86 protein-coding genes and 2 tRNA genes (2 of these 88 running past the window's edge) are annotated in these 115,343 nt (G+C 65.9%); 71 read left to right on the top strand and 17 right to left on the bottom strand.

Annotated features, from left to right (window positions below; translation table 11 throughout):
* The 4 genes from CPBF1521_RS15080 to CPBF1521_RS15065 form a co-directional block, all read left to right on the top strand.
* Positions 1-132, top strand: partial view of a TrbC/VirB2 family protein gene (locus tag CPBF1521_RS15080; RefSeq protein ID WP_115677509.1) — the end only. The gene continues 279 nt to the left of window position 1, outside the view; only the last 132 of its 411 coding nucleotides appear in the window; its start codon lies beyond the left edge, outside the window; its stop codon occupies positions 130-132.
* The gene (locus tag CPBF1521_RS15075; RefSeq protein ID WP_115677508.1) at positions 125-436 is read left to right on the top strand and encodes a VirB3 family type IV secretion system protein; all 312 of its coding nucleotides are present in this window, start codon (positions 125-127) and stop codon (positions 434-436) included. Before CPBF1521_RS15080 ends, CPBF1521_RS15075 begins: the two co-directional genes overlap by 8 nt.
* 102 nt (positions 437-538) lie before the next feature.
* Positions 539-2,995, top strand: a complete 2,457-nt coding sequence (locus tag CPBF1521_RS15070; RefSeq protein ID WP_115677507.1) for a VirB4 family type IV secretion/conjugal transfer ATPase — start codon at positions 539-541, stop codon at positions 2,993-2,995.
* Positions 2,996-3,364: 369 nt separating this feature from the next.
* Positions 3,365-4,981 (top strand): alpha-glucosidase, encoded by a 1,617-nt coding sequence (locus tag CPBF1521_RS15065; protein ID WP_115677506.1) that lies wholly within the window; start codon positions 3,365-3,367, stop codon positions 4,979-4,981.
* A gap of 768 nt (positions 4,982-5,749) precedes the next feature.
* Here the strand turns inward: CPBF1521_RS15065 and CPBF1521_RS15060 are convergent.
* Positions 5,750-8,524, bottom strand: coding sequence for a TonB-dependent receptor (locus CPBF1521_RS15060; RefSeq protein WP_181901250.1), 2,775 nt, complete (start codon positions 8,522-8,524; stop codon positions 5,750-5,752).
* Positions 8,525-8,841: 317 nt separating this feature from the next.
* Complete coding sequence (locus CPBF1521_RS15055; RefSeq protein WP_115677504.1) at positions 8,842-10,923, bottom strand: glycoside hydrolase family 97 protein; 2,082 nt, start codon at positions 10,921-10,923, stop codon at positions 8,842-8,844.
* Positions 10,924-11,165: 242 nt separating this feature from the next.
* On the opposite strand from CPBF1521_RS15055, the gene CPBF1521_RS15050 reads away from it, so the two are divergent.
* Genes CPBF1521_RS15050 through CPBF1521_RS15040 form a run of 3 tightly spaced genes read left to right on the top strand, consistent with a single transcriptional unit; the run spans position 11,166 to position 16,497 of the window.
* Positions 11,166-13,352, top strand: a complete 2,187-nt coding sequence (locus tag CPBF1521_RS15050) for a glucosidase family protein (protein WP_115677503.1) — start codon at positions 11,166-11,168, stop codon at positions 13,350-13,352.
* Positions 13,349-14,827, top strand: a complete 1,479-nt coding sequence (locus tag CPBF1521_RS15045; RefSeq protein ID WP_115677502.1) for an MFS transporter — start codon at positions 13,349-13,351, stop codon at positions 14,825-14,827. Before CPBF1521_RS15050 ends, CPBF1521_RS15045 begins: the two co-directional genes overlap by 4 nt.
* A 26-nt stretch (positions 14,828-14,853) precedes the next feature.
* Positions 14,854-16,497 carry an alpha-amylase family glycosyl hydrolase gene (locus CPBF1521_RS15040; RefSeq protein ID WP_370659384.1) on the top strand — a complete coding sequence of 548 codons (1,644 nt, stop codon included), beginning with the start codon at positions 14,854-14,856 and terminating at the stop codon, positions 16,495-16,497.
* A gap of 154 nt (positions 16,498-16,651) precedes the next feature.
* On the opposite strand, the gene CPBF1521_RS15035 is transcribed toward CPBF1521_RS15040, so the two are convergent.
* On the bottom strand, positions 16,652-17,773 hold the full coding sequence (locus tag CPBF1521_RS15035; protein ID WP_115677501.1) for a LacI family DNA-binding transcriptional regulator: 1,122 nt from the start codon (positions 17,771-17,773) through the stop codon (positions 16,652-16,654).
* 324 nt (positions 17,774-18,097) lie between these two features.
* On the opposite strand from CPBF1521_RS15035, the gene thrS reads away from it, so the two are divergent.
* The 29 genes from thrS to CPBF1521_RS14890 all read left to right on the top strand — a co-directional run bounded on the left by thrS (position 18,098) and on the right by CPBF1521_RS14890 (position 48,067).
* Positions 18,098-20,002 (top strand): threonine--tRNA ligase, encoded by a 1,905-nt coding sequence (gene thrS / locus CPBF1521_RS15030; RefSeq protein ID WP_115677500.1) that lies wholly within the window; start codon positions 18,098-18,100, stop codon positions 20,000-20,002.
* Positions 20,003-20,050: 48 nt separating this feature from the next.
* Entirely contained in the window at positions 20,051-20,593 is a 543-nt protein-coding gene (gene infC / locus CPBF1521_RS15025; protein WP_080591364.1) for a translation initiation factor IF-3, read from the top strand.
* Positions 20,594-20,832: 239 nt separating this feature from the next.
* Positions 20,833-21,030, top strand: a complete 198-nt coding sequence (rpmI, locus tag CPBF1521_RS15020) for a 50S ribosomal protein L35 (RefSeq protein ID WP_002811096.1) — start codon at positions 20,833-20,835, stop codon at positions 21,028-21,030.
* Positions 21,031-21,040: 10 nt separating this feature from the next.
* Positions 21,041-21,400: a 50S ribosomal protein L20 gene (gene rplT / locus CPBF1521_RS15015; protein ID WP_016903313.1), complete on the top strand. Its 360-nt coding sequence runs from the start codon at positions 21,041-21,043 to the stop codon at positions 21,398-21,400.
* Positions 21,401-21,661: 261 nt separating this feature from the next.
* A complete protein-coding gene (locus CPBF1521_RS15010) occupies positions 21,662-22,657 on the top strand; it encodes a phenylalanine--tRNA ligase subunit alpha (protein WP_115677499.1) in 996 nt (331 codons plus the stop codon).
* A 126-nt stretch (positions 22,658-22,783) separates the two neighbouring features.
* Complete coding sequence (gene pheT / locus CPBF1521_RS15005) at positions 22,784-25,162, top strand: phenylalanine--tRNA ligase subunit beta (RefSeq protein ID WP_115677498.1); 2,379 nt, start codon at positions 22,784-22,786, stop codon at positions 25,160-25,162.
* Between the two features lie 21 nt (positions 25,163-25,183).
* On the top strand, positions 25,184-25,483 hold the full coding sequence (locus CPBF1521_RS15000; protein WP_002811076.1) for an integration host factor subunit alpha: 300 nt from the start codon (positions 25,184-25,186) through the stop codon (positions 25,481-25,483).
* Positions 25,464-25,820, top strand: a complete 357-nt coding sequence (locus CPBF1521_RS14995) for a MerR family transcriptional regulator (RefSeq protein WP_005995911.1) — start codon at positions 25,464-25,466, stop codon at positions 25,818-25,820. The genes CPBF1521_RS15000 and CPBF1521_RS14995 overlap by 20 nt, the downstream gene beginning before the upstream one ends.
* 60 nt (positions 25,821-25,880) lie before the next feature.
* Positions 25,881-25,957, top strand: a tRNA-Pro gene (locus tag CPBF1521_RS14990).
* Positions 25,958-26,429: 472 nt separating this feature from the next.
* Positions 26,430-27,128 (top strand): polysaccharide biosynthesis/export family protein, encoded by a 699-nt coding sequence (locus tag CPBF1521_RS14985; RefSeq protein ID WP_164739129.1) that lies wholly within the window; start codon positions 26,430-26,432, stop codon positions 27,126-27,128.
* Positions 27,110-28,549: a GumC family protein gene (locus CPBF1521_RS14980; protein WP_104582010.1), complete on the top strand. Its 1,440-nt coding sequence runs from the start codon at positions 27,110-27,112 to the stop codon at positions 28,547-28,549. Before CPBF1521_RS14985 ends, CPBF1521_RS14980 begins: the two co-directional genes overlap by 19 nt.
* A gap of 244 nt (positions 28,550-28,793) precedes the next feature.
* Positions 28,794-30,248, top strand: coding sequence for an undecaprenyl-phosphate glucose phosphotransferase (locus tag CPBF1521_RS14975; protein WP_104582011.1), 1,455 nt, complete (start codon positions 28,794-28,796; stop codon positions 30,246-30,248).
* Positions 30,249-30,342: 94 nt separating this feature from the next.
* Positions 30,343-31,629, top strand: a complete 1,287-nt coding sequence (locus CPBF1521_RS14970; RefSeq protein WP_166765961.1) for a polysaccharide biosynthesis protein GumE — start codon at positions 30,343-30,345, stop codon at positions 31,627-31,629.
* A complete protein-coding gene (locus tag CPBF1521_RS14965; RefSeq protein WP_115677496.1) occupies positions 31,626-32,717 on the top strand; it encodes an acyltransferase family protein in 1,092 nt (363 codons plus the stop codon). The genes CPBF1521_RS14970 and CPBF1521_RS14965 overlap by 4 nt, the downstream gene beginning before the upstream one ends.
* Before the next feature lie 13 nt (positions 32,718-32,730).
* Entirely contained in the window at positions 32,731-33,819 is a 1,089-nt protein-coding gene (locus CPBF1521_RS14960; protein ID WP_115677495.1) for an acyltransferase family protein, read from the top strand.
* A gap of 67 nt (positions 33,820-33,886) precedes the next feature.
* Positions 33,887-35,029 (top strand): glycosyltransferase family 4 protein, encoded by a 1,143-nt coding sequence (locus CPBF1521_RS14955; protein WP_115677731.1) that lies wholly within the window; start codon positions 33,887-33,889, stop codon positions 35,027-35,029.
* Positions 35,026-36,075, top strand: coding sequence for a glycosyltransferase (locus tag CPBF1521_RS14950; protein ID WP_115677494.1), 1,050 nt, complete (start codon positions 35,026-35,028; stop codon positions 36,073-36,075). Before CPBF1521_RS14955 ends, CPBF1521_RS14950 begins: the two co-directional genes overlap by 4 nt.
* Positions 36,076-36,092: 17 nt before the next feature.
* Positions 36,093-37,577 carry a lipopolysaccharide biosynthesis protein gene (locus CPBF1521_RS14945; protein WP_104582221.1) on the top strand — a complete coding sequence of 495 codons (1,485 nt, stop codon included), beginning with the start codon at positions 36,093-36,095 and terminating at the stop codon, positions 37,575-37,577.
* A 64-nt stretch (positions 37,578-37,641) separates the two neighbouring features.
* Positions 37,642-38,841: a GumK N-terminal domain-containing glycosyltransferase gene (locus CPBF1521_RS14940; RefSeq protein ID WP_104582016.1), complete on the top strand. Its 1,200-nt coding sequence runs from the start codon at positions 37,642-37,644 to the stop codon at positions 38,839-38,841.
* 36 nt (positions 38,842-38,877) lie between these two features.
* Entirely contained in the window at positions 38,878-39,672 is a 795-nt protein-coding gene (locus CPBF1521_RS14935; protein WP_115677492.1) for a polysaccharide pyruvyl transferase family protein, read from the top strand.
* 4 nt (positions 39,673-39,676) lie between these two features.
* On the top strand, positions 39,677-40,468 hold the full coding sequence (locus tag CPBF1521_RS14930) for a WecB/TagA/CpsF family glycosyltransferase (RefSeq protein ID WP_104582018.1): 792 nt from the start codon (positions 39,677-39,679) through the stop codon (positions 40,466-40,468).
* A gap of 35 nt (positions 40,469-40,503) precedes the next feature.
* Positions 40,504-40,965, top strand: coding sequence for a cupin domain-containing protein (locus CPBF1521_RS14925; protein ID WP_104647970.1), 462 nt, complete (start codon positions 40,504-40,506; stop codon positions 40,963-40,965).
* Positions 40,966-41,057: 92 nt separating this feature from the next.
* Positions 41,058-42,077: a TraB/GumN family protein gene (locus CPBF1521_RS14920; protein ID WP_181901249.1), complete on the top strand. Its 1,020-nt coding sequence runs from the start codon at positions 41,058-41,060 to the stop codon at positions 42,075-42,077.
* A 135-nt stretch (positions 42,078-42,212) separates the two neighbouring features.
* A complete protein-coding gene (locus CPBF1521_RS14915) occupies positions 42,213-43,244 on the top strand; it encodes a 3-oxoacyl-[acyl-carrier-protein] synthase III C-terminal domain-containing protein (RefSeq protein WP_181901248.1) in 1,032 nt (343 codons plus the stop codon).
* A 35-nt stretch (positions 43,245-43,279) separates the two neighbouring features.
* Positions 43,280-44,128 carry an MBL fold metallo-hydrolase gene (locus tag CPBF1521_RS14910; RefSeq protein WP_104647969.1) on the top strand — a complete coding sequence of 283 codons (849 nt, stop codon included), beginning with the start codon at positions 43,280-43,282 and terminating at the stop codon, positions 44,126-44,128.
* Positions 44,125-45,084: an NAD-dependent epimerase/dehydratase family protein gene (locus tag CPBF1521_RS14905; RefSeq protein ID WP_115677490.1), complete on the top strand. Its 960-nt coding sequence runs from the start codon at positions 44,125-44,127 to the stop codon at positions 45,082-45,084. The genes CPBF1521_RS14910 and CPBF1521_RS14905 overlap by 4 nt, the downstream gene beginning before the upstream one ends.
* Entirely contained in the window at positions 45,075-46,232 is a 1,158-nt protein-coding gene (locus tag CPBF1521_RS14900; RefSeq protein ID WP_115677729.1) for a glycosyltransferase, read from the top strand. Before CPBF1521_RS14905 ends, CPBF1521_RS14900 begins: the two co-directional genes overlap by 10 nt.
* Positions 46,210-46,821 carry a hypothetical protein gene (locus tag CPBF1521_RS14895; protein ID WP_115677489.1) on the top strand — a complete coding sequence of 204 codons (612 nt, stop codon included), beginning with the start codon at positions 46,210-46,212 and terminating at the stop codon, positions 46,819-46,821. Before CPBF1521_RS14900 ends, CPBF1521_RS14895 begins: the two co-directional genes overlap by 23 nt.
* Positions 46,811-48,067, top strand: a complete 1,257-nt coding sequence (locus CPBF1521_RS14890; RefSeq protein WP_115677488.1) for a glycosyltransferase — start codon at positions 46,811-46,813, stop codon at positions 48,065-48,067. The genes CPBF1521_RS14895 and CPBF1521_RS14890 overlap by 11 nt, the downstream gene beginning before the upstream one ends.
* Before the next feature lie 135 nt (positions 48,068-48,202).
* Here CPBF1521_RS14890 and dxs read toward each other — a convergent pair whose 3' ends face one another.
* The 5 genes from dxs to CPBF1521_RS14865 form a co-directional block, all read right to left on the bottom strand.
* Positions 48,203-50,119 carry a 1-deoxy-D-xylulose-5-phosphate synthase gene (gene dxs / locus CPBF1521_RS14885; RefSeq protein WP_115677728.1) on the bottom strand — a complete coding sequence of 639 codons (1,917 nt, stop codon included), beginning with the start codon at positions 50,117-50,119 and terminating at the stop codon, positions 48,203-48,205.
* A gap of 399 nt (positions 50,120-50,518) precedes the next feature.
* On the bottom strand, positions 50,519-51,175 hold the full coding sequence (locus tag CPBF1521_RS14880) for an HNH endonuclease (RefSeq protein WP_115677487.1): 657 nt from the start codon (positions 51,173-51,175) through the stop codon (positions 50,519-50,521).
* Between the two features lie 449 nt (positions 51,176-51,624).
* Positions 51,625-53,418 carry an acyl-CoA dehydrogenase C-terminal domain-containing protein gene (locus CPBF1521_RS14875; protein WP_104647965.1) on the bottom strand — a complete coding sequence of 598 codons (1,794 nt, stop codon included), beginning with the start codon at positions 53,416-53,418 and terminating at the stop codon, positions 51,625-51,627.
* A 37-nt stretch (positions 53,419-53,455) separates the two neighbouring features.
* Positions 53,456-53,932 (bottom strand): LEA/WHy family protein, encoded by a 477-nt coding sequence (locus CPBF1521_RS14870; RefSeq protein ID WP_115677486.1) that lies wholly within the window; start codon positions 53,930-53,932, stop codon positions 53,456-53,458.
* 125 nt (positions 53,933-54,057) lie between these two features.
* Positions 54,058-54,594 carry a lipocalin family protein gene (locus tag CPBF1521_RS14865; protein ID WP_115677485.1) on the bottom strand — a complete coding sequence of 179 codons (537 nt, stop codon included), beginning with the start codon at positions 54,592-54,594 and terminating at the stop codon, positions 54,058-54,060.
* 179 nt (positions 54,595-54,773) lie between these two features.
* On the opposite strand from CPBF1521_RS14865, the gene CPBF1521_RS14860 reads away from it, so the two are divergent.
* The 3 genes from CPBF1521_RS14860 (at position 54,774) to CPBF1521_RS14850 (ending at position 56,221) form a co-directional block, all read left to right on the top strand.
* Positions 54,774-54,849, top strand: a tRNA-Phe gene (locus CPBF1521_RS14860).
* Between the two features lie 320 nt (positions 54,850-55,169).
* The gene (locus tag CPBF1521_RS14855) at positions 55,170-55,427 is read left to right on the top strand and encodes a hypothetical protein (protein ID WP_104582079.1); all 258 of its coding nucleotides are present in this window, start codon (positions 55,170-55,172) and stop codon (positions 55,425-55,427) included.
* 191 nt (positions 55,428-55,618) lie between these two features.
* Entirely contained in the window at positions 55,619-56,221 is a 603-nt protein-coding gene (locus CPBF1521_RS14850) for a hypothetical protein (RefSeq protein WP_115677484.1), read from the top strand.
* Positions 56,222-56,234: 13 nt separating this feature from the next.
* Here CPBF1521_RS14850 and CPBF1521_RS14845 read toward each other — a convergent pair whose 3' ends face one another.
* Positions 56,235-56,909 (bottom strand): class I SAM-dependent methyltransferase, encoded by a 675-nt coding sequence (locus CPBF1521_RS14845; protein WP_104647962.1) that lies wholly within the window; start codon positions 56,907-56,909, stop codon positions 56,235-56,237.
* Positions 56,910-57,416: 507 nt separating this feature from the next.
* Here CPBF1521_RS14845 and CPBF1521_RS14840 point away from each other — a divergent pair.
* On the top strand, positions 57,417-59,039 hold the full coding sequence (locus CPBF1521_RS14840) for a hybrid sensor histidine kinase/response regulator (protein WP_104648251.1): 1,623 nt from the start codon (positions 57,417-57,419) through the stop codon (positions 59,037-59,039).
* A gap of 264 nt (positions 59,040-59,303) precedes the next feature.
* Here the strand turns inward: CPBF1521_RS14840 and CPBF1521_RS14835 are convergent, their stop codons facing one another.
* From CPBF1521_RS14835 to CPBF1521_RS14815, 4 genes are all read right to left on the bottom strand, one after another.
* On the bottom strand, positions 59,304-59,582 hold the full coding sequence (locus CPBF1521_RS14835; protein WP_104582084.1) for an oxidative damage protection protein: 279 nt from the start codon (positions 59,580-59,582) through the stop codon (positions 59,304-59,306).
* Between the two features lie 22 nt (positions 59,583-59,604).
* Entirely contained in the window at positions 59,605-60,678 is a 1,074-nt protein-coding gene (gene mutY, locus CPBF1521_RS14830) for an A/G-specific adenine glycosylase (protein WP_115677482.1), read from the bottom strand.
* A gap of 340 nt (positions 60,679-61,018) precedes the next feature.
* The gene (gene ftsY, locus CPBF1521_RS14820) at positions 61,019-62,620 is read right to left on the bottom strand and encodes a signal recognition particle-docking protein FtsY (protein WP_181901247.1); all 1,602 of its coding nucleotides are present in this window, start codon (positions 62,618-62,620) and stop codon (positions 61,019-61,021) included.
* Positions 62,621-62,825: 205 nt separating this feature from the next.
* Positions 62,826-63,542, bottom strand: a complete 717-nt coding sequence (locus CPBF1521_RS14815) for an AraC family transcriptional regulator (RefSeq protein ID WP_104582088.1) — start codon at positions 63,540-63,542, stop codon at positions 62,826-62,828.
* 160 nt (positions 63,543-63,702) lie between these two features.
* On the opposite strand from CPBF1521_RS14815, the gene CPBF1521_RS14810 reads away from it, so the two are divergent.
* The 13 genes from CPBF1521_RS14810 (at position 63,703) to CPBF1521_RS14750 (ending at position 81,405) form a co-directional block, all read left to right on the top strand.
* Entirely contained in the window at positions 63,703-64,641 is a 939-nt protein-coding gene (locus tag CPBF1521_RS14810) for a proline racemase family protein (RefSeq protein ID WP_115677479.1), read from the top strand.
* Complete coding sequence (locus CPBF1521_RS14805; protein WP_115677478.1) at positions 64,641-65,891, top strand: NAD(P)/FAD-dependent oxidoreductase; 1,251 nt, start codon at positions 64,641-64,643, stop codon at positions 65,889-65,891. The genes CPBF1521_RS14810 and CPBF1521_RS14805 overlap by 1 nt, the downstream gene beginning before the upstream one ends.
* Entirely contained in the window at positions 65,888-66,133 is a 246-nt protein-coding gene (locus tag CPBF1521_RS14800; RefSeq protein ID WP_006451839.1) for a 2Fe-2S iron-sulfur cluster-binding protein, read from the top strand. The genes CPBF1521_RS14805 and CPBF1521_RS14800 overlap by 4 nt, the downstream gene beginning before the upstream one ends.
* A complete protein-coding gene (locus tag CPBF1521_RS14795) occupies positions 66,126-67,439 on the top strand; it encodes an NAD(P)/FAD-dependent oxidoreductase (protein ID WP_115677477.1) in 1,314 nt (437 codons plus the stop codon). Before CPBF1521_RS14800 ends, CPBF1521_RS14795 begins: the two co-directional genes overlap by 8 nt.
* The gene (locus CPBF1521_RS14790) at positions 67,436-68,344 is read left to right on the top strand and encodes a dihydrodipicolinate synthase family protein (protein WP_115677476.1); all 909 of its coding nucleotides are present in this window, start codon (positions 67,436-67,438) and stop codon (positions 68,342-68,344) included. Before CPBF1521_RS14795 ends, CPBF1521_RS14790 begins: the two co-directional genes overlap by 4 nt.
* Positions 68,345-68,530: 186 nt before the next feature.
* Positions 68,531-70,147 (top strand): aldehyde dehydrogenase family protein, encoded by a 1,617-nt coding sequence (locus tag CPBF1521_RS14785; protein WP_115677475.1) that lies wholly within the window; start codon positions 68,531-68,533, stop codon positions 70,145-70,147.
* The gene (locus tag CPBF1521_RS14780; RefSeq protein ID WP_115677474.1) at positions 70,144-71,343 is read left to right on the top strand and encodes a M24 family metallopeptidase; all 1,200 of its coding nucleotides are present in this window, start codon (positions 70,144-70,146) and stop codon (positions 71,341-71,343) included. The genes CPBF1521_RS14785 and CPBF1521_RS14780 overlap by 4 nt, the downstream gene beginning before the upstream one ends.
* A 139-nt stretch (positions 71,344-71,482) precedes the next feature.
* Positions 71,483-73,300 carry a DUF885 domain-containing protein gene (locus CPBF1521_RS14775; protein ID WP_181901246.1) on the top strand — a complete coding sequence of 606 codons (1,818 nt, stop codon included), beginning with the start codon at positions 71,483-71,485 and terminating at the stop codon, positions 73,298-73,300.
* A complete protein-coding gene (locus tag CPBF1521_RS14770) occupies positions 73,297-75,162 on the top strand; it encodes a DUF885 domain-containing protein (protein WP_115677473.1) in 1,866 nt (621 codons plus the stop codon). The genes CPBF1521_RS14775 and CPBF1521_RS14770 overlap by 4 nt, the downstream gene beginning before the upstream one ends.
* 155 nt (positions 75,163-75,317) lie before the next feature.
* Positions 75,318-76,904: an APC family permease gene (locus tag CPBF1521_RS14765; protein ID WP_115677472.1), complete on the top strand. Its 1,587-nt coding sequence runs from the start codon at positions 75,318-75,320 to the stop codon at positions 76,902-76,904.
* Complete coding sequence (locus CPBF1521_RS14760; protein ID WP_115677471.1) at positions 76,894-79,242, top strand: S9 family peptidase; 2,349 nt, start codon at positions 76,894-76,896, stop codon at positions 79,240-79,242. Before CPBF1521_RS14765 ends, CPBF1521_RS14760 begins: the two co-directional genes overlap by 11 nt.
* The gene (locus CPBF1521_RS14755; RefSeq protein ID WP_370659381.1) at positions 79,242-80,879 is read left to right on the top strand and encodes a DUF5597 domain-containing protein; all 1,638 of its coding nucleotides are present in this window, start codon (positions 79,242-79,244) and stop codon (positions 80,877-80,879) included. Before CPBF1521_RS14760 ends, CPBF1521_RS14755 begins: the two co-directional genes overlap by 1 nt.
* A gap of 229 nt (positions 80,880-81,108) precedes the next feature.
* On the top strand, positions 81,109-81,405 hold the full coding sequence (locus tag CPBF1521_RS14750) for a flagellar basal body rod protein FlgC (RefSeq protein ID WP_104533668.1): 297 nt from the start codon (positions 81,109-81,111) through the stop codon (positions 81,403-81,405).
* A 646-nt stretch (positions 81,406-82,051) separates the two neighbouring features.
* Here CPBF1521_RS14750 and CPBF1521_RS14745 read toward each other — a convergent pair.
* Positions 82,052-83,218 (bottom strand): DUF5694 domain-containing protein, encoded by a 1,167-nt coding sequence (locus CPBF1521_RS14745; protein ID WP_235858467.1) that lies wholly within the window; start codon positions 83,216-83,218, stop codon positions 82,052-82,054.
* 499 nt (positions 83,219-83,717) lie between these two features.
* On the opposite strand from CPBF1521_RS14745, the gene CPBF1521_RS14740 reads away from it, so the two are divergent.
* From CPBF1521_RS14740 to CPBF1521_RS14725, 4 genes are all read left to right on the top strand, one after another.
* The gene (locus CPBF1521_RS14740; RefSeq protein WP_115677725.1) at positions 83,718-86,075 is read left to right on the top strand and encodes a glucosidase family protein; all 2,358 of its coding nucleotides are present in this window, start codon (positions 83,718-83,720) and stop codon (positions 86,073-86,075) included.
* A 186-nt stretch (positions 86,076-86,261) separates the two neighbouring features.
* On the top strand, positions 86,262-88,601 hold the full coding sequence (locus tag CPBF1521_RS14735) for a S9 family peptidase (protein ID WP_115677469.1): 2,340 nt from the start codon (positions 86,262-86,264) through the stop codon (positions 88,599-88,601).
* A 582-nt stretch (positions 88,602-89,183) separates the two neighbouring features.
* On the top strand, positions 89,184-92,081 hold the full coding sequence (locus CPBF1521_RS14730) for a TonB-dependent receptor plug domain-containing protein (protein WP_115677468.1): 2,898 nt from the start codon (positions 89,184-89,186) through the stop codon (positions 92,079-92,081).
* Positions 92,082-92,223: 142 nt separating this feature from the next.
* The gene (locus CPBF1521_RS14725) at positions 92,224-94,599 is read left to right on the top strand and encodes a glycoside hydrolase family 127 protein (protein WP_115677467.1); all 2,376 of its coding nucleotides are present in this window, start codon (positions 92,224-92,226) and stop codon (positions 94,597-94,599) included.
* A gap of 329 nt (positions 94,600-94,928) precedes the next feature.
* Here the strand turns inward: CPBF1521_RS14725 and htpG are convergent, their stop codons facing one another.
* Positions 94,929-96,833, bottom strand: coding sequence for a molecular chaperone HtpG (gene htpG, locus CPBF1521_RS14720; protein WP_104647945.1), 1,905 nt, complete (start codon positions 96,831-96,833; stop codon positions 94,929-94,931).
* Between the two features lie 172 nt (positions 96,834-97,005).
* Between htpG and rsmD the strand changes: the two genes are divergently transcribed.
* From rsmD to CPBF1521_RS14685, 6 genes are all read left to right on the top strand, one after another.
* Positions 97,006-97,695, top strand: coding sequence for a 16S rRNA (guanine(966)-N(2))-methyltransferase RsmD (gene rsmD / locus CPBF1521_RS14715; protein ID WP_181901271.1), 690 nt, complete (start codon positions 97,006-97,008; stop codon positions 97,693-97,695).
* Positions 97,692-98,198, top strand: coding sequence for a pantetheine-phosphate adenylyltransferase (gene coaD, locus CPBF1521_RS14710; RefSeq protein ID WP_115677465.1), 507 nt, complete (start codon positions 97,692-97,694; stop codon positions 98,196-98,198). The genes rsmD and coaD overlap by 4 nt, the downstream gene beginning before the upstream one ends.
* Before the next feature lie 47 nt (positions 98,199-98,245).
* Complete coding sequence (locus CPBF1521_RS14705; protein WP_181116010.1) at positions 98,246-98,743, top strand: hypothetical protein; 498 nt, start codon at positions 98,246-98,248, stop codon at positions 98,741-98,743.
* Positions 98,744-98,974: 231 nt separating this feature from the next.
* Positions 98,975-99,259 (top strand): YfhL family 4Fe-4S dicluster ferredoxin, encoded by a 285-nt coding sequence (locus CPBF1521_RS14695; RefSeq protein WP_029220241.1) that lies wholly within the window; start codon positions 98,975-98,977, stop codon positions 99,257-99,259.
* Positions 99,256-101,034 carry a gamma-glutamyltransferase gene (gene ggt / locus CPBF1521_RS14690; protein WP_115677463.1) on the top strand — a complete coding sequence of 593 codons (1,779 nt, stop codon included), beginning with the start codon at positions 99,256-99,258 and terminating at the stop codon, positions 101,032-101,034. The genes CPBF1521_RS14695 and ggt overlap by 4 nt, the downstream gene beginning before the upstream one ends.
* Before the next feature lie 287 nt (positions 101,035-101,321).
* On the top strand, positions 101,322-103,082 hold the full coding sequence (locus CPBF1521_RS14685; protein ID WP_115677462.1) for a glycoside hydrolase family 9 protein: 1,761 nt from the start codon (positions 101,322-101,324) through the stop codon (positions 103,080-103,082).
* Between the two features lie 235 nt (positions 103,083-103,317).
* Here CPBF1521_RS14685 and upp read toward each other — a convergent pair whose 3' ends face one another.
* Positions 103,318-103,950 (bottom strand): uracil phosphoribosyltransferase, encoded by a 633-nt coding sequence (upp, locus tag CPBF1521_RS14680; protein WP_024940024.1) that lies wholly within the window; start codon positions 103,948-103,950, stop codon positions 103,318-103,320.
* A 151-nt stretch (positions 103,951-104,101) separates the two neighbouring features.
* On the opposite strand from upp, the gene CPBF1521_RS14675 reads away from it, so the two are divergent.
* The 4 genes from CPBF1521_RS14675 to CPBF1521_RS14660 all read left to right on the top strand — a co-directional run bounded on the left by CPBF1521_RS14675 (position 104,102) and on the right by CPBF1521_RS14660 (position 110,125).
* A complete protein-coding gene (locus tag CPBF1521_RS14675; RefSeq protein ID WP_181901245.1) occupies positions 104,102-106,663 on the top strand; it encodes a TonB-dependent receptor in 2,562 nt (853 codons plus the stop codon).
* Positions 106,660-107,796, top strand: coding sequence for a phytase (locus CPBF1521_RS14670; RefSeq protein ID WP_115677461.1), 1,137 nt, complete (start codon positions 106,660-106,662; stop codon positions 107,794-107,796). The genes CPBF1521_RS14675 and CPBF1521_RS14670 overlap by 4 nt, the downstream gene beginning before the upstream one ends.
* The gene (locus CPBF1521_RS14665; RefSeq protein ID WP_115677723.1) at positions 107,793-109,172 is read left to right on the top strand and encodes a purple acid phosphatase family protein; all 1,380 of its coding nucleotides are present in this window, start codon (positions 107,793-107,795) and stop codon (positions 109,170-109,172) included. The genes CPBF1521_RS14670 and CPBF1521_RS14665 overlap by 4 nt, the downstream gene beginning before the upstream one ends.
* 245 nt (positions 109,173-109,417) lie before the next feature.
* Complete coding sequence (locus CPBF1521_RS14660; protein WP_115677460.1) at positions 109,418-110,125, top strand: glycosyltransferase family 32 protein; 708 nt, start codon at positions 109,418-109,420, stop codon at positions 110,123-110,125.
* A 261-nt stretch (positions 110,126-110,386) separates the two neighbouring features.
* Here the strand turns inward: CPBF1521_RS14660 and CPBF1521_RS14655 are convergent, their stop codons facing one another.
* Entirely contained in the window at positions 110,387-111,883 is a 1,497-nt protein-coding gene (locus CPBF1521_RS14655) for an aminotransferase class III-fold pyridoxal phosphate-dependent enzyme (RefSeq protein ID WP_115677459.1), read from the bottom strand.
* Positions 111,884-112,005: 122 nt separating this feature from the next.
* Here CPBF1521_RS14655 and CPBF1521_RS14650 point away from each other — a divergent pair, with 122 nt between their 5' ends.
* The 4 genes from CPBF1521_RS14650 to yajC form a co-directional block, all read left to right on the top strand.
* Positions 112,006-112,437, top strand: coding sequence for an Lrp/AsnC family transcriptional regulator (locus CPBF1521_RS14650; RefSeq protein WP_104582110.1), 432 nt, complete (start codon positions 112,006-112,008; stop codon positions 112,435-112,437).
* A gap of 164 nt (positions 112,438-112,601) precedes the next feature.
* Positions 112,602-113,672 carry a tRNA preQ1(34) S-adenosylmethionine ribosyltransferase-isomerase QueA gene (gene queA, locus CPBF1521_RS14645; protein WP_104647937.1) on the top strand — a complete coding sequence of 357 codons (1,071 nt, stop codon included), beginning with the start codon at positions 112,602-112,604 and terminating at the stop codon, positions 113,670-113,672.
* Between the two features lie 81 nt (positions 113,673-113,753).
* A complete protein-coding gene (gene tgt / locus CPBF1521_RS14640) occupies positions 113,754-114,899 on the top strand; it encodes a tRNA guanosine(34) transglycosylase Tgt (RefSeq protein ID WP_115677458.1) in 1,146 nt (381 codons plus the stop codon).
* Positions 114,900-115,030: 131 nt separating this feature from the next.
* Positions 115,031-115,343, top strand: partial view of a preprotein translocase subunit YajC gene (gene yajC / locus CPBF1521_RS14635; RefSeq protein WP_104533651.1) — the 5' portion only. It continues 41 nt past the right edge of the window; the window shows 313 of its 354 coding nt (coding positions 1-313); the start codon lies at positions 115,031-115,033; the stop codon falls past the right edge of the window.

The following is a 115,343-nucleotide window of genomic DNA, read 5'->3' as shown; positions in this document are numbered from 1 at the left end:
CCGATCCTGATTGGTGGCGTCCTGATCGGTGCAGCTGGCCAAATCGCCAATATGGTGATTGGTAGCGAAGGTACTGAAGATTGCAAAAGCGTCTCCATGACATTGCTGCAGCTTGCTCAGTCCTATGCATAAAGACGTTCTCTTCCGTGGGTGCACTCGTCCAGCGATGTTTTTGGGAGTGCCTTACATCCCATTCTTCATCGGTGCGGGTGGCGGCCTGCTGTTGGGGATGTACACCAATCTTTGGTATCTGTTGACGATTCCCGTCATCATCTTCGCCATGCAACAGATGGCCAAGCGGGACGAGATGATCTTCAGGTTGTTGGGATTGCGCTGGTTGTTCCGTATGCGAGCCCGGAATGTTCAGCGTTATTCGGGGATGTGGGTGTTCAGTCCTAACGAGTACCGCAAGACTCCCCCGGGAAAACGCCAGTAAGCAAGTAAGTCGTTCGACCAACCCCATGCGCGCAAGCCGCATGGGGTTGGCGTTTGGCACGATCGTTTTGGTGTGATGCTTCCTTCTTAAATTGGTAAGACCATGTTCAGCCCAGATAGTCCGATCAGTGAATTCGTCTCCATTTCGACCCATGTCGCGCCTTCTGTTCTGAAGACGACCGGTGGGGACTATCTATTGATCTGGCATCTGGCGGGTCTGCCGTTCGTTGGGCGCGATGAGTTCGAACTTGAGCAACGGCACAATACCTTCAACCGGTTGGTACAGACTTTGCGTGCTCCAGACTTTGCCAATGTGGCGTTCTGGGTTCACGACGTTCGTCGCCGACGCAAGATCGGTAATTCCAGCCGTTTCAATCAGTCGTTCAACCAGACGCTCTCCGATGAGTATTACGCGGCGCTGTCGTCGCAGAAGATCATGCAGAACGAGTTGTACTTCAGCATGATCTACCGTCCGGTGGTTACCGGGCGTCGTTTGATGGAAAAGTCCGGCGATCCGAACAAGATTCGGGGCGAGGAAGAACAGGCAATCGCCAAGGTGATCGAACTGGCCACTAATGTCGAGGCAGTTCTCAAAGACTACTCACCTTATCGACTGGGTATGTACGAAGCCAAGAACGGTGTCGTGTTTTCTGAGGCCTTAGAGTTTCTTGGTTACTTATTGAATCGCATCGACGAGCCGGTCCCTGTGCTGCAGGCGCCGGTTCCAGCGTATCTGCCTGTCAGCAAGCACATGTTCGCCAACAAGACCGGCGACTTCGTCATCCGCACGCCGGATGGCATCAATCATTTCGGCGCGATCCTCAATGTCAAGGAATACGCCGACGGGACTTATCCGGGCATCCTCAATGGGTTGAAGTATCTCGACTTCGAGTATGTTGTTACCCACTCCTTTAGCCCGGTGGGTCGTCATGACGCCTTGAAGGTGCTGGACCGTACCAAGGGCATGATGATTTCCTCTGGTGACAAATCCTCCAGCCAGATCCGCGATCTGGACCTGGCAATGGACGACGTGGCCTCGGGCAACTTCGTGCTGGGCGAATATCACTTCACCATTGCGGTGTACGCCGACAGCCAGGAAAAACTCGCCCGGCAAATCGCGACCACGCGTGCAGAGCTCTCTAATGCCGGCTTCGTGTCGTCCAAGGAAGACCTAGCGATCGCCTCGTCGTTCTACGCGCAGCTGCCGGGCAACTGGCGCTTCCGTACGCGCATTGCCAATCTGAGTTCTCTCAACTTCCTGGGCCTGTCGCCGCTGCACAACTTCGCCCAGGGCAAGCAACACAGCAATCCGTGGGGTGATTGCGTCACCACGCTGCAGACCACCAATGGTCAACCGTATTACTTCAACTTCCATGCTACGCATCCGGCCGAGAATTCTTTGGGCGAGAAGGCGATCGGCAACACCATGGTGATTGGCAAGTCCGGTACCGGTAAGACGGCGCTGATCAACTTCCTGTTGAGCCAGGTGCAGAAGTTCGACCCGGTTCCGACGATCTTCTTTTTCGACAAGGATCGCGGCGCGGAGATTTTCGTGCGCGCCTGCGGCGGCAACTATCTGGCGCTGGAAAATGGCGCGCCGACGGGCTTCAATCCGTTCCAGTGCGAACGCAACGAGGCCAACACGCAATTCCTGGCCGAGCTGATCAAGGTGCTGGGCGGCAAGCCCGAATACAGCTCGCGTGAGGAAGAAGACATCTATCGCGCAGTGGAAGGCATGCTGGACACGCCGATGCATCTGCGCAGCATGAGCAATTTCCGCAAGAGCCTGCCCAACATGGGCGACGATGGGCTGTATGCACGCCTGCGCCGCTGGACCGCCGGCAATTCATTGGGCTGGGTATTCGACAATCCGGTGGACACCGTCGACCTGACGCGCGCATCGATCATTGGTTTCGACTACACCGATGTGATCGATAACGCCGAAGTGCGCGTGCCGGTGATCAACTATTTGCTGCATCGCCTGGAAGCGCTGATCGACGGGCGTCCATTGATCTATGTCATGGACGAGTTCTGGAAGATTCTGGACGGCAAGGGCGGGCTGAAGGAATTCGCCAAGAACAAGCAGAAGACGATCCGTAAGCAGAACGGTCTGGGCATCTTCGCCACGCAGAGCCCGGAAGACGCACTGGCGAGCGACATCGCAGCCGCGTTGATCGAACAGACGGCGACCATGGTCCTGCTGCCCAATCCCAGCGCCAGCCGCGACGACTATATGGAAGGGCTCAAGCTCACTGACGCCGAGTATCAGGTGGTGGTGTCGCTGGACGAACGCTCGCGCTGCTTCCTGGTCAAGCAAGGCCATGCCTCGGCGGTGTGCCAGCTCAACCTGCGTGGGATGGATGATGCCCTTTCAGTGATTTCATCCTCAACCGACAACATCGAAATCATGCATCAAATTTTGTCGCGGAAAGCCGACAAGCTGGGTGTAAGCGTAGACCAGCTAACGCCAGAGCAGTGGCTGGAAGACTTCTATGCGAACCGAAAGGGCTCAGGTAAACGCAAGCGTGCCAAAGACGCTGGCCTTGAGGATCACGCATAAGCTCGAGTCGGTATGCGCAATGTGTCTAAAACCCGTCGCAGATTAACGGGCGGGTGATGCATCGGTTGCTGGCAGCTTCGTAACAGGTCGCTTTTAGTGTCAATAAGCCGCCAGTTTCAGTTGCTGAACAGAAATTTTTACATGCAACGCTTCGATGCGCTTGGGGTTGCCGTCTTTTGCATGTCATGCCCGCATGGTGAATAGTGAAATGCTGCGAATTGTGATGTAGCTTTTTGAGCGATCGAAGCGTCGCTGCCTAGCGACATGAATACGTATGCACAAATGCGCCGTACGCTACGGGCGCCGCTACCCTAGCTGCCTTGGCTGGGCGCATGTTCTGGCGCCTGCAATGGCCCGGGAGGGGCGTACATGTCGCAGACACCATGGTGGCGCGGGGCCGTCATCTATCAGATTTATCCGCGCAGTTTTCTGGATTCCAATGGCGATGGGGTGGGCGATCTGCCTGGCATCATCGCCAAACTCGACTACATCGCCGGGTTGGGCGTGGATGCGATCTGGATTTCGCCGTTCTTCAAGTCGCCGATGGCCGACTTCGGCTACGACATCGCGGACTATCGTGCAGTGGATCCGCTGTTTGGGACGCTGGACGATTTCGATCGGCTGCTCGGCAAGGCGCATGGCCTCGGCTTGAAGGTGATGATCGACCAGGTGTTGAGCCACACCTCGATCGCGCATGCGTGGTTCCAGGAGAGCCGGCAGGACAGGACCAACGCAAAGGCGGATTGGTACGTGTGGGCCGATTCGCGTGAGGACGGGACGCCCCCCAACAACTGGTTGTCGCTGTTCGGTGGGGGGGCATGGCAGTGGGAGCCGCGGCGCGAGCAGTACTACCTGCACAACTTCCTCGTCGACCAGCCGGACCTCAATTTCCATAACGCCGAGGTGCAGCAGGCGACGCTGGATAACGTCCGCTTCTGGCTGGATCGCGGCGTGGATGGGTTCCGCCTGGATGCGATCAACTTCTGCTTCCACGATGCGCAGCTGCGCGACAATCCGGCCAAGCCGGCCGACAAGCGGGTGGGTCGTGGGTTCAGCGCCGACAATCCGTACGCGTATCAGTACCATTACTTCAACAATACCCAGCCGGAAAATCTGGCCTTCCTGGAGCGCCTGCGCGGGCTGCTGGATGTCTATCCGCATGCCGTGAGTCTTGGCGAGATCTCGTCGGAAGACTCGTTGGCGACCACTGCCGAGTACACCTCTCATGGCCGCCTGCATATGGGCTACAGCTTCGAGCTGCTGGTGCAGGACTACAGCGCGGCCTATATCCGCGAGACGGTGAGCCGGCTCGAAGCCACGATGCTGGAGGGCTGGCCGTGCTGGGCCATTTCCAACCACGATGTGGTGCGCGCGGTGACGCGTTGGGGCGGGGTAGATGCGTCGCCGGCATTCGCGCGGATGGTGGTGGCGATGCTGTGTTCGCTGCGCGGGTCGATCTGCCTGTACCAGGGCGAGGAGCTGGGCCTGGGCGAGGCGGAGGTGGCATTCGAGGATCTGCGCGATCCGTATGGCATCACCTTCTGGCCAACCTTCAAGGGCCGCGATGGCTGCCGCACGCCGATGCCGTGGACGGACGCGCCGTCGGCAGGCTTCAGCAGCGGCAAGCCGTGGTTGCCGCTGGTTGAGGCGCATCGTGCGAACGCGGTGAGTGTGCAGCAGAACGATCCATTGTCCGTGCTCAGCGCGGTGCGCCAGTTCCTGGCGTGGCGCAAGGGCGAGCCTGCGTTGCGCGAGGGTGCGATCACGTTCTACGACACCGCCGAGCCTGTGTTGATGTTCCGGCGCGAGCATGCCGGCCGGGTGATGTTGCTGGCATTCAATCTGTCGGCGCACAGGGCCGAACTTGAGCTGCCGGCTGGCGCGTGGAAGCAAGTCGATGTGCCGGGCGTGGAGCGCGGAGCCATCGAACATGGCCACCTGCGCCTGGCCGGGCATGCGGTGGTTTGCGCGATCGAAGGTGGCTGATGTGGCATCGTGACCGGTAGCTGTGGTTGCGTGATCGCCTTCTACGTAGCGAGGCATTCCTGAAGGGGTGCCTCGCTTTTCTTTACCTCGGAGTTCTTTGGTTCGCTGGCTACCTGCAGTGCTACGCGGGCTGCGCGAGCCTTTCATAGATCCCCTTGCTGCTGCTGTTCGGACGCGGCACGCGGTGATGCCTTGCATACGTCCGGGATGTCCGACTGGTAGGTACAGATCGATGGTGATCGACTGCGAGGATGGATGTGTTGCGGGCAGCCTTGGTGCTATCGCGATGCCCCAGGCCGATGCCGTGCGAATAGCGCTGCTTTTACATCCGGTAATGCCTTGATCGGCGGTTGATCTTGGGCGTTTTTTTAGAAGTGGATACAGAGTGGATACAGATTCGGGTAAAGAAACCTGGAAAAAGAAACCCGCCGACATCACGTCGGCGGGTTTCTTTTGATTGATGGCGCCAGGCCGGTCGAAAAGATGATCGTTGTTTATTGCTCAGCAGCGCCGCCTCCTGAGTGACGGCCCATGGAGCAACGCTGGGCACTGCGTGGGTGCACGCTGCGCTTGCGCCGTACCCTCACCCCAACCCCTCTCCCAGTGGGAGAGGGGCTTTGGTGCTCCTGGTGCAGAGGGCTGGCGCCGTGGGCGGTCAGCTCACTGGCACGCAGGGAACGCTGCAGCCACAGGTAACGTTGCGGCTACAGGCACGATGTAGCCACAACTAACGACGCAATCAGCGCATTGCTTGCAGCTCACATCCCGTCAAAATTTGTAGTTGACCCCCAGCACGAAGGTGCGGCCCCATTCGATGTATTCCAGTGGACGGTCCTTGGTTTCGGCGTAGGTGCGGTAGGGCGAGTTGCTGAGGTTGCTGGCCTGCAGCAGCAGGGTCAGGCCGGCGAGGTCGCTGCTGTCGCTGAAGCTGTAGCTGATCTGCGCGTCGGTGATGTTTTCGCCGACTACGTAGCGCAGCGTGCGGTTGCCGTTGAAGTTGCCGATCTCGCCGATGAAGTCCGAGCGCCGACGCTGGCTGACGCGTGCCTCGAAACCCTTGTGCTCGTAGTAGGCGGTGAGGTTGTAGACGCGTTCGGACAGGCCGGGCAGGCTGATCTCGCCATCGCCGACACTGGAGGCGCTTTCCGGGTCGCGAATCTTGACGTCGCTGTCGTTGAAGGTGGCGCTGGCCTGGATGCCGAAACCTTCCAAGGGAGCGAAGACCAGATCCAGCGGCAGCGAAGCAGTGAGTTCGACGCCGCGCAGCGTGCCGCCCTTGCCGTTGAACGGGGCGCTGAAGGTACCGGTAGTCAGCACCGGCGCCGAGCCCGGCGGCGGCACGTAACCGGCGACCAATGCGGAAAAATCGTAGTTGTCGCGGCTCTGGGTGTAGATGTAGCTCTTCAGGTCCTTGTAGAAGAACGCTGCGGCCACGTAGGCGCGCTCGGCAAAATATTTTTCGTAGGAAAGATCGATGGCGTTCGCGCGCCAGGGATCGAGCATCGGGTTACCGCCGCTGGCGCCGGGGCGGCCGGTGGAGGTGTCGACACCGAATTCCAGCGAGGCGCGCAGCTGATCCACGCGCGGACGTGCAACCTGCTTTGCCATTGCAAAACGCAAGGTCTGCTCGTACGGGAACTGGAACGCAAGGTTCAGGCTGGGCAACCAGTCGCGGTAGGTCTTGCCGTCGTCGATCGGGCGCACTTCGCTGCCCACCGGCTGCGAAGCGTCCCAATAGCTCGCGCGCGAGGACTGATCGGCGCTCTGCAACTGCACGCCGAGATTGCCGCGCACGCCCACATCGCCCCATTCGGTATCGAGATTGGCACGCACCCAGGCGGTGGTGATCTTCTCTTCGACCGTCCAGGCCTTGGATACCAGGAACGAGGCGTCGTCGCTGGGGTTGAACAGCATGTAGCGCGAGACTACCGCCGGCACGTTCCAGGCGGGCAGGGAGCCGATGCCGGCAAAGCCCAGATTGACAGGCGCGTACTGCAGGTCCGGCGCGATGGTGGATTCGCCCTGCGCGCCGAGGGTGATGTTGCCTTCGGGCTGGTTCTTCTGCTTTTCGCGGTTGGCGTAGTTGACGCCCACATCCAGATCCGAGAACCAGCTCAACGCGTCGGGCATCGGGAAGCTGGCCTGCAGGCGTGCGCCCTTGAGCACATCCTCCACGCGCGGCACCTTGCCGTAGCCGGAACCATAGATGGTGTTGGTCAGGAACAGCGCGTCGGGACTGGAATAATTCATGCCCGGCGCCAGCTGCGAGAAACCGTTGCCGACGACAGACACACCCACGGTGTCCAGCTGCGGCATGGGCGCACGTTGGAGATTGTTCTCCAGGTTCAATTCGTCGCGGGTGGCCTTGGAGTAGTTCAGGTCGGCGACGATCTTGACCGCGCCGGCGGAGATCTCGTTGTTCCAGCCAAACGCGTCGATGGTGTCTTCGCGCTTGTTGTACATGCCGCGGACCAGCGGGTAGACGCCGCTGGCGGTGCCGCCGACGAAGCTCTTGCTGTCGTTGACGCGCACGTTGCTGATGTTCAAGCCCGGCGTATAGCCACCGTTGTAGTTGCTCAGGTTGAGCTCGAACTGGTTGGCGGTGTCGATCTGCTCGGCTTCGGTATGGAAGGCGTCGAGCGTGCTGGTCCAGGCGTTGGACGGGCGGTACTGCAACGTGGCCATGACGCCGTCGCGCTTCTGGTTGCCGGTGCGGCGCAATGCCTTGATGCCGTCGGAAAAGTACACGCCATCGGCCACGCCGGGGCGCGGGCGCTGTGCATTGACCGGTTGCCAGGGCTCGTACAGGCCCACCTGGTTTTCCTGGATCGGCATGTCGGTGTGGGCGTAGCCGATGGTCAGGCCGATGGTACGGTCGGCGAACTGGTCGATGTAACTGATATTGAAGCGGTTGCCGTACGGATCGACGTTGGCGGCCTTGCCCAGCGAGTTGCGCTGATAACGGCCACCGATGGCGATCACGCGCTCGTTGTAGCTGAGCGGGCGTGCGGTCTGCATGTCGACGGTGCCGGACAAGCCCTGGCCGACCAGGCCGGCATCAGGCGTCTTGTAGACGGTAACGCCGCTGACCAGTTCGGACGGGTATTGGTCGAATTCCACGCTGCGGTTGTCACCGGTGCTGACCACCTCGCGGCCGTTGAGCAGGGTGGTGGAAAAATCCGGCGAGAGCCCGCGCACGCTGATCACCTGCGCGCGACCGGCGACACGCTGTGCAGCCAGGCCAGGCAGGCGCGCCAGCGATTCGGCGATGCTCACGTCCGGCAGGCGGCCGATGTCTTCGGCGGAAATGGCTTCCACGATCGAGGTGGAATCCCGCTTGACCGAGATGGCGCCCTCGATCGCGCGGCGCAGGCCGGTGACCTGGACCTTGTCCAGCTCGGTCACCGCGCCGGCTGTGTTTTCGGAAGCAGTTTGTTCGGTGTCGGTTGCTTGCGCCGGCGCCGCCGATTGTGCGGCCGCCAACGTCGGTGCCATGGCAACGGCCAGGGCGATACTCAGCGCGGAGCGCTTGTGCTTCAACATTTTCCCCTCCCAGGTACATGTTGTTCTTTGATTTTTCGATCCGGCAGACGCCTGGATGCATTGCATCGCGCGCCACAACCGGCATCACGACTGCGACGTATGGTAGACACGGCACCTGCACGCAAACGGGCACTGCATACGTATTCAACCCGGCTGATTGCGCTGAAATCGATTCCACGCAAGCTCCGCTGCAGCGCGTACGAGGTGCGCCCGGCGTGAGGCAACGTCATTGCGCGATCCGCAGCCGCTGCAGTGCCGCTGCGTGAGGCAATCATCGGTCGCGTTGGAGGCCGCCTCGGCAAGCCGTTGCGACCAAGTCAGCGCTTCCCATCCATCGGCACGAAGCGAATCGCCTGCCCACCGCCTGGCGCAAGACGCAGTTCCAGCGTGTCAACGCTGCTGACCTGGCGTTGTTCGCGCACGAAGGCGAATGGGTTGCCGACATAGTCCGCATCGTCGCCGTCGCGATAGATCTGCGCGGTGTAACGCACGCCGGGCTCAAGAAATCCGAGCGGCACCTGCAGCAGCCGGCCATGCTCGTCGGTGATGCTGCCTAGGAACCAGTCACGGCTATGCCGGTCCTTGCGGGCGATGGTGACGTAGTCGCCGACTTCGCCATTCAAGGCACGGGTCTGGTCCCAGTCCACCGCCACGTCCTCGATGAAGCGGAAGGCGTCACGGTGCTGCAGATAATGCTCGGGCAGATCGGCGGCCATCTGGATCGGGCTGTAAAGCGTCACGTACAGCGCCAGCTGGCGCGCGAGCGTGCTGGGAATCGCCTGGCCGTCGCGGCCTTTCAGGCTGACGATGCCCGGCGTGTAATCCATCGGCCCGGCAAGCAGGCGGGTGAACACCAGGTTGACCTCGTGCTCGGGCGGGTTCGGTGGCTGGCCCCAGGCGTTGTACTCCATGCCACGCGCGCCTTCGCGCGAGATCCAGTTGGGATAGGTACGGCGCAGGCCAGTGTCCTTGATCGGCTCGTGCGCGTTGACGGCAATATGCCGCTCGGCGGCCTCGCGTACCACGCGCAGATGATGGCGCGCCATCCATTGGCCGTCGTGCCATTCGCGCAGCGGCGCACCGCCTGCCGGGTTGCGGCGCTCCACCTGGCCGTCGTCGCAGACATAACCGGTCTTGACCGAGTCCACGCCGAAGCGGGCGTACAGGTCCATCGCTTCGGCGATCTGGTCTTCGTAATGATCCACTGCGCACCCCGTTTCATGATGGCCGATCAGATGCACGCCCTTGCCGGCGGCGTAGTTGCTCAGTGCGGGCAGGTCGAAATCCGGCGTCGGCCGGGTAAAGTCGAAACTGCCGCCGTTGCCGAACCATTCGCCGTTCCAGCCCGGATTCCAGCCTTCCACCAGCACGCCACGAAAGCCGTGCGCCCCGGCAAAATCGATGTAGCGCCTGGTGTTGGCGGTGGTGGCGCCGTGGGTCGGCCCGGTTGCCCAGGTCTGCTGGTTGAGATGCATGGACCACCACACCCCGACATACTTGGACGGCTTGACCCAGCTCACGTCGCCCAAGGCGTTGGGCGCGTTGAGGTTGAGGATCAGGTTGGATTCCACCAGGCCGGTGGCCTGATCGGCGATCTGCAGCGTGCGCCACGGCGTGTCGAAGGGCAGCGTGCGCCGCACCTTCCAGCCTTCGGCAGCGGGTGACAATTGCGCGCGCAGGCGCCGGCCTTCGGTACGGCGCAGCCACATGCCGGCGTAATCGACCAGCGCCGCCTCATGCAGCGCGACGTGCAGCCCGCTCTCGGTACGCAAGGTGAGTGGCGTATGCGCCAGCGCGACCTGGTTCAACGGCGTGCGCTGATACAGGTGTTCGTAGTGGATCGGCTCGCCTGCAGGAATCCACCACGCTTCGGACGGCTGCGCGATGGCGAATTCGGTGATTTCCTCGTCGATGATGGCTTCGCGTAATCCCGCTTGTTCGGGGAAGTGATAGCGCATGCCGATGCCACCGTCGTACACGCGGAAGATCACGTCGATCCTGCGCTGCGCGCCACCGGGTTCGCCCAGGCTGACGCGTAGTTCGTTGTAGTGGTTGCGCACCAGGCGCGTCTCGCCCCAGGGTTGTTCCCAGGTGTCGTCATGATGCTGGCGCGCCTGCGAGAGGACGACCAGGCCGCGGTCCAGCCGGCCGTCGCGTAACTGGAAGCCCAGGCGCGAGCGCTCCAGCACCGGCTGGCCCAGGCGTTGCACGTGGTAGTAGGGTGTGCCGCCATCCACTTCCAGCGTGACCTGCAGGACCTTGCCGGGCGAATCCGCGCTGATGGCGATGCGCTCGGCCTGCGCGATGCCGGCAAGGCTGCCGAGCAGCAGCAGGGCAAGCAGGCGCGCACTGCTTGCGGCGCTCGATGTCGAACGCACGCGACGTGAAGACAGCGGCATATCCCCTCCCAAGGCGGCCATTGCGTCAGTGGCGACTATGCAATGACGCGGCGTGGATGGGCCATGCTGCACTGCGGCCAATGCCATGAATACGTATGCAGTGGTGCCGAACCCCGGGGTGCGCGTCTACCATGGCGCCACGGCACCTGGGAGGGTCCGCGCCCGTGGCACGCCAGTGCCGCGCACTACAACGCGTGCAACGAGGGAGGGAGGCCGACGGTGCAAGCCGTCTCGCCGCGTCGATGCTGAAGATGATCTGCATGGCTGCAACGCTGGGTGTTGCGGCAAGCTCGCCGGTATTGGCCGACGAGCTGGAATTCCAGGGCCGCCGCGCGCAGGCTCAGGCGCTCGAAGACGGTGGGTTCGTGCTGCGCTGGCCGCAGGGCGAGCGTCGTATCGGGCCGCAACCGATGCGTACGCACACTGCCAGTCCATTGTTCGATGCCTTGTTTGCCCTGGCCCAGCAGGAAATGGCCGACGACCGCGTCGATGCGATCCGCGATCCGGCCTTCAATGACGGCAAGCCGGTGGCATGCGCGTGTTTCGAAACCGGTGAGCGCTGGCCTTACGTATGGACGCGCGATGTCAGCTTCGCCGCCGATCTGGCGTTGGCGCGGCTGGAGCCGGAGCGTACGCGCAATGCGCTGCGCTTCAAGCTGTCGGCGGCGCGCGATGGGCAGACGCCGGGATTGTTCGTTGCGCAGGACACCGGCTCCGGTGGCAGCTGGCCGATCAGCAGCGACCGTGTGGTGTGGTTCCTCGCCGCGCGTGGCCTGCTGGACGATGAGCCATTCGCTGAAGAGGTCTGGCGTGCATTACAGGACACCATCGCGCAAGACCGTGCCGCGGTGTTCGATGCGCAGATCGGGCTCTACCGTGGCGAAACCTCGTTCCTGGATTGGCGCGAGCAGACCTATCCGCGGTGGACGCGTAAGGACGTGCGTTTCATCGCTGAGTCCTTTGCCTTGTCCACCAACGTGTTGCACTACCAGGCCCTGCGTCTGGCCGAGCAACTGGCGCGCCAGCATGGCGATGCGCGCGCGGACCAGTACGCCCAGTGGGCAGATGCCTTGCGCCAGGCCATCGCTGCGCGCTTCTGGGATGCGCGCAGCAAGCAGTACGTGAGCTACCTGGGCAATGCCGCGCACCCGGTGCGCTACGCCAAGGTCGATCTGCTCGGCGTGTCGCTCGGCGTGCTGGCCGATGTATTTCCGAAAGACCGCGCGCGTATCGCACTGCGCAGGTATCCGATGGTTGCCGGCGGCAGCCCGGTGGTGTGGCCGCAGGAAGCCGAGCAGCCGATCTACCACAACCGTGCCGTCTGGCCCTTCGTCAGCGCGTATGCGTTGCGCGCCGCACGCCAGCTGGACGATGCGCCGCGTATTGCGCTGGAGCTGCAGTCGTTGATGCGCGGCAGCGCGTTGGCCGGCTCCAACATGGAAAACTACGAGATGCAGAGCCTGGCCGTGCATGTGGAGGAGGGCGCACGCAGCGGTCCGGTGGTGAATTCGCCGCGGCAGTTGTGGTCGGTTGCCGGTTATCTCTCCGCCGTGCTGGAAGGCGTGTTCGGCGTGGGCGCCGATGGCAGCGTCGCTCCGAAACTGCCGCGGGTGTTGCTGCCGTTGTTGTTTGGCGAACGCCAGCAGATCGTGCTTGAACAGAGTGCCCGGCGGTATGTGCTGCAGCGGCCGACGGCGGATGCAGGTGAGTTGCTGGTGGCGGGGGAGGTCGAGCAACAAGGCCAGACCACGCTGGTGCATCTGGTCGGCCGCAAGGCCGACACCACGGTTCCACCGCAGCCAGACCAGGTGTTCGCACCCGGCACGCCCGAAGCGCCTGTTGCGCAACGGCAGGGCGACGGCTACCGCATCGCGGTTCCGGAAGGGGCGACGTTGTACATGGATGGGCAGGCACTGAACGCCACGCGGCACTGGGACCTGCGCGACGACGGCAGGCTGCATGTGCTCAGCCTGACCCGCCGCGCCGATGGCATGGAGTCGCTGCACAGTCCATCGTTGACGCTCGGCCCGTTGCAGGAAGTCGCGGGTAGCCAGGTTTGGGCCTGGACTCCCACACATGCGGGCCGGCATCGCGTATCGCTGCGTTATCGCAACGCCAACGGCCCGATCAATACCGGCGTCACTGCGGCGGTCAAGCGGCTGGTGCTGGAATGCCCGGGGCAGGCGCCGCAAGCGCAGGTCGTGGCGATGCCGCATAGCGTGGGCGAGCAGTTGTCCACGCAGGTCGGCTTCACTGCGGTGGCCGGGCAGCCATGCCGGTTCCGGCTGGAAGATGGCTTCAACATGAGTGCGCTGGCGCATTTTGCGCAGTACAACGGCGGCCGCGGCGGTCGCGATGGGGTGGTCAACACCGCGCAGGTGAGCGCGCTGCTGGTCGGGCCTGCGGCGAGCACGGAGGCTGCGCAATGACCGCCAAGCCACGCCTGCGTTTCTGGCAGATCTGGAACATGTGCTTCGGCTTTCTCGGCATCCAGTTCGGCTTTGCGCTGCAGAACGCCAACGCCAGCCGCATCTTCCAGACCCTGGGTGCACAGGTCGACGACGTGCCCGGCTTGTGGATCGCCGCACCGCTCACCGGCCTGATCGTGCAGCCCATCATCGGCTACCTGTCGGACCGCACCTGGACCCGATGGGGCCGCCGGCGCCCGTATTTCATGGTCGGCGCGGTGTTCACCACACTGGCCTTGCTGGTGATGCCCAACGCGCCGATGCTATGGGTTGCCGCCGGCACGTTGTGGGTGCTGGATGCCTCGATCAACATCTCGATGGAGCCATTCCGCGCCCTGGTCGGCGACCAGCTGCCGCCTGCGCAGCGGCCCGCCGGCTATGCGATGCAAAGCTTCTTCATCGGCATCGGTGCAATCGTGGCGAGCTTCCTGCCATGGCTGCTCACCCACTGGGGCGTGGCCAATACCGCGCCGCCGGGACAGTTGCCCGACAGCGTGCGCTACGCTTTTTACCTCGGTGCAGCGGTGCTGTTTCTGTCGATCAGCTGGACGGTGTTGCGCACGCGCGAATACAGCCCGCAGCAGCTGGCAAGCTTCGATGATGCACATCCGCCTGTCGCCACTGCGGCAATCGCCGGCAGCTTGCCGTCGCCACGTGCAGGTGTGCTCTGGTGCGGCATCGGTGTGCTGCTTGCCGCTGCGATCGCCTGGCAGCACGGCGACCGCATGCTCTACGTGCTGGCCGGCCTGTGCGTCGCCTACGGTGCGTTGCTTGCATTGGCGCGCGTGCTGCCGTCCACCAGCATGTTGGTGACGATCGTGCAGGACGTGCGCAGCATGCCGCTGACGATGCGGCGCCTGGCCTGGGTGCAGTTCTTCTCCTGGTTTGCGCTGTTTGCGATGTGGATCTACACCACCGCCGCGGTCACCCAGGTGCACTTCGGTGCGAACGACACCGCATCGGCCGCCTATAACGACGGCGCGAACTGGGTGGGCGTGCTGTTTGGGGCCTACAACGGGTTTGCGGCGTTGGCGGCCTTGGTCATTCCAGTGTTGGTGCGCGCGATCGGCCTGCGCTGGAGCCATCTGTGCAATCTGTGGCTCGGCGCTGCCGGGCTGCTGTCGATGCTGGTGATCCACGACCCGCAGTGGCTGTTGTTGTCGATGCTGGGCGTGGGCTTTGCCTGGGCCTCGATCCTGTCGCTGCCCTACGCCCTGCTGTCCGACAGCGTGCCCGCCGCCAAGATGGGCGTGTACATGGGCATCTTCAATTTCTTCATCGTGATTCCGCAGCTGGTCGCGGCCAGCGCGCTGGGCTTCGTGTTGCGCGTCTGGCTCGACGGTCAGCCGATCTATGCGCTGGCCATTGGCGGCGCCAGCTTGCTCATTGCCGGCGTGTGCGTGGTGCGGGTTCCAGTGGCCTCGGGAGGGCAGTGATGCGTGTGATGATGGCTGGAGTGATGATGTGTGCAGGCGCGGCGAATGCAGCGGCTGCACCTGGCGATTACTACGGCACGCTGGAGCCGTTTGCCGCCGACGCGGTGTATTTCGTGGTGACCGACCGGTTCGTCAACGGCGATCCCGGCAACGATCAACGTGAGCAGGGCGGTGCGCATCGCACCTTCGATGTGCCGACGCCGTGTGCCGATGGCGTCGGCGACAACATCGGTTATCTGGGTGGCGATTTCAAGGGCATCGTCGACCATGCCGACTACATCCGCGGCATGGGATTCGGCGCGGTCTGGATCACGCCGATTGTCGACAATCCGGATCAGGCCTTCACCGGCGGCAAGCCGATCAGCTGCGGCAGTACGCTCAGCGACCACGGCAAGACCGGCTATCACGGCTACTGGGGCGTGAACTTCTACAAGCTCGATGAGCATCTGCCCAGCCCGGGCCTGGACTTTGCCGGCTTCACCCGCGCCATGCATGCCCACCAGTTGAAAGTGGTACTGGACATCGTGGGCAATCATGGCTCGCCGGCCTATACCATGCCGGTGGCGCAGCCTGGCTTCGGCATGGTGTACGACGCCGCTGGTCGCCTGGTCGCCGACCACCAGAATCTGCCGCCTGCGCAGCTGGATCCGCAGCACACTCCGCTGCACGCGTTCTACAACACCGGCGGCGGCCTGGCCGAGCTGTCCGATCTCAACGAAAACAATCCTGCAGTACTCGATTACCTGGCCGGCGCGTATCTGCAGTGGATGGAGCAGGGCGCCGACGCGTTTCGTATCGACACCATCGGCTGGATGCCTGATCGCTTCTGGCATGCGTTCGTGGCACGCATCCGCGAAAAACGTCCCGGGTTCTTCATGTTCGGCGAGGCCTTCGATTACGACGCCAACAAGATTGCCGGGCATACCTGGGCGCGCAATGCCGGCGTCAGCGTGCTGGATTTCCCGTTGAAGCAGCAGCTTTCCGCTGTCTTCGGCCATGAGCAGGCCGGGTTCGAAAAGCTCGCCACGCCGTTGTTTCTGCGCCAGGGGCCGTATGCCAATCCGTACGAGCTGATGAGCTTCTACGACAACCACGACATGGCGCGCCTGGATGCCAGCGACACCGGTTTTATCGACGTGCACAACTGGCTGTTTACCGCGCGCGGCATCCCGGTGATCTACTACGGCTCGGAAACCGGCTTCATGCGCGGGCGTGCCGAACATGCAGGCAACCGCAACTATTTTGGTCAGGAGCGCATCCGCACCGCACCGCAAAGCCCGATCTTCGGCCCGCTGCAGCAGATCGCGCGGCTGCGTCGCGATACGCCGGCATTGCAGCGCGGCGTACAGGTGGATGTGCTGCTAAGCGGGGATCAGGCGGCGTTCTTGCGGGTCTATCAGCATGCGGGCGCCAACCAGATGGCGTTGGTGCTGCTCAACAAGGGCGACGCAGCGGCGACCATCGCAGTGACGCGTTTTCTGCAGCCCGGCACCTGGCGCGATGCGGTGAGCGGCGAGCAGGTGCGGGTGCAACGTCGGCTGCTGGCCGCGGTGCCCGCGCACGGCGTGCGCGTGCTGCTCTCGGATGCGCCGGTCACCGATCCGGCCTTGCGCAATCAGCTTGATCTGCAGATGGCCGAGCAAGCCGCGCGCGACGCCCGCAACAGGTAGGAGCGCACCCGGGCGCGACGGGCATTACCGGGAACGCCCCGTCGCGCCCGGGTGCGCTCCTACGAAGCATCGATGGCTGCAGCCGATCCCGCGCAGCCTGCCACGTATGCTCCAGCGATTCCCGATTCCCTAATCCCTAATCCCTAATCCCGATTCAACGCCTGACAGCCCCATCAGCGGCCCGGCCAAGCACCGCCTCGCCGGTCTCCGCGCCAGACGGTCTCCAGCCCAGCGGGGGCTGCAGGCCGTTGCTACGCGAGGAGTCGCGCACGGCCAGCTTCACCGGGATCGTGCGGCTTTGCGCCGCTTCGCCGCGGATCAGCGCCACCAGGCTTTCCACCAGCAGCGTGCCGGCCTGCTTGGTGTCCTGCTGCACCGTCGACAACGCCGGCGCCACCGACGCCGCCAGGGCGATATCGTCGAAGCCGCTCACCGCGACATCCTGCGGCACCCGCAAGCCGCGCTCGCGCAAGGCGCGCATGGCGCCGATCGCAATCAGGTCGCTGGCCGCACACACCGCATCGAAGGCCAGGCCACTGTCGAGCAGCGCCAGGCACGCGGCATGGCCGGACGACTCGGTGGTGATCGCATCGAACTGCAGCGCGCGATCGGCAGCCAGACCCTGTTGCTTGAGCGCGGCCACGTAGCCGCGGTAGCGCTCTTCGAACTCGGGGTAATGATTGGACGCGTGGCCGAGAAAGGCGATGCGGCGGCAGCCCTGCGCGAGCAGATGCGCGGTGATGTCCAGCCCGCCCTGATAGTTGTCGCTGCCGATCGAAATGCCCGGCTGCCCCGGCAGCGCCGCGCCCCAGCGGACGAAATGGGTGCCTTGCTCGACCAGCAGCTGCAGCCGCTGGCGCGACTGCTGGTAGTCGCCGTAGCCGAGCAGGATGATGCCGTCGGCCTTGTTGCTGTCTTCGTAATCGGCCTGCCAGTCCTTGGACAGCTGCTGGAACGACACCAGCAGGTCGTAGCCCTGCAGCGCGCAGGCGCGGGTGATCGAGCCCAGCATCGAATGGAAGAACGGGTTGATCAGCGAATCGTCGGCGGTGGGGTCTTCGAAGAACAGCAGCGCCAGCGTGCCCGCATTGCGCAGCCGTAGCGACGAGGCGTTCTTGTCGACCTTGTAGTTCAACTCGTTGGCGATGCGCAGGATGCGCTTGCGGGTTTCTTCGTTGACCATCGGGCTGCCGCGCAGTGCGCGCGACACGGTCGGCTGCGACACGCCGGCCAGGTAGGCGATATCCAGCGAGGTGGCTTTACCCTTGATGGTCATGGTCGGTACTGGCAGCACAGGTGGCCGGCATCATGCCACGCGCCCGCCGGCCCGGTGCCGGCATGCGCAACGGCGGGCTGATTGGTTTACCATTCTCCTCAAGACCCCTTGCGAGAAGGTGGCCCGCGCCCCGCGCCGGCCCAGCGTGCGACATGAGCACTACCACCGCCCACCGCTGATCCCGGCCGCGCCAGTTGGCAAGGCGCCTGCACGGCGTTGTTTCTGCACCACCTCTCGCCACCCCTTTATCCGAGCCTGTCCCGCAACGGGCAGATCTCCCTTGCAGCCATCGCGCTGCAGCCAGCCCAGACCTCATTCTTGCCCATGATCAACATCACGCTCCCCGACGGCAGCCGCCGCGAATTCGAATCCCCCGTCTCGGTGATGCAGGTCGCCCAGTCGATCGGCGCCGGCCTGGCCAAGGCGACCATCGCCGGCCAGGTCGACGGCCAGCTGGTGGATGCCAGCGACGTCATCGACCACGATGCCAGCCTGCGCATCATCACCGCCAAGGACCCCGAAGGCGTGGAGATCATCCGCCACTCCTGCGCGCATCTGGTCGGGCATGCGGTCAAGCAGCTGTACCCGGAGGTCAAGATGGTGATCGGCCCGGTCATCGCCGAAGGCTTCTACTACGACATCTACAGCGAGCGCCCGTTCACGCCCGAAGACATGGCCGCGATCGAGCAGCGCATGCAGGAGCTGATCGCGCAGGACTACGAGGTGATCAAGAAGGTCACCCCGCGCGCCGAGGTGATCGAAGTGTTCACCCAGCGCGGCGAGGAGTACAAGCTGCGCCTGATCGAGGACATGTCCGAGGACATCACCGCGATGGGCCTGTACTACCACCAGGAATACGTGGACATGTGCCGCGGCCCGCACGTACCCAACACGCGCTTCCTCAAGGCCTTCAAGCTGACCCGCATTTCCGGCGCCTACTGGCGCGGCGATGCCAAGAACGAGCAGCTGCAGCGCATCTACGGCACCGCCTGGGCCGACAAGAAGCAGCTGGACGCCTACATCCTGCGCATGGAAGAAGCCGACAAGCGCGACCATCGCCGCATCGGCAAGCAGCAGGACCTGTTCCATCTGCAGGAAGAGGCGCCCGGCCTGGTGTTCTGGCATCCCAAGGGCTGGTCGCTGTGGCAGGTGGTCGAGCAGTACATGCGCAAGGTCTACCGCGACAGCGGCTACGGCGAAGTGCGTTGCCCACAGATCCTGGACGTATCGCTGTGGCAGAAGTCCGGCCACTGGGACAACTACCAGGATGCGATGTTCTTCACCGAGTCGGAGAAGCGCACCTACGCGGTCAAGCCGATGAATTGCCCCGGCCACGTGCAGGTGTTCAACCAGGGCCTGCACAGCTACCGCGACCTGCCGATCCGCTACGGCGAGTTCGGCGCCTGTCACCGCAACGAGCCGTCCGGCGCGCTGCACGGCATCCTGCGCGTCCGCGGCTTTACCCAGGACGACGGGCATGTGTTCTGCCTGGAATCGCAGATCGAAGCCGAAGTCACCGCCTTCCATCAGCAGGCACTGGCGGTCTACACCGCGTTCGGCTTCGAGGATATCGAGATCAAGATCGCGCTGCGCCCGGAAAAGCGCCTGGGCGACGACGTGACATGGGACAAGGCCGAAGCCGCGCTGCGCAGCGCGCTGGGCGTGTTCGGGGTGGAGTGGCAGGAGCTGCCGGGCGAGGGCGCCTTCTACGGTCCCAAGATCGAGTACCACCTCAAGGACGCCATCGGCCGCACCTGGCAGCTGGGCACCATGCAGGTCGATTTCATGATGCCGGGCCGCCTCGGCGCCGAGTACGTGGACGAGCACAGCCAGAAGAAGCATCCGGTCATGCTGCACCGGGCGATCGTCGGTTCGATGGAGCGTTTCATCGGCATTCTGATCGAACACCACGCCGGCGCCTTCCCCTCCTGGCTCGCTCCGGTCCAGGTCGTTGTCGCAAATATCACCGATGCACAGGCAGACTATGTCGACTCGGTTCGGAAAACCCTTGCAAATCAAGGCTTCCGTGTGAACGCCGATTTGCGTAACGAGAAGATCGGTTATAAGATTCGCGAGCATACGCTGCAACGCGTGCCTTATCTCCTCGTCGTCGGTGACCGCGAGAAGGAAAACGGTGCCGTCGCCGTGCGGACTCGTTCGGGAGAGGATCTCGGGACCATGACGGTTTCGGCCTTCATCGAGCGTCTGCAGGCAGAGCAGGCAGCGTGAGCCAACCCCGGCCGGTCTGGATGATCCGGATGCGCCGGTTCGATTCCCCTGGGAGATTGCAATATCAGTACCCCTGACAACAAACAGAACCGCAAGAACCAAGAAATCCGTGTGCCGCGCGTCCGCGTGATCGGCAGCGACGGTGAGATGGTCGGCGTGTTGTCGCGCGACGAAGCGCTCGCCAAGGCCGAGGAAGAAGGCCTGGATCTGGTTGAAATCCAGCCGCAGGCCGATCCGCCGGTCTGCAAGATCATGGATTTCGGCAAGTTCAAGTTCGAGCAGCAGAAAAAGGCCAACGAGGCCAAGAAGAAGACCAAGCAGGTCGAGATCAAGGAACTCAAGTTCCGTCCGGTCACGGACGAGGGCGACTACCAGATCAAGCTGCGCAACATGCGCCGCTTCCTGGAAGAGGGCGACAAGGTCAAGGTCAACATCCGCTTCCGTGGCCGTGAAATGAGCCACCAGGAGCTGGGGCGCGAGATGGCGTCGCGGATCGAGGCCGACCTGGGCGACGATATCGTCATCGAGTCGCGCCCGCGCCTGGAAGGGCGCCAGATGGTCATGATGATCGCGCCGAAGAAGAAGATCTGATCCCGCGGCGGGACGGGCCCGGTAGGGCCCGCCTGGCCGGAGACGGCATCCATTTGCAAGAATTCCCGGCAACGGGTAGACTGCGCGGCCCGGTTTTGCCGGGGCGCCGCGCAAGCGGTACAGGACCTGTCCGGATCGTGTTCGATCAAGGACTTACAAGCAGGCAAGGGCATGGATGGAAAGCGTGGTCGCAAGACTGCCGCCCGGGTCAGTGACAAAACACCATCAAGGACATTGCAATGCCCAAGATCAAGACCAACCGGGCGGCGGCCAAGCGTTTCCGCAAGACCGCCTCCGGCAAGTACAAGTGCGGCCACGCAAACCGTAGCCATATCCTCACGAAGAAAGCGACCAAGCGGAAGCGCAACCTGCGGCAGACGAATCACGTCCGTGCCGAGGACGCAGGCCGTCTTGACCGTATGCTTCCCTACCTCTGAGGACTGAACCATGGCACGAGTAAAGCGTGGTGTGCAGGCGCGCCGCCGCCACAAGAAAATTCTGACCCTGGCGAAGGGCTACTACAATGCCCGTCGCAAGGTTTTCCGCGTCGCCAAGCAGGCGGTCATCAAGGCGCAGCAGTACGCCTATATCGGCCGTAAGCAGAAGAAGCGCGTGTTCCGTTCGTTGTGGATCACCCGCATCAACGCGGCTGCCCGCATCAATGGCCTGAGCTACAGCCGTTTCATGAACGGCCTGCTGAAGGCTGGTATCACCCTGGACCGTAAGGTGCTGGCCGATATCGCCGTGCACGACGCCGCCGGCTTTGCCGCGCTGGCTGAGAAGGCCAAGGGCGCGCTGGCGGCGTAAATGCAGGTCCCTCTGCAAGAGCCCGCACATCCATGTGCGGACTTTTGAAAGGGTAGTTTCTTGTCGGGGTTTGCGCATTCGTGTGCAGGCCTCCGGCGAGGGCAAGCAGATATGCAGGGGGAAGGGCGCGAGTCCTTCCCCTTTTGCGTTTTAGATGGCCGGCATCGTTGAGTGGATGCCGGCCAGGACGCGATTTGAGTGGCAATGCATTCCGGTGCACCCGGAAACACCGTTCGGCTGAGCAGTTGAGGCGCGAGTGCAATGAGTGAGATTCAATCCCTGACCGAGCGTGCGCTGGCCGATGTCGCCGCCGCACAGACGCCGGACCAACTGGAAGCCTTGCGCGTCGCATTGCTGGGCAAGAGCGGCAGCATCACCGCCCAGCTCAAGCAGCTCGGCACGCTGCCAGCCGATCAGCGCAAAGCCGCTGGCGAAGCGATCAACCTGGCGCGCGATGCGCTGACCGCTGCATTGTCCGAGCGCAAGCACGCGCTGGAAAATGCTGCACTGGACGCGCGTCTGGCCGGGGAGCAGATCGATGTGACCTTGCCAGGGCGTCGCGGTGAACGGGGCGGATTGCACCCGGTCACGCGCACGCTCGAACGCATCGTCGAGATCTTTGCGCGCCTGGGCTATGAGTTGTCCGATGGTCCGGAGATCGAGGACGACTGGCACAACTTCGAAGCCCTGAACTTTCCGCCGCACCATCCGGCGCGCGCGATGCACGACACGTTCTATTTCGGCGATGGTCGCCTGTTGCGCACCCATACCTCCGGTGTGCAGGTGCGCTACATGGATGCACACACACCGCCGCTGCGCATGATCGCGGCCGGCAAGGTGTACCGCTCCGACTCGGACCAGACCCACTCGCCGATGTTCCATCAGGTCGAAGGCCTGCTGGTGGACGAGCATTCCACCTTCGCCGATCTCAAGGGCACCTTGTCCGAGTTCGTGCGGGCGTTCTTCGAGCGCGACTTCGAAATGCGTTTCCGCCCCAGCTATTTCCCGTTCGTGGAACCGGGCGCGGAAGTGGATATCGCCTGGCAGCAGCCGGACGGCAGCACGCGCTGGCTGGAAGTGCTCGGCTGCGGCATGGTGCACCCGAACGTGCTGCGCAGCGTCGGCATCGACCCGGAGCGCTACACCGGCTTCGCGTTCGGCCTGGGCGTGGAGCGCTTTGCGATGCTGCGCTACGGCGTCAACGACCTGCGCGCGTTCTTCGAGAACGATGTGCGTTTTCTCCGGCAGTTTGCTTGACGGCCGGGAATCGGGAATTGGGAATGGGGAATCGCAACAGCCACGCGCTCTGCAGGTCCCATTCCGAAGGCCCGGCGCCCTTGCCTTTGCGATTCCCCATTCTCCATTCCCGATTCCCGGCTCCTCATGAAATTCTCTGAAAATTGGCTGCGCAGCCACGTTCCCATCCAGGCGAGCCGCGACGAGCTTGCCGCGACGCTGACGGCGATCGGTCTGGAGGTCGAAGAGGTCACGCCGTTGGGCCAGGCGCTGGGGCAGGTGGTGGTGGCGCGTATCGTCGAGGCGGTACGTCATCCGGAAGCCGACCGTCTGCAGGTCTGCAGCGTCGACGCAGGGCAGGGCGAGCTGCTGCAGATCGTGTGTGGCGCGCCCAACGCGCGTGCCGGTCTGGTGGCGCCGTTGGCGCTGGTCGGTGCAAAGATCGGCGAACTGACCATCACCGCGGCCAAGCTGCGCGGGGTCGCGTCCAACGGCATGCTGTGCTCGGCCAAGGAGCTGGGTCTGGACAGCGACGCGTCCGGCCTGTTCGAGCTGCCGGACGATGCGCCGGTGGGCCAAGCCCTGGCCGAGTATCTGGGGCTGCCCGATGCCAGCATCGAGATCAAGCTCACGCCCAATCGTGCCGATTGCTTCAGCGTGCGCGGTATCGCCTTCGACGTGGCGGCGGCATGCGCCAGCGAAGTGGTGGCCTTCGATGCCGGTATCGTGGCGCCGGTGTCCACGCGCACGCTGGCGGTGGAGCTGCATGCCGGTAGCGAGGCGCCGCGCTACTGCGGACGCGTGATCGAAGGCATCGACCCGGCCGCGAAAACGCCGGTGTGGCTGGCTGAGCGGCTGCGCCGCAGCGGCGTGCGTCCGGTTTCGCTGCTGGTGGATATCACCCAGTACGTGATGCTGGAGCTTGGCCAGCCGATGCATGCGTTCGATCTGGATACGCTGCAGGGCCCGATCGGTGTGCGCCGATCGCGCGGAGGCGAGCAGCTGGCGTTGCTGGATGGGCGGCAGGTCACGCTGGACGACAGTTTCCTGACCATCACCGATGCCGATCGCCCGGTGGCATTGGCCGGCCTGATGGGTGGGCTGGACACGCGCGTCACCGAGACCACGCGCAACGTGTTCCTGGAGTCGGCGTATTTCGACCCGGCCGCGATCATGGGCCGTGGCCGCAAGTTCGGGCTGCATACCGATGCCGGTCATCGCTTCGAGCGTGGTGTGGATCCGGCGCTGCCGCCGCAGGCGATCGAAGTGGCGACGCGGCTGGTGCTGGAGCTGGCCGGTGGCACGCCGGGCCCGGTGGTGCATGCGCAACTGCCGCAGCATCTGCCGCAGCCGGCGCGGATCCTGCTGCGGCGTGCGCGGATCGCGCGCGTCCTCGGTATCCGGATCGACGATGCCGAGGTCGTGCGCATTCTGGGCGCGCTCGGCATGCAGCTGGAGGCGGTAGCCGAAGGCTGGCAGGTGATGGCGCCGAGCCGTCGCTTCGATATCGCCATCGAAGAGGATCTGATCGAAGAGCTGGCGCGTATCCACGGTTACGACCGCGTGCCGACCACGCTGCCGGGCGGGGCAAGCCGGATTGCGATGCCGAGCGAGACCCAGCTCGACGAGCTCAGCGTGCGCCGCCAGCTGGTGGCGCGCGAGCTGCAGGAAACCATCAACTACGCCTTCGTCGATGCCACCTTGCTGGAGCGCTGGCAGCTGACCGACGGCCTGGTGCCGCTGGCCAATCCGCTCAGTGCCGAGCTTGCGATCATGCGTCCGCGCCTGCTGCCGGGCCTGGTGGCGACGCTGGGCCGCAATGCCGCCCGCCAGGCCGGCCGCGTGCGCCTGTTCGAGCTGGGCAAGGTGTTCGCTGCCGCCTCCGAGGCTGGCGCTGCCCCGCAGGAGTCGCAGCATGTCGCCGCAGCCGTGTGTGGCGATGCCCTGGCGCTGCAGTGGGGCGAGCCGGCGCGCAAGGTGGACTTCCACGATCTGAAGGGCGACCTGATGGCGCTGGCGGCGGCCAGCGGCGCGGTGCTGGACTTCCAGCCCTCCGCCCAGCCCTTCGGGCATCCGGGGCGCTCGGCCGACATCCATCGCGACGGCGTTTGCATCGGCTGGATCGGGCAGGTGCATCCGCGCCTGGCCAAGGCCTTGGACATCGACGTGGATGTGATCGCGTTCGAGCTGCAACTGACCGCGTTGGTCCAACGCGCGTTGCCGCGTGCCGGTGAACTGTCGCGGTTCCCTTCGGTCCGTCGCGACCTGGCCTTCCTGGTGCCGGAAGAGGTGAGCTGGGCGGCCCTGTCGGCCAGCGTGCGCACCACGGTCGGGCCGTTGTTGCGCGAGGTGCAGCTGTTCGACCGCTATGTCGGGCAAGGGGTCGAGCCAGGTTTCAAGAGTCTGGCTATGGGCTTGATTTTGCAGGATAACTCGCGCACTCTCACCGACCGGGACGTCGACGCAGTCGTTGCCGATGTGGTGGCCGTGATCGAGCGCGAGCACCGCGCCCGGATCCGGAGTTGAGGCGGTAACCAGGGGATTGGCATGGCATTGACGAAAGCGGAGATGGCCGAACGTCTGTTCGACGAGGTCGGTCTGAACAAGCGCGAGGCAAAGGAATTTGTCGACGCGTTCTTCGATGTGCTGCGCGATGCGCTGGAGCAGGGCCGTCAGGTGAAGCTGTCCGGTTTCGGCAACTTCGATCTGCGGCGCAAGAATCAACGGCCCGGTCGCAATCCCAAGACCGGTGAGGAAATTCCGATCTCGGCGCGCACGGTGGTGACTTTCCGTCCGGGCCAGAAGCTCAAGGAGCGGGTGGAGGCTTATGCTGGATCCGGGCAGTAATCGCGAACTACCGCCAATTCCGGCCAAGCGCTACTTCACCATCGGCGAAGTCAGCGAGCTGTGCGACGTCAAGCCGCATGTGCTGCGCTATTGGGAAACCGAATTTCCGAGCCTGGAACCGGTCAAGCGGCGCGGCAACCGGCGCTACTACCAGCGCCACGATGTGCTGATGGTGCGCCAGATCCGCGGCCTGCTGTACGAGCAGGGCTACACCATCGGTGGCGCACGTCTGCGTCTGGAAGGCGATGGCGCCAAAAGCGAGTCGGCACTGAGCAACCAGATCATCAAGCAGGTGCGCATGGAACTGGAAGAGGTTCTGCAACTGCTGCGCCGCTAGGAAAACGTTTCACAAAGCCGCTATAATCGCAGGCCGCCCTCGTGGCGGATGCAACATCTTCGGGGTATAGCGCAGCCTGGTAGCGCACTAGTCTGGGGGACTAGTGGTCGTCGGTTCGAATCCGGCTACCCCGACCAAACACAGAGCCCATGTCTTCACGGACATGGGCTTTTTTGTTGCGCCGCAACATGCGGTCGGCGGCGTGTAATGCGGGTGACACGATATGCATATCGGCATATTGCAGAGCAGCATGAAAGCACTGGTCGCGTCCGTTTCATCGCGGTCCCGCTCGCATGGACCTGGGTCACGGAATGTGGCTAAGTGTCCGAAAATGCTCTGAATCAGTCGCGCTGGATTAGTACGTGGATCACGTTTTGTTAACGGTGTAACGACGAACTTGAATCAATAGGCCAACGCCGTCAAAAAAATGGCGAGCAGCGTCTTGCGATGCCTTGGTTCTATGCCATAGTGCACTGCAACACGTCACACCTGTCGTGATCCCGAGCGTCTTGGGATGAATTTCTCTGTCGTACGTTCTTGCTGGCGTGTTAGCCGGTCGAATGCTGCGCGAGGTCCTGTCCCACCCAACCGAGGCAGCCAGCCACACGCATGAAAAAACTGATCGGACGATTCTGCCAAGGCCTCAGCCTGGCGTTGATCTGCTCGATGGCACTGGGCGCATGCAGCACCGGTCCGAAGATGGCGGACTCCCTGCCGCTTCCGGATCCGCTCGCAATGTCGGCAGTGCAACCGGAGTATCGACTCGCCCCAGGCGACCTGTTGTTGTTCAAGGTGTTCCAGGTCGATGACCTGGAGCGGCAGGTCCGCATCGATCAGAACGGCCACATCTCGCTGCCGCTGATCGGCGACGTCAAGGCGGCCGGCCTGGGTGTCGGCGAGCTCGAAAAGCTGGTGGCAGACCGCTACGCCGCCGGATACCTGCAGCAGCCGCAGGTATCGGTGTTCGTGCAGGAGTCCAATGGTCGCCGGGTGACGGTGACCGGTGCGGTCGACGAGCCGGGGATCTATCCGGTGATCGGCGCCAACCTGACCCTGCAGCAGGCCATTGCGCAGGCCAAGGGTGTCAGCACGGTGGCCAGCCGCGGCAACGTCATCGTGTTCCGCACCGTCAACGGGCAAAAGATGATCGCCAGATTCGATCTGACCCAGATCGAGAAGGGGGCCAACCCGGACCCTGAGATCTACGGCGGCGACATCGTTGTGGTGTATCGCTCGGACGCACGCGTCTGGCTGCGCACCATGCTGGAACTGACCCCCCTTGTGATGGTGTGGCGCGCTTACCGATGAGTATGAATTCAGACAATCGTTCCTCCCCGTCTCATCGTCATGGGCATCTTGAGCTGGCCGACGTTGGCTTGCTCGACTACTGGCGCGCGCTGGTGTCGCAGCGCTGGTTGATCATCCTGATCACCGTCGCGGCCGTGGCGCTGGCCTTTGGCGTCACCCTGCTGATGCCGGAAAAATACCGCGCCACCAGCACGCTGCAGATCGAGCGTGATTCGCTCAATGTGGTGAACGTCGACAACCTGATGCCGGTGGAGTCGCCGCAGGATCGCGATTTCTACCAGACCCAGTACCAGCTGCTGCAGAGCCGTTCGCTGGCCCGTGCGGTGATCCGCGAGGCCAGGCTCGACCAGGAGCCGGCGTTCAAGCAGCAGGTCGACGAGGCGCTGGAAAAGGCCGCTGCCAAGAATCCGGAAGCCGGCAAGTCGGTCGACTCGCGCCAGGCCATCATCGAGCGCAGCCTGACCGATACGCTGCTGGCCGGGCTGGTGGTCGAGCCGATCCTCAATTCGCGCCTGGTCTACGTCAATTACGATTCGCCGGACCCGGTATTGGCGGCCAAGATCGCCAACACCTACACCAAGGTCTTCATCGTCAGCACGCAGGAACGCCGCATCAAGGCGTCTTCGTTTGCGACCAAGTTCCTGGCCGAGCGTCTGGAGCAGTTGCGCGACAAGGTGGAGGACTCGGAAAAGAATCTGGTCACCTATTCCACCGACGAGCAGATCGTGTCGGTGGGCGATGACAAGCCATCGCTTCCTGCCCAGAACCTGAGCGACCTCAACGCGATGCTGGCATCGGCGCAGGACACCCGCATCAAGGCCGAGGCAGCCTGGCGTCAGGTCAGCAGCGGCGATGCGATGTCGCTGCCGCAGGTGCTGAGCAACCCGCTGATCCAGAGCCTGCGCGGCGAGCAGATCCGCCTGAACACCGAGTATCAGCAGAAGCTGTCGACCTTCAAGCCGGACTATCCGGAAATGCAGCGCCTGAAGGCGCAGATCGAAGAGTCGCGCCGCCAGATCAATGGCGAGGTCATCAATATCCGCCAGTCGCTCAAGGCGACCTACGACGCGTCGGTGCACCAGGAGCAATTGCTCAACCAGCGCATCGCCGGATTGCGGAACGATGAGCTGGACCTGCAGAGCCGCAGCATCCGCTACAACATGCTCAAGCGCGACGTCGATACCAACCGCCAGCTCTACGATGCGCTCCTGCAGCGCTACAAGGAGATCGGTGTGGCGAGCAACGTCGGCGCCAACAACGTGACCATCATCGACACCGCAGACGTGCCTACGTCTAAGACTTCGCCGAAACTCAAATTGAACCTCGCCTTGGGCTTCATCTTTGGCGTATTCCTGGGCGTGGCTGTGGCTCTGGTGCGCTACTTCCTGCGAGGCACGCCAGCGCAGGCGCGGTTGGACTGACATCGTGGTGTTGCACAACGATGGGTTAATTGAAGTGACAACTGATTCAGCGTGGAAAAGGTTGGATCCCGTATGTTTCGGGCTCCTTCGTTTGAAAGTTTGTCTCTGTTGAAACAAAGGGCTGTCGTGCGATCTGGGGTCGGTAGGTATTACCGCGGTGATTGCTCGACGGAGATGATTGAAAGCTCGCGTGCGATTCGTATGTTCCCCCGCATGCACCGTATCGAGTTTGGAGGACATCCCCATGCTTTTGGCAGACTTGAGTAGCGCGACTTACACGACATCCTCGCCGCGATTGTTGTCCAAGTATTCGGCTGCAGCCGACCTGGTCCTGCGTGTCTTCGACCTCACCATGGTCGTGGCTTCCGGGCTGATCGCCTATCGCATCGTCTTCGGTTCCTGGGTGCCTGCGGCACCGTACCGGGTCGCCATCGCCACCACGCTGTTGTATTCGGTGATCTGCTTTGCGCTGTTTCCGCTGTATCGCAGCTGGCGCGGTCGCGGGCTGTTGAGCGAGCTGATGGTGCTGGGCGGCGCGTTCGGCGGCGTGTTCGCGCTGTTTGCGGTGCACGCACTGATCGTGCAGGTCGGCGAGCAGGTGTCGCGCGGCTGGATCGGCCTGTGGTTCGTCGGTGGCCTGGCCTCGCTGGTGGCGGCCCGCACGGTGCTGCGCGGCTTCCTCAATCACCTGCGTACCCAGGGTGTGGACGTGCAGCGGGTGGTGGTGGTGGGTCTGCGCCATCCGGTGATGAAGATCAATCACTACCTCAGTCGCAATCCCTGGGTCGGCATGAACCTGGTCGGCTATTTCCGCACGCCGTACGACATCGCGGTGACCGAGCAACGTCAGTCGCTGCCGTGCCTGGGCGATCCGGATGCACTGATCGAGTATCTGCAGGACAACCAGGTCGAGCAGGTGTGGATCTCGCTGCCACTGGGCGAGCGTGACCACATCAAGCAGCTGCTGCAGCGCCTGGATCGCTATCCGATCAACGTGAAGCTGGTGCCAGATCTGTTCGACTTCGGCCTGTTGAACCAGTCTGGCGAGCAGATCGGCAATGTGCCGGTGATCAACCTGCGCCAGGGTGGTGTGGACCGCGACAACTACTTCGTGGTCGCCAAGGCACTGCAGGACAAGATCCTGGCTGTCATCGCGCTGATGGGCCTATGGCCGCTGATGGCAGCGATTGCGGTCGGTGTGAAGATGAGTTCGCCGGGTCCGGTGTTCTTCCGCCAGCGTCGTCATGGCCTGGGCGGTCGCGAGTTCTACATGTTCAAGTTCCGCTCGATGCGTGTGCATGACGATCATGGCACCACCATCCAGCAGGCGACCAAGAACGACAGCCGCATCACCCGTTTCGGGGCGTTCCTGCGCCGGAGCAGCCTGGACGAGTTGCCGCAGATCTTCAACGTGCTCGGTGGCAGCATGTCGATCGTGGGTCCGCGTCCGCACGCGGCGCAACACAACACCCATTACGAAAAGCTGATCAATCACTACATGCAGCGCCATTACGTCAAGCCGGGCATCACCGGTTGGGCGCAGGTCAATGGATTCCGTGGCGAAACCCCGGAGCTGCGCACGATGAAAAAGCGCATCCAGTACGATCTGGACTACATCCGTCGCTGGTCGCTGTGGCTGGATATCCGCATCATCGTGCTGACCGCAGTACGTGTGCTCGGACAGAAGACCGCGTACTGATGATGGCGGGGAGTGTGCGACCTGGCGCGCCGAGCGCCGCGGGCGGCTGCATTGCAGTCGCCCCTTTCAAGCAGGCGTCTGCATGCTGATCCGAATGAGCGACGAGGCCCGCGTTCGCTGGCACAACCTGCTGATTGAACTGACGCTGCTGGTCGGCGTCGGTTACAACCTGGTGCTGGCGCTGATCAATGCGAACGTGTTCACCGTGCGTCCGGTGATCACCTACGCGGTCGAGTTCATGGTCTATGCCGCGTGTTTCCTGCTCGGCCTGGGCTCGATGAGCCGCAAGCGCATCGCCTTGATCATCAGCGGCCTGGGCCTGATCGTCACCTTGATGTTCGTGCGCTTCCTGGTGAACTGGCAGGTCGATCCGAAGTTCTTCCGCGACGCGCTGGTGGTGTTTGCGTTCGTGGTGCTTGGTTCGGCCTATACCGGGTCGGTACCCAAGCTGTTCGTGCGCATGACCATCATCGTGTCGTTGGTTGCGGCGTTCGAGTTGGCGACGCCCAGTGTCTACGGCGACCTGGTCAACCCGAAGAGCTTCTTCGTCAACGCGCGCGGCATGAGCGCGGAGGGGTTCTGGAACGAAGACAGCAACCTGTTCGTCAGCGCCACGCGACCGGGCGAGCGCAACTTCCTGCCCGGTTCCAATCTTCCCCGCGCCTCCTCGATGTTCATCGAGCCGGTGACCATGGGCAATTACATCTGCTTCTTTACCGCGATCGTGCTGGTGTTCTGGCGCTGGATGCGGCCGGCGATGCTGCTCCTGTCGGTCGGCCTGATCGGCTTCATGATCGTGGCCTCCGATGGGCGGCTTGCGGCGGGCACCTGCGTGCTGATGGTGCTGCTGTCGCCGCTGCTGAAACGCCTGGATCAACGCCTGGCCTTCCTGATTTTCCTGATCGTGATCATGACCGCATGGTTGCTGGTGTGGATCACCGGGATCACTGCCTATCAGGACAACACGATGGGCCGGGTCTTCTTCACCGTCAATTCGATGAATAACCTGTCCTTCAACTCATGGATGGGCCTGGATTTTGCGCAGGCGTACCGCTACTTCGACAGCGGCATCGCCTACTTCATCGCATCCCAGTCGATCGTCGGCGTGCTTGCGTTCCTGCTGTCGTATTCGTTCCTGTTGTTGATGCCGAGCAAGGAAGGGCAGCTGTTCAAGAACCTGGCGATCTTTGCGTTCGCGCTGAGCTTGCTGGTGTCCAACGGTTACTTCTCGATCAAGACCTCGGCATTGTGGTGGTTCGTGTGCGGCTGCCTGTGGCACATGCGGCCGACCTGGTCTGCTGCAAGCATCGCGCAGCAGACCAGCCAGGATCCGTCCGACGATGAGGCACGATTGCCACTGCCCGCGGGAGGCGCACGATGAGTGTGGCGGCAACGCACGCACCGCAGCCGGTTGCATCGGCGGCCGGCGTGCACGTTGCCAACGGCGGGCGCAGCCGCGACCCGCGCATTGATGCCACCAAGGCCCTGGCGATTCTGCTGGTGGTGTTCTGCCACGCCAAGGGCGTGCCGCAAGCGATGACGCTGTTTGCCTACAGCTTTCATGTGCCGCTGTTCTTCATGGTGTCCGGCTGGCTGGCATCCGGCTATGCGTCGCGGACCACCGGGTTGGCGCAGACGATCAGCAAGCAGGCGCGCGGCCTGCTGCTGCCGTATGTGACGTTCTATCTGCTCGGTTACGCCTACTGGTTGCTGACGCGCAATATCGGCGAGAAGGCGGCGCGGTGGGGCAGCCATCCGTGGTGGGAGCCGATCTTGGCGATGTTCACCGGTATTGGCCCCGATCTGTACGTGCAGCCTCCGCTGTGGTTCCTGCCGGTGATGCTGGTGACGGTGCTCAGCTATTTCGTGCTGCGCCGCTGGATGCCGCCGGTGCTGATCGCGGTGGCGTCGCTGCCCCTGGCCTGGTGCTGGATGGGCTGGTTTCCGGGCCAGCAGCTGCGACTTTTCTTCGGCCTGGACGTACTACCGGTGTCGCTGTGCTTCTACGCGCTGGGCGCCTTGCTGGTCCACATTTCCGCACGTCTGCCGACCTCCTTGCCGGTGAGTGCGCTGGTGACGCTGCTGCTGGCCTTGCCGGTGGCCTGGCTGGCCGATCGCAATGGCCGGATCGACGTCAACATGCTGGAATTCGGCCGCAGCCACGCCGGGTTCATGCTCGGTGCGGTGCTCGGCTCATTGATGGTGATCTGCGCGGCGCGGCTGGTGCAGGGCTGGGCCTGGATACAGTGGATCGGCCGCAATACCTTGCTGATTTTGTGCACCCACATGCTGGTGTTCTTCGTGCTTTCCGGTGTTGCAGCGTTGGCCGGCGGATTCGGTGCCTCGCGCCCCGGGCTGGGCTGGGCAGTGTTCGTGACGGTGTTTGCGTTGCTTGCGAGCGTGCCGCTGCGTTGGGTGCTGATGCGTTTTGCGCCGTGGACCCTGGGTGCCCGCCCGGTGGCGGCATGACTGGCGCTGCGGCATGACCACCGCACCGTATTCCAGCCCGGCCGGGCACGGCGACCTGGCGGCCACGGCCGCGCCAGCGCCTGCATTGACCCGCGATTGGCAGATCGATGCAGCAAAGGCACTGGCCATCGTGCTGGTGGTATTGGGGCATGCCAACGGCATGCCGGCCGCCTACAAACTGTTTGCCTACAGTTTTCATGTCCCGCTGTTTTTCGTGCTGTCCGGCTGGGTCGGCGAGCGCTTCGGCCACCGCGCGATGACGGTGGCGACGATCAGGAAATTGGCGCGCACGTTGCTGGTTCCCTACCTTGCGTTTTTCCTGGTGGCCTACGCCTGCTGGTTGCTGATGGGAGTGACCAGCCGCGCGCCGCATCCATCGCATGTCCTGCCGTGGTGGGATCCGTTCGTCGGTCTGTTCTGGGCCAACGGCACGCGCCTGTACGTGCTGCCGGCGTTGTGGTTCCTGCCGGCCTTGTTCGTCACCACGCTGGCCTACATCGCCTTGCGCACGCGCCTGACGACGGCCGCCCTGGCTGCGACCAGTCTGCTGCTCGCATTGGCATGGGCGGGCTGGTTTCCGTCATTGCATCTGCGGCTCCCGTTCGCGCTGGATGTAGTGCCCGTTGCGCTGTTCTTCATCGCCGTGGGCGGATGGCTGTCGCGCCATGCCGATGCACTGCGCGCGCTCGGGGCCGCGGTCTGGACATTGGCCCTGCCGGTGCTGGCGGCAGCGTGGTGGTGGCTGGCCGGATGGAACGGGCAGGTGGACGTGAACAATCTGCAGTTCGGGCATTCCGCTGCGGTGTTCCTGCTGGTCAGCCTGCTGGGTACTGCAATGACCTTGTGTGTGGCCTACTTCGTTCGGCAGTGGCGGTGGCTGCAGTGGATCGGCGGCAATACCCTGCTGATCCTGTGCACGCACACATTGGTGTTTCTGGTGCTCACCAGCGTGGTGGCACGAACGGGCGTGATCGCACCTGGCACGATCGGCACCCCGGCCTGGGCAATGGGCCTGGGTGCATTCGCTATCGTTGCCAGCGTGCCGATGCGCGCGGTGCTGGTGCGCGTTGCGCCGTGGATGTTGGGATTGAAACGTAAATGACGAGCTTCCAGAATGATTGGCCGAACATGCAGATGTCTCTGCGTCGCTGGCACAGGAGATTGGCGTAATGAAAGTGGTGCATGTCGTCCGCCAATTCCACCCTTCGATCGGAGGCATGGAAGAAGTCGTTCTCAATGTGGCCCGTCAGCATCAGGCCACCAGCGCCGATACGGTGGAGATCGTGACCCTGGATCGGGTGTTTACCGATCCGGGTGCGCAGCTTGCGGCGCAGGAGACGCATCAGGGCTTGCCGATCCGGCGCATCGGGTATCGCGGCTCCTCGCGTTATCCGTTGGCGCCGTCGGTGCTGGGCGCGATCCGCTCGGCCGACCTGGTCCACCTGCATGGCATCGATTTTTTCTACGACTATCTGGCACTGACCAAGCCGCTGCATGGCAAGCCGATGGTGGTGTCCACGCACGGCGGCTTTTTCCATACCGCATATGCCTCGCGGATGAAGCAGCTATGGTTTCAGACGCTCACCCGCACCTCGGCACTGGCATATGCGCGGGTGATCGCCACCAGCGAGAATGACGGCGAGCTCTTCGCCAAGGTGGTGTCGCCGGCACGTCTGCGGGTGATCGAAAACGGCGTGGACGTGGAGAAATACGCAGGGCAGGGCGCAGCAACGCCGGGGCGGACCATGATGTATTTCGGCCGCTGGTCGGTGAACAAGGGCCTGATCGAAACCCTGGAGCTGCTGCAGGCGGCGCTGCAGCGCGATCCGCAGTGGCGGTTGATCATCGCCGGGCGCGAATACGATCTGAACGAGGCCGACCTGCGCAAGGCGATTGCCGAGCGGGGCCTGCAGGACAAGGTGCAGCTCAGCATGTCGCCCTCGCAGGAGCAGCTGCGCAGCCTGATGCAGCAGGCGCAGTTCTTCGTCTGCCTGTCGCGCCACGAAGGCTTCGGCATCGCCGCGGTCGAGGCGATGAGTGCAGGCCTGATTCCCATCCTCAGCGACATCCCGCCGTTCGTGCGCCTTGCCAGCGAATCGGGGCAGGGCGTGATCGTCAACCGCGACAGGATCGATGCGGCCGCAGACCAGGTGCAGGCGCTTGCGCTGCAGGCGGACGTGGATTTCGACGCGCGTCGTGCAGCGTCCATGGCCTACGTGGGCCGCTACGACTGGAAGCATGTGGTCGGGCGCTACGTCGATGAATACCACACCGCGTTGGGCACCCGTCGTCCGCAGGAGGCAGTGCGATGAGCGCGCCTGCATCGGCAGCGACTGCGCGGGCGGCCGCGCAGCCACAGGTCACCGTGCTGTTCTCTACCGAAAAGCCCAATGCCAGCACCAATCCGTATCTGACCCAGCTGTATGCGTCGCTGCCCGATGCAGTGCAGCCGCGCTTCTTTTCGATGCGCGATGCGCTGTTGTCGCGCTACGACGTGCTGCATCTGCATTGGCCCGAATACCTGCTGCGCCATCCCAGTTCTGTCGGCACCCTGGCCAAGCAGATGTGTGCGGCGCTGTTGTTGCTCAAGCTGCAGCTGACCGGCACGCCGGTAGTGCGCACCCTGCACAACCTGGCGCCGCACGAGGATCGGGGCTGGCGCGAGCGCGGCCTGTTGCGCTGGATCGATCGGCTGACGCGTCGCTGGATCCGCATCAACGCAACCACGCCGCCGCGACCGCCGTTCACCGACACCATCCTGCACGGCCATTATCGCGAGTGGTTTGCACAGATGCCGCAGGGCACGCCGGTGCCGGGGCGGCTGCTGCACTTCGGCCTGATTCGCCCGTACAAGGGGGTGGAGACGCTGCTGGAGGTGATGCGTCAGGTCGATGATCCGCGCCTGAAGCTGCGTATCGTCGGCAACCCGGCCACGCCGCAGATGCGCAGCCTGGTGGAGGATGCCTGCGCGCAGGATCCGCGCATCAGCGCCTTGCTGGCCTATGTCGAAGAGCCGGTGCTGGCACGCGAGGTCAGCGAGGCCGAGCTGGTGGTGCTGCCGTACCGGCAGATGCACAACTCCGGCACCTTGTTGCTGGCGCTGTCGCTGGCACGCCCGGTGCTGGCGCCGTGGAGCGAATCCAATGCGGCGATCGCCGAAGAAGTCGGCCCGGGCTGGGTATTTCTTTACGAGGGCGAATTCGATGCGGCATTGCTGACCGGCATGCTGGACAAGGTACGCGCCGCGCCGCGCGGTGCGGCGCCGGATCTATCGCAACGCGACTGGCCACGGATCGGGCAGCTGCACTACCGCACCTACCTGGAAGCGCTCGGCAAGGATGGAGACGCCGCGCTGTGACCGCAGAGATCCCGACGATGAATCCCCCCACGCCGCCGCCACAGCGCAGCCTCGGTTCGCGCGCTGCCGGTGGCGCAGCGGTGACCATGATCGGCCAGTCGGCCAAGATGGTCGTGCAGTTCGGCGGCATCATCCTGCTGGCGCGTCTGCTGACGCCTTACGACTACGGCCTGATGGCGATGGTCACCGCCATTGTCGGTGCGGCCGAGATCCTGCGCGATTTCGGCCTGTCTGCCGCTGCCGTGCAGGCCAAGCATGTCAGCCGCGAGCAACGCGACAACCTGTTCTGGATCAACAGCGGCATTGGCTTGTCGCTGTCGGTGGTGGTGTACGCCTCCGCCCATGTGATTGCCAACTTCTACAAAGAACCGGCGCTGGTGACGATTTCCCAGGCGCTGGCGGTGACCTTCCTGATCAATGGCATGACCACGCAGTACCGCGCGCATTTGAGCCGCGGATTGCGGTTTGGCCAGGTTGCGCTCAGCGATGTGGGGTCGCAGGTGCTGGGCCTGGGTGCGGCCGTCGCTGCTGCCTTGCTGGGGTGGGGATACTGGGCGCTGGTGGTGCAGCAGGTGGTGCAGGCGGTGGTCAATCTGGTCATCGCCGCCAGCTGCGCGCGCTGGTTGCCGGGCGGCTATCAGCGCTCGGCGCCGATGCGTGACTTCATGAGCTTCGGCTGGAACCTGATGGCCGCACAGCTGCTGGGCTATGCCAGCCGCAACGTCGGCCAGGTCATCATCGGTTGGCGTACCGGCCCGGACGCACTGGGCCTGTACAACCGCGCGTTCCAGTTGCTGATGATGCCGCTGAACCAGATCAACGCGCCTGCCACCAGCGTGGCGTTGCCGGTGCTGTCGCAGCTGCAGGACGACCGCGAACGCTTCAGCGCCTTCCTGCTGCGCGGGCAGACGGTGATGGTGCATCTGATCGTGGCGCTGTTCGCCTTCGCCTGTGCGCTGGCCATGCCGCTGATCGTGCTGGTGCTCGGCGAGCAGTGGCGTGAGGCCGTGCCCCTGTTCCAGGTGCTGACGCTGGGCGGTATCTTCCAGACGGCGTCCTATGCAACCTACTGGGTGTTCCTTGCCAGGGGCCTGATGCGTGCGCAGTTGCTGTTCTCGCTGGCGAGCCGCATCGTGCTGATCGGCTGCATCTTCGTCGGCTCGCGCTGGGGCGCGATGGGCGTGGCAATCGGCTATTCGTTCGGTCTGCTGGTGACCTGGCCGTTGTCGCTGGTCTGGGTCGGCAAGATCTCCGACGCGCCGGTGGGCGCGCTGTTCACCAATGCGGTGCGCGCGATGACTGCGTATGGCGTGGCAGGGGGATGCGCGTATTACGCCTCCATCACCGTCGGTGGCCCGCTATGGCAGCAATTGGCCGTCGGTGCGGCCACGATGGCGGCGGTCTGCCTGCTGGCGTTGGCGATCTGGCCGGCGTTCCGTCGCGACGTGGTTGCCATCCTCAATATCCGCAAGTTGCTGAAGCAGGCCAAGGCACGCCAATGAGATCGACGTTGCCTTCGCCTGCGTTCGTGCATGCTTTCCCCCACTCATTCATAGGACACGGCCCATGAGCGATACACCCGCCGCCGCTTCCGGCATTCGCCGGCCTTGCTATCTGGTCTTGTCCGCCCACGATTACCGCACGCCACGGCGCGCCAATATCCATTTCATCACCGATCAGCTCGCGCTACGCGGTACCACGCGGTTTTTCTCGCTGCGCTATAGCCGGCTGTCGCGCATGAAGGGCGATATGCGGCTGCCGCTGGACGACACCGCAAATACCGTGGTCTCGCACAAGGGCGTGGAATGCTATCTGTGGCGCACGACGGTGCATCCGTTCAACACGCGCCGCGCCTGGCTGCGCGCTGTCGAGGATGCGATGTTCCGGTGGTATGCCGCGCACCCGCCGCGCCAGTTGCTGGACTGGATGCGCGAGGCGGACGTGATCGTGTTCGAAAGCGGTATCGCGGTGGCCTTCATCGAGCTGGCCAAGCGCGTCAATCCGGCAGCCAAGCTGGTCTATCGCGCCTCCGATGGCCTGAGCACGATCAACGTCGCGTCCTATATCGAGCGCGAGTTCGACCGGGTTGCACCGACGCTGGATGTGATCGCACTGGTGTCGCCGGCAATGGCGGAGGAAGTGGCAAGCCGCGACAACGTGTACCACGTCGGTCACGGGGTGGACCACAACCTGGATCAGCTGGGCGATCCGTCGCCGTATGGCGAGGGCATCCATGCAGTCGCGGTGGGCTCGATGTTGTTCGATCCGGAGTTCTTCGTGGTGGCCAGCAAGGCGTTCCCGCAGGTCACGTTCCATGTGATCGGCTCGGGCATGGGCCGGCACCCCGGTTACGGCGACAACGTGGTGGTCTATGGCGAGATGAAGCACGCCGAGACCATCGGCTACATCAAGCACGCCCGTTTCGGGATCGCACCTTACGCGTCCGAGCAGGTGCCGGTGTATCTGGCCGATAGTTCGATGAAGCTGTTGCAATACGATTTCTTCGGCCTGCCTGCGGTGTGTCCGAATGCCGTCGTGGGGCCGTATCAATCGCGTTTCGGCTACACTCCCGGCAATGCTGAGTCGGTCATTGCGGCCATCAGTCTCGCGCTGGAAGCACCGCGCGTGCGTTACCGCCAATGCCTGAATTGGTCCGACACCACCGACCGCGTACTCAATCCCGGTGCGTACCCGGAAACCCGTTTGTACCCGCAGCCAGATGGTGCAGCTGTGCGTGCTTCTTCCGAGGCCGCGCTCTCGCACTGATGCGGCGCACCCAACTTTAGAAGGAGACTGCTCGTTATGGCCAATGCTTTGCTGCAGAAATGGATCGAACATGCGGAACGCCGTGCCTTGTTCTGGTGGCAGCCGAAGAATGCCGGCGTCAACATGGGCGATCATCTGTCCAAGGTGATTGTGTCCTGTGTGCTCTCCCTGCAGGACAAGACGCTGATCGAGAAGCGCGATCTCAGCAAGAAACTGATCGCCATCGGTTCGGTGCTGCATTTTGCCAAGGACGGCGACACCGTCTGGGGCAGCGGCATCAACGGCAAGATTCCCGCCGAGCGCAATACCTTCAGCACGCTGGATGTGCGTGCAGTGCGTGGCCCGAAGACGCGGCAGTTCCTGCTCGATCGCGGGATCGCGGTGCCGGAGGTGTATGGCGATCCCGGTCTGCTGACGCCGATGTTCTTCCCCGCCGATGCGCTGGGAACGGCGAACAAGCGCCCCTTCGCCATCGTTCCGCATTTCAACGAGCCGGTCGAGAAGTACAGCGCGTACGCCGATCATCTGGTGTTTCCCAACGTCAAGCCCGCGACGTTCATGACTGCGCTGCTGGGTGCCGAGCTGGTGATCAGCAGTTCGCTGCACGGGTTGATTCTTGCCGAGGCCTACGGGATTCCGGCGGTGTACCTGGACTGGGGCAACGGCGAGGATCGTTTCAAGTACGACGACTACTACAACGGCACCGGACGCATGCAGTGGCACTCCGGCAACAGCGTGGAAGAATGCCTGCAGCTCGGTGGCAACGGCGACTTCGACCTGGAAAAACTGCAGGCCGGGCTGCTGGCCGCGTTTCCTTACGACCTTTGGTGATTCGATGATGCAGGGCCGGCACGTGGATACGGAGACGACAGCAACCGCCAGCGCCACCACGCAAGGCGTGGTGATTCCGCTTGGCGGGTTTCCGGTGCTCTCCACCACGCAGGAAGCGTTTGCACTGGAGTTGTTTCACGCATTGGCCGCCCGGCAACCACGCCGGGTGTTTTTTGCCAACACCAATTTCATCGTGCAGTGCCAGGCACTGCGGCTGCGCATGCGCGAGCCCAGCGTGCGCATCGTCAATGACGGCATCGGCATGGATCTGGCGGCCCGCCTGATCCACGGCCGCCGCTTTGCCGGCAACCTCAATGGCACCGACCTGATTCCGTATCTGTGTCGCGAAGCGGCGCAGCCGCTCAAGTTCTTCCTGCTCGGCGGTCGCCCGGGCGTGGGCAAGACCGCTGCCGCGACCTTGACCGGCACCCTGGGCCAGCAGGTGGTGGGCATGTGCGACGGCTACGGCGAATTTGCCGCCGCTGGCGAGGGCCTGGCCGAGCGCATCAATCGTTCGGGTGCCGATGTGCTGCTGGTGGCCTTCGGTAACCCGCTGCAGGAGCGCTGGATCCTGGATCATGGCCAGGCCTTGAACGTGCCGCTGGTCTTCGGTGTCGGTGCGTTGCTGGATTTCCTGTCCGGCACCGCCAAGCGCGCGCCGGATTGGGTGCGGCGCCTGCATATGGAATGGATGTACCGGCTGCTCAACGAGCCGCGTCGTCTGCTCAAACGCTACAGCTGGGACCTGTTGGTGTTCTTCCGCACCTGCCTGCGTGCGGGCAAGCATCTGCCGTGATGCACGTGCGGCGTTGGCTGGCTTAGCATGTACGCATGCATCCGACCGCCGCCACCCTGATCCGTTCGCTCGAACTCGCCCCGCATCCGGAGGGCGGGCATTTCCGTCGGGTGTATGCGTCCGCGCGCCAGGTGACCGATGGCGGCCAGCCGCGCCCGGCGCTGACCGCCATTCGCTTCCTGCTCGCTGCCGGCGAATCCAGCGCCTGGCATCGCGTGGATGCGGAAGAAAGCTGGCATTGGCAGCAGGGCGATGCGCTGGAGCTGTCGATCTACGACGAGGCCAGCGGACAGCTGCAACGCCTGATCCTGGATGCCGCCGGGCGCGGCGAGCCGATGCACGTGGTGCCGGCGGGGTGCTGGCAGGCGGCGCGGTCGCTTGGCGAGTTCACCCTGGTGGGCTGCACGGTCTCGCCGGGGTTCGTCTGGGAGGGCTTCGCACTGCTCGATGGCGCCTCGCCGCTGGCTGCGCACCTGGCCAGCCTGGAGCCACGCTGAGCCAGCGACGACGGCGGTGTCGAACGTTTCCCTAACGCGGCCAGGGCCGGCTTGGCGTAGTGTCCGCGTCTCACATAGGGGGGCGAGACGTGATGCGAGGCCAGCGGGCGGTATGCGGCGTGGGAGCGATGCTGGTGTCGTTGCTGGCGACGGCCAGCGCTGGCACGACGCCGCAGCCAGCCGCGCCATCGCCGCTGGCCGTGGTCGAGCTGGAGGCGATGGTGGTGCGCGGCGTGCAGCCCGGCCCGGGCTTGTGGAAGGTCAGCAAGGGCGATCATGTGCTGTGGATCCTGGGCACCGTCTCGCCGCTGCCGAAGCGGCTGCAGTGGCAGTCCACCGAGGTGGAAACGATCATCGCCCAGTCGCAGCAGGTGCTGATGGCACCGACCGTCCAGATCGATGCGGATATGGGATTCTTCGGCAAACTGACCCTGCTGCCCTCGGCGATGAAGGCGATGAAGAACGAAGACGGCCGCGAGCTGCGTGAGCTGCTGCCGGCCGAGCTGTATGCACGCTGGTCGGTTGCCAAGGCGCGTTATCTCGGCAGCGATCGCGGGGTGGAGCGCAAGCGCCCGATGCTTGCCGCCGGGGAGTTGTATCAGGCGGCGATCAAGCGTTCCGGCCTGGCGCGCTCGCCGGTGATCTGGTCGGTGGTGGAGCGTGCCGCCAAGCGCGCCGGGATCAAGCCGACCCCCACCGCGCTGGATTACAAGATCGCCGACCCACGCCAGGCCATCAAGGAGTTCCGCGCCGGCGGCATGGACGACACCGCGTGCTTTCGCAGCATCCTGGTCACCATCGAGCGCGACCTGCCCACGATGGTCGAGCGCGCCAACGCCTGGTCGGTGGGCGATATCGAGGCACTGCGCCAATTGCCACGCGAAGATCCGCAAGCGGCCTGCATGAGTGCCATGGCCAGTTCCGGCGCCGCCAGGAAGCGCGGGATCGACGATCTGGAACGGCGCATGCGCGAGCACTGGCTGGGCATCGCCACCACCGCGCTGCAACGCAATCGCAGCACCTTCGCCGTGCTGCCGATCAGCCGGCTGACCGCGGCCGATGGCTATCTGGCGCGCTTGCAGGCGCTGGGGTACGCGGTGGAAGCGCCCTGAAACGGGGGCACGCATGCGTGGCGATCGTCGGCTGGAACGAGGTGGTGAGCGGCTGAGCGCTCGCCGTCCTCGCCGGCAGGCGCTGCGCACTGCGCGATCCGGCAATCGATCGGCTCGGCCCGCGTCCGCCACGGTATGCTGCGCGCCTTGTCCAACGAGACCTCTGTGTTGAACGCATTGCCGCTGCGCATCCTGGGCACCGGGCGCCATGTCCCCGCGACGGAGGTGACCTCGCAACAGCTGGATCAACGCTGGCAGCTGCCGGCGGGCACCACCTTCGCGCGCTCGGGGGTGGCCAGGCGCCATTACGTGGGCGAGGGCGAGACGGCCTCGTCGATGGGTGCGGCGGCGGCGGCCCAGGCGCTGGCAAGCGCGGGCATCGACGCCGATCAGATCGATTGCCTGATCTCGGCCTGCAGCGTCATGGAGCAGCCGATTCCCTGCCAGGCGGTGTTGATCCAGCGCGCGCTCGGGCTGGGCGATTCGGGCATTCCTGCCTTCGACGTCAACGCGACCTGCCTGAGCTTTCTGGTGGCGCTGGACATGGCCGCCAATGCGTTGGCGCTCGGGCGCTACCGGCGCGTGTTGATCGTCTCCAGCGAGGTGGCATCGGGTGGGCTGGATGCGTCGACGCCGGCCACGGCCGGCTTGTTCGGCGATGGGGCGGCTGCGGTGGTCGTGACGCGCAGCGCCGCCGATGATGGCTCGGCACTGCTGTCCAGCCGCCTGGCCAGCTACGGCGATGGCGCGGAGCTGTGCCGCATCCGCGGCGGCGGCACGCGCTATCCGCGTGGCGAAGAGCAGGCGCCCGATGCCTTGCGCAGCTTCAGCATGGATGGGCGTGGCGCCTACCGGTTCGCTGCACGCCAGCTGCCTGCATTCTGGGAACAGCTGCTGCGCGAGGCCGGCACCACCACGGCAGCGTTGCGCTGCCTGGTGCCGCACCAGGCCTCCGGCGGCGGCCTGGAGCATGTGGTGCAGGCGCTGGGGCTGCGCCCCGATCAGGTGGTTCGCATCCTGCAGGACACCGGCAACCAGGTCGCCGCATCGCTGCCGCATGCCTTGCATCACGCCCGGGTCGAGCAACGCCTGCAGCGCGGCGATCTGTTCGCGCTGCTCGGCACCGGTGCCGGGCTGGCGATCGGCGGCATGGTGTTGCGGTACTAGGGCATGTGCGCATGCTCCGACCAGGTCGCGCGCTGATGCCGCCGCGCGTGTCGCTCGAGTTGCTGCGTATCGGCCATTGCCGCCACTGCGAGCGCATGGTGCGTGCGGATGGTCACTGGCATGCGGTGGAATTCCCCGCGTTGAGCGTGCTGATCCGGCATCCGCAACGGGGTGCGCTGTTGTACGACACCGGGTATGCCGCGCATTTCTTCCGCGCAACCGATCCCTGGCCCGAGCGTCTGTATCGCTGGACCACGCCGGTGCGCCTGCCCGCGCACGAAACGCTGGGCGCTCAACTGGCACGCCGCGGCGTGCAGCTGGAGGAGATCGCCTGGTGCCTGATCTCGCACTTCCATGCCGACCATGTCGGCGGCCTGCGCGATCTGCCGAACGCCCGTTTCATCTGCCTGCGTGCCGACTATCAGCAGCTGCGTGCCTGTTCACGCGTCGGCGGCCTGCGGCGTGCCTTGTTGCCGCAGTTGCTCCCCGAAGATTTCGATCGGCGCCTGCGGTTTGCCGAGCAGGCACCGGTGCGCGCGCTGACCGGCGCCTGGCAGGGCCTGGGCGCGGCCTACGATCTGTTCGACGACGGCAGCGTGCTGGCGGTGCCCTTGCCCGGGCACGTACCCGGGCAGATGGGCCTGTGGTTGCGCGACCAGCACGACCGCGAGGTGTTGCTGTGCGCCGATGCGGTGTGGTCGTCGGCAACCTGGGCGACGCTGCAGTGGCCCGCCTGGCCCACGCGTTTGTTGATGCACGATTGGCACGCGTTCCGGCGCACCGTGCAGCAATTGCATGCGCTGTCGCTTGCCCATCCCGAGTTGGCCATCCTGCCTTCGCATTGCCAACCCAGTCTTGACCGTTATCAACCGGAGTGGCGATGAGCCTGCGTATTCTCGTGACCGGCGCATCCGGCTTTGTCGGTGGTTCCTTCCTGCGACGTTTTCAGGGGCAGCCGGGTGTGGAGATCCACGGCATCGGTCGTCGTGCCAGTGATCTGCCCAACTACCATCGCATCGACCTGAGCCAGCCGTTCGCGCTGCAGTGGCAGCCGGATGTGGTGATCCACGCCGCGGCCTTGGCCTCGCCGTGGGGCACGCGTGCGCAATTCCAGCAGCACAACGTCCAGGCCACCGCCAATGTCATCGACTTCTGCAAGCGTCACGGCTGCCCGCGTCTGCTGTATGTGTCGTCCAGTTCGGTGTTCTATCGTGAGGCGCATCAATACGACCTGAGCGAGGACAGCCCGATCGGGCCGGCGTTCGTCAACACCTATGCGCAGACCAAGTACCTTGGCGAAATGTTGCTGGAGCACTATCCGGGCGACACCTGCGTGCTGCGCCCGCGTGCGGTGTTCGGCCCGGGAGACACGGTGCTGTTCCCGCGCGTGATCGCCGCTGCGCGCAAGGGGGCGCTGCCACGCTTCGTCGGCCAGACGCAGCCGGTAATCGGCGACCTGATCTACATCGATACGCTGTGCGATTACCTCTATCGCGCGGCGACGGCGCCGCAGTTGCAGCCGGCCTACAACCTCACCAATGCGCAGCCGGTGGATCTGCAGCAGCTGTTGCTGGACCTGCTCACGCGCCTGCAGCTGCCGCTGCCGCGACGCGAGGTGCGCATCGCCATCGCGCTGCGCATGGCCAGCGTGGTGGAGGCGGCATATCGCGTGCTGCGCCTGCGCGGCGAACCGCCGATCACCCGCTTTGGCGTGGGCGCGTTCGCCTATTCCAAGACCTTCGATCCACGACGCACGCTCGCCGACCTCGGTCCTCCCAGCGTCAGTCTGGAACAGGGCATCGAGGCATTCGTGCGTTGGCAGGCGGCGCAGTGGGCGTAGTCGTTCCGATAGTGGCAGCCACCTATCTGGCGGTGCTGATGGTCAAGACGGCTGCGGTGCTGTGGGTGATGCGTGGGGCACGCGCGCTGCCATCGGGGGGCGCCGCCATCGCACCCCAGGCCGAGGTGGCGATCCTGCAGCCCGTGCTGGGCGGCGACGCACACTTGCAGCAGGTGCTTGCCGCCAACCTGCAAGCGCTGCCGGACGCGCAGTTTTTCTGGTTGCTGGATGCAGACGATGGCCCGGGAAATGCCGTTGCCGAGGCCTTGGTGGCGCTGCATCCGCATGTACGTATCGCGCGCGTGCGGGTGCCGGCCGCGCCAGCCGGGATCAATCCCAAGGCGTGGAAGCTCGACCACGCGCTGGCGCATGTGCAGGCGCCGATCAGCCTGATCCTCGACGACGATGCACAACTGGGCGCCGGCGCGCTCGCACGTTTGCTGCAGGATCTGGCCGATGCCGATCTGGTCACCGCACTGCCGTACTACCAGGACGGCAGCACGCTGGCAGGCCGGCTGTTGTCGCAGTTCGTCAACAACAATGCGGCGCTGACCTATCTGGGCTGGCTGCCGTTCGCCGCGCCGCTGACCATCAACGGCATGTGCTATGCCGCGCGGACCGAGCAACTGCGCGCCTGGGGCGGGTTTGCCGCGTTGCTCGAGCAGCTCACCGACGATCTGGCCGTTGCCACGTTGGTGCGCGAGCGCGGCGGGCGGCTGCACCAATCCGTCGCGCCGGTGGCGATGCGCACTGCGATCCCGGATCTGGCCAGCTACGCACGCCAGATGCATCGCTGGATGTTGTTCGCGTCGATCCTGCTGCGTCGGCAGACAGTGGGCGTGGGTCTGACCATCGGCCTGCTGCAGGGGCTGCCGCCGTTGTTGCTGCTGGCCTTGCTGGTGTGTGCCTGCGTGCAGGCGACCTGGCCGGCAGTGGCCGGCGTGCTGTGCACCGTGCTGCTGCGTGCGCTGCTGCTGTGCCTGGTGCAATGGCGGGTGACCGGTACGGTGCGCCACCGTCCGTTGCTGTCGGTCGTCGCGGAGTGCCTGCAGCCGCTGCATCTGCTGCATGCTGCGCTGGTGCGCACGATCCGCTGGCGCACCCGGCGTTACCGCGTGTTGCCGGATGGACGTTTCCGTGCGGACTGACGGCGCCAGCGTGCAGGTCGCCTTTCTCACCGGGCAAAGCGATCCGGAGCGCTGTGCGTTGAGCGGGGAACAACAGCAGTTTCTGCACCAGCTGCAAGGCGCGGGCCGGCGGCTGATCGACTGCAATTATCCGTATCGCTCCGCTGGCCCACCGCACCGGCGCACACCGCTGTGGCGCGCCAGCGTGTGCAACGCGCGTCAGTATCTGGCCGCACGCGGCGCACGCGTCGCGGACGCCGATCGCATGCGCGTGGCGGCGCTGCTGGAGCAGGCGCCGAAGACGGTGCTGTTGGCCGGCAGTTGTGGCCTGCAGCTGCTGACCGCGTTGCAGCTGCCGCAGGCGTTGCGCGCGCGTCTTGCCGTGTTTGCCTATGGCCCGGTGTGCACTGCGCCCGCAACGTTCGGACAGTTGCGCGTCGTCCAGGGCCGTGGCGACTGGATCTCGCGCCTGCTGTTCGGCGCTGCGCCCGATCTGAGGCCGGCATGCGGGCATCTGCACTATCTGCGCGATGCAACGGTGCTGGCCGAGTGCCAGGCCTTTATCGCGCAGATCGAGCAGGCAGTGCAGGGGAGGGACCATGCGCATTGATCTGATCGCACCCCCGTATAGCGGCCATCTGCATCCGATCCTGGCGATCGCCCTGCAGCTGGCGCCGCATCACGAGGTCCACGTCATCAGCACGCCGGCGGCACTGGCGCGCATCCATGCCTGCGGGCTGAGCGGCGTCAGCGTGCTGGACGCGCAAGCCGACCGGCAACTGCGCGAGATCGCCAATCCGCCGTATGCGGTGGGCCACAATCCCTTGCGGCTGCGCCGCCAGTTGCACCAGGCGCTTGGCCTGATGGCGCGCGTGGGCGATGCGGTACGGCAGCGCTGGCGCGACCGCAGGCCGGACCTGGTGATCGCCGATTTCACCTTGCCCAGCGCGGGATTGGCGGCACAGGCGATGGGCATCGCCTGGTGGACCAGCATGCCGTCGCCATGCGTGATCGAAACCGGCGACGGGCCGCCGGCGTATTTCGGTGGTCTGCTCCCCGCATCCACGGCATGGCAGCGGATCGGGCATGCCATGGCGCGGCGGCTGACGCGTGGATTCAAACGGAGCCTGCACCTGTGTTACCGCGGTCAGATGCGCGCAGCCGGATTGCCGGCGATCTATCGCAACGACCGCAGCGAGGCGGTGTATTCGCCACACTGCATCCTGACCCTGGGGCTGCCGTCGTTCGAGCTGGCCCGGCGCTGGCCTGCGGCAGTGCGCTTCGTCGGGCCGCAGCTGTGCACTCCGCCATCGACGGTGGCGCCGCCGCAGTTCGTCCCCGGTCGTCGGCACGTGCTGGTGACGCTGGGCACGCACCTGCAGTGGGTCAAGCAGCGGATGGATCAGGTGCTGCGTGCGGTGGCCGTGCAATTCCCGCAGGTGATCTTCCACTTCAGCGATGGCGATACCGCCGCGCCGCCAGCGCAGACGCAGGGCAACTACCAGCGCCTGCCGTACGTGGACTACGCACGGCAGCTGCATCGCTACGCCCTGGTCATCCATCATGGCGGTGCCGGCATCCTGTATGCCTGCCTGGCCGCAGGGCTGCCGTCGATCGTCTTTCCGCTGGATTACGACCAGTTCGACCACGCCGCGCGCCTGCACAGCGCAGCTGCGTCGCGGTGGCTGCGCAAGCTGGATGACCTGCCTGCGTTGTTGCGCCAGGCGCTTGCTGCCACCGGGGTGCCGGCGGGCGTGGGTAGATTGCAGGCAGAACTGCGCGACATCGAGGCGCAGGCGCGCATCGTGCGGCTGGTGGATGCATTTGCACGCACCGGTGCAGTGCCGCAGATCTGAGGCCTCATCGGGCGGATCGCTTACGCCCGGCGGCAATCCATCAGCGTCAACACGCGGCGCACGGCATTGCCGGGACCGGCAGGCGATTTTCCAACCGCCTGCCGCAACTACCGCTGCGTGCAACCAGCGCAAGCCTCAGCCTGCAGCCGCATTCCGCGAGGGCGCCTTGCCTGCCATCAACTGCGGCCAACGCTTGAGCACGGCGGCGCGGATGCCGGCCTGGTCGATGCCGGCTTCGGCCAGCAGGTCTTCGCGGCTGGCGTGGTGCTGGAAGCTGTCCGGCAGGCCCAGGTGCAGCATCGGCAGGGTGACCGCTTCGGCGTTGAGCAGTTCTGCCACGCCGGAGCCCGCGCCGCCGGCGACGACATTGTCTTCGATGGTGACGAAGCCTTCGTGGCTGCTGGCCAGCTCCAGCAGCATGGCCTTGTCGAGCGGTTTGACGAAACGCATGTTGACCACGGTCAGGCCAAGCTCGCGGCCGACCGCTTCGGCCGCGTCCACGCTCGCGCCAAAGCCCAGCAGGGCGATGCGTGTGCCACTGTGACGCAGCTGCGCCTTGCCGATCGGCAGGGTGGTCAGCGAGGCATCCAGGGCCACGCCCGGGCCGGTGCCGCGCGGGTAGCGCACGGCCGCCGGGCCTTCGTAACGCACGCCGGTGGTCAGCATCTGACGGCATTCGGCCTCGTCGGCCGGCGCCATCACCACCATGTGCGGGACGCAGCGCAGGAAGCTCAGATCCAGGTTGCCGGCGTGGGTGGCGCCATCCGGGCCGACCACGCCGCCGCGGTCGATCGCAAACAGCACGTCGAGCTTCTGTACTGCCACGTCGTGCACCAGCTGGTCGTAGCCGCGCTGCAGGAAGGTGGAGTAGATCGCCACCACCGGTTTGGCGCCTTGCGTGGCCATGCCGGCGGCCAGCGTCACCGCATGCTGCTCGGCGATCGCCACGTCGAAATAGCGCTGCGGATATTCCTTGCTGAAACGCACCAGGCCCGAGCCTTCGCGCATCGCCGGGGTGATCACCAGCAGCCTGGGTTCGGCCGCGGCCATGTCGCAGACCCAGTCGCTGAAGACATCGGTATAGGTCGGCTTCTTGGCGCCGGTCTTGGCGACCAGGCCCTTGCTCGGGTCGAACGGACCGACGGCGTGGTAGCCGATCTGGTCGCCTTCGGCCAGCTCGTAGCCCTTGCCCTTGGTGGTGATGACGTGCAGCAGCTGCGGGCCCTTGAGGGTCTTGAGCGTCTTCAGTGCGCCGACCAGGCCGGGCAGGTCATGGCCGTCGATCGGGCCGGTGTAGTGAAAGCCCATTTCCTCGAACAGCGTGGACGGCACGAACATGCCTTTCCAGTGTTCTTCCCAGCGCCGCACGAAGCGCGCGGTGGGGTTGTTCTTCTTGTCGCCGAGGATCTTCTTGCCGCCCTCGCGGATGGCATTGAGGGTGCGGCTGCCGCTGGCACGCCCCAGCATCTTGGTCAGCCCGCCGACCGCTTCGGAGATCGACATGCGGTTGTCGTTGAGGATCACCAGCAGGTTCGGCTCCGGGTCCATGCCGCCGGCGTGGTTGAGTGCCTCGTAGACCATGCCGGCGGTCATCGCGCCGTCGCCGATCACCGCCACCACCTTGCGCTCGTCGCCACTGCGCTGGGCGGCGATCGCCATGCCCAGCGCAGCCGAGATCGAGGTCGAGGAATGCCCGACGCCGAAGGTGTCGTAGATGCTCTCTTCGCGCTTGGGGAACGGCGCCACGCCGTCCTTCTGCTTGACCGTGTGGATCTGGTCGCGGCGGCCGGTGAGGATCTTGTGCGGATAGGTCTGGTGGCCCACGTCCCACACCAACTGATCGACCGGGGTCTGATACAGGTAGTGCAGGGCGACGGTGAGTTCGATCACGCCCAGGCCGGCCGCAAAATGCCCGCCGCTCTTGCCCACCGATTCGATGAGGTAGGCGCGCAGCTCCTCGGCGATCGCGGTGAGATCGGCCTCGTCGAAAGTGCGCAGATCGTCGGGGGTCTGGATGCGGGACAGGCGCGGATAGCGGGTGGAGTCGATCATCATCGTGTCAATGTTCTGAAGCCGTATTGTCCTCCCCATGCGAAGGCCCGGCAAGCAAACCGGTTCAGCTGTCAGCGGGAAGTGACGGTTGGGCACGGTCGGCAGTGCAGGCGCGTCGGTTGCATCCTTGGCGCAGGTGCGGCAATCCGCCGCACCCGGGTCAAAGGGCCTGTGACACTGGCCAGCGAGGCTGCGTGGCCGTGCGATGTGCAGGCTGGCCGGGTCGCCGTGAATGCTCGAGGAAGCGTCGGGGCTGCGCATTGCGTGGAGGCGCTGTGTGCTGCGGGTTGCGTCGAGTCGACGCGCTCGCCGGTGCGCGTTGCCACACATCGGTCGGACGATCCCGCGCCTGTCTCGTCGATCCAGCCGGAGCGTCGTGTCGAGCCAGCGGGTAGCGGCCTACAGCGACAGTTTCGAGCGCTTGGGCAACTGCGCGCGCAGGAACGCCATCTGGTCGGACAGGATGTTGCGGTTGGACAGGATCAGGTGCTCGATCCAGCTGGGGCGATAAGGCACGGCCAGCAGTGGCATATGCGCCTGCTGTGGCGTCCGGTTGGCCTTGCGCGAGTTGCACTGGAAGCAGGCGGTGACCACGTTCTCCCAGCTGTCGCGGCCACCCTTGGAGACCGGCATGACGTGATCGCGGGTCAGCTGCGGGCGACTGAAGTGCTGGCCGCAATACATGCACAACTGCGAGTCGCGCGCGAACAGGGCGGTGTTGCTGAGGGTCGGCGTCGGGTCCAGCGCGCGCGAACGGGCATGCCCGCGTGCGGCGATGATGGGATGCAATGCCAGCGTGCTGCGCTCGCCGGTGAGCCGCGACATGCCGCCGTGGATCTCCATGCAGGGCTCGCCCAGGGTCCAGGACACCGCACCGCGTGCGTACAGGCAGGCGGCATCCTGCCAGTTGATCCAGTCCAGTACGCGACCATGCGCATCGAGCGAAAGCAGGCGCAAGGTGTGAAGTTGCTGGATTGCAGCGACAGCGCTGCCCGTGACCGGGGCTGAGGAGCCTCCGGGGACGATCACATCACCTGCGTGCGTGTCTGTCTCCATCGGGAAAACAGCTTATACCCGATCGTTGACAGTTTGTGTATCGCAGCGACGGGCCGTGGCGCGCTTATTGCAATCAAGGGATCAGCACGGCCCGCCCGGCCGCGATGCCGCCGTGCTGCGTGCCCAATCCTTGCGCGTTGAAAGCCTGGTTTAGCCGTAGGAGCGCACCTGGGCGCGATGTTCGCCGATCGGTAATGCCCGTCGCGGCCAGGTCCGCTCCTACGACAGCGGTGAATCCTGTGAGTTTGCCGTAGGAGCGCACCCGGGCGCGACATCTCGCTGATCGGTAATGCGCCGTCGCGGCCAGGTCCGCTCCTACGACAGCGGTGAATCCTGTGAGGTTGCCGTAGGAGCGCACCCGGGCGCGACGTCTCGCCGATCGGTACCGCCTCGTCGCGGCCAGGTCCGCTGCTACGACGGCGGCAGCCCGCCGCGAGGAGGGCGCTTGCTCAGGCTTCGCCGAACAGCTCCGCTTCCAGCGTCATCAGCGGGGCGGCGCCGCTGCGGATGGTGGCGGCATGGGCCAGCGTGCGTGGCAACACGCGTGCGAAGTAGAAGCGTGCGGTTTCGCGCTTGGCGCGTTTGAAGTCCTCGCTGTGCGCGGAGGCATCGGCCGCGGCCACGCTGCGTGCCCACCAGTACGCCAGCACCACGTAGCCGGAATAAAACAGGTAGTCGTAGCTGGCGGCACCGAGTTCGTCCGGATTGCGCGCGGCGCGATCGAGCACGTCGCGGGTCAGCATCGCCCACTCGCTGCACTTGTCGCGCAGCGGCTTGATGAACTCGGCCAGCGCTGCGTTGCCTTCCTGGGCATTGGCAAAGCTTTCCACATCGGCCAGGAACAGCTTCAATCCGGCCGCCTGGCTGGCAGCGGTCTTGCGGCCGATTAGATCCAGCGCCTGGATGCCGGTGGTGCCTTCGTAGATGGTGGTGATGCGTGCGTCGCGGGCCAGCTGCTCCATGCCGTATTCGCGGATGTAGCCATGGCCGCCGAAGCACTGCAGCGCGTGGTAGGTGTTCTCGATCGACCACTCGGTCTGGCAGGCCTTGGAGATCGGGGTGAGGAAGCTCACCAGGGTCTCGGCATCGGCGCGTTCCTGCTCGCTGGCGCCGCGGTGCGCCACGTCGACCAGGCTGGCGGCATGCAGCGCCAGCAGGCGGCTGCCTTCGGTCAGCGACTTGATGGTGAGCAGCATGCGGCGCACGTCCGGGTGCACGATGATCGGGTCGGCCGGTTTGTCGGGAAACCGGGCGCCGCTGAGCGCGCGCGACTGCAGACGTTCGCGGGTATAGCGCAGCGCGTTCTGGTAGGCCCGCTCGGACAGGCCGATGCCCTGCAGTCCGACGCTCAGGCGCGCAGTGTTCATCATCGTAAACATCGCCTGCAGGCCCTTGTGCGGCTGGCCGACCAGGTAGCCCTGCGCGCCTTCGAAGTTCATCACGCAGGTCACCGAGCCCTTGATGCCCATCTTGTGCTCGATCGAACCGCAGTGCAGCGCATTGCGTTCGCCCACGTTGCCGTCGCGGTCCACCTTGAACTTGGGGGTGACGAACAGCGAGATGCCCTTGGCGCCGGCCGGTGCGTCCGGCAATTTGGCCAGCACCAGATGCACGATGTTGTCGGTGAGATCGTGCTCGCCGGCGGTGATGAAGATCTTGGTGCCGGTGATGGCGTAGCTGCCGTCGGCGTTGGGCTCGGCGCGGGTCTTGAGCAGGCCCAGGTCGGTGCCGCAATGCGGCTCGGTCAGGCACATGGTGCCGGTCCAGCGGCCGTCGATCAGCGGCTTGAGGAACACGTCCTGCTGCCAGGTTTCGCCGTGCTGGCGCAGCGCTTCCATCGCGCCATGCGAGAGCAGCGGGAAGTTGCCCCAGGCCAGGTTGGCGGCGTTGATCATTTCGCTCAACGGCACGCCCAGCGTGTGCGGCATGCCCTGGCCGCCGAATTGCGTCTCGGCGGTCAGCCCGTTCCAGCCGGCGCCAACGAACTGGTCGTAGGCGGCGCGGAAGCCGGGCGGGGTTGTCACCGCGTGGGTACTCTTGTCGAAGGCGCAGCCGATTTCGTCGCCGATGCTGTTGAGCGGCGCCAGCACCTGCGCGGTGAAGCGGCCGGCCTCTTCGAGTACGGCATCGATGATGTCGGTGCTGGCGTCGGCATAGCCGAGCCGGGCAAACAGGGCTTGCGCGCCGAGCACATCGTGCAGGGCGAAGCGGAAATCGGTCAGCGGGGCGGTGTAGCTGCTCATGCGGGATCCTTCAAACGAGTGCGGGAAGGCGTGCGCGTCAGCGCAGCACGCCGTTGAGGCCGGGCGCCGGGCTAAGCGTGTTGCGCGACTCGACGCTGAAATCGCGCTGCTTCTTGTCCTGCGGCGTCGCCCATACCGTGCCCTTGAGCGCGTAAGGCAGCGAGCGGCCACCGGCCAGCACGTCGGCGACGGTGATGCGGCCCAGCGAGGTTGGCTGCACGTTGACGGTCACCACGTCGGCGGTTTCCGGGCCGATCGAGATGCCGACGGTCTGGTCGAGCTTGCCGGCGACCTGATCGCCGGCGGAAATCTCCAGCGCCACGCGCTCGAACTGCATCGGGATGCTGCTGTAGTTCTGCAGCCGCAGATCGACCGACCAGGAGCCATCGGTACGCACGGTCAATTGCTGGATGCTGGCAGCCGGCTCGGACACGCGGCGTACCGCACCGCCGCAGGCGCTCAGCAGCAGGCCGCAGGCCAGCGAGACGATCAGGAGACGGGAGGCGCGACGCATGTACTGAAGTCCTTGGCGGGATGAGGCGGCGCCAAGAATACTACGCAGTACGGTTGCTGCCTTGCTGCCGGCGCGCGTGCAATGCGGCGTGTGATGCGCGGCGCGCGGTGGGCCGGCCACCGGAGTCAGGGCAGCGGCGCAGCCACGATCAGCGGCGACAGGTCGTAGCCCATCTGCGCGGCCCGGGCCTTGAGCTGTTCGAACTGCGCGCGCGGCATCTGCGGCGAGCGCGACAGGATCCAGAGATAGTTGCGATCCGGCTCGCCGACCATGGCCCATTGATAGTCCGGGTCGAGGGCGATCACCCAGTAGTCGGCCCACACCAGCGGCAACCAGCTCAACCATTCCGGGGCAAAGCGCACCTGCAGCTGCCCGGGCTGGCCAGCGACCGGGCGCGCCACCCCGTCGGCCTGGGCCAGCTCGCCATCGGCGGTGCGGCAGCCGTTGCGCACGCCGATCAGGCCATCGTCGCGCAAGGTGTAGCTGGCGGTGATGTCGCTGCGGCACTTGTTCTGGAACGACACCGGAAGATGCGCGATCTCGTGCCACTGGCCCGCGTAGCGGGAGATGTCCAGTTGCGGCACTGCGCGTACCGGCGGTTGGGCGGCGGCCGCCAGCGGCAGCAGCAAGGCGAACGACAACAGCAGGCGGGGCAGGCGCATGACAATCTCCTCCGGACCTGCGCAGGCTAGGCCATGCCGCCCGCCACGCGGCGTGAACCGGTGCAGGAAAGCACAGGTGTCGCGCCGGCCCGCAACAAAGTTCATCGCAAGGCTTGCCCAAACTGCGCCTGCTCGCTATGATGCGCGTCCTCGCAACGCAGGCAGCATGTTGCGATAGTGGCCGAGTAGCTCAGTTGGTAGAGCAGGGGATTGAAAATCCCCGTGTCGGCGGTTCGATTCCGTCCTCGGCCACCATTTCCAAGCCTTCGATCGCAAGGCTTCCCGGCAGTCGCCGGATATGCATCTCTTCCCGTTTTTATTGATCCCACGTTGCAGCGAGTGCTGCAGGTGGATGTGCTGCGTCTGCCGGCAGACCTGTCGCATGCGGCTGGACGAATTGCCGTGTCGCTCTGCGCTGTCACGCCAGCGTTCGGGTGCTGCCGGTTGCGTCCTCAAGGAGGCCCGGCAGCGTGCGCCGGGGGAGTAAAGGGAAGGACTGCATTTGCTCGCGCCCGGCCGGGTCGCGGCGGTTTTTTCCACGTCGTCTTCAACTGCACGTGGCGATACTTCCGCGCATGACGCACAAAACACTTCGACGCACGTTGATTCACGGGTACTGCGGTGAGTTCCGCGTGGAAACGATGGAAAGTCAGGCCCCTGGACAGACGCAGTGGTCGTCGACGGCGTTCGTGTATCACCGCGACCGCGCCTCGCCGATCGCCACGATCGAAGGTGCGGGGCAGGGCGAATACCGCGGTGATGCGCGCGAGCAGGCGCTGCGTGTGGGTTCCTGCCTGGCCGAGTTTCTGGACCCGAAGGAATATCGCCGCTGACGTCTGACGTCTGGCGCCGGCAGCGCGGCAGGCGTGCTCGCATCATCGAACCGGCGGCCACGCGATTGAGTGCCGGTGTGATGCAATGGGCTGCAATCGCCCATGCGGATGCGATCTCGCGCAGTGCACCACCGGCCGGCCGAGCTGGATCGCCGCGTATGCTGGCGTCCCATGCACATGAAGGAACGGCAATGACAACGCGATACTGGTGGTTGGCCCTGACACTGACAGCCGTTGCGCCGTGCGGCGCAGCGACGCTGCCTGCTGCTGCGTCCAGGCTGCTGCCGTCCGGGCAAACGGTCATCGGCCTTGCCGAGGCGGATCTGAGCGGAGATGGGCGGCCGGATTATGTGGTGGCCCTGCGCGCCGCCACAGAAGATGCACGCAAGGCAGACGGCGCCCCGGCGCCGGCGCGGACCCTGCTGGTCGTGATGGCGACCGCCGATGGCGGCTTTGCGATCGCCGGGCGCAATACGCGGGTGATCTTCAAGGCCGACGAAGGCGGGCAGTGCGATCCGTTTCTGGATGGCGAAGACGGCCTGGTGGCCAAGGGCGCCTACTTCACCGTGCAAAATGGCGTGGCCTGCGGCCAGCACTGGACCGACTACATCACGTTCCGCTATGACCGTGCGAGTGGCGGGGTGTTCTTCCACAAGCGTGTGCTGGAAGGCTGGGAGATGAACTCGGACGACTCGCCCGATGTCGACGCGCTGCGCATGAGCGAGCACAAGGAGATCAAGGCCGATCCGCGCAAGCCGATCGCCCTGTCTGCCTATAACCCTGCAGTCGAGTGAAGCGGCAGGCCGCTTAGCCGCCTGCCGGCCACCAGTTGTCCATGTTGCGCCGGTAGACGAACAGGCGCGGCGCCTTGGCCACCTGGGCGGCGGCCTGGCGCTCGCCGGCGACCAACGAAAACCCGATGTCCGCCAGCATGCGCGAGAGCGCGTTGGCATTGCCGCGGCCCGGGTCGCTGATGACGATCTCGCACGAGGGCTTGGCCAACGCAGGGATCAGGGTGGCCAGCATGGTGGCGTGGCGGCTCTCGTAGAGCACGTCGCTGGCGATGATCATGTCGAACTGGCCCATGTTCAGCGCGCCGGCGTCCCAGTCGAGCCGGCGATACGGCACCGAGTCAAGCGAGTTGAGCGCAGCGTTGTACGCCAGAAACACCTCGGCCAGCGGATGATGGTCGCTGGCGACCACGTCGGCGCCGCGCCTGCGCAACACCAGGCTGGCCAGCCCCAGGCCGCAACCGAGTTCGAGAATGCGCTTGCCGTCGATCGGGCGCGTGGCCATCGCTTCGGCCAGCAGTCGACCCGCAGGCCAGACCTGTCCGAACAGGCTCCATTGCGCCGAAGAGATGCCCGCATCGGACGCACTCTCGTCCGGATCGGCGTATTGCTGTTTATCGGCAAGTGCGCGGATGACGTAGGTCAGTTGCCCGAAGGTCAATTCGTGAATCTGGGTCTGGTAGCCCGGCATGGTGGCATCGCATGGTCGCCAGAACCTGCGCTGGCTGGAAGGACGCGCGCAACGGCGCCAGAACGGCCGAATGAAGCGCAGGAGCTGCTTGCTGCCTGCGCATGCTACGGCAAAACCGCCGATGCGCCTGCCTGCCACGGACGGCCTGTCGCGCCACCATTAACCTGCTTTCAGCAAGCGACGGCGAAGGCAATGGCTCACAGCTGCGCGCGTGCCTGCACGCCGGTGCCTGCGGCGGTGGGCGCCATCGCGTTTCGTCGGTTGACCGGGCCGTGCACGGACCATGGCTGGATGTGCCGGCGATGCGGGCACGGGGCTGCTGGTGGCCGCTGCGGCGGGCATCGACGTGGTGTCAACGCAGGCGCCGCATCGGCACGTGCTGCGTCAGGCGGGTTGGGTTGCGTCGGCGGGCGCGGCCGTACGGGAAAGGCTCATGGATGTGAGGGATCAGCTCACCGGCCCCAACTAGACTGTCGCCACGGGAATGGCCCCGCGGAGAACATGCACTTGAACGATCCTGGGTACGGAGAGCCACGAGCGCCTCACATCGGCGAATCACGCAGTCTTCCGGTCGAGAAACATCGCTCGGATATCTTCTTTGCGGCGGTGGAGACCACGCGGATGCCGATGACGGTGACCGACCCGCATCTGCCGGACAATCCGATCGTGTTCGCCAACCGCGCATTCCTGGAAATGACCGGGTATTCGGCAGAGGAGATCATCGGCAACAACTGCCGCTTCCTGCAGGGGCCGGAGACCGACCGCTCCAGCATCGACGATGTCCGCGAATCGATCGAAAACCGGCGCGAATTCGCCACCGAAGTGCTGAATTACCGCAAGGACGGTTCGTCGTTCTGGAATGCGCTGTTCGTCTCACCAGTGTTCGACGAGAGCGGCCGTCTGGTGTATTTCTTCGGCTCGCAGCTGGATGTGAGCCGTCGCCGCGATGCCGAGGACGCCTTGCGCCAGGCGCAGAAGATGGAAGCGCTGGGGCAGCTGACCGGCGGCATTGCGCACGATTTCAACAATCTGTTGCAGGTGATGGCCGGCCACCTGGAAGTGATCCAGATGATGGCCAACAAGGGCGGCGACAACGCGCAGCGCATCGCCTTCAGTGCCGAGCACGCGGCTGCGGCAGCCGCCAAGGCGGCTACGCTCACGCAGCAACTGCTGGCGTTTTCGCGCAAGCAGAAGTTGCGCGGGCGGGTGGTGAACCTCAACGGTCTGGTGTCGGGCATGAACAACATGGCCGAGCGCGTGCTGGGCGGCGGCATCACCATGCAGCAGTCGCTGGACGAGCGGCTGTGGAATTGCCAGATCGATACCACGCAGGCCGAAGTGGCGTTGTTGAACGTGTTGATCAACGCGCGCGATGCGATGGCGCAGGTCGAGCGCAAGCAGGTCACGGTGCAGACGCAGAATGTGGAAATCACCAGCCACGATCTGGCGATGTATCACCAGCTGGCACCGGGCCGTTATGTGAGCCTTGCGGTGAGCGATACCGGTTCGGGCATGCCGCCGGATGTCGCCAGCCGGGTCATGGAGCCGTTCTTCACCACCAAGGACGAAGGGCAGGGCACAGGCCTGGGCCTGTCGATGGTGTACGGCTTCGTCAAGCAATCCGGCGGCACCGTGCGCATCTCCAGCGAAGTGGGCGAGGGCACCACGGTGCGGCTGTACTTTCCCGCTTCCAGCGAGTTCGAGAACGAGCTGCAGGCGGCCAAGGGCCGCGCGATCGACAAGGGCGGCAGCGAGACCATCCTGATCGTGGAAGACAAGCCGGATGTGGCGGTGGTGGCGCAGATGTTCCTGGAAGATGCCGGTTACCGCATCCTGACCGCATCCAGCGGACGCGAGGCGGTCGAGGTGCTGGAACAGCATCCGGAGGTGGACGCAGTGTTTACCGATCTGATCATGCCCGGCGGCATGAATGGCGTGGTGCTGGCACGCGAGGCGCGGCGCATGCTGCCCAGGGTCAAGGTCCTGCTGACCACCGGCTATGCCGATGCCAGCATCGAGCGCACCGACGTCGGCGGTGCGGAATTTGACGTGGTCAACAAGCCGTACACGCAGAAGGAACTGCTCAAGCGGATCCGCATGCTGCTGGATGGGCCCACCGGCGTCGGCTGAGCTGCGCGCATCCGGGCATCGCGGTGCCCGGATGTCGGTTGCAGCTGGTCGGCGATCGTGCAGTGTCGCTGCACTGCCGGGGATGCGCTGCGCCAGGCGTATCCCGCTCAGGAACGGTCAACCAGTTGTAGCGAGCAATCCTCCTGCTTGCGTAAACGGCGCAGGATCCGCAAGGCACACGCGATGCACGCCGATGCGATTCACCGGCCGGCCCTGCCCGGCACGAGCGCAGTCGTCGGTGGGCGGCGGCGAATCCTGGTGCGCTTACTCTTCGCGCATCGGCGCGACATAGCCGTCGGGCTTGTCGGCATTGCGCTCGAACAGGAACTTCTGCAACTCGGCCTCGAGAAACGCGCGGTGCTTGGGGTCGCGTGGCGAGAGCCGGTTCTCGTTGATCAGCATGGTCTGATGCGCCAGCCACGCCTGCCATGCGCTCTTGCCGATGTGCGCGAACACGCGCTGGCCGAGCTCGCCGGGATACGGCACAAAGTCCAGGCCTTCGGTGTCGCATTGCTGGTACTGGCAGAACACGGTGCGGGACATGCGGATTCCTTTGAGTGCGCGCCTAGAGGGCGTCGAGCAGTTTGCGGATCGGCGCCGGCAAGCCCAGCGATGCGAGATCGGCGTGGGCGACCCAGCGCAGATCGTCATTGTCGCGTACCACCGGGCGCAGCGCGACCTTGCGGATGCGCAGGGGCTGCAGATGCAGGCGGTAGTGGCTGAAGGTGTGCACGATCAGCGGCATTTCGTCGGCGCGGTCGTAGTTGCCGTCGATATGTGCCGCGAACCATGCGCGCATGCCGCCATCGGTCTCGGCCTGCGGCAGCGTCCACAGCGAGGCCCAGATGCCGGTTGGCGGGCGGCGCTGCAGCAGGATCTGCCTGTCCGCGTTTTCCAGCAGCAAGGCAGTGGCTTCGCGCTCGGGCAACGCCTTGCCGGGCTTGGGCGTGGGCAGTGCGTCCACCAGGCCATCGCGGCGCGCGGCGCAAGCGTCCTGCAGCGGGCACAGCACGCAGGCCGGTCTGGCGCGCGTACATAGCGTGGCGCCGAAATCCATCTGCGCCTGCGTGTAGTCGGCCAGGCGGCCGGCCGGCACGTGCGCCACATGCGTCGTCGCCAGTTGCCATAACTCTTTTTCGATCACCGGCAGGCCGGGATAGCCGGCGATGCCGTGGAAGCGCGTCAGCACGCGCTTGACGTTGCCGTCCATGATCGCGAAGCGGTCGTTCCAGGCCTGGCTGAGGATCGCGCCCGCAGTGCTGCGGCCGATGCCGGGCAAGGCGAGCAAGGCATCGACATCGCGTGGCAGTTCGCCATCGTGCAGGGCCAGGCATTGTTTGGCGGCCGCGTGCAGATTGCGTGCGCGTGCGTAGTAGCCCAGCCCGGCCCAATGCGCCATCACGCTGTCGTTGTCGGCTGCGGCCAGATCGGCCAGGGTCGGAAAGCGGGCGACGAACTTCTGGAAATACGGAATGACCACCGCGACCTGGGTCTGCTGCAGCATGATTTCCGACAGCCACACCCGGTACGGCGCACGTGGATGCTGCCAGGGCAGATCGTGGCGGCCGTGGCCGTCGAACCAGTGCAGCAGGCGGTCGACGAAAGCGTCAGCGGTGGCAGTGGCGTGGTCGGCTGGCATGGGCTCTGCTGGCGATGGAGGGCAAGGGCTTCAGGGCGGGGCCGGGCCGGCGGCGGGCGTGCTGCGACGGTGCCGCTCAGCGCAGCGGAAAGGCCAGTCCGACCAGGCGCTGTTCGCGGAAAACGCCTTCAGCGCCAGGGCCGTGCGGCGCGGCCGGTGCATGGTAGTAGACCACCGCGGGAGTGGCGCGGGCCTGTCTGCGCAACGCCGCCGGCAGGGGTTGGGCAAACTCCAGTACACGTCTGGCACGCGACCAGTCGCCCGACATCTGCCGCACCGTGCAGCCTGCCTGCAGCGCCTGTGCGCACAGCGGCTGCAGATGCGGGCAGGCGCGTTCCACTCAGCTGCCCAAGGCTTCCGGCAACAGGGCGTCGACAAAGGCGACCGGGTCGAACACACGCAGGTCTTCCGGGCGTTCGCCGATGCCGGCGAAGCGGATCGGGATATTGAACTCGCGGGCCAGGGCGAACACCACGCCACCCTTGGCGGTGCCATCGAGCTTGGTCACGACCAGGCCGGTGACGCCGACCGCGGCATGGAACTGGCGCAGCTGCGAAATGGCGTTCTGCCCGGTGGTGCCGTCGATGACCATCAGCACTTCGTGCGGCGCGGCGGCATCGATCTTGCCGAGCACGCGGCGGATCTTGCCCAGCTCGTTCATCAGCCCGGTCTGGGTATGCAGGCGGCCGGCGGTGTCGGCGATCAAGACCTCGGTGCCGCGCGCCTTGGCGGCCTGCAGGGCGTCGAACGCCACCGAGGCGGCGTCGGCGTTTTGCCCCTGCGCAATCACGGCCACGCTGTTGCGATCGCCCCAGGCCTGCAGCTGCGCCACCGCGGCGGCGCGGAAGGTGTCGCCGGCCGCCAGCATCAGGCTGTTGCCGTCGTCCTTGAAGCGCTTGGCCAGCTTGCCGATGGTGGTGGTCTTGCCGACGCCGTTGACGCCGACGGTGAGCACCACGAAGGGCTTGGCCGCGCGGTCGATGACCAGCGGCTTGGAAACCGGCTGCAGCAGCGCGATGAGGTCGGCGCGCAAGGCCTTGAACATCGCCTGCGCATCGACGAACTCGCGCGACTTCATGCGCTTGCGCAGCCCTTCGACCAGGGCGGTGGTGGCACCGATGCCGACGTCGGCGGTGATCAGCGCGGTTTCGATCTCGTCGAGCAGGTCGTCGTCGAGCTTGGGGTTGCGCGAGAACAGACCGCCGAAACTGCGCGCGAAGCTGCTGTTGCGCAGGCGATCGCGCCAGCCCGGTTTGCCGGCCGGGGCGGCCGGTAGCGCATCGCGCTGGCCGACGATGCTGTCGTTGTCGGAACTGGCCGGAACTGGGGCGCTGATCACGGCCGGGGCGACGACAATGGGGGCGGCCGCGGGCGGCGGGGCGACGACCGGCGTCGCTGCGGGCGCAGCGGGTGTGGCGGCAGGCGCAACGACGGCGGGCGTGGCATGTTGCGACGGCGTCGGTGCAGGCGTAGCTGCCGGTGGCAGGGGCGCGCTCTGTGGCTGCACGACTACCGGGGGCACCACCACTGCCGTGGTGGGGCTGGGCGTGGTAGCGGGCATCGGATCGGGCAGCGCCTGCAGGGCCGAAGGCGCCGGTGTTGCCGGCGGTGTGGGTGCGCTGGGGACTGCGGCAACGCTCTGCGCCTGACCGGACCGCGCGGCGATGTCCTGCGCATGCTGTTCGGCCGGTGCGGCGGCGGCGGGCGGCGTTGCGGCCGGCGTTGGCGCTACCGGTTCGCTGCTCACGGGTGCGGCAGGCGTGGGCGATCCCGTCGTCGCCGCCGCGCCGGGTTCGGCGGTGGGCATTGCCTCGACCGGCGACGCCGGGGTGGCAGCGGAGGGCGCGGTGGGGAATGCGGCTGCCAGTTCTTCCAGGCTATAGCGCGAGGTACGCGCGCTGTCGGGCGTGGTTGGCTTGTTACGGCGGAAAAAGCTGGCCATTGGCAACGCAGTAGGGGAAACCCGAAATTCTATCATCCGGGTCCTGGTTCGCCTTGACGCGCCCTTCAGCGCGGCCTTGGCCGGGCACCGTCATGCGCGCTGCGCCAGCGCCGCAACCACCCAGGCAAACCGCATTGCCACAGCACCATCGATGCTGCCGAATTCGGCATTTGTGGCAGCGATGTGCCGGCGCGTGTCTGCGTGCCTACAGCTGGCCCTTGAGCGCACGGTAATCGCGCGGGGTCATGCCGACGGTTGCCTTGAACTGACGCGCGAACGCGCTCTGGTCGGCAAAGCCGCAGCGTTGCCCGATGCTGGCGATGCTGTCGTCGCCGTACAGCAGCCGCATTGCCGATTCGATGCGCAGCTTGGTCAGCAATTGCTGCGGGGTTACCTGAAAGACGCGGCGGAAGTGCCGCTCCAGCTGCGCCACCGACAGGCCGGCCAGGTCGGCCAGGCTCTGCACGCGCAGGTTGTCGCCGAAGTTGGCCTGCATGTGATCCATCACCTGGCTCAGGCGCTCGTACGCCGAGTGGCGGCTGTCGGGCTGGCCCAGGTCGCGGGAAATGCCGACCACGCCGATCACCTCATTGGCCTCGCAAAGCGGGCGCTTGAAGGTCAGGCACCAGCCGGGCAGGCGGTTGGGATACAGATGCACCTCCAACTGGTTGTCGATGAGCTCGCCACACAGCACGCGGCGGTCCTGCATCATGTAGCTGCCGCCCAGCGGCAGCGGAAACACTTCCAGTGGCGAGCTGCCGATGATGTCGCTGCGCAGCTTGCGTCCGAGCCGGCGCACCAGCGTCAGGTTGCAATGGGTGTAGCGGCCCTCGCTGTCCTTGATGAAGAACACCACGTCCGGCAGCGCATCGAACAGCGTCTGCATTTCCAGCGCGGGAAGGTTGAGGTCCATCGGCGTCATGGTGGAGGTCACGATTGACGGCTGCACGAAAGGCGCGGCCCTGTATGGATCCTAGCGCAAACGCGGGGCCGTGAATCGGCTTGTCGATTGTGCGGATTTCCGCATTTGCAACTCGCATTGGACGCTAGTCGCCTGCCAGCCGGCAGTGGGAGCATGAGCCATGCACACGATCGACGTCATCGACTCCCATACGGCCGGCGAACCCACCCGCGTGGTCCTCTCCGGCTTCCCCGACCTGGGCGATGGCGATCTGGCGCAATGCCGCGAGCGGTTTCGCCGTGATTTCGACCCGTGGCGCAGCGCGATCGCCTGCGAACCGCGCGGCTCGGACACCATGGTCGGCGCCTTGCTGCTGCCGGCCCGCGACCCCGGCGCCTGCACCGGGGTGATCTTCTTCAACAACGTCGGCTACCTGGGCATGTGCGGGCACGGCACCATCGGGGTGGTGCGCACGCTGGCCGAGCTGGGGCGCATCGCGCCGGGCCGGCACCGCATCGAGACGCCGGTCGGCACGGTGGGCGTGGAACTGGCCGAAGACGGCACGGTGTCGGTGGACAATGTCGACAGCTATCGCATCGCGACCGACGTGGAGGTGGACGTGCCCGGTCACGGGCCGGTACGCGGCGATGTGGCCTGGGGCGGCAACTGGTTCTTCATCACCGGGCAGGCGCCGTGTGCGCTGGAGCTGGCGCATCAGCGCGAACTGACCGCCTACACCGAGGCGATCCGGCTGGCGCTGGAAGCGGCCGGCATCACCGGCGAGGCCGGTGGCGAGATCGACCACATCGAAGTCAACGGCGCCGCACCCGACGGCAGCGGCGTGGCGCGCAACTTCGTGCTGTGCCCAGGCCTGGCCTACGACCGCTCGCCGTGCGGTACCGGCACCAGCGCCAAGCTGGCCTGCCTGGCCGCCGACGGCAAGCTGGCCGAAGGCGAGCGCTGGGTGCAGCAAGGCATCCTGGGCAGCGCCTTCGAAGGCAGCTATCGCCTCAGCGGGCGTGGCATTGCGCCACGCATCAGCGGGCAGGCCTACATCACCGCACGCACGCAGCTGCTGATCGACCCGGCCGACCCGTTCGCCTGGGGCATCGTGGCCTGATGGACGAGCAGCTGCGCGCGCAGGAGGGACACGCCGGCGCAGCGTCTGCCGCGGCCGCCCGCTTGCCCGATGCGTCGCTGGCCGCCGCGGATGCGCCAGCCACCGACACCCGCAACGTGCCGGCCGCTGCCGGTACGCGACGCAGTTACGACCTGATCGTGGTGGGCGCGGGCATCGTCGGGGCGGCCTGCGCCGAGGCGGCGGCCGGCGAAGGGCTGCGGGTGGCGATCGTCGAGCCGGGGCCGATCGGCGGCGGTTCCACCGCCGCGGCGATGGGGCACCTGGTGGCGATGGACGACGACCCGGCCGAGCTGGCGTTGTCGGCGTACTCGCTGCGCCTGTGGGAGCGGTTCGCACAACTGAGCGAAGCCGAGTTCAGCCGCTGCGGCACGCTGTGGGTGGCGCGCGATGCGCGTGAACTGGCGGCGGTGCCGGCCAAGATCGCGCGGCTGGCGGCGGCCGGTCTGCAGGCCGATGCCATCGCTGCCAGCCAGTTGTATGCGCTGGAGCCGCACCTGGTGCCGGGCCTGGCCGGCGGCATGCGCGTGCCCGGCGAGGCCGTGGTGTATCCGCCGCGGGTGGCGCGGCATCTAGTGAGCCTGGCCTGCAAGGCCGGCGCGCAGCTGTTTGCCGGCCGCAGGGCGGAGCAGTTGCAGGCGCAGGGGGTGCGTCTGGACGATGGCCAGCTGTTGGCCGGCCCGGTACTGGTCGCCAGCGGCGTGGCCTTGCCGCAGCTGTTGCCCGAGCTGGCGCTGCGCCCGCGCAAGGGCCATCTGGTCATCACCGACCGGCATCCGGGGCTGATCCGGCATCAGTTGCTGGAGCTGGGCTATGCCGATTCGGCGCATGGCGCCGACGCCACCAGCGTGGCGTTCAATGTACAGCCGCGGCCGACCGGGCAGATCCTGATCGGTTCCTCGCGCCAGTTCGGCGAGCACGATCGCGCGCTGTCGCTGCCGGTGCTGCAGCAGATGCTGCAGCGCGCCTTCGCGTACCTGCCGGTGCTGCGTGAATTGCAGGCGATCCGGGTGTGGACCGGGCTGCGCCCGGCCACGCCGGACGGGCGCCCGTATCTCGGGGCGATGCCCGGGCGGCGCGATGTCTGGGTGGCCGCTGGTCACGAGGGGCTGGGCGTCACCACGGCGCTGGGGAGCGCCCGGGTGATCGTGGACAGCCTGCTCGGGCGCACGCCAGCCATCGACCCGAGCCCGTACGCACCGGCGCGCGCCGTGCACGGTGCCGCCGCATGAGCGCGACGGTGCGCCTGCACGTGGACGCGCAAGCGGTCGAAGTGCCGGCCGGCGCCAGCGTGGCCGCGGCGGTGGCGCTGGCGACGCTGCAGTTCCGGCAATCGTGCAGCGGCCAGCCGCGCGCGCCGTTGTGCGGCATGGGCGTGTGTTTCGAATGCCGGGTGCGCATCGACGGCATCGGCCAGCAACGTGCCTGCCTGGTGGATGCGCGCGACGGTATGCAGGTACGCACCGATGGCTGAGCGCGTGCAGCATTTCGATGTGCTGGTGATCGGCGCCGGCCCGGCCGGCCTGGCGGCGGCGCAGGCCGCGGCCAGTCATGGCATGCGCGTGGGCGTGGTCGACATGCAGCCGCGTGCCGGCGGGCAGGTGTGGCGCAGCGACCTGCTGCATGGCGCGCCCGCCGATGCGCGCACGCTGTTGCAGCAGGTGCAGGGCGCTGCGTCGATCACGCTGCTGACGCGCACGCAGATCCTGCTGGCGCAGCCGGGCTGGCTGTTGGCCGATGGCCCGGACGGTTCCCTGCAACTGCATTACGCCGCCCTGGTACTGGCCACCGGCGCACGCGAACTGCTGCTGCCGTTCCCCGGCTGGACCTTGCCCGGCGTCACCGGCGCCGGCGCGGCGCAGGCGCTGGCCAAACAGGGCTGGCCGCTGGCCGGCACGCGCGTGGTCGTCGCCGGCAGCGGCCCGCTGCTGCTGGCCAGTGCGGCCACGCTGCAACGGCATGGCGCACGGGTGCTCGGTATTCACGAACAGACGTCGGCAGCCGCGTTGCGGCAGTTTGCGCTGCAGCTGTGGCGCTGGCCGGGCAAGGCGGCGCAGGCGGTGGCGTTGCGCCTGCAATTGCGCGCGGTGGCCTATCGCGCCGGCAGCATCGTGGTTGCCGCGCACGGCGACACGCAACTGCGCGAGATCGACATCGAAGGCCCTGCCGGTCGCAGCCGTATCGCCTGCGATCACTTGGCGGTGGGCTATGGCCTGGTGCCGAACACCGAGCTTGCACAGCTGCTCGGCTGCCGGCTGGACGCATGCGGCGCGCATCAACAGGTGCAGGTGGATGCGCTGCTGCGCACCAGCGTGCCCCAGGTGTTTGCGGCGGGCGAAGCCTGCGGCATCGGCGGGCGCGATTGCGCGCTGGTCGAAGGTGCGATGGCCGGGCATATGGCTGCCGACGCACCGGACGCCGCGCTGCGGCTGCAGCCGCGGCGGCGTGCCGCGCGTGCGTTTGCCGAATTAGTGCAACAGCAATTCGCTCTTGATCCACGCATCCGCACGCTGGCCCGGCCCGACACGCTGGTATGCCGCTGCGAAGACGTGCCGCTGGCTGCGCTGGACAACTTCGACGATGCACGCGATGCCAAGCTGGCCTCGCGCTGCGGCATGGGCGCCTGCCAGGGCCGCATCTGCGGCACAGCGCTGGCCGAACTGGGGCGCTGCCCGCCCGCGCTTTCCACCGACGCCGGCCGCCGGCCGCCGTTGTTCCCGGTCCGCCTCGCGGCGCTGGCCGACCCGTTCACTTCCGACTCGCAAGGGAATCATCCATGAGTATTGCTGCGTTCTGGCACGGCGTGTTGCCGGCCATCACCACCCCGTTCACCGCCTCCGGCGAGATCGACCACGCCTTCCTGGGCAAGCACGCCAATCAACTGGTGGACGCCGGCTGCACCGCGATCGTGCCGCTGGGTTCGCTGGGCGAAGCGGCCACCTTGAGCGTGGAGGACAAGATCGCCGTGATCAAGACGCTGATCAGCGCATTGAACGGCCGCGTGCCGGTGGTGCCGGGCATCGCCAGCCTGGCCACCGGTGAGGCGGTGGCGCTGGCCAAGGCGGCCAAGGAGCTCGGTTGCGGCGGGCTGATGGTGTTGCCGCCCTACGTCTACTCCACCGACTGGCGCGAGATGGGCGCGCATGTGCGCGCGGTGATCGCCGCCACCGACCTGCCGGTGATCCTGTACAACAACCCGGTGGCCTACAAGACCGACTTCGGCCCGGCGCAGATTGCCGAGCTGGCCGCCGAATTCCCCAACCTGCAGGCAGTGAAGGAGTCCTCGGGCGATGTGCGCCGCTTCGCCGCGCTGCAGGAATTGCTGGGCGACCGCCTGGCGCTGCTGGTCGGCATGGACGATGCCATCGTCGAAGGCCTGAGCATGGGCGCCAAGGGCTGGATTGCCGGGCTGGTCAACGCCTACCCGAAGGAATCGGTGCGCCTGTTCGAACTCGCGCGCGATGGCGGCTACCCGGCGGCCAAGGAACTCTACGACTGGTTCCTGCCGCTGCTGCGCCTGGATACCGTGCCCAAGTTCGTGCAGTTGATCAAACTGGTGCAGGAAAAGGTGGGCCTGGGCAGCGAGCGCGTGCGCGCGCCGCGGCTGGTGGTCGACGGTGCCGAGCGCGAGGCCGCGCTCAAGGTCATCGATCACGCCATCGCCACTGCGCCCACACTGTCCTGACGATGAGGTCTCGCCGCACGTCCCTGGATACGCGACGCGCACGGAGTCATGCGCGCATGGGGTGGCCGGTGTAGCGAGACGCGGGTCGCCGAGGGTGTCGCATCAACATGGCATCCTCGGCGTTTTTTGGTCGGCCGCTGCCGCATGGCGTGCAGCGTCCGTCCTCATGCAACCGAAGGTGCCGCAATGAACGAGACGCTCCAATCCACGCCCATCCAGCAGGCCGAGGTGTTGCTGGCCGGCCGGTGGCAACCCAGCCGCGCGGCGAGCGCCAGCTTCCGTGCCGCCGACCCGAGCACGGGCGAGGCGATCGGGCCGCAGTTTCCGGTCAGCGGTGCGGAGGATGTCGAAACCGCGATTGCGGCAGCGCAAGCGGTTGCGGCGGAACTTGCCGCGGCACCGGTCGAACGGATCGCCGCATTCCTGGACGCCTACGCAGATGCGCTGGATGCCGATGCCGACACCCTGGTGGCGCTGGCCCACGCAGAAACCGCATTGCCGGCGCCTACGCGCTTGCGTGGTAACGAGCTGCCGCGCACCAGCGGGCAGTTGCGTCAGGCCGCCCAGGCGGTGCGCAGCTACAGCTGGACCCAGCCCATCATCGACACCGCTGCCGATCTGCGTTCGCATCTGGCGCCGTTGGGCAAGCCGGTGGTGGTGTTTGGCCCGAACAATTTCCCGTTCGCCTTCAATGCGATTGCCGGCAGCGATTTCGCCTCGGCCATTGCCGCGCGCAACCCGGTGATCGCCAAGGCGCATCCGCTGCATCCGGCCACCAGCCAGCGCATGGCGCAGCTCGCGCACACGGCATTGCTTGCGGCGGGCCTGCCGGCTGCGGCGGTGCAGTTGCTGTATCACGTCGACAACGCCACCGGCCTGCGACTGGCCGGCGATGCGCGGCTGGGGGCGATCGGCTTTACCGGTAGCCGTGCCGGCGGGCTGGCGCTGAAGGCCGCCGCCGATGCGGCCGGCGTGCCGTTCTATGCCGAGCTGTCCAGCGTCAACCCGGTGTTCCTGCTGCAGGGCGCGCTGGACGAACGCGGTGCCGCGCTGGCGCAGGAATTCTTCTCCTCGTGCACCCTGGGCAGTGGCCAGTTCTGCACCAATCCCGGGGTGGTGGTGGTGCCGCAGGGCGAAGCCGGGGATGCCTTCGTGGCCGCGACCACGGCGCATTTCGAGGCCGCCCTGCCGATGGTGCTGTTCTCCAAATCCGGGGTGGAAGGCGTGCAACGCGGTGTGGCGGCCCTGCGCGCTGCCGGTGCCGCGCTGCTGGCCGGTGGACATACCGGCGAAGACGGCTATCGCTACGCGCCGACCTTGCTGAGCGTGGATGCGCAGGCATTTCTCGCCAATCCGCATGCACTGCAGACCGAGGCCTTCGGCCCTGTGAGCCTGCTGGTGCGTGCGCGTGACCTCGCGCAGATGACGCAGCTTGCCGCGGCATTCGAAGGCAACCTCACCGGCACCTTGTATCGCGCGGCCGATGGCAGCGACGATGCTGACTGGCAGGCCATCGCACCGGTGCTGCGGGCGCGGGTGGGGCGGTTGATCAACAGCAAGATGCCGACCGGCGTGGCGGTGAGTGCGGCGCAGAATCACGGCGGGCCATTCCCCAGCACCGGGCATCCGGGCTTCACCGCGGTGGGCATGCCCGGTTCCATCCGCCGCTTCGCCGCCTTGCACAGCTACGACGCGGTGCCGGACGCGTTGCTGCCGGCCGAGTTGCGCCAGCGCAATCCGGGCGGGGTGGCGCGTCTGGTCGATGGGCAGTGGAGCACCGCCGATCTTGGAGCGGGCACATGAGCGGCCAGATCGGCGGGCTGTCGCTGGAGCAGGCGCGCGCGCAACTGGCGCCGTGGACACAACGCGCCGCGCCGATCGCCGTGGACGAATACGCACAGCGCCTGGAACGCGCGCGCCGCCTGATGACTGCGCACGGCGTGGATGCGCTGTTGATCGGCGCTGGCACCTCGCTGCGTTATTTCACCGGCGTGCCGTGGGGTGCGAGCGAGCGCCTGGTCGCGCTGCTGCTCACGCTGGACGGCGACCCGGTGCTGATCTGCCCCGCGTTCGAGGAAGGCTCGCTGGATGCGGTACTGCAGGTTCCGGTCGCCAAGTATCTGTGGGAAGAACACGAGGACCCGTACGCGCTGGTGGTGCAGGCGATGGATGACCGCCATGCGCATGCACTGGCGCTGGATCCGGGCATCGCCTTTGCCGTGCACACCGGCCTGCGCGCGCACCTGGGCACGGCCATCCGCGATGCCGGGGCCATCATCGATGGCTGCCGCATGTGCAAGTCGCCGGCCGAGCTGGCACTGATGCAGCAGGCCTGCGACATGACCCTGCTGGTACAGCGGCTGGCCGCCGGCATCGCGCAGGAAGGCATCGGCACCGACCAGCTGGTGCGCTTCATCGACGAGGCGCATCGCGCGCTGGGCGCGGACAACGGCTCGAGCTTCTGCATCGTGCAGTTCGGCCATGCCACCGCATTCCCGCATGGCATTCCCGGCGTGCAGCACCTGCGCGCCGGCGAGCTGGTGCTGATCGACACCGGCTGCACCGTGCAGGGCTACCACTCCGACATCACCCGCACCTGGATCTACGGCACGCCCAGTGACGCGCAACGGCGCATCTGGGACCTGGAACAGGCAGCGCAGGCGGCGGCATTTGCAGCGATCCGCCCGGCTGTTGCGTGCGAAGCAGTGGACCAGGCGGCGCGCAGCGTGCTGGAGGCGGCAGGGCTGGGCCCGGACTACCGCTTGCCCGGCCTGCCGCATCGCACCGGTCACGGCTGCGGGCTGGCGATCCACGAAGCGCCGTATCTGGTGCGCGGCAATGCGCAGCCGCTGCAGCCGGGCATGTGCGCCAGCAACGAGCCGATGATCGTGGTGCCCGGCGCGTTCGGCGTGCGCCTGGAAGACCACTTTCATGTCACCGATGCCGGCGCGCAGTGGTTTACGCCGCCGTCGCCGGCGATCGACCACCCCTTTGCATGAGCTTGTACAGGCCCACGCACGCGTAGGAGCGCACCCGGGCGCGACGGGCATTTCCGATAAAGCCCGACGGGCATTTCCGATAAAAGCCGTCGCGCTCAGGCGCGCTCCTACCGCCGCCATTGCATCCTGGAGTCACTGCATGAACCACCTGCGTCCTGTCGCCATCGGCCTGCTGGCCGCCGCCCTGTTCACTGCCTGCAAGCCGGCGCCGCCTGCCGCGGAGACATCGGCTGCGGCCACGGCCGCGCCGACCGGCGAACAGGCCGCCAAGGCCTTCGATGCGCTGCTGGACAAGCAGTGGCAATACCACCTGCAGCACAACCCCGAGTTCGCCAGCATCATCGGCGACAAGCGGTACAACGACCGTTGGAGCGATTATTCGCTTCAAGCGGTGCAGGCCGAACGCAGCGCCACCGCCGAGCTGCTCACGCAATTCGAAGCGATCGACAGCAAGACGCTGGACGAGCAGCGCCAGCTCAGCCTGCAGATGATGCTCGGCCAGCTGCGTGACACGCTGGAAGGCATCGACCTGAAGACCTACGCGATGCCGCTGGAGCCGATCGGCGGCATCCAGCTGGGGCTGGCCGGTTACGGCGATGCGTTTCCGTTCGAGAACGCCAAGGATTATCAGGACTACATCAAGCGCCTGCAGACGATTCCGACGGTGATCGACCAGGTGATCGCGGTGTCGCGCCAGGGCGCGAAGGACGGCCTGGTGCAGCCGCGGTATCTGCTGGAGCGCCTGCCCGAGCAGATCGACAAGATCGCTGCGCTGACCGGCGAGCAGAGCCCGTTCGCCTCGCCGCTGAAAAAGCTCGATGCCGCGGTGCCGGCCGAGCAGCGCGCTGCGCTGCGCGCGCAGTTGCTGGCCGCGATCGCGCAGCAGGTGCGCCCGGCCTACGCCAAGCTGGCCGCGTTCGTGCGCGACGAATACGCCGCGCAAGGGCGCGCGCAGGAAGGGCTGTGGTCGCTGCCCGATGGCGAACGCCGCTATCGCTATGCCATCCATACCCAGACCACCACCGACATGGCGCCGGAGCAGATCCATCAGATCGGCCTGCAGGAAGTGGCGCGCATCGAAGGCGAGATGACGGTGATCGCCAAGGCGCAGGGCTTTGCCGACCTGGCCAGCTTCCGCAAGGCGGTGGACACCGACAAACGCCACTTCGCCAGCTCCGGCGAGCAGATCCTGCAGCAGTACCGCGATTACATCGCCGCGATGCAGCCGGAGCTGCCCAAGCTGTTCGGCCACTTGCCCAAGACCGCGCTGGAGGTACAGGCGATGCCCGCATTCCGGCGCAGCGCGCCCGGCGCCGAATACTGGCAAAGCAATCCGGAGGGCACCAAGCCGGCGATCGTGAAGGTCAACACCAGCGACTTCGCCAGCCGCACCCTGGTCAATATCGAAACCACCGCCTATCACGAGGGCGTGCCGGGCCATCACCTGCAGATCTCGCTTGCGCAGACGCTGCCATTGCCGCCGTTCCGCCAGCAGGCCGGCTACAACGCCTATATCGAAGGCTGGGCGCTGTATGCCGAGCGCCTGGGCAAGGAGATCGGCTTCTTCAAGGACCCCTATAACGACTACGGCCGGCTGTCGGGCGAGCTGTTGCGCGCCAATCGCCTGGTGCTCGACACCGGCGTGCATTACAAGCGCTGGAACCGCCAGCAGATGGTGGATTTCTTCCACGCGCATCCGTCCGACGACGAGCCCAGCATCCAGTCCGAAACCGATCGCTATATCGTCTGGCCGGGCCAGGCCCTCGGCTACAAACTGGGGCAGCTGCAGATTCTTGCGCTGCGTGCGGAGGCGGAAAAAGAACTCGGCGATCGCTTCGATGTGCGCGCCTTCCACGATGCGGTGCTCGGCGGCGGCGCCATGCCGCTGGCGATGCTGCAGCAGCGCGTGCGCCAGTGGATTGCGCAGGCCAAGGCGGCGCCGGAGGCACGCGGATGAACACCATCACCGTCTGGCGCGCGAGCGCATTGGGTGTGCTGATTGCCGCCAGCCTGGGCGGCACCGCAATGCAGGCGCAGGCCGCAGCGCCCGCAGCAAGCACGCAGGACAGTGCAGCGGCACGCTTCAAGGCCTTGTATACGCGCGAATGGCGCTGGCGCCAGGCGCAGTTGTCCGGCGCGGTGGATGAAGACAATCAGGCCACCCAGGACAGGCAGTCCGACCATCTGCCCAAGGTCGATGTGGCCACCCAGAACCTGCGTACCGCGTACTGGCGACAGGCCTTGAAGGAACTGGATGCGATTCCGGCAGCGCAGTTGCCGGCCGAAGATCAGGTGAGCTACCAGGTGTACCGGCAGCAGCTGCTGGTGCTGCTGGACCAGCAGCATTTCCGCGCCTGGGAAATGCCGTTCAACAGCGACTCGGCGTTCTGGAGCGACCTGGGCTTCAGCGCCGAGGCCAAGCTGCGCACGCGCGAGGACTGCCAGCGCTATCTGAAGATGCTGGCCGATATCCCGCGCTATTTCGCCGAGCACACCGACAACATGCGTGCCGGCCTGGCGCGTGGTTTCAGCCAGCCCCGGGTGACCCTGACCGGGCGCGACCAGTCCATTGCCGACGTGGTGCAGGCGAAGGGCGAGGCCAATCCGTTCTACGCACCGTTCAAGCAGATGCCGGCGACGCTGCCTGCCGACGTGCAGGCGCAATTGCGGCAGCAGGCGGTCAACACCATCGATGCGCAGGTGCTGCCCGCCTACGCCAAGCTGCTGGACTTCATCCGCAACGAATACCAGCCGCGCGCGCGCACCACGCTGGCCGGCGAAGCCCTGCCGGATGGGCAGGCGTACTACCGCGCGCAGATCCGCGAGTTCACCACGCTCGATCTCAGCCCCGAGCAGATCCACCAGATCGGCCTGCAGGAAGTGGCCAAGCTGCGCACGCAGATGGATCAGACCATCGCCGCCAGCGGCTTCAAGGCGCCGGCCGGGCAGGCGGTGTTTCCGGCCTTCCTGCAGTTCCTGCGCAGCGACCCGCAGTTCTATGCCAAGACGCCGGAACAGTTGCTCAAGCAGGCCGCCTGGATCGCCAAGCGCGTGGACGCCAAGGTGGGCGATTACATCGGCCGGCTGCCGCGGCGACGCTTCGCGATCGAGCCGGTACCGCCGGACCTGGCGCCGTTCTACACCGGCGGCCGTGGCGGCCCCGGCATCTACCTGGTCAACACCTACAACCTGCCATCGCGGCCGCTGTACAACCTGACCGCGTTGACGCTGCACGAGTCCTCGCCCGGCCACGCGCTGCAGATGCCGCTGGCGGCCGAGGCGCAGGGGCTGCCGGAGTTCCGCCGCTACGCCTACATCTCTGCCTACGGTGAAGGCTGGGCGCTGTATTCGGAGTACCTGGGCCAGGAAATGGGCATGTACGACACGCCCTACGATCGCTTCGGCTATCTGACCTACCAGATGTGGCGCGCCTGCCGCCTGGTGATCGACACCGGCATCCACCACCAGGGCTGGACGCGCGCGCAGGCGCAGGCCTACCTGCGCGACAACACCGCCCTGAGCGAGCATGAAGTCACCACCGAGGTGGACCGCTACATCGCCTGGCCGGGGCAGGCGTTGTCCTATTACCTGGGCGAGCTGAAGATCCTGGAACTGCGGCGCAAGGCCGAAGCCGCCCTGGGCGAAAAATTCGACCTGCGCCATTTCCACGATGCGGTGCTGCAGACTGGCTCGGTGCCATTGCCGGTGCTGGAGGCGCGCATCGACCGCTTCATCGCCGACGGGGGTGTCTCGCCCTATGCGGACGGCACTACGGCAGATGCCGCCGATGCAGGGCCAGGGGCGGCTGCCGATGACTGAGTGCGGCCAGATGCGCCTGCACCCGTTTGCCGGACCTGTGTTGCTGCCGTCGTACAGGACCACCGACGCGCGATCGCAGAACCACTGACCGCCATACGCCACGCACGACCACGCCATCTTCCGCAGTACGCGCTTTCATTTGTCCGGGGCCAGCTATGACCACACACGGTGCGACCACGCAAGGCAAGTTCCACAAGCGACTGAGCCTGACCGACCTGACCTTCATCGGGCTGGGCTCGATCTTCGGGTCGGGCTGGTTGTTCTCGGCCAGCCATGTCTCGTCCATCGCCGGACCGGCCGGCATCCTGTCGTGGATTCTCGGCGGCATTGCGGTGTTGCTGCTCGGCCTGGTGTATTGCGAACTCGGCGCCGCGCTGCCGCGCGCCGGCGGGGTGGTGCGCTACCCGGAGTATTCGCATGGCGCCTTGCTGGGCTCGTTGACCGGCTTCATCACCCTGATCGCGTTTTCCAGCCTGATCGCGATCGAGGTGGAAGCGGCGCGGCAATATGCGGCGGCGTGGTTTCCGCTACTCAACCAGCCCAACGGCACCCATCCCAGCGTATGGGGCTGGCTGGTGCAGCTGGCCCTGCTGCTGCTGTTCTTCCTGCTCAACTACTTCAGCGTCAAGACGTTCGCGCTGGCCAACAACATCGTCAGCATCTTCAAGTTCCTGGTGCCGATCCTGGTGATCGTGCTGCTGATGAAACACTTCAACGCAGACAACCTGAGCGTGCACGGGTTCGCACCGTCGGGCATGGCCGGGGTGGAGGCGGCGATCTCCGCCGGCGGCATCATCTTTGCCTACCTGGGGCTGACGCCGATCGTGTCGGTGGCCAGCGAGGTGCGCGACCCGCAGCGCAATATCCCGATCGCCCTGATCCTGTCGGTGGCCTTGTCCACGGTGATCTATGTGCTGCTGCAGCTGGCGTTCCTGGGCAGCATCCCGGCCGCGCAACTGGCGCCGGGCTGGAGCGGCATCGACAAGGTGTTTGCGCTGCCGTACCACGACATCGCGTTGGCATTGGGGATGGCGTGGCTGGCGGCGCTGGTGATCTGCGATGCGATGGTCTCGCCCAGCGGCACCGGCAACATCTACATGAATGCCACCCCGCGCGTGGTGTACGGCTGGGCGCGTAGCGGCGGGTTCCTGCCGGTGCTGACGCGGGTGGATCCGGCGTCGGGCATTCCGCGTCCGGCATTGTGGCTGAGCCTGGGCTTGTCGATCTTCTGGACGCTGCCGTTCCCCTCGTGGGAGACCTTGATCGGCGTGGTGTCGGCCGCGCTGGTGCTGAGCTATGCGGTGGCGCCGGTCACGGTGGCAGCGTTGCGCCGCAGCGCGCCGGAGCTGCCGCGGCCGTTTCGCGTCCGTGGCCTTGCCGTGCTGGGGCCGCTGTCGTTCATGGTCGCGGCCTTGATCGTGTACTGGTCCACCTGGCCGACGCTGTCGTGGTTGCTCGGCCTGCAGGTGCTCGCGTTCGCGCTGTACGTGCTGTACCGCCTGCCTTCGCGCGCGGGCAGGGCACGCCTGCTGCGCCAGGTGCGCGCATCGCTGTGGTTGATCGTGTTCTTCGTGCTGGTGATGGCGGTGTCCTGGGCCGGCACGTTCGGCGGCCACGGCTGGATCGCGCATCCGTTCGACACCGTGAGCGTGGCGGTGATCGCGTTCTTCATCTATCACTGGGGCGCGCGCAGCGGCTTGCGCGGCGACGAGCTGGCGCTGGAAGAAGACGATGGCGAATGACGCTCGGCGTCCCGCATGGGCAGTGCAGGTCTCGCGCGCCATGGCCGCCTGCATGCTGTTGCTCGCCGCCACTGCGCAGGCGGAGCCCGCGGTGCCCGATTACCAGCGTTCGCTCGGCCTGCGCGCGCACTGGAGCACGCTGACCGAAAACGTCGCCTGGCCGGCGCAATGGCAGGACGACGGTACGTTCTACTACCGCAAGACCGTGCCTGGTGGTTTCGCCTTCGTTCGCGCGGACGTGGCGACAGGGCACAAGCAGCCGGCCTTCGACCAGGAGCGCGTGGCGCAGGCGCTGCAGGCCGCCACCGGCGCCGCATATGCGGCGTTGGCGTTGCCGTTCGAGCGGTTTGCGTACTCGCAGGAAGGCGCGCGCGAAGACGGCGCGATCGTGTTCGCCATCGGGGAAGCACCCTGGCGCTGCAGCTTGGCCACGTATCAATGCGCGCCCGATGCCCCCGGCCGGCAACCGCAGTCGCAGCAGCGACCACGCGGCTTTGGCGTGGTACGCGACCCGGATGTGGCGGCCGACACCACCCCGCGCCGTTCGCCCGACGGGCAATGGGAAGCGCTGGCCGATGGCTGGAACCTGGTCGTGCGCCGGGTGGCCGATGGCCGAAGCGTGCAGCGCACCGACGATGGACGCGCCGAGGATTATTTCGATCCGGAAAGCATCGCCTGGTCGCCTGATTCGCAGCGGTTGGCGGTGTATCGGGTACGGCCGGGTACTGCGCGCCGCGTCACCCGCGTGGAGGCCGCGCCGGCCGGACGTCTTCAACCGCTCGTGCACACCCAGCTGTATCCCAAGCCGGGCGATGCGGTGGATGTGGAACGGCCGGTGCTGCTGGCGGTGGATGGCACGCGGCGGGTGGTGGACAACGCCTTGTTTGCCACGCCGTACTCCTTGTCGCCGCTGCAATGGCGGACGGATGGGCGCAGCGTGAGCTTTGAGTATGTGCAACGCGGCTTTCAGCACATGCGCGTGATTGCGGTGGATGCCCGCAGCGGGCGGGCGCATGTGGCCGTGGCCGAAGACGCACGCACCTTCGTCTATGCAGACCGCAGCTTTCGTCACGATGTGGACGCGCATGGCAACGAGATTGTGTGGATCTCCGAACGCGACGGCTGGCGGCACCTGTATCTGGTCGATGGCCGCAGCGGCAGGTTCAAACGCCAGCTCACGCGCGGGCCGTGGATCGTGCGCGATGTGCTGCGCGTGGACGACGCGCAGCGGCGCATCTGGTTCACCGCCAGCGGCATGGATGCGGGCAGGGACCCGTACTACCGGCAGTTGTACAGCGTGGATTTCGACGGCCGCAGGTTGACCCGGCTCACCCACATCGATGCCGATCACGATGTGGCGATCGCAGAGGACGGCCGGCATTACGTCGATGTCTATTCGCGCCCGGATCTGCCGCCGGTGATGGAACTGCACGCCATCGATGGCCGGCTGCTGCAGCAGGTGGAGCAGGGCAACATCGACAAATTGCTGGCCGCCGGCTGGCGCGCGCCGGAGACCTTCGTGGCCAAGGGCCGCGATGGCCGCACCGACATCTGGGGCATGGTGGTGCGCCCACGCGATTACGACCCGCACAAACAGTATCCGGTGATCGAGAACATCTACGCCGGCCCGCACGACTCCTTCGTGCCGAAGACGTTCTGGCCGTTTGGATATCACTCCGGTGGCGACAAGCAGATCGGCATGCAGGCGCAGGCCGATCTGGGTTTCATCGTGGTGATGATCGACGGCATGGGCACCGCCAACCGCTCCAAGGCCTTCCATGATGTGGCGTGGAAGAACCTGGGCGATTCCGGCTTTGCCGATCGCATCGCCTGGCACCGTGCGCTGGCCGCCAGGGATCGGTCCTACGACATCGGCCGGGTCGGCATCTACGGCGCCTCGGCCGGTGGGCAGAGCACGCTGGGTGCGCTCGAACGCCATCCGGAGTTCTACAAGGTGGGCGTGGCGTTCGCCGGTTGCTACGACAACCGCATGGACAAGATCAGCTGGAACGAGCAGTGGATGGGCTGGCCGGTGGATGCCGGGTATGCGCAGGCCTCGGGCGTGGTCAATGCCGCCAAGTTGCAGGGCGACCTGCTGCTGATCGTCGGCGAGCAGGACAGCAATGTGGACCCGGCCTCCACCGCGCAGGTGGTCGATGCCCTGATCAAGGCCGGCAAGGACTTCGAGCTGCTCAACGTGCCTGGTGGCGAGCATTCGGTGGGCCGTTCCAGCGGACCGATCGACTATGTGCAGCGTCGCCAGTACGACTTCTTCGTGCGCCACCTGCGCAACGAACCCACGCCGCACTGGAATTCACTACCGTCGGAGGCGCGATGATGCATGTGTTTGCCCTGAACATACCGCAGCCGCGTGGCCGCCTCGCGGCCCTGCTGTGGTCGCTGGCGATGTTGGCCGCCAGCGTGCCGCTGCTGGCCAGTGCAGAAGAGCTGCCGCGCTTCGTCACCCAGAATGGCCGCCATGCGCTGTTTGTCGATGGCGCGCCGTACACCGTGCTGGCCGCGCAGCTGCACAACTCTAGTGCCTGGCCGGCCGTGCTGCCCAAGGCGCTGGACGAGGTGGTCGCGCTGCATGCCAACACGGTGGAAGCGCCGGTGTACTGGGAGCAGTTCGAGCCGGCGCCTGGCCATTTCGACACCACCAATGTGGATGCACTGATCGCCGGCGCACGCAAGCGCGGCCTGCGCGTGGCCTTGCTGTGGTTCGGCAGCTGGAAGAACGGCCAGATGCATTACGTGCCGGAGTGGATCAAGCGCGACGACGCCACGTACCCGCGCATGCGCGATGCCAATGGCGAACCGGTAGACGTGCTGTCGCCGCATGTGGCCGCCAACATGCAGGCCGATGCGCGCGCCTTCACCGCGTTGATGCAGCACCTGCGCAAGGTCGATGGCGACCGCCACACGGTGATCCTGGTGCAGGTGGAAAACGAGCCCGGCGCGATCGGCACGGTGCGCGACCATGGCCCGGCCGGCGAGGCGGCGTTCGCGCAACCGGTGCCTGCCGCGATCGCGCAGGCGTTGGGCAAGCCGCAGGGCAGCTGGCAACAGCTGTTCGGTGCCGAGGCGGCCGAAGCCTTCAATGCGCATGCAACGGCGGCGTATATCGAACAGGTGGCCGCGGCCGGCAGGCGCGCGTATCCGCTGCCGCTCTACGTCAACACCTGGCTGCGCTACAAGGGCAAGCGTTACCCAGGCATGGATTACCCGTCCGGCGGTGCGACGGTGAACGTGTTCGCGCTATGGCGCGCGGCTACCCCGTCGATCGACTTCATCGGCACCGATATCTACACCAGCGACTACAACGAATACACCAAGGTCATCGGCCAGTACGCGCGGCCGGACAATCCGGCCTGGGTGTCGGAGACCGGCTTCGAAGCGGCGACGGCGCCATACCTGTTCCATGTGCTGGGGCAGGGCGGGATCGGGTTTTCGGTGTTTGGCATGGATGGCAACCCGGACAGCGCAGCCAACCGCGCCGCGATTGCAGCGCACGCGGCCAACTTCAAGCTGCTGGCGCCGCTGCAGCGCCTGATCGCCCAGGCGGCCTTCGACGGCCGGCTGCAGGCAGTGGCCGAACAGCCCGGCGCGCCGCAACGCACGCTGCGTTTCGGCCACTGGCAGGCCAGGGTGTCGTTCGGCGCGCCGCTATGGGGCGATGCGCCAGCGATCCTGCCGGGTAACGACGACCATGCAGGTCGGCTGCTGGTGGCGCAGCTGGGGCCGGAAGAGTTCCTGGTCACCGGCATGGCCGCGCGCATTGAATTTTTCCGCGAGGCGGCCGATACCCGTCATGGACAACTGTTGCGGGTGGAGCAGGGGCGCTATGTGGACGGGCGCTGGCAGGTGGAAAGACAGCTCAACGGCGACCAGACCGACTACGGGCTCAACTTCGGGCGGGTGGATGCGGCCGGCGAAGTGCCTGTGGTGTTGCGCGTGCGGGTAGGCACCTATTGAGCCTGCGTGAGGCGACTGCGCAGCCATGAGGTGGGCGTGATCGGAATCGGAGGGTGGGACACGTCATTGCGGTTCCTGTTGGCTGGTTCCAACTCGTGAGACACGCTCGCCACGCGCCTCGGTGGGCGTAAGAACGACAGCAGTGCGGCGCGACTGCCGGCAACGATTGTGTTGATTGGTTGGTAAACAAACGTCATTGGTTATTTCTCTGTTCTGCACCGGAGCCATCATGAGCATCAGCAGTATCGCCAGTTCCGGAATGCAGGTCGCCGCACTGCGCCAGCAGGTGGCCGCCAGCAATGTGGCGCGTCAGCCGGTGGACGGCAGTCCGCGTCAGGCCGTTGCAGCCAGCACGCAGCTCAATGGTGGAGTGGCAGCCAGCGTGGTCGACGCCAACGCCGATCCATCGGCACCGGCCAGCGATTTGGTCGAAGGGCTCTCGGCACGCAACGATTTCCAGGCCAACGCCACTGCGCTACGGCGCTCCGATGAGATGCTGGGCAGCTTGCTGGATGTGCTGACCTGAGAGCCTGGATTAGACGGAGGCCGGTTGTCGATCTGGTGCACTAGGTGCATGGCCTTCGTCTTAATGCCGCATCTGGCTGCACCTGAAACCGGACTCACGTTCTGCATCTCGTGGAGTCAGCGAATTGATGGCTGCTGCTCATACCGGTATCGATAACTGCGGTTGTCTTGTCTGCGGGTGTTACGACCGTGCGGGCAGCCCGCAAGCGTAGAGCGGCTGATCTGTTACCTGGCTGCCGGGCCCTTGCCCGCCCACCATCGCGGGACACGCCGTGAATCCGTCCATGGAGGCTCTTACGCGGCATCCATGCCGCGTAAGGTCCCGCGACGGTAGGCAGGCAAGGACCAGTCGAGATGGTCGGCGCGCAAGGTCGTGAGCAAAACATGACGTGTGTTGTTTGGAGCGTCGCCTCCGATCAGCCTTCCAATGCACCCCGAGCAACAAGCAGATTTTTGCCAAATCACCGACCAACTCTCTGATGCGGTGTGCTCGCCGGTTGCGGGACCGTATGGCGGCATGGATGCCGAGACCGATCCCCCAGGGAAGGGCTTACGGCGAGTCCCACGAGCGGCGAGGGCACCGCGCGCTCGACCAATCAGGCTTTTGACTGAGAGCGTCACGCTGAAGCCGTTGTACTCACTGTCGCTCACTTTCCGTCGGCACCCAACACCTGCGCCGCATCCACGATATCCACGCCCTGCAGCTGTCCCAGCCAGTTGTCGAACCAGGGCTTGTGAGTAGCGCCCACCACCGCCAGCACACGTGCACCGGGTTGGTCGGCAAAGCTGGCACGCACGTTGGACACCATGCGCAGGTTGCGGATCTCCCAGCCGGATACGTAGCGATAGCCGTAGTGTTGCGGCGAGGTCTCGCTCAGTGCGGCGCGAAAATCCACCGCGATGGCCAGCTGCTGGCTGGCCGGCAGGTTGATCGCGCGATAGAGCTCCAGCAACTTGCCTTGACTAGCCAACTGGTCCTCGCGCTCACGCATGGTGCTCGCCCGCGGTACGGCCTTGTCCCAGGCGGCCTGGATCGCCTTGCCATACGCCGCCGGGTCGCCCAGGTCAACGTTGTCGCCGGTGTGATCGTCGGCCGGGTAGACGCGTTGCAGGCCAAGGCGTGCCGCCAACCGTGCGGCGATCTGGTAACTCTCGTTGGGGCGCTGTTCCATGCTGCGCAGTCGCGCGACCAGCGCCGCATCCAGGCCATCGCCGCTGCGCTGTTCGGCTGGCGCAAGCTGCAGCCACTGCACCAGCGCAGATGGTCGCTCGCCCGAGGCCAGAAACAGCGCGGCCAGGTGCCGACGCTGTGCCGGCGTGGGCGCAGCCGGCCAGGTGCGCAGCGCTGTGCGGACTTGGCCGATGGCGGTTGGAACATCCAGCCCGGTGGCACGCGCTGCCTCGCTGGTGTCGGGGCAATAGGTCGTGGTGTCCTCGGGCAGGTAGACCGCAGGATGGCGCCGCATCAGGTCGCAGGTTTCGCCCGACAGGTCCTCCGTGGTGATGATGTCTGGCTTGTAGGCAGCCAGCCGGTCCAGCAACGGTTGCAGGCGCGCGGCACGGATATCGCTGCCCTTGGGCAACTGCGACAGGTGCACGCTGCCGAGTACCAGCACCTGAGTGCGCGGCGCGGCCATCTCGGCATCGAGCTGCGACAGGTCCACCTGCGCCTGCGCGATGCAGGGCGCGATCAAGGCCAGCCACAGCCAGCAATGCGCCGGACGTTTCAACCGCCTGGCGGACGCGCTGCCGGCATCGAAAAACCGCGCTGTAGCGCGAGCACTGTGCGCGATGCGCGGTGAGGATGGCTGCATGACGGTCCTTGTGGTGGGCTTGGGATGCGCGGCGATCTGGCGACGGTGCCGCCTGCGTCTGTACAGCCAGTGTGGCTGCCAGCGCAGATGCCGGCGTGGCCAGAAAGTCACGTGGCTAAATGGCAGGGGCGACGGACAGGCGCTGCACTGCTGCCGCGATGACCGGGCGTCACCAACTGCAGCCGACATCCGGCAGCCGGCAGCCCGCGGGTTGGAGCAGTCTGCTCAGATGCGTGTCGTCGATGGCGCCAAGGCTGGTGTTGGCGTCTCGCTGGCGATGCGCGGAAGCCGCTCCGTCGGCACGCCAGCGCTGCTGCCGCCCTCACTGCCGGTGCTCGATCACGCGCCAGCCAACCGGCACGGCAGCGCAGCAGGCGCGATCGTTGGTCGACCGGTGCGCGGTTATGTGCGGATTTCCGCACACGTGCCAGACACGCGCCACAAGACGCAGGGTGCGCAGTCGCGCACGATGTGGATGAGATCACTCGAGGGCGCGACGATGGACCGCAGGACCTTTTTGCGTCAGGGCATGGCCGCGACCGCGGCGGTGGGCGCAGGTGCCGCGCTCGCAATGCCGGGCACGCCGCACACCCCGGCGACGTTGCCGCCACCGGCGCTGCCACGTCTTGAAGCACTGCCGTCGGCCGCGCATGTCGGCAGCAAACTTTGCAGCTTTCGGCATCTGCAGCAGGACTGGACCGTCTACGAGCATCTCGACGACCCGCAGGGTGCGCTGACGCTGTGGACCGACAGCGGCATGCTACGTCTGGACAAACGCACCGAGCCGGCCTATCCCGCCGAGGGCAAGCCGTACTTCGGGATGTCGCTGGCCGAGGTGGCGATGGCCGAGGCGGATCTGCTCGCCGACCGCCTGCTGCGCGATGGCGACCCGGACGAGGCGCAGGTGCGCGATGTCGCGCCGCCGCCGGCCTCGCTGCTCGACCCCAAGGACAATGGTGGCCGCTGGCCGTGGACCACCTTCGTCGGCACGCGCGAAGGCCTGGACACCATGCCGATCCTGCCCAACGGCCGCAGCCGCACCTCGCGGCCGGAACACGCCTTCGCCGAGCTGGGCGAAGAGGCGTTGATCAAACGGCGCGAGGAAGGTCTGCTGGGTGGCTGGATGCCGGCGGTGCGCAAGGTGATGCGGCGCGACGGCGAGGTCGATAGCTGGTACGACGTGCTGGTGTTTGCCGATGTGCGTGCCAGCGATCGCTTCGTGGTGCAGACCTGGCACCGCACGATGCATGTGCGCGGCGGCGAGATCGTCGGCGTGCAGTACACCCACAGCTATCCCGCGTTCGCACCGTCGCGCAAGCCGGCCACTGCCGAACAGTTCTACGCGGCAGTGCTCGATTTCGCCGCGTACTGGCAGCAGGCCCTGGACGGCACGGTGCAGGCGCAACTGCCCGATGCCAGCTGGAACGCCATGGCGCAGTTCGCGTTTGCGCGCGAGCTGGTGGTGCGCCCCGGTGGCGATTACCCGAAGTACGGTGCGGCGGAGCGCGACTACTACGGCAACGAGTACGACGGCTTCCAGGACACCTTCACCAGTTCGTTCTACGCCAATCTGGAATGGGGCCGCTTCGCGCAGGCCGCTGCGGTACTGGACAACTACTTCGACGACTTCGTGCAGGACGATGGCCTGCCGAACATGCGCGGGCCGGAGGTCGGTCAGTTCGGGCTGACCCTGTCGCTGCTGGCGCGCTATCTGCGCTACACCGGCGATGCTGCGCGGTTGCGGCGCCTGCTGCCCAAGATCGCCGCCACCGCGCAGCTGCTGTGCGAGCTGCACGACCAGGCGCTGGCCTTGCCGCGCAGCGCGCATGGGCATGGCCTGCTGCACGGCTGGAACGAATCCGATGCCTGCCTGTTTCCCGACCCGTCGCTGTGGTGGAAACCGTATTACGCCAACAGCGCGCTGACGATTCGCGGCTGGGAAGACATCGCCCAGGTCTGGAGCACGCTCGGTGGCGATGCCGGTCTGGCCACGCAATGGCAGCGTCGCGCCAGGCAGTTGCGCACACGGCTGGAGGCCAGCCTGCGTGCCAACGTGCGTCGCGATCTGTCGCCGCCGTATGTCGGCCCGTTGCCGGGCACCACACTGACGTTTCGCCAATCGTTGCTGCAGGAAAAGCCCAGCGAGCAGCAGTGGCCGCACCGCGCCTACGCCGAGTTGCTGCAGGCCGATGTACTGCCCGAGGACCTGGCCAACCTGGTGGTCGACTGCCTGCGCGGCCATGGCGGCACCAGCATCGGCGTGGTGGCCAATATCGCACCGCCGGAGCCGGGCAGCCGCGATCTGCTCGGCTTCATTTCCTACGGCTATGCGCAACAGCTGCTGCGGCTGGATCGCATCGAAGAGTACCTGCTGTTCGTCTACGCGCATCGCTACCAGGTGCATACCCGCGGCAGCTGGACGGCCGGCGAGGTCAGCGGCATCACCGGCGGCATGCCGTTGTTCTGCATCCCCGCGCAGATGACCATCCCGTTGCTGCTGCGCTGGATGCTGGTCAGCGACGACAGCGCGGGCGAGCAGTTGTTTCTGGCACGTGCGCTGCCGCGCGCATGGCTGGGCAGTGGCGCTGCGGTCGGCATCACCGCGGCGCCCACACGCTGGGGCACGCTCACGCTGAGCTTGCGCGCTGACGTGGAGGCACGCCGTATCGATGCCGAGGTGCAACTGCCGGAACGGTCACCCAGGCACACCTGGCTGAGCCTGCGCGTGCCCAAGGGTAAGAAGCTCACCCGCGTGCTCGTCGACGGCAAGCCGGCGCGTCCGCAGGGCCCGCATGCCGATCGTGTGGCATTGCCCGGCAGCACGGCGGCGGTGAAGGTGCAGGCCTGGTACGGGTAATGGGCCGTTGGCGCGATGACCGTGCCAGCCCTGTCGCGTTACCGCGGCCGCCATCGACCACGGAGGCCTTCGCAGGCCGTTGTGTACAGGCCGATTCGGGCATGCACCCCATTGCCAATGCACGTCCTCCCCTCTCGACGTGCACGACGCGCAGCCAATAACCACGCCATCTCCGCAGATAGACACATGACGCCACTCCTGCATCAGACCTTTCGGTGGCACCGCATCGCTGCGTGCTGCCTGAGCATTGCACTCTGGACGCTGTCGGCAAGCGCGGCGGCTGCATCGCCAGCGCCCACGCCGGCACAGTACGCGCAGGCGATCGGCCTGTCCGATCACTACGCGTCGCTGGTCGACAGGCAACCGATTGCGCCGGTGTGGATCGATGCGGGGCATTTTCTGTATCGGCGTGGCGTTGCACGTGCCGATCAGGCGCCGGCCATCGAGTATCGCCTGGTGGATGCGGCCAGCGGCCGCAATACGCTGGCCTTTGACCACGCGCGGCTGGCCGCGGCCTTGACGCAGGCAGGTGCGCAAGGTATCGACGCCACGCATCTGCAGCTGGAACAACCCACGCTGCAACAGCAGCGTCTGGGCTTCCAGCTGGCGAAGCAAGGCTGGCAATGCGACCTGGCCCGCTATCGCTGCACGCATGTGCCCGACCGCGACCTGCAGGCCGAATCGATGGACATGCGGCTGCCGCTCAAGCAGGGCGAGCGGCAGGCCAGGCTCTCGCCGGATGGCCGCTGGCGCGCCTGGGTGGAGCAGGCCAATCTGGTCATCGCACCGGTCGGCGGTGGCGCGCGCAGCGTGCTCAGCCGCGATGGCAGTGCCGATGATTACTACGCGCTCGACAGCGTGGTGTGGTCGCCGGACTCGCAGCATCTGGCTGCGTATCGGGTCAAGGCGCCACCGCCGCGCATGGTCTATTACATCGAATCGGCGCCAACCGATCAGCTGCAGCCGAAGCTGCACCAGCAGGTCTATCCCAAGCCCGGCGATGCCTTGCCGGTGATGCAGCCGGTGTTGTTCGACATCGCCACGCGCGCGGCGCATCCGGTGGCGATGACGCTGCTGCCCAATGCCTTTAGCTTGAGCGAGATGGTCTGGTGGAAGGACAGCCGCGGGCTCACCTTCGAATACAACGCACGCGGGCACCAGCTGTATCGGGTCATCGAAGTGGACGCACGCACGGCCGCCGCGCGCACCCTGATCGAGGAAACCTCGCCCACCTTCATCGAATACTCCGAACTCAGCGGCGAGCACGAAGACGGCGGCAAGCACGCGCGGCGCGACCTGGCCGACGGCGCGCAGATCCTGTGGGCCTCCGAGCGCGATGGCTGGGAGCATGTCTATCTGTACGACGGCCACAGCGGCGAAGTGATCCGCCAGGTCACGCGGGGCGACTGGGTGGTGCGCAAGCTCGACTACCTCGACGAGGCCGCAGGCCAGCTGTATTTCACTGCCTCCGGCATGCAGCCCGGCGAAGACCCGTATTACCGCCATGCCTACCGCATCGGTCTGGACGGCAGCGGGCTCACTGCATTGACGCCAGCGGCCGCCGATCACCAGGTGCGCTATTCACCCGATGGCAAATGGTACCTGGACCTGTACTCGCGCGTGGATCTTGGCCCGGTGCTGGAGTTGCGGCGCAGTGCCGACGGCGGCTTGGCACACACGGTGGAGCGCACCGACCTGCGTCGTCTGCAGGCTGCCGGCTGGCAGCCACCGTTGCCGTTCCACACCACCGGCCGCGACGGCAGGACCGAGATCTGGGGCGTGATCCAGCGCCCGCAACACCTGGATCCGCAGCAGCGCTATCGCGTGATCGAAGACATCTACGCCGGCCCGCAGGGGTCCTTCGTCCCCAAGACGTTCAGCACCCGCACGCCAGCGCTGACCGCGCTGGGATTTGCGGTCGCGCAGATCGATGGCATGGGCACCAACAATCGCTCGCGCGCCTTCCACGATGTGGCCTGGCGCAACCTCAAGGATGCCGGCCTGCCGGATCGCATTGCCTGGCACAAGGCCGCTGCCGCGCAGTATCCCTGGTACGTCATCGACGGCGGTGTCGGTGTCTACGGGACCTCGGCCGGTGGCCAGAACGCATTGGGTGCGCTGCTGTTCCATCCGGAATTCTATGTGGCAGGCGTGGCCAATTCCGGTTGCCACGACAACCGCATGGACAAGATCTGGTGGAACGAGCAATGGATGGGCTGGCCGGTCGGGCCGTGGTATGCCGAATCGTCGAATGTGGAAAATGCCGCGCGGCTGCAAGGGCATCTGCTGCTGGTCACTGGCGACATGGACATGAATGTCGATCCGGCCAGCACCTTGCAGGTGGCCGATCGCCTGATCAAGGCCGGCAAGGATTTCGACCTGCTGGTGGTGCCCGGCGGCGATCACGGTGCCGGCGGCGACTATGGCAGGCGCCGCCTGCTGGATTTCTTCGTGCGCTGGATGCAGCAGGCGCCAACACCGGACTGGAACCACGACCAGGCAGCGACACCGACGCAGACGCCGTGACAGCCCAGGTTCGGGCCTGCCGACACACCGGTTGACGGCACTGCATAGACCGCGGCCGTTGAACGAGTGCGGGCAGGGCAGTGCACGCTGACGGCCCTCAGTGCACTCTTGCATGCAGACGCATCGCGCGATGCCTGGATCGACCGACATCGCAGATGGTTGCAGGCGATACATCGTCAGGGTGCGTCACCATTGGTCTTGCGCGTAGCGTCCAGCTGCCGACATCGCTGCAGAGCGCATCGACACAGGCTGGTTCATTTGCGAACCATGCGGTTATCCGCATGCGCTGTCGCCAAATGCGACAAGACGTGGCGCATGCGCACAGGCACATTGTGACCAGCTGATGAAACTGGAGCGCATGGGCGCCTCCGGTGCGGAACCAACACCTTTTTCGACAACACGCGCTGCTGCGCGACCCTGGGTGGTCGTGCGCGTCGCAGGTTGTCTGCGTGTCTGCAGCACGGCCGTGGCGAGAGATGTCGCTGCGTGCGCGTCTGCCATCCATCTTGCCCTGCGCCGGTGTCCGCCGGCACGGGCGTGTGTTGCCCATCGTTTGTCTGCCATACGACTCAGGAGCCCTGCATGCCGATGTTGCTGTTGCCTCTCTCCCGGACCACCGGCACGACCACGCGCCCGCTGCCGAGCATGCTCAGCGCCGCACTGCTGCTGGCGCTCTCTGCGGGCGCCGCCGCTCCCGTGTCTGCGCAGCAGGCAGGCAACAGCGCTGATGCGCCACAAACGCTGGACAGCGTGGTCGTTACCGGCTCGCGTCTGCGCCGCGTGGATACCGAAACCGCCAACCCGGTGGTCACGGTCAGCCAGGAACAGATCGCCGCCACCGGCAAGGCCACGGTCGGCGACCTGCTGCAGGAGCTGCCATCGATCGCCGGCAACGCCACCAACCCTTACACCAACAACGGCGGCGGCACCGGTGCGTCGGCCATTTCGCTGCGCGGCCTGGGCGACAAACGCACGCTGGTGCTGGTCAACGGTATTCGTCTGGCCTACAACGACGTCAACGCGATTCCGTCCAGCATGATCGAGCGCATCGAAGTGCTCAGCGACGGCGCCTCTGCGGTCTATGGCTCCGACGCCATCGGCGGTGTGGTCAATTTCATCCTGCGCAGCCAGTTCGACGGTGTGCAGTTCAGCAGCGACTTCGGCACCAGCAGCGAAGGCGATGGCAATCGACGCAACTTCACCCTGACCACCGGCAAGACCTGGGAGCGCGGCAGCCTGATCGGCGGGCTGTCGTATCACAATATCGATCCGGTCTCGGCAGCGGCGCGCGACTATTCCAGGGACGCGCTCGCACTGACCAACGGGCAACCGGTGAAGCAGGGCTCGTCCGCAACGCCGACCGGTACCGTGAATTTCAACGACGGCTCGGATCAGTCCGCGCAGCTGGCGCAGGCCAACGGCTGCGGGCGGGTCACTCTCAACAGCGGCGTCAGCGGTCGTGCTGGCCCGGGCGATTTCCACTGTTACGACGCCAGCGCCGACTCCTACAACTACCAGCCGTTCAACCTGTTGCAGACCCCGCAAAAGCGCACCAATGCGTTCTTGCTGGGCAGCTATCGCTTCAGCGACAACGTCGAAGGCTACGTCAACACCTGGTTCAGCAAAACAGAGTCCGCCTCGATCATTGCGCCGATCCCGATCTTCGCCAACGGCGACAACATCCTGGTGTCGGCGCAGAGCTACTACAACCCGTTCGGCGTGAACTTCGGCACCGATCGCAGCACCGGCACCTCCTACAACGACCTCAACACGCGCGCCACCGTGCTGGGCAATCGCAGCTATCAGTACAACACCTACAACTTCCAGATCAGCCCCGGCCTGCGCGGCCGCTTCGGCGACAGCTCCTGGCAGTGGGATGCCACCTTCAACTATGGCAAGGTCAAACAGAAGTCGATCAACAACGGCTTTCTCGACTATGTCGCATTCAACCAGGCCATCGGCCCGTCGTTCCTGGACAGCGATGGCGCAGTCAAGTGCGGCAGCGCAGGCGCGGCGATTGCCGGCTGCACACCGCTGAACTTCTTCAACCTCAACGACAGCGCCAACCTGTCCACCTTGCAGGGCATGGTGGTCAACCCGATCGTGACCAGCGTCTACACGGTCAAGCAATTCGAGGCCAATGCCAACGGCTCGCTGTTCGATCTGCCGGCCGGCACCGTCAGCCTGGCAACCGGCATCTCGTATCGTAAGGAGCGCTCGACCACCGCCTCGGACCCGCTATGGACCGGCGATGAAGACGGCCTGTGCGGGGTGATCGAATTCTGTTCGTCCACCCTGGCCGGCAGTTTCGACGTCAAGGAAGCCTATGCCGAGGCGCTGTTCCCGCTATTGAAGGACTTGCCCGGCATCAACGCCTTTAACATCACCTTGGGCACGCGCTTTTCCGATTTCAGTTCGGTCGGCAGCAAGACCAACAGCAAGGTGTCGCTGGAATATCGCCCGATCGAGAACCTGCTGATCCGCGGCACGGTGTCGGAGGTGTTCCGCGCGCCCAACATCAACGAGCTGTACGCCGGCGTGGCCGGCGATGCGGCCACCGTCAACGACCCGTGCAATGGCTACACCGGTGGCAACACCGTGGCCTGCGCCAATGTGCCCACCGACGGCAGCTACCAGCAATCCGATGGCCAGGTGTCGGGCAAGGTGTCAGGCGCGGCGGTGGCCGGGTACCAGCTCAAGCCGGAAACCGGCAAGTCCTACGACGTGGGGCTGGTGTACGACCCGCAGTGGATCGACGGCCTGTCGCTGAGCGCGGACTGGTGGCGCATCGATCTGGAAGACACCATCACCACGGTGTCGGCGCAGACCGTGCTCAATCAATGTTTCGCCAATTCGGCCAGCGCCTTTTGCGCGTTGATCCATCGCAACGGCAACGGCACCATCAACTACATCGCCGAACCCACCGTCAACCTGGGCAAGCTGTGGGCCAAGGGCATGGACTTCAACCTGACTTACCGCGCGCCGCCCACCGCGTGGGGCAATCTCAGCGCCGGGCTCAACGGCACCTATCTCACCCGTTACGACGTGCTGCCCGATACCACCGACCCCAGCTCGGTCACCATCCACAACGTGGGCCGCTACACCCAGGCCTACGGCAATTTCCCGCGCTGGCGTGCGCTGGGCACGGTGAACTGGGCGTTGGGCGACTGGAGCGCCACCTGGCGCATCCGTTATGTGGGGCACACCGCCATCGGCAGTTCGGACCCGGACCAGAGCCTGTCGGCCGATTCCAGCGAACCGATGGTAGTGCGCAAGATCGGCGCCTACATCTACAACAACCTGCAGCTCGGCTACAACGTCGAGCCGTGGCACACGCGTTTCGAAGTGGGCGTGGACAATATCGCCAACAAGCAGCCGCCGCTGTACTACTCCAACAACGTCGGCAATGCCAATACCGATGTGGCCACCTACGATCTGCTGGGTCGGTTCTACTGGGCGCGTGCCACGGTGAAGTTCTGATCGGGCGGTTTGTCGCCGGTGCGTGCGGCCAGATGTCATCGGTCGCGCGCATGTCTGTGCGGTCGCGGGCGTACGCGGTTGCGCAGGTGTGTGTCGCAATGGCGCGCGGTCTGAGCGCGTCGACAGGAGTTAAGCTGAGCTCATGACAGATATGCATGCAAGCAAGTTGCCCGACGACCACGCGCCGAGCCTGTCACGGCGCCGTTTTCTGGCCTGGAGCAGCCTGGCGGTTGCGGCGGGTTTCCTGAGGTTTCCGGCGCAGGCCAGTGCCGCGCAACCCGGCAGCGTGCGCGCAGTGCCGCTGGCGCAGGTGCGGCTCACGCCGTCGTTGTTCCTGGACGCGCTGCAGACCAATCGTCGCTATCTGATGCGGCTGCAGCCGGACCGGCTGCTGCACAACTTCGTACTCTACGCAGGGCTCGATCCCAAGGCCAAGGCATACGGCGGCTGGGAGGCAGACACCATCGCCGGGCATACGCTGGGCCACTATCTCAGCGCGCTGGCACTGATGCATGCGCAGACTGGCGATGCGCAATGCCGCGCACGCGCAGCCTATCTGGTGGGCGAGCTGGCGCGTTGCCAGGCACACGCAGGCGATGGTTACGTGGCCGGCTTCACCCGCAAGAATGCCGCAGGCAAGATCGAAAGCGGCCGCGCGGTGTTCGATGAGCTCAAGCGCGGCAAGATCGACCCGGCCCCGTTCTACCTCAACGGCAGCTGGGCACCGCTGTACACCTGGCACAAGCTGTTTGCCGGCCTGCTCGACGTGCATGCGCATTGCGACAATGCGCAGGCGCTGCAGGTGGCGGTGGGCCTGGCCGGCTATCTGCAAGGCGTCTTCGCCGCACTCGACGACGCGCAGCTGCAGAAAGTGCTGTCGTGCGAATTCGGCGGCCTCAACGAATCCTTCGTCGAACTGCATGTGCGCACCGGCGATGCGCAATGGCTGGCGCTGGCGCAGCGCCTGCACCACGACGCCGTGCTCGACCCACTCATCGCCCAGCGCGACGAGCTGGTGCACCAGCATTCCAACACCAACATCCCCAAGCTGATCGGCCTGGCACGCGAGTACGAGGTCACCGGCGATGCCGCCTCGGGCGCGGCGGCGCGCTTCTTCTGGCACACCGTCACCGACCGCCATACCTACGTGATCGGCGGCAACGGCGACCGTGAGTATTTCCAGCAGCCGGACAGCATCTCGAAGTTTCTCACCGAGCAGACCTGCGAGCACTGCGCCAGCTACAACATGCTCAAGCTCACCCGCCATCTGTACCAGTGGGGCCCGCAGGCCGAGTTCTTCGACTACTACGAGCGCACGCTGCTCAACCACGTGATGGCGCAGCAGCATCCGCGCACCGGCATGTTCACCTACATGACACCGATGCTGGCCGGCGAAGCGCGTGGCTGGTCGTCGCCGTTCGACGATTTCTGGTGCTGCGTCGGCAGCGGCATGGAAGCGCATGCCCAGTTTGGCGACTCGATTTACTGGCAGGACGGGCAGGGCGTTTACGTCAACCTGTATGTGCCCTCCAGCGTGCGCGACGCCGCCGGGCTGGACATGACCCTGCACAGCACGATGCCGGAGCAGGGCAGCGCCTCGCTGCGCATCGATGCCGCGCCGGCCGAGCAACGTACGCTCGCGCTGCGCGTGCCCGGCTGGGCGCAGTCGCCGAAGCTGCAGCTCAATGGCCAGCCGGTCGATGCCGCCGTCAGCGAGGGCTACCTGCGCATCACCCGCCGCTGGCGCGCTGGCGACACGCTCACCTTGTCGTTGCAGATGCCGTTGCGCTTGGAAGCCACGCCGGACGACCCGGCCTGGGTCTCGCTGCTGCGCGGGCCGCTGGTACTGGCGGCCGACCTGGGCGATGCGGCAAAACCCTGGTCGGGCAAGGCCCCGGCATTGATCGGCGGCGATGAGGTCTTGCAGCGCCTGCAGCCGGCGGCAGGCCACGCTGCGTTCGACTACCGCGACGGCGACCAGCACTGGCGCTTCTCGCCGTTCTACGCCCAGTTCGATCGCCGCAGCGCGCCCTACCTGGAGCATCGCGATGCCGCCGCATGGCGGCAGCATCAAGTCGAACAGGCCGCAGCAGACGCGAAACAACAGGCGTTGGACGCGCGCGCACTGGACCGCGTCGCCCTGGGCGATGACGCGTCCGAAAAAGCGCATGGCCTGCACAGCGAAAGCTCCTACGCACTGAGCTACCGCCGCCGCGCCGGCCGCGACGCCCGCACCGGCGGCTTCATCGCCTTCACCCTGCGCAACACCGCGAAGGCCCGCATCCTGCGCCTACGCTACTGGGGCGACGAAACCCGCCGCCGCTTCCGCATCCTCGCCGACGGCGAACTCATCGCCAACGAACGCCTGGATGGCAACCGCGGCCTCGACTTCGTCGATGTGGACTACGCCTTGCCCGCAGCGGTGGCAGGCCGCGACACGCTGCAGATCCGCATCGAACCGGAAACCGGCTACTCGGCCGGGCCGGCGTTCGGGTGCTGGGTGTTGGAGTCGGCGTAAGCGCCGCCGCGGCTGGTCTTCAATGACATTGCCTGCGCTTTGGCCGGAGCGCGCACGATGCGCGCAGGCATCGCGACGCACCCGGCCATGATCCCGACAACGAGGACCCGATAAACGTCCGACTGATTTTTTCCTAGGGCCGCATTAGGCAAGACTGTCGTCATCGTCCCATGTGCATCTGCGTTATGGAGGAGTGCGAGCCGTTACCGAGGCGGTGTGGTGTTGGATACCGCTGTCGCCGCTCTTCCAATCGTCGCCACGAGACAGGCCCCAAAAAAAAGACCGGCGCATGCGCCGGTCCTGGTGTGTCACGAAAGGTGTCGCAACCCTTACGCCGACAACTCCAGCAACAACTTGTTCAACCGCTTCACATAGCCGGCCGGGTCCTTGAGGCTATCGCCCGCTGCCAGCGCGGCCTGGTCGAACAGCACCCGGCTCAGATCGCCGAAGCGGTCCATGTCGGCTTCCGCATCCAGCTTTTCGATCAGCGGGTGGGCCGGGTTGAACTCGAATACCGGCTTGGTCTCCGGCACGGCCTGGCCGCTGGCTTCCAGCAGCTGACGCATCTGCAGGCCCAGGTCGCCCTGGCCGATGGCCAGGATCGCCGGGGAATCGGTCAGGCGGTGCGAGACGCGCACTTCGGCCACGTCGTCGCCCAGGGCGGCCTTGATGCGCGAGGCCAGGCCTTCCTTGGACTTGGCGACTTCTTCCTGCGCCTTCTTGTCTTCCTCCGAATCCAGCTTGCCCAGGTCCAGGTCACCGCGGGCCACGTCCACGAACGACTTGCCGTCGAATTCGGTGAGGTAGCTCATCAACCACTCGTCGATGCGGTCGGTGAGCAGCAGCACTTCGATGCCCTTCTTGCGGAACACTTCCAGGTGCGGGCTGTCCTTGATCTGCGCGTAGCTTTCGCCGGTGAGGTAGTACAGCTTGTCCTGGCCCTCGGCCAGGCGGCTTACGTAATCGGCCAGGCCCACGCTCTGCGCGCCAGTGGTGTCATGCGTGGAGGAGAAGCGCAGCAGGCCGGCGATCTTTTCGCGGTTGGCATAATCCTCGGCCGGGCCTTCCTTCAGCGCCTGGCCGAAGTTGCGCCAGAACGTTGCATAGTCGTCTGGCTTGTCCTTGGCCAGCTTCTCCAGCATGTCCAGCGAGCGCTTGGTCAGCGCCGACTTCATCGAGTCGACCACCGGGCCGGACTGCAGGATCTCGCGCGACACGTTGAGCGACAGGTCGGACGAATCCACCACGCCCTTGATGAAACGCAGGTACAGCGGCAGGAACTGCTCGGCCTGGTCCATGATGAAGACGCGCTGCACGTACAGCTTCAATCCCTTGGCCGAATCGCGGTGATACAGGTCGAACGGGGCGCGGCCGGGTACGAACAGCAGCGAGGTGTACTCCAGCTTGCCTTCGACCTTGTTGTGGCTCCACGCCAGCGGGTTGCCGGCATCGTGGGCGACGTGCTTGTAGAACTCCTGATACTCCTCATCCTTGATTTCGGACTTGGGCCGCGTCCACAGCGCGCTGGCGCGGTTGACCGCTTCCCATTCGGGCTCGGCCGGCGCGTCGGCTGCTTCGCCGTGGTGCTCCTTGCGCATCTCGATCGGCAGGCCGATGTGGTCGGAATACTTCTTGAGGATGCCGCGCAGCGTCCAGCCGTCGGCAAAGCTGTCTTCGCCGTCCTTCAGGTGCAGCACGATGCGGGTGCCGCGCTCGGGCTTGTCGACGCTGGCCACTTCGAACTCGCCCTCGCCACGCGAGGACCAGTGCACGCCCTCGTTGGCCGGCAGGCCGGCGCGACGCGAGTAGACATCGACCTGGTCGGCGACGATGAAGGCGCTGTAGAAGCCCACGCCGAACTGGCCGATCAGGTTGGCGTCCTTCTTCTGGTCGCCGCTCAGATGCTTGAGGAAGTCGGCGGTGCCGGACTTGGCGATCGTGCCCAGATGCGAGACCGCGTCCTCGCGGCTCATGCCGATGCCGTTGTCGTCGATGGTGACGGTGCGCGCGTCCTTGTCGTAATCCACGCGGATGCGCAGCTCGCCGCCGCCTTCCAGCAGCTCCGGCTTCACCAGTGCCTCGAAACGCAGCTTGTCGGCGGCGTCGGCGGCATTGGAGACCAGCTCGCGCAGGAAGATTTCCTTGTTCGAGTACAACGAATGGATCATCAGCTGCAGCAGCTGCTTGACCTCGGTCTGGAAGCCAAGCGTCTGCTTGTCGGTTTCAACGGTCATTGGGGTCGTGCTCCATGGTGGCCCAGGCCGCAACGCGGCCGATGGCCTGGGGGATGAGGCCGTGTGGGGATTTTTCAAGGCGAGCGTGCGCCAGATCGCCTGCGTCGATGCCGGTCGGGGGAGGGCGGTTGCGGCAATCGCGGCGGTATCATGGCCGGCCAACCGTCCTGCCCTGAGCCATGTCGCCATCCGTGCCGCCGCTGTCCCGCCTCCGTTCGCCCGCCCCCGGCGCGTGGCGATGAGCCGCCCCGCACGGCCGGCGCCACGCGGCGCGGAAGGGCAGGTGCGCATCGTCGGTGGGCGCTGGCGCAACACCAAATTGTCGGTGCCGGACCTGCCCGGCCTGCGCCCGAGCAGCGACCGCGTCCGCGAGACGGTGTTCAACTGGCTGATGCCGCGCCTGCCCGGCGCGCGCGTGCTGGACCTGTTCGCCGGCTCGGGCGCGCTGGGCCTGGAAGCGGTGTCGCGGGGTGCGGCGCATGCGACGCTGGTCGAGCGCGACCCCGGCCTGGCGCAGCGCTTGCGCCAGCACGTGACCCGGCTGGACGCGGCCGACCAGGTGCAGGTGCTGCAGGAAGACGCATTGCGCTGGCTGGAGCGCGCGCCGGTGGCGCAGGCCAGCATCGTGTTCGTCGATCCGCCGTTTGCCGCCGGCCTATGGCCCAGCGTGCTGGAACGCCTGCCCGCGCACCTGAGCGCCGATGCCTGGCTGTATCTGGAAGCCCCGGCCGAGCTGCCGCCGCAGGTGCCGGCCGGCTGGCACCTGCACCGCGAAGGCGCCACCCAGCAGGTGCGCTATGCGCTGTACCGCCGGGCCGCTGCTACACTGAACGGCGATCCGACCCCGGTAGTTTCCGTATGAGCGTGGCCAATAGCCGCACCGCCGTCTATCCCGGTACCTTCGACCCGATCACCAACGGGCATATCGATCTGGTGAACCGCGCCGCGCCGTTGTTCGAGCGCGTGGTGGTCGGCGTGGCCTACAGCCTCTCCAAGGGCCCGGCCCTGCCGCTGGAACGTCGTGTGGAGCTGGCCCAGGAAGCACTGGCCGCGCATGCCAACGTGGAAGTGCGCGGCTTCGACACGCTGCTGGCCCACTTCGTACGCGACATGGGTGCCGGCGTGCTGCTGCGCGGCCTGCGCGCAGTGTCCGACTTCGAATACGAATTCCAGATGGCCAGCATGAACCGCCATCTGATCCCGGAGGTGGAAACGCTGTTCCTCACCCCGGCCGAGCAGTACAGCTTCATCTCGTCCTCGCTGGTGCGCGAAATCGCGCGGCTGGGCGGGGACGTGTCCGGTTTCGTTCCAGCTTCGGTCGTCGAAGCCCTGCGGCAGGTGCGGCAAGCCCGCGCGCAGGCCTGATTCTCTAGCAGTCACATCACCACATGCTTTTCAAAGGGAGGAGTTTCATGAAACACACCATGCGCGCGCTGGCGCTCGCTTCGATCGCCGCTCTGGCTGTCACCGCCTGCAAGAAGGAAGAGCCGGCACCGACCGCCGCCGCGGCTCCCGCGCCGCTGAAGGCGCCGGCCAAGGACGACAACGCCGGCTGGAAGAAGTACCTGCAGGAAGTGGTCGGCCAGAACCTGGGCACCACCACCAACAGCCCGTTCCTGTACTACTTGCCGCCGGAGTCCGATGCTGAATTCGCCGGCAGCTACGAGCGTCAGCTGGAAAGCGTCAAGACCGCACTGGCGCGTGGCGTGCAGCCGGGCAACATGCTGGCCTTCGGTTCGTCGGCTTCGACCAAGATGGCCGACCTGATCGACGCCGCGTTCAAGGACGTGCAACCGGATTCGATGAAGGGCGTGCGCGTGCTGTTCATCGGCGATGCCGCCGAGAATGCCCGCGTGCAGGCCATCGTCCAGCCCAAGGGCGTGGAATACACCTTCGTTGAAGCCAAGTAATGCCGTACCGGGCCGGATGCGCGGGAGGGCGCGTCCGGCCGCCGTGCGCAATCGCGGCATGCCGCTGATTCCGCACCCCATTGGGGCCGGTCCGCTCGGACCGGTTGCCGACCGCGTGCGTGGCGGTGTCCATGCCTGGCCCCGGGCCGGGCGCGTTGGCGTCCGGCAGCACGTTGCGTTCCAGCGCCTGGCGTTGCATCGGGCCGCGTCGCATCGCATGGTGGTGCCGCCATGTCGCTGAAGATCAACGAGCTCTGCGTCAACTGCGATGTCTGCGAGCCGGCGTGCCCGAACCAGGCCATCTCGATGGGCGAAACCATCTACGTGATCGACCCGGCACGTTGCACTGAGTGCGTGGGCCATTTCGACGAGGCGCAATGCGTGGTGGTGTGCCCGGTCGAATGCATCGACCCGGATCCGGACATCCCGGAAACCCACGATCAATTGCTCGCCAAGCTCATGCAGCTGCAGCGCGATCACCCCGAACTGTACGAACAGGAGCCTCCCGCCCCGTGAGCATCTTTTCCCGACGTTTTCCTTCGCGCGGCCTGTTGCTGCTGGCCTTCGTACTGGCACCGCCGGCCTGGTCGGCCGATGGTGCCAGGCCAGCGGCGGCCGCGTCCTCGCCGGTGGCGGGGCATCCGCCCGGTGCGGCGATCGCCAGCGGGCACGCACTGGCCACCGACGCCGGCCTGCAGATCCTGCGCGAAGGCGGCAATGCGTTCGATGCGGCGATCGCGGTGTCGTCCACCCTGGCGGTGGTCGAGCCGATCAGCTCGGGCCTGGGCGGCGGCGGCTTCTTCCTGTTGCACGATGCCAAGACCGGCAAGGACGTGATGCTGGATGCTCGCGAGACCGCGCCCGAGTCGGCCAGCGAGGCCCAGTTTCTCGACAAGCAGGGCGCGCTGGACCGCGACCGCTCGGTCAACGGCCCCTGGTCGGCCGGCATTCCCGGGCTGCCTGCAGCGCTGGTGGAGCTGGCCACCCGGCACGGCCGGCTGCCGTTGAAGCAGTCGCTGGCACCGGCGATCCGCATCGCCACCGAAGGTTTTCCGGTGTACGCGCGCATGGCCAAGGGCTATGCCTCGCGGCGCGAGGTGATGGAGCGTTATCCCGGCACGCGCGAGGTCTATCTGCGCGGCGGCAAGCCCATCGCCGAAGGCGACATCTTCAAGCAGCCCGAATTGGCGCACACCTTGAAGCTGCTCGGCGACAAGGGCTTTGACGGCTTCTACAAGGGCGAAACCGCCAGCAAGCTGCTGGCCGGCGTCAAGCAGGCCGGCGGGCAGTGGAAGGCCGCCGAGCTGGCCGGGTACCGGGTCAAGCAGCGCACGCCGATCCAGTTCGATTACCGCGGCTGGAAGATCACCACCGCGCCGCCGCCGTCTTCCGGCGGTATCGCACTCGCCGCCATGCTGCAGATTCTGGAAGGCTGGGAGCTGGACACGCTCGACGATGCGCACCGCACCCATCTGGTGGTGGAAGCGATGCGCCGCGCCTACCGCGACCGCACCTTCTTCCTCGGCGACCCGGACTTTGTGGCGGTGCCGCAGCGCGTGCTGACCAGCAAGGATTACGCGCAAGGCCTGCGCGCCACGATCAACCCGGACAAGGCCACCCCCAGCGACCTGCTGTCGGGCAATCCGACCCCGCTGGAAGACGACGAGACCACGCACTTTTCCATCATCGATGGCGAAGGCAACCGCGTCGGCGCCACCCAGACCGTCAACCTGCTGTACGGCTCGGGGCTGATCCCCAAGGGCACCGGCGTGCTGCTCAACGACGAGATGGACGACTTCGCGCTCAAGCCGGGCACGCCCAATGCCTTTGGCGTGATGGGCTACGCGGCCAACGCCCCCAAGCCGGGCAAGCGCATGCTCAGCTCGATGACGCCGACCTTCATGGAATCGGCCGACAAGGTCGCGGTGATCGGCACCCCGGGCGGCAGCCGCATCATCACCATGGTGCTGCTCGGCATCCTGGGCTACGACGCCGGCCTGGACGCACAGCAGGTCAGTGCCTTGCCGCGCTATCACCACCAGTGGCTGCCGGACGTGATCGAGGCCGAGAGCAACGCGTTCTCGCCACAGACCGCCAAGGCGCTGCAGGCGATGGGGCATGCGCTCAAGCTGCCCGGCGACACCGCCGAGGGCGGCCGCGGTTCCAGCCACGTCTGGGGCAACCTGCAGACGGTGGAGTGGGACAAGCGCAGCAATGTGCTCACCGGCGGTAGCGACCCGCGCAACCCGGTGGGCAAGGCGCAGGTCCAGCTGGCGACACCTGCACGGTGAGTACCACGGCCTGCTCCGTGGGCGGGGCAGGCATTACACGGCCAACGATGAGAGCCGGCTTGTACTGAGGCGCGGGCCTGGCCTGTCGGTTCGGCGCAGGCGGCACAGGCGCCGAACACGCGGCGCGGCGAACCGTGTCCCTGTCTCGGCAACTATGTGCAGCACGCCTGCACCGGCCTGAGTGGGGGCCGGAAGGTCACTGGCTGCCTGCAGCAATACGGTTTGGTGCTGTGTCCTATGTCGGGATTGGACTTGTCGCTGTGCATCGATTTGGCGACCATCGCGGCATGACCATTTTGCAGACCCTGCTCACCGCCATGGTGATCGCATCGCCCATCGCCGCCTGCGCGGCCGATACGACCGGCGCTCCCGGCAGCACGGCCGCTGCCGGCGCCGCGATCCACGTCAATCAACTCGGTTATCTGCCGGGCTCGGCCAAGCTGGCGGTGGTCGGCTTGCCGCCGCCAGCTGCGGCTGCGACAGACCGCTTCACGGTCGAGGATGCCAACGGCCGCCGCGTGCTGGAGGGCCGCTTGTCGCCGGCGGCCACCTGGGCACCAGCGGGGCAACAGGCACGCGTGGCCGACTTTTCCGCGCTGCGCGCCCCAGGGACGTATCGGGTGAAGATCGCCGGTTTGCCGGCGTCGGATCCATTCCCGATTGCGGCCGGTGCCTACCAGCCCGTCGTGGATGCCTCGCTCAAGGCGTTCTACTTCAATCGCGCCAGCACCGCGCTGCCGGCGCAATTCGCCGGGCGCTATGCACGTGCGGCCGGGCATCCGGACACCGATGTGCGCATCCATCCTTCTGCTGCGTCTGCCACGCGCCCGGCCGACAGCGTGATCCGTGCGCCCAAGGGTTGGTACGACGCCGGCGACTACAACAAGTACATCGTCAATTCCGGCATCAGCACCTACACCTTGCTGGCCGCCTACGAGCAGTATCCGGCGCTGTTCAAGGCGCAGCCGCTGACCATCCCCGACGACGCCCCCGGCGTGCCCGGCATCCTGCAGGAGACCTGGTGGAACCTGGAATGGATGCTGGCCATGCAGGACCCGGCCGATGGCGGCGTGTACCACAAGCTCACCGACAAGCAGTTCGATGGGCTGGTGATGCCGGACCAGGCCAGGCAGCAACGCTACGTGGTGATGAAGGCCACTGCCGCCACGCTGGATTTTGCCGCGGTGATGGCTGCCGCCAGCCGCGTCTACGCGCCGTTCGACGCGCAGTATCCGGGCGCGTCGGCACGCATGTTGAAGGCCGCGCGCCGTGCCTGGGCGTGGGCGCAGCAGCATCCGGATGTGATCTACCGCCAGCCCGACGATGTGCGCACCGGCGGCTACGACGACGCGCAGGTGGACGACGAATTCGCCTGGGCCGCGGCCGAGCTGTATGTGAGCACGCGCGAGGACGGCTTCTACGACGCAATGATGGCGCGCAACGTGCCGGCCAGCGTGCCGGGCTGGAGCAACGTCGGCGGCCTGGCCTGGATGTCGCTGGCCGAACATCGCGACCGGCTCACCGCGCATGCAGATCGCGCTCGTATCGCGCATGAGATCACCGGTCTGGCACAGCGGCTTGCCGAACAGTGGCAGGCCTCGCCCTGGCGTCTGGCGATGACCGACACCGATTTTGTGTGGGGCAGTAATGCAGTCGTGCTCAACCGCGCGATGATGTTGATGCAGGGCTATCGGCTGACCCGGCAGCGGCCGTATCTGGACGCCGCGCAGTCGCAGCTGGATTACATCCTGGGGCGCAATCCGTTGGGGCTGTCGTTCGTCACCGGGGTCGGGCTGCGCAGCCCGCTGCATATCCACCATCGCCCTTCCGAAGCCGACGGCATCGACGCGCCGGTGCCGGGCTGGCTGGCTGGCGGCCCGCAACCGGGCCAGCAGGACGCCAAGGACTGCAAGGTGGCCTATCCCTCCAGGCTGCCGGCGCTGTCGTACCTGGACGACACCTGCAGTTATGCCAGCAACGAGGTGGCAATCAACTGGAACGCGCCGCTTGTGTATGTGAGCGCGGCGATCGAAGCGTCCACGCGCTGAGGCGGCGGGCTCCAGGCGGCAGCGCGATTTTCCCTTCTCCCATCGGGAGAAGGTGGCGCGCAGCGCCGGATGAGGGTGCGGCAGCGGCAGCAACACCGACACACCGTACCCTCACCCCAACCCTTCTCCCGTGGGGAGAGGGGCTTCAATCCGCCGATTACCTCACCAGCGCTGCTCCAGCGTGATCGGCAATCGTCCAGCGCGCATCAGCTTTTGATTTGGTCGCTTCAGACACTCACTCCACCCGCGTGCCGAAGATCCGGTCGCCGGCATCGCCCAGGCCGGGCAGGATGTAGCCCTTGTCGTTGAGGTGGTCGTCGATCGCGGCGGTGTAGACCTCCACATCCGGATGCACGGCTTCCAAGGCTTTCAAGCCTTCCGGTGCGGCCACTAAAAAGATGCCCTTGATCCGCCGCGCGCCGGCGCGCTTGAGCATGTCGATGGTGGCGATCAGCGTGCCGCCGGTGGCCAGCATCGGGTCTAGGATCAGCGCGTCGCGTTCTTCCAGGCGGCCGGTGAGGCGTTCGAAGTAGGGCACCGGCTGCAGGGTTTCTTCGTCGCGTTGCAGGCCGACCACGCTCACGCGCGCGGCCGGGATCAGCGCCAGCACGCCGGGCAGCATGCCCAGACCTGCACGCAGGATCGGTACCAGGGTGATTTTCGCGCCGGCAATCCGCTGCACGGTCACCGGGCCGGCCCAGCCGGGCTGCACGTGCGACTCGGTGTCCAGATTGGCGGTGGCCTCGTAGGCCAGCAGCGTGCCCAGCTCGGTGACCAGTTCGCGGAAGCCCTTGGTGCTCAAGGCAGCATCGCGCAGCAGGCCGATCTTGTGCTGGACGAGGGGGTGACGGACTTCGACGATTTTCATGGGCAGCGACAGGCGGGAGAGACCCACAGTGTGCCGCAGCCAGCGGCAGCGTCGCCACACATTGGGCGTGATCGTGCTTGCAGATGTCATGTCAGTGAAACGTCGTAGACATAGTGTGCCCACCCATTCTTAACCGATTGGGGAAGCACCCGTGTTGAACAAGACTCCGCTGTGCCTGGCGATCACGCTGACGTTGGCGGCAGCCACGTGGAGCCCGCTTGCGCAGGCGGCCGAGGGTGCAGCAGCGGCAACCGGCGCCTCCGGTGCGGCAGCCATCGACCTGGAGCGGCTGGAAGTGCGCCCGCAGGTTGAATCGCAGGTGCGCGCGGTCGATCTCAAGCGGGGTTCCGATGCGATCCAGGATGCGGTCGCCTCCGATGCGCTGGGCCGGTATCCCGACAAGAATGTTGCAGAATCCTTGCAGCGCCTGCCCGGCGTCAGCGTCACCCGCGACCAGGGCGAAGGGCGCTTCGTGGTCATCCGCGGCCTGGATTCGGCGCTCAACAGCGTCACCATCGACGGCATGACCATGGGTACGCCGGAAGACGGCACGCGCTCGGCGCCGCTGGACGTGATTCCGTCCGACTCCACCGAGCGCCTGAAAGTGGTCAAGTCGCCGACCCCGGACATGCCGGGCGATTCCATCGGCGGTGCGATCCAGGTCGAGTCCACCTCTGCCTTCGATCGCGATGGCCGCACGCTGCGCGGCTCGATCGAAGGCAGCCACCAGTCGTTGTCGGGCAAGACCAGCCCCAAGGGCGCGTTCAACTACAGCGACATCTTCGACGGCACCTTCGGTGTGGCGGTCGGCGTGAACTACCAGGACCGCGAATTCGAATCGGACAACACCGAAGTGGCCTACGACAGCTTCGACGGCGGTGCGGCCGACGATCTGTTCGCCGGTGAAGTGCAGCGCCGCAAGTACTTCATCGAGCGTACCCGCATGGGCGCCAACCTCAACCTGGACTGGCGCCCGGACGCCGACAACCGCTATTACCTGCGTACGCTCTACAGCCGCTTCGACGATGCCGAAACGCGCCAGCGCACCATCTTCGGCCTGGCCGATGGGCAGGTCAGCGCCAATGGCGATGGCACCTATGCCGTGGCCGACCTGCCGGCCGATTCCATTTCCAAGCGCGTGCGCTACCGCACCAAGAAGGAAGACACCATGGCCTTGAGCGTGGGTGGTGAAAACCGTCTGAGCGCGGCCACGGTGGATTACAAGCTGGGCTACACCAAGACCACCGAGCGCGTGAACGATGAGATGGAAGCGCGCTTCAACTACGCCGGCGACGATCTGTCGGCCACGGTCGATCAGAACAGCGGCATTCCGCGCCTGGGGTTCTCCGACAATGGCTGGCAGCGCAACGACGATTTCGTGTTCGACCGCTTCGTGCTGGCGCCCAAGCGGGTGGACGACAGCGAGCGCAGCGCGCAGGTCAACGTGCGCTTCGATGGCGAGCATTCCAGCCTGAAGATGGGCGTGCTCGGCCGCTGGCGCGAGCGCGATGTCAACGTGGACGAAAACGAGCTGCGTCGTGGCCCGGCAATCGATCTGAGCGACTGGACCACCGCCGCACCGGAACACCGCGGCGGCACGCTGGGCGAAAGCATCGGCTCGGACGGCATGCGCCGTTACTGGAACACCTCCGGCACTCTGTACAGCGCACGTCCGCAGGATGTGGGCAGCAACCTGCAGGTCTCGCTGCAGGACGACTACAGGGCCACCGAAGATGTGTTCGCCACCTATGCGATGGGCACCTGGGACATCGGTGCGCTTCGCATGATCGCCGGCGTGCGGGTGGAGAACACCCAGTTCGACGCCACCGGCAACCAGGTCGACGTGGCCGAGAACGGCCGCACCGCCACGGTGACGCCGCGCGAAGCCTCCAGCAGCTACACCAATGTGCTGCCGGGCCTGCATCTGCGTTACGACACCGGCAACGACTGGGTGCTGCGGTTCGCGGCCAACAAGACCTTGTCGCGGCCTGCGTTCGGCGATGTCTCCCCGCGCGTGAGCATCAATCGCGGCGACGAAGAGGTGAGCCTGGGCAATCCCGATCTCAATCCGTATCGCTCAAAGAACCTGGATCTGTCGTTCGAAAAATACATCGGCAGCACCGGCCTGGTCTCGCTGGGCGTGTTCAACAAGTCGATCGACGACTACATCGTGCAGACCATCAGCACCAACGATGCCGAGTTCCCCAACCTGCAGGTGACGCGCTCGATCAACGGCGACACCGCAAAGGTGCGCGGCGCCGAATTCAATTGGCAGCAGGCGCTGGACTTCCTGCCCGAGGGCTGGAATGGCCTGCTGGTCGGCGCCAGCGCCACCGTGCTGGACAGCGATTTCAATCCCGGCCTGAGCGATCGCGCCGGCGACGACTTCACCTTGCCGCGCTCGTCCAAGCGCATCTACAGCGGGCATCTGGGGTATGAAAAATACGGTTTCAGTGCGCGCGTTGCGGCGGTGTATCGCAGCGAGTACCTGGACACCATCGGCCAAAGCCGCGCGTACGATATCTACGTCGCCCCGCACACCCAGCTGGATTTCAGCATGAACTACCAATTCAACAGCCACGTCAGCCTGTATCTGGAGGCGCAGAACCTGCTGGACGAACCGCTGGAGCTGTACCAGGGCGTGCCCTCGCGCACGCTGCAGAACGAAGAATACGGCCGCACCTATGCGCTCGGCCTGAAGGTGGCACTGTGATCGCAACGCGCACGCGGCTCCACACCACGGTACTCCACACCACACTGCTCGCCACCGCGCTGGCGCTGACCGCCTGCGCCAGCGCACCGGCCGACCGCGAAGCCGACGAGGCGCTGTTGAAGGACCCCTTGCTCAGCGAGGCCAAGGTGGAGCACGAAGTGGTGCCGGAAGCCTTCATCACCGCGCTGACGCCGGCCGACAACCTGGATTCGCCGGCCAGCTGGAGTGCGCCCGATGGCAGTCGCTGGTTGATCGCCACCGCCAAGGCCACGCATGCGCTGGTGGTGTTCGATGGCGATAGCGGCAAGCGCCTGCGCGTGGTCGGCGGCAAGGGCAAGGCCCTGGGCAAGCTGGATCGCCCGAACGGGATTTCGGTGGTCGACGATCTGGTGTTCGTGGTCGAGCGCGACAACCGCCGCGTGCAGGTATTTTCGCTGCCGGATTTCAAGCCGCTGACCAGCTTCGGCCAGGACGAATTGCGCGAGCCCTATGGCCTGTGGGTGCGCAAGCACGACGGCGGCTACGAGGTGGTGGTCAGCGACAACTACATGTCGCCGGCCAACAAGGATGAGCCACCGCCGCTGGCCGAACTCGGTCAGCGTTTCCGTCGCTATCAGGTGGACGACGCGGGGCAGGGCTGGCAAGCGCGCCTGACCCAGAGCTTCGGCGATACCACCGAGGCGGGCGCGATACGGATCGCCGAGTCGGTGTTCGGCGATGAAGCGCATGCGCGCCTGATGATTGCCGAAGAGGATGTCGCCGTGGGCACGCAGTTGCGCGAATACGGGATGGACGGGCGCTATCGCGGGCGCAATGTCGGCAGCGGCCTGTTCAAGGCGCAGGCCGAAGGCATGACGCTGTTTGCATGCAAGGACGGCAGCGGTTACTGGATCGCCACCGATCAGTTCAAGGACCGCAGCGTGTTCCAGGTGTTCGACCGCCAGAGCCTGGCGCATGTCGGTGCCTTCGCCGGCCGGGTGACCGCCAACACCGACGGCGTGTGGCTGGATCAACGCGGCGATGCGCGCTTTCCGGGCGGGGTGTTCTATGCCTTGCACGACGACCAGGCGGTGGCGGCCTTCGACTGGCGCGATATCGCGCGCACGCTGCGTTTGAAAGAATGCGCGCCATGATCGCCGCACGTGCGGTGCTGTCTTGCGCGCTGTTGCTGGTGGCGATGACGGGCACGCAATCGTTCGCCGCCGAGCGCGCGGCCGAACCCAACACCCAGGTGCCGGCCGGCTCCACCCACTATGTTGCCGATGGCTTTCCGGACCGCATCGTCGCCACGCCCGCGCAGGCGGCGGCGACCGGTTTCGCGGTGGCTTGGCGTACCGATACCAGCGTCGACCAGCCGTGGCTGGAACTGGTGGTTGCCGGCGACTCGCCCGATGTGGGCACGCCGCGCCGCATCCGCGCCAGCACCACCACGCTGACCAGCGAAAACGGCAGCTCGCATCACCACCGCGCCGATATCGACGGGCTGACGCCGGACACGCTGTATGCCTACCGCGTGCAGGGCAACCACACCTGGGGGGCGTGGAATCATTTCCGCACAGCCGCCACCGCGGATACGCCGCTGACGCTGCTGTATTTCGGCGACACCCAGAACAAGAACCTCAGCCTGGTCTCGCGGGTGATCCGCCAGGCCTGGCGCTCGGCACCGGATGCGCGGCTGGCCCTGTTCGCCGGCGATCTGGTCAGCGGCAAGGACGGCCAGGACGACAACGAATGGGCCGAGTGGTTCGACGCCGGGCGCTGGCTGCTGGAAGGCACCGCGGTGGCGCCGGCGCCGGGCAATCACGAGTATCACGAAGAGGGCGAGGACACCCCACAGGCCACGCGCACGCTTGGCACGCATTGGCCGGTGACCTTCGCGTTGCCGCGTAACGGGCCGTCGGCCACCGCACGCACCAGCTACTGGTTCGACTATCAGGGCGTGCGCATCGCCGTGCTCGATGGCACCTCCGTTCTGGATCTGGGCACCGGCCCGGCACAGGCGCAGTGGCTGGACAAGGTACTGGCCGACAATCCGCACCCGTGGTCGATCGTGCTGATCCATCAGCCGTTCTTTTCCCCGCGCGCCGATCGCCAGAACGAGAAACTGGTCGAGCAGGTGCTGCCGGTGATCCGCCGCCACAAGGTCGATCTGGTGCTGCAGGGCCACGACCACACCTACGGCAGGCGCGGCGATACGGCAGGGCAGGCCACGCCGGTGTTCGTGGTCTCGGTGGCCGGGCCCAAGCAGTACCGGCTCTCGGACATGGCGCGCAAGACCATGCGTCCGGTCGGCGAGGACACCCAGCTCTACCAGGTGCTTCGCATCGACACCCACACCTTGCGTTACGAGTCGCGCACCGCCACCGGGCGTCTCTACGATGCGTTCGAGCTGGAGCGCGGCAGCGATGGCGGCAAGCGACTGGTGGAGAAAGAGGCCGGACGCATCGCACCACGCGATTGCCCGCGCAGTGCGACTCTGAAAGGACGCGCCGACAGATGCTGGGAATGATGGGGACGCGGCACAGGCGAGCTGGTCTGGATGAGGCTGCCGTTCCGGATGACGACCCGGTGAGCAAACTTCGGTGCTGCATTGATTTTGCACATCGACGGTAAGCGTAACCATTTAAAATTGTGAATTACGTCACACTAATAATGGGACTACTGTTAGGGCCGACCGGGTCTCCACCCGGGTAGCCGGCTTCGACGCGGGTGCTTCGGTGGAGGTTCTGCCTCCCCCAGCCCCGAGAAGCCCCCATGATTCCCCACGTGTTCCATCTCACTGCGCCGACCAAGCACCTGCTTTGGGAAGAGCGCAAAATCCAGGCCCGTCTGCAGCGGCTGCTGCCGGGCTGGACCTGCCATGTCTGGGACGATGCCGACAACTCGGCGCTGATGCGTCGCGCCTTCCCGGAATTGGCCGATCGCTACGAAGCGATCCGCTTCGGTGTGATGAAGGCCGACATCGCCCGCTGCGCCTACATGCATAGCTATGGCGGGTTCTATTTCGACACCGACTACAAGTTGCTGCGCACGCTTGGCGCGGACGTGCTGGCACAGCAATGCGTGCTGCCGATCGAAGAGGGCGCGCCCGGCAACGAGCAGTTCAAGATCGGCAATGCGGTGTTCGGCTCGGAGGCAGGACATCCGTTCTGGCGCGCCTTCATCGAGCACATCTTCACCATGCATGCGCCCGAGACGCTGGAAGACCATCGGCAGATTCCGATGATTTCCGGCCCGCGCGGGTTGACGCGTTTCTACAACGCGCACGCCGGCGAGTTTGCCGGCATCGTGTTCCCGGCGCGCGACGCGTTCCATCCCGACCGCACCTGGTTCGGGCTCGGCCACCGTGGCGGCACGGTCGCAGTGGGCTCGCATCTGTGCTGGGCGTCCTGGCGCGGCAAGTCGCCACGCCGGGCAGTGACCAATTACCTGCGTCGCAAGCTGAGCGCCGTTCCGATCTGACCGGGCCAGGCAGCACCCCCGCCGCGCGCAGCGCCGACGGCGCGTGGCGGTTGCCCAGGAGTGGCCGCGCCTGTTCCGCAGGCGCGCAGGCACTGCCTGCGTCGCCTTGAAGTCGAGCGGTCTACACCACCATCGCACTGGCTGCCCGGTGGGCGCGGCCGGTGCTCCGCACCGGCGTGTACCGCTCGGTGACCAACGTTCCTGCGCACCGTCCGCTTCCCGCTAGCGACTGCGACTGCTCGCCATGCGTATCGGTGGCGCTCAGGCCGCCTCAGCCTGGCTCTGGCGCGGACCTTCCTTCAGCGCACGCCCGATCAATCCGACCAGCAGATCCAGCTCGTCTTCGTCCATCGCAAAGTGCGGGGTGAAGCGCAGCGAATTCTCGCCGCCATGGATCACGTTGACGCCGCGGTGGCGCAGCCATTCCTCGGTGGAACCGGCGCCATAGCACTTGAACTGCGGCGCCAGCTCGCAGGAGAACAGCAGCCCGGTGCCCTGCACCTTGGTGATCAGGCCACCCAGCTCGGACTGCAGTGCCTGCAGCTTGGCGATTGCCTGCGCACCACGGGTGCGGATGTTCTCGCGCACCTGCGGGGTGAACAACGCCAGCGTGGCGCAGGCGACATCCAGCGCACGCGGATTGGTGGTCATGGTGTTGCCGTAGGTGCCTTTGCGATACACCTGTGCGGCGTGTTCGGTCACCGCCAGCACCGACAACGGGTATTGCGCGGCGTTGAGCGCCTTGGAGTAGGTCTCCAGGTCCGGCGGGTCGAGCTGCTCGAAGCCGGGGTAGTCCACCACCGACAGCACGCCGTGCGCACGCAGGCCGGCCTGGATCGAATCCACCAGCAGCAGGCTGCCGTGCAGGCGGGTCAGTTCGCGCGCGGCGGCATAGAACGCAGCCGGCAATGCGCGGCCCGGGTCGCCTTCGCCCATCACCGGCTCCAGGAACACCGCCTCGATGAACCAGTGATTGCGCGCGGCCTCGTCGAAGGCGCGCTGCAGCGCCGCCACGTCGTAGGGCGCGATCGCGATCACCGAGTCTTCGTCGCGATAACTGGCGAGGTACTTGGTGTAGGTCTTGCGGCTGGAATCGGAATACAGGCCGGGGCGGTCGGTACGGCCATGGAAGCTGCCCTTGACCACCACGCGCTTGATGCTGGCGCCGGCGTGGCGCGCGCCCGGGTCGGTGTGCAGCTTGGCATTGGTATCGACGATGCGCGCGGCCAGGCCGACCGCCTCGGAACCGGAGTTGAGGCACATGAAGCGTGCGAACGGACAGCCCCCGCGGGTATGCCCGATCTCGGCGCGCAGCGCGCGGTCGAGCCGGCGCTGCGCCAGGCTCGGCGTCATCACGTTGGCCATCACCTGCGGACGCGCCATCGCCTCGAGCACCGGCGCGGGGGTGTGGCCGAAGCCGAGCATGCCGTAGCCGCCGGCGTCGTACAGCACCGCGCCCTTGAGCGTGATCACCCAGGGGCCGCGCGCGGCCAGCGCCACGTACGGGGTCACCGCATCGTCGGCGTAGAAGTTGATGAAGCCGTCCTGCACCGCGCCGATCTGTGCGTCTTCGTCCAGGTCCAGCAGGTCGGCGGCCTCGGCGCGCACCAGCGCGTACTCGGCAGCGGCCGCGTCGATGGCGTGTGCGAGATCCGGGTGGCTGGCGGCCAGGCGCGCGATGCTGGCATCGTCCAGGCCATCGGTCAGGCGGCGGCCGGCATGGGCGCGCAACGGGGCGAGCGGGGCGAGGACGGACATGGCGCATCTCCTGCAAGGTGGCGTTCCCTTTCTATTATCGGCAGAAGATCGGCGTTTGGCAGCGTGAATCCGGGCAGGAAGTGGGGTATTTTCGTCGAATCGACGAACCATTTAGGCGAAAAGTGAAAATCACTCCCTCCGACGAACGCCTGCTGTCGCTGCTGCGCGAGGACGCGCGCGCCTCCACCGCGCAGATTGCGCGCCGGCTTGGGCTGTCGCGCACCACCGTGCAGAGCCGGATCGACAAACTCGAGCGCGACGGGGTGATCAGCGGCTACACCGTGCGCACCCACGATGCCTACGAACAGGGCCGCATCCGCGCGCACATCCTGATCACCGTGCTGCCCAAGAAGATGCCCGCGGTGGTCAAGGCGCTGCGCGACATCCCGCAGGTGCGCCTGCTGCATTCGGTCAGCGGGGCCTACGACCTGATCGCCCTGGGCGTGGTCGGCGGCGTCAACGAGATGGACGTACTCACCGACGCCATCGGCGCGATCGACGGCGTGGAGCGCACGACCACGTCGATCATTTTGTCAACGAAGTTCGAGAGGTGAGGGGCGGGAATCGGGAGTGGGGAATGGGGAATCGTAAGAGCCAGATCCGAGGGCCGAAACTCATACGGCGCAGACTGGCCCGCTTTTACGATTCCCGATTCCCGAATCTCCATTCTCCGCCGCAGTTACACTATCCGGCTCCTCAGCCAACACATCCTGCGGCCTTGAAGAAGTCCGATTTCAACTATTCGCTGCCCGACGAGCTGATCGCCCAGGCGCCATTGGCCGAGCGGGCGGCCAGCCGCTTGCTGGTGGTGCCGCCGTCGCCGCAGGCGCTGGTCGACCGGCAGGTGCGCGATCTGCCCGAGTTGCTGCAGCCGGGCGACCTGCTGATCTTCAACGATACCCGGGTGATCCCGGCGCGGCTGTTCGGGCAGAAGGCCAGCGGCGGGCGGGTGGAAATCCTGATCGAGCGCCTGCTGGGCGAGCGGCAGGCGCGCGTGCAGATCGGCGCCAGCAAGTCGCCCAAGGCCGGCAGCTGGATCGCGCTGGATGCCGGCGGCCAGGCCGAGGTGCTGGGCCGCGACGGCGAGTTCTACCTGCTGCGCTTCGAGATCCCCACGCCGCTGGAGCACTGGCTGCTGGAGGCCGGGCGCCTGCCGCTGCCGCCGTACATTCGCCGCGAGCCCGGGGTGGAAGACCGCGAGCGCTACCAGACCGTGTTCGCGCGCGAAGTGGGTGCGGTGGCCGCACCCACCGCCGGGCTGCATTTCGACGAGGCGCTGCTGGCACGGCTGCGCGAGCGCGGGGTGGAGTTCGGCCATGTCACCCTGCACGTGGGTGCCGGCACCTTCCAGCCGGTGCGCGTGGACGCGCTGGATCAGCACGTGATGCACACCGAATGGCTCAATGTCGGTGCCGCGCTGGTCGAGCAGGTGCGGCGCACGCGTGCGCGTGGCGGCCGCGTCATCGCGGTGGGAACCACGGTGGTGCGCTCGCTGGAAAGCGCCTGGCGCATCACAGATGCCGCGCCCGAGGGCGAGTTGCTGCCGTTTGCCGGCGAAACCCAGATCTTCATCCTGCCCGGCTACCGCATCCGCAGCGTCGACGCGATGGTCACCAATTTCCATCTGCCCGAAAGCACGTTGCTAATGATGGTCTCGGCCTTCGCCGGCCGCGAGCGCATCTTCGCCGCCTATCAACACGCCATCGAACAGCGCTATCGCTTCTTTTCGTATGGCGATGCGATGTTGCTGTGGAGCAGGGAATCGGGAATCGGGAATGGGGAATCGTAAGTCGGCATCCGCCGAACGATCAGCCACCTGCCAACCGCTTCTCCGATTCCCCAATCCCGATTCCCCAATCCCGGCCCCTCCATGTCCCGACTCCAGTTCCAGCTCCAAGCCACCGACGGCCATGCCCGCCGTGGGCGCCTGACCTTTCCGCGCGGCACCGTCGAGACGCCGGCGTTCATGCCGGTGGGCACCTATGGCTCGGTCAAGGGCATCCTGCCCGAGCAGATCCGCGCGCTGGGTGCGGAGATCATCCTGGGCAATACCTTCCACCTGTATCTGCGTCCGGGCCTGGATGTGATCGGCGACCACGGCGGGCTGCACGGGTTCGCGCGCTGGGACGGGCCGATCCTCACCGATTCGGGCGGGTTCCAGGTGTTTTCGCTGGCCCATCGCCGCAAGATCACCGAGCAGGGCGTCACCTTCGCCTCGCCGACCGACGGCGCACGGGTGTTCCTGGGCCCGGAAGAGAGCATGCAGATCCAGAAGGTGCTCGATTCGGACATCGTGATGATCTTCGACGAATGCACGCCGTACCCGGCCACCGAGGAGGTGGCGCGGCGCTCGATGGAGCTGAGCCTGCGCTGGGCGCAGCGCTCGCGGCAGGCGCATGACGGGTTGGGCAACGATGCGGCGCTGTTCGGCATCGTGCAGGGCGGGGTGCATCCGGACCTGCGCAGCCGCTCGCTGGACGGGCTGCAGGACATCGGTTTCGACGGTTACGCCATCGGCGGGCTGGCGGTGGGCGAGCCGGAGCACGAGCGCAATGCGATGCTGGAACACCTGCATCCGCGCCTGCCGGCCGAGCGCCCGCGCTACCTGATGGGCGTGGGCCGGCCCGAAGACCTGGTCGAAGGCGTGGCGCGTGGCGTGGACATGTTCGACTGCGTGATGCCCACCCGCAACGCGCGCAACGGGCATTACTTCACCTCCTTCGGTACCGTGCGCATCCGCAACGCCAGGTACGAGCGCGACCTGGACACCATCGAGCCGGGCTGCGGCTGCCATGCCTGCAGCAGCGGCTACACGCGTTCGTATCTGCGCCACCTGGACCGCTGCAACGAGATGCTGGCGCCGATGCTGGGCACCCTGCACAACCTCTGGTACTACGAGAAGCTGATGGCCGACCTGCGCGCGGCGATCGCGGCGGGAACCTTTGCGCAGTTCCGGCGGTCCTTCTATGCGGCACGCGGCGCCACCACGCCGCCGTTGCCGGGGGAAACCAGCTGAGACCGGCCGTCCGCGCCCCGCGCGGACGGTTTGGAACCTGCATGGCATAATTCCCGGCTGTTCCGCTCCGGCGGTACCTGAATAGCGAGCGGGCCGCTTGGCGCGCTGGCACCAAAACTAGGACGCACTGAATGAATCTGCTCGATTTCCTGATCCCCGTCGCCCAGGCGCAGGCCACTGGCGGCGCGCCGGCGCCCGGCCCGATGGGAAGCCTGTCCACCTTCGCGCTGCCGATCATCCTGATCGCGGTCATGTATTTCCTGATGATCCGCCCGCAGATGAAGCGCCAGAAGGAGCACAAGTCGTTGCTGGACAAGCTGGCGCGCGGCGATGAAGTCATCACCTCCGGCGGCGTGGCGGGCGTGATCACCGACATCGGCGACAACTTCATCACCGTGGAAGTGGCCGACAACGTGCGCATCCGCGTGCAGAAGAGTGCCGTGG

The organism is Xanthomonas euroxanthea (assembly GCF_900476395.1).
GTDB classification, from domain to species: Bacteria; Pseudomonadota; Gammaproteobacteria; order Xanthomonadales; family Xanthomonadaceae; genus Xanthomonas; species Xanthomonas euroxanthea.
The sequence above is the reverse complement of the archived record's forward strand: the minus strand, read 5'-3'. Positions and strand labels throughout refer to the sequence as shown.

Bases quoted from the DNA above. Each gene is read 5' to 3' on its own strand.
- CPBF1521_RS15075 (WP_115677508.1), top strand. From the start codon at position 125: ATGCATAAAGACGTTCTCTTCCGTGGGTGCACTCGTCCAGCGATGTTT.
- CPBF1521_RS15070 (WP_115677507.1), top strand. From the start codon at position 539: ATGTTCAGCCCAGATAGTCCGATCAGTGAATTCGTCTCCATTTCGACC.
- CPBF1521_RS15065 (WP_115677506.1), top strand. From the start codon at position 3,365: ATGTCGCAGACACCATGGTGGCGCGGGGCCGTCATCTATCAGATTTAT.
- CPBF1521_RS15060 (WP_181901250.1), bottom strand. From the start codon at position 8,524: ATGTTGAAGCACAAGCGCTCCGCGCTGAGTATCGCCCTGGCCGTTGCC.
- CPBF1521_RS15055 (WP_115677504.1), bottom strand. From the start codon at position 10,923: ATGCCGCTGTCTTCACGTCGCGTGCGTTCGACATCGAGCGCCGCAAGC.
- CPBF1521_RS15050 (WP_115677503.1), top strand. From the start codon at position 11,166: ATGCTGAAGATGATCTGCATGGCTGCAACGCTGGGTGTTGCGGCAAGC.
- CPBF1521_RS15045 (WP_115677502.1), top strand. From the start codon at position 13,349: ATGACCGCCAAGCCACGCCTGCGTTTCTGGCAGATCTGGAACATGTGC.
- CPBF1521_RS15040 (WP_370659384.1), top strand. From the start codon at position 14,854: ATGTGTGCAGGCGCGGCGAATGCAGCGGCTGCACCTGGCGATTACTAC.
- CPBF1521_RS15035 (WP_115677501.1), bottom strand. From the start codon at position 17,773: ATGACCATCAAGGGTAAAGCCACCTCGCTGGATATCGCCTACCTGGCC.
- thrS (WP_115677500.1), top strand. From the start codon at position 18,098: ATGATCAACATCACGCTCCCCGACGGCAGCCGCCGCGAATTCGAATCC.
- rpmI (WP_002811096.1), top strand. From the start codon at position 20,833: ATGCCCAAGATCAAGACCAACCGGGCGGCGGCCAAGCGTTTCCGCAAG.
- rplT (WP_016903313.1), top strand. From the start codon at position 21,041: ATGGCACGAGTAAAGCGTGGTGTGCAGGCGCGCCGCCGCCACAAGAAA.
- CPBF1521_RS15010 (WP_115677499.1), top strand. From the start codon at position 21,662: ATGAGTGAGATTCAATCCCTGACCGAGCGTGCGCTGGCCGATGTCGCC.
- pheT (WP_115677498.1), top strand. From the start codon at position 22,784: ATGAAATTCTCTGAAAATTGGCTGCGCAGCCACGTTCCCATCCAGGCG.
- CPBF1521_RS15000 (WP_002811076.1), top strand. From the start codon at position 25,184: ATGGCATTGACGAAAGCGGAGATGGCCGAACGTCTGTTCGACGAGGTC.
- CPBF1521_RS14995 (WP_005995911.1), top strand. From the start codon at position 25,464: ATGCTGGATCCGGGCAGTAATCGCGAACTACCGCCAATTCCGGCCAAG.
- CPBF1521_RS14985 (WP_164739129.1), top strand. From the start codon at position 26,430: ATGAAAAAACTGATCGGACGATTCTGCCAAGGCCTCAGCCTGGCGTTG.
- CPBF1521_RS14975 (WP_104582011.1), top strand. From the start codon at position 28,794: ATGCTTTTGGCAGACTTGAGTAGCGCGACTTACACGACATCCTCGCCG.
- CPBF1521_RS14970 (WP_166765961.1), top strand. From the start codon at position 30,343: ATGAGCGACGAGGCCCGCGTTCGCTGGCACAACCTGCTGATTGAACTG.
- CPBF1521_RS14965 (WP_115677496.1), top strand. From the start codon at position 31,626: ATGAGTGTGGCGGCAACGCACGCACCGCAGCCGGTTGCATCGGCGGCC.
- CPBF1521_RS14960 (WP_115677495.1), top strand. From the start codon at position 32,731: ATGACCACCGCACCGTATTCCAGCCCGGCCGGGCACGGCGACCTGGCG.
- CPBF1521_RS14955 (WP_115677731.1), top strand. From the start codon at position 33,887: ATGAAAGTGGTGCATGTCGTCCGCCAATTCCACCCTTCGATCGGAGGC.
- CPBF1521_RS14950 (WP_115677494.1), top strand. From the start codon at position 35,026: ATGAGCGCGCCTGCATCGGCAGCGACTGCGCGGGCGGCCGCGCAGCCA.
- CPBF1521_RS14945 (WP_104582221.1), top strand. From the start codon at position 36,093: ATGAATCCCCCCACGCCGCCGCCACAGCGCAGCCTCGGTTCGCGCGCT.
- CPBF1521_RS14940 (WP_104582016.1), top strand. From the start codon at position 37,642: ATGAGCGATACACCCGCCGCCGCTTCCGGCATTCGCCGGCCTTGCTAT.
- CPBF1521_RS14935 (WP_115677492.1), top strand. From the start codon at position 38,878: ATGGCCAATGCTTTGCTGCAGAAATGGATCGAACATGCGGAACGCCGT.
- CPBF1521_RS14930 (WP_104582018.1), top strand. From the start codon at position 39,677: ATGATGCAGGGCCGGCACGTGGATACGGAGACGACAGCAACCGCCAGC.
- CPBF1521_RS14925 (WP_104647970.1), top strand. From the start codon at position 40,504: ATGCATCCGACCGCCGCCACCCTGATCCGTTCGCTCGAACTCGCCCCG.
- CPBF1521_RS14920 (WP_181901249.1), top strand. From the start codon at position 41,058: ATGCGAGGCCAGCGGGCGGTATGCGGCGTGGGAGCGATGCTGGTGTCG.
- CPBF1521_RS14915 (WP_181901248.1), top strand. From the start codon at position 42,213: ATGCTGCGCGCCTTGTCCAACGAGACCTCTGTGTTGAACGCATTGCCG.
- CPBF1521_RS14910 (WP_104647969.1), top strand. From the start codon at position 43,280: ATGCCGCCGCGCGTGTCGCTCGAGTTGCTGCGTATCGGCCATTGCCGC.
- CPBF1521_RS14905 (WP_115677490.1), top strand. From the start codon at position 44,125: ATGAGCCTGCGTATTCTCGTGACCGGCGCATCCGGCTTTGTCGGTGGT.
- CPBF1521_RS14895 (WP_115677489.1), top strand. From the start codon at position 46,210: ATGGACGTTTCCGTGCGGACTGACGGCGCCAGCGTGCAGGTCGCCTTT.
- CPBF1521_RS14890 (WP_115677488.1), top strand. From the start codon at position 46,811: ATGCGCATTGATCTGATCGCACCCCCGTATAGCGGCCATCTGCATCCG.
- dxs (WP_115677728.1), bottom strand. From the start codon at position 50,119: ATGATCGACTCCACCCGCTATCCGCGCCTGTCCCGCATCCAGACCCCC.
- CPBF1521_RS14880 (WP_115677487.1), bottom strand. From the start codon at position 51,175: ATGGAGACAGACACGCACGCAGGTGATGTGATCGTCCCCGGAGGCTCC.
- CPBF1521_RS14875 (WP_104647965.1), bottom strand. From the start codon at position 53,418: ATGAGCAGCTACACCGCCCCGCTGACCGATTTCCGCTTCGCCCTGCAC.
- CPBF1521_RS14870 (WP_115677486.1), bottom strand. From the start codon at position 53,932: ATGCGTCGCGCCTCCCGTCTCCTGATCGTCTCGCTGGCCTGCGGCCTG.
- CPBF1521_RS14865 (WP_115677485.1), bottom strand. From the start codon at position 54,594: ATGCGCCTGCCCCGCCTGCTGTTGTCGTTCGCCTTGCTGCTGCCGCTG.
- CPBF1521_RS14855 (WP_104582079.1), top strand. From the start codon at position 55,170: ATGACGCACAAAACACTTCGACGCACGTTGATTCACGGGTACTGCGGT.
- CPBF1521_RS14850 (WP_115677484.1), top strand. From the start codon at position 55,619: ATGACAACGCGATACTGGTGGTTGGCCCTGACACTGACAGCCGTTGCG.
- CPBF1521_RS14845 (WP_104647962.1), bottom strand. From the start codon at position 56,909: ATGCCGGGCTACCAGACCCAGATTCACGAATTGACCTTCGGGCAACTG.
- CPBF1521_RS14835 (WP_104582084.1), bottom strand. From the start codon at position 59,582: ATGTCCCGCACCGTGTTCTGCCAGTACCAGCAATGCGACACCGAAGGC.
- mutY (WP_115677482.1), bottom strand. From the start codon at position 60,678: ATGCCAGCCGACCACGCCACTGCCACCGCTGACGCTTTCGTCGACCGC.
- ftsY (WP_181901247.1), bottom strand. From the start codon at position 62,620: ATGGCCAGCTTTTTCCGCCGTAACAAGCCAACCACGCCCGACAGCGCG.
- CPBF1521_RS14815 (WP_104582088.1), bottom strand. From the start codon at position 63,542: ATGACGCCGATGGACCTCAACCTTCCCGCGCTGGAAATGCAGACGCTG.
- CPBF1521_RS14810 (WP_115677479.1), top strand. From the start codon at position 63,703: ATGCACACGATCGACGTCATCGACTCCCATACGGCCGGCGAACCCACC.
- CPBF1521_RS14805 (WP_115677478.1), top strand. From the start codon at position 64,641: ATGGACGAGCAGCTGCGCGCGCAGGAGGGACACGCCGGCGCAGCGTCT.
- CPBF1521_RS14800 (WP_006451839.1), top strand. From the start codon at position 65,888: ATGAGCGCGACGGTGCGCCTGCACGTGGACGCGCAAGCGGTCGAAGTG.
- CPBF1521_RS14795 (WP_115677477.1), top strand. From the start codon at position 66,126: ATGGCTGAGCGCGTGCAGCATTTCGATGTGCTGGTGATCGGCGCCGGC.
- CPBF1521_RS14790 (WP_115677476.1), top strand. From the start codon at position 67,436: ATGAGTATTGCTGCGTTCTGGCACGGCGTGTTGCCGGCCATCACCACC.
- CPBF1521_RS14785 (WP_115677475.1), top strand. From the start codon at position 68,531: ATGAACGAGACGCTCCAATCCACGCCCATCCAGCAGGCCGAGGTGTTG.
- CPBF1521_RS14780 (WP_115677474.1), top strand. From the start codon at position 70,144: ATGAGCGGCCAGATCGGCGGGCTGTCGCTGGAGCAGGCGCGCGCGCAA.
- CPBF1521_RS14775 (WP_181901246.1), top strand. From the start codon at position 71,483: ATGAACCACCTGCGTCCTGTCGCCATCGGCCTGCTGGCCGCCGCCCTG.
- CPBF1521_RS14770 (WP_115677473.1), top strand. From the start codon at position 73,297: ATGAACACCATCACCGTCTGGCGCGCGAGCGCATTGGGTGTGCTGATT.
- CPBF1521_RS14765 (WP_115677472.1), top strand. From the start codon at position 75,318: ATGACCACACACGGTGCGACCACGCAAGGCAAGTTCCACAAGCGACTG.
- CPBF1521_RS14760 (WP_115677471.1), top strand. From the start codon at position 76,894: ATGGCGAATGACGCTCGGCGTCCCGCATGGGCAGTGCAGGTCTCGCGC.
- CPBF1521_RS14755 (WP_370659381.1), top strand. From the start codon at position 79,242: ATGCATGTGTTTGCCCTGAACATACCGCAGCCGCGTGGCCGCCTCGCG.
- CPBF1521_RS14750 (WP_104533668.1), top strand. From the start codon at position 81,109: ATGAGCATCAGCAGTATCGCCAGTTCCGGAATGCAGGTCGCCGCACTG.
- CPBF1521_RS14745 (WP_235858467.1), bottom strand. From the start codon at position 83,218: ATGCAGCCATCCTCACCGCGCATCGCGCACAGTGCTCGCGCTACAGCG.
- CPBF1521_RS14740 (WP_115677725.1), top strand. From the start codon at position 83,718: ATGGACCGCAGGACCTTTTTGCGTCAGGGCATGGCCGCGACCGCGGCG.
- CPBF1521_RS14735 (WP_115677469.1), top strand. From the start codon at position 86,262: ATGACGCCACTCCTGCATCAGACCTTTCGGTGGCACCGCATCGCTGCG.
- CPBF1521_RS14730 (WP_115677468.1), top strand. From the start codon at position 89,184: ATGCCGATGTTGCTGTTGCCTCTCTCCCGGACCACCGGCACGACCACG.
- CPBF1521_RS14725 (WP_115677467.1), top strand. From the start codon at position 92,224: ATGACAGATATGCATGCAAGCAAGTTGCCCGACGACCACGCGCCGAGC.
- htpG (WP_104647945.1), bottom strand. From the start codon at position 96,833: ATGACCGTTGAAACCGACAAGCAGACGCTTGGCTTCCAGACCGAGGTC.
- coaD (WP_115677465.1), top strand. From the start codon at position 97,692: ATGAGCGTGGCCAATAGCCGCACCGCCGTCTATCCCGGTACCTTCGAC.
- CPBF1521_RS14705 (WP_181116010.1), top strand. From the start codon at position 98,246: ATGAAACACACCATGCGCGCGCTGGCGCTCGCTTCGATCGCCGCTCTG.
- CPBF1521_RS14695 (WP_029220241.1), top strand. From the start codon at position 98,975: ATGTCGCTGAAGATCAACGAGCTCTGCGTCAACTGCGATGTCTGCGAG.
- CPBF1521_RS14685 (WP_115677462.1), top strand. From the start codon at position 101,322: ATGACCATTTTGCAGACCCTGCTCACCGCCATGGTGATCGCATCGCCC.
- upp (WP_024940024.1), bottom strand. From the start codon at position 103,950: ATGAAAATCGTCGAAGTCCGTCACCCCCTCGTCCAGCACAAGATCGGC.
- CPBF1521_RS14665 (WP_115677723.1), top strand. From the start codon at position 107,793: ATGATCGCCGCACGTGCGGTGCTGTCTTGCGCGCTGTTGCTGGTGGCG.
- CPBF1521_RS14660 (WP_115677460.1), top strand. From the start codon at position 109,418: ATGATTCCCCACGTGTTCCATCTCACTGCGCCGACCAAGCACCTGCTT.
- CPBF1521_RS14655 (WP_115677459.1), bottom strand. From the start codon at position 111,883: ATGTCCGTCCTCGCCCCGCTCGCCCCGTTGCGCGCCCATGCCGGCCGC.
- tgt (WP_115677458.1), top strand. From the start codon at position 113,754: ATGTCCCGACTCCAGTTCCAGCTCCAAGCCACCGACGGCCATGCCCGC.